The sequence below is a fragment of the Embleya sp. L77 genome, assembly GCF_055557415.1.
The window spans coordinates 1088135-1202007 of the sequence record NZ_CM145709.1 but is presented as its reverse complement, the minus strand read 5'-3'; the positions used below and the strand labels follow the sequence as shown (position 1 = coordinate 1202007).

99 protein-coding genes, 1 pseudogene and 1 riboswitch (2 of these 101 running past the window's edge) are annotated in these 113873 nt (G+C 72.2%); of the genes and pseudogenes, 54 read left to right on the top strand and 46 right to left on the bottom strand.

Translation table 11 applies throughout. From position 1 onward, the window contains the following. Position 1 carries a 1-nt sliver of a hypothetical protein gene (locus tag ACZOOI_RS04815; protein WP_465279570.1) on the top strand. Its footprint begins 146 nt before the window's first position, so a 1-nt sliver of its 147-nt coding sequence is all that appears in the window; its start codon lies beyond the left edge, outside the window; the stop codon is cut by the window's left edge — 1 of its three bases falls inside, at position 1. 112 nt (positions 2-113) lie between these two features. On the opposite strand, the gene ACZOOI_RS04810 is transcribed toward ACZOOI_RS04815, so the two are convergent. Both ACZOOI_RS04810 and ACZOOI_RS04805 read right to left on the bottom strand, forming a co-directional pair. Then, a complete protein-coding gene (locus ACZOOI_RS04810; protein WP_465279569.1) occupies positions 114-1259 on the bottom strand; it encodes an acyl-CoA dehydrogenase family protein in 1146 nt (381 codons plus the stop codon). Beyond that, positions 1256-2443 carry an acyl-CoA dehydrogenase family protein gene (locus tag ACZOOI_RS04805; RefSeq protein WP_465281114.1) on the bottom strand — a complete coding sequence of 396 codons (1188 nt, stop codon included), beginning with the start codon at positions 2441-2443 and terminating at the stop codon, positions 1256-1258. The genes ACZOOI_RS04810 and ACZOOI_RS04805 overlap by 4 nt, the downstream gene beginning before the upstream one ends. 358 nt (positions 2444-2801) lie before the next feature. Between ACZOOI_RS04805 and ACZOOI_RS04800 the strand changes: the two genes are divergently transcribed. Then, complete coding sequence (locus ACZOOI_RS04800) at positions 2802-4619, top strand: AMP-binding protein (RefSeq protein WP_465279568.1); 1818 nt, start codon at positions 2802-2804, stop codon at positions 4617-4619. A 175-nt stretch (positions 4620-4794) separates the two neighbouring features. Then, positions 4795-5541: an HdeD family acid-resistance protein gene (locus ACZOOI_RS04795; protein WP_465279567.1), complete on the top strand. Its 747-nt coding sequence runs from the start codon at positions 4795-4797 to the stop codon at positions 5539-5541. A gap of 162 nt (positions 5542-5703) precedes the next feature. Here ACZOOI_RS04795 and ACZOOI_RS04790 read toward each other — a convergent pair whose 3' ends face one another. From ACZOOI_RS04790 to ACZOOI_RS04775, 4 genes are all read right to left on the bottom strand, one after another. Next, on the bottom strand, positions 5704-7194 hold the full coding sequence (locus ACZOOI_RS04790; protein ID WP_465279566.1) for a DHA2 family efflux MFS transporter permease subunit: 1491 nt from the start codon (positions 7192-7194) through the stop codon (positions 5704-5706). 56 nt (positions 7195-7250) lie between these two features. Further along, positions 7251-7874, bottom strand: coding sequence for an NADPH-dependent FMN reductase (locus ACZOOI_RS04785; RefSeq protein WP_465279565.1), 624 nt, complete (start codon positions 7872-7874; stop codon positions 7251-7253). A 197-nt stretch (positions 7875-8071) separates the two neighbouring features. Next, on the bottom strand, positions 8072-9358 hold the full coding sequence (locus ACZOOI_RS04780; protein WP_465279564.1) for an MFS transporter: 1287 nt from the start codon (positions 9356-9358) through the stop codon (positions 8072-8074). Positions 9359-9624: 266 nt separating this feature from the next. Beyond that, the gene (locus ACZOOI_RS04775; RefSeq protein ID WP_465279563.1) at positions 9625-10176 is read right to left on the bottom strand and encodes a GNAT family N-acetyltransferase; all 552 of its coding nucleotides are present in this window, start codon (positions 10174-10176) and stop codon (positions 9625-9627) included. A gap of 487 nt (positions 10177-10663) precedes the next feature. Between ACZOOI_RS04775 and lon the strand changes: the two genes are divergently transcribed. The 3 genes from lon (at position 10664) to ACZOOI_RS04760 (ending at position 14304) form a co-directional block, all read left to right on the top strand. Then, positions 10664-13081 carry an endopeptidase La gene (gene lon, locus ACZOOI_RS04770; protein ID WP_465279562.1) on the top strand — a complete coding sequence of 806 codons (2418 nt, stop codon included), beginning with the start codon at positions 10664-10666 and terminating at the stop codon, positions 13079-13081. Positions 13082-13343: 262 nt separating this feature from the next. Then, positions 13344-13886 carry a hypothetical protein gene (locus ACZOOI_RS04765; protein WP_465279561.1) on the top strand — a complete coding sequence of 181 codons (543 nt, stop codon included), beginning with the start codon at positions 13344-13346 and terminating at the stop codon, positions 13884-13886. Between the two features lie 127 nt (positions 13887-14013). After that, positions 14014-14304, top strand: a complete 291-nt coding sequence (locus ACZOOI_RS04760; RefSeq protein WP_465279560.1) for a YiaA/YiaB family inner membrane protein — start codon at positions 14014-14016, stop codon at positions 14302-14304. 30 nt (positions 14305-14334) lie between these two features. On the opposite strand, the gene hrpA is transcribed toward ACZOOI_RS04760, so the two are convergent. Next, the gene (gene hrpA / locus ACZOOI_RS04755) at positions 14335-18288 is read right to left on the bottom strand and encodes an ATP-dependent RNA helicase HrpA (RefSeq protein ID WP_465279559.1); all 3954 of its coding nucleotides are present in this window, start codon (positions 18286-18288) and stop codon (positions 14335-14337) included. A gap of 195 nt (positions 18289-18483) precedes the next feature. Here hrpA and ACZOOI_RS04750 point away from each other — a divergent pair, with 195 nt between their 5' ends. Continuing rightward, entirely contained in the window at positions 18484-19275 is a 792-nt protein-coding gene (locus ACZOOI_RS04750) for a dioxygenase family protein (protein ID WP_465279558.1), read from the top strand. Between the two features lie 212 nt (positions 19276-19487). Next, on the top strand, positions 19488-19997 hold the full coding sequence (locus ACZOOI_RS04745) for a hypothetical protein (protein WP_465279557.1): 510 nt from the start codon (positions 19488-19490) through the stop codon (positions 19995-19997). 171 nt (positions 19998-20168) lie between these two features. Here the strand turns inward: ACZOOI_RS04745 and ACZOOI_RS04740 are convergent, their stop codons facing one another. From ACZOOI_RS04740 to ACZOOI_RS04720, 5 genes are all read right to left on the bottom strand, one after another. Continuing rightward, complete coding sequence (locus ACZOOI_RS04740) at positions 20169-20477, bottom strand: antibiotic biosynthesis monooxygenase family protein (RefSeq protein ID WP_465279556.1); 309 nt, start codon at positions 20475-20477, stop codon at positions 20169-20171. Between the two features lie 119 nt (positions 20478-20596). Beyond that, positions 20597-21397, bottom strand: a complete 801-nt coding sequence (locus tag ACZOOI_RS04735; protein ID WP_465279555.1) for a peptidase — start codon at positions 21395-21397, stop codon at positions 20597-20599. Then, positions 21394-22668, bottom strand: a complete 1275-nt coding sequence (locus ACZOOI_RS04730) for a VWA domain-containing protein (protein ID WP_465279554.1) — start codon at positions 22666-22668, stop codon at positions 21394-21396. Before ACZOOI_RS04730 ends, ACZOOI_RS04735 begins: the two co-directional genes overlap by 4 nt. A 67-nt stretch (positions 22669-22735) precedes the next feature. Further along, positions 22736-24937 (bottom strand): ArnT family glycosyltransferase, encoded by a 2202-nt coding sequence (locus ACZOOI_RS04725; protein WP_465279553.1) that lies wholly within the window; start codon positions 24935-24937, stop codon positions 22736-22738. Then, positions 24934-26397 carry a bifunctional glycosyltransferase family 2/GtrA family protein gene (locus ACZOOI_RS04720; protein ID WP_465279552.1) on the bottom strand — a complete coding sequence of 488 codons (1464 nt, stop codon included), beginning with the start codon at positions 26395-26397 and terminating at the stop codon, positions 24934-24936. The genes ACZOOI_RS04725 and ACZOOI_RS04720 overlap by 4 nt, the downstream gene beginning before the upstream one ends. A 214-nt stretch (positions 26398-26611) precedes the next feature. Between ACZOOI_RS04720 and ACZOOI_RS04715 the strand changes: the two genes are divergently transcribed. After that, positions 26612-27508: an alpha/beta fold hydrolase gene (locus tag ACZOOI_RS04715; RefSeq protein ID WP_465279551.1), complete on the top strand. Its 897-nt coding sequence runs from the start codon at positions 26612-26614 to the stop codon at positions 27506-27508. Positions 27509-27583: 75 nt separating this feature from the next. Here ACZOOI_RS04715 and ACZOOI_RS04710 read toward each other — a convergent pair whose 3' ends face one another. Next, positions 27584-29743: an MMPL family transporter gene (locus tag ACZOOI_RS04710; protein ID WP_465279550.1), complete on the bottom strand. Its 2160-nt coding sequence runs from the start codon at positions 29741-29743 to the stop codon at positions 27584-27586. A 196-nt stretch (positions 29744-29939) separates the two neighbouring features. Here ACZOOI_RS04710 and ACZOOI_RS04705 point away from each other — a divergent pair, with 196 nt between their 5' ends. From ACZOOI_RS04705 to ACZOOI_RS04695, 3 genes are read left to right on the top strand one after another with little or no spacing between them, the layout of a single operon-like run. Next, positions 29940-30281, top strand: a complete 342-nt coding sequence (locus ACZOOI_RS04705) for a PadR family transcriptional regulator (protein WP_465279549.1) — start codon at positions 29940-29942, stop codon at positions 30279-30281. After that, on the top strand, positions 30263-31075 hold the full coding sequence (locus ACZOOI_RS04700) for a hypothetical protein (protein WP_465279548.1): 813 nt from the start codon (positions 30263-30265) through the stop codon (positions 31073-31075). The genes ACZOOI_RS04705 and ACZOOI_RS04700 overlap by 19 nt, the downstream gene beginning before the upstream one ends. A gap of 19 nt (positions 31076-31094) precedes the next feature. Continuing rightward, positions 31095-31535, top strand: coding sequence for a PaaI family thioesterase (locus ACZOOI_RS04695; protein WP_465279547.1), 441 nt, complete (start codon positions 31095-31097; stop codon positions 31533-31535). Between the two features lie 290 nt (positions 31536-31825). Here the strand turns inward: ACZOOI_RS04695 and ACZOOI_RS04690 are convergent, their stop codons facing one another. Then, the gene (locus ACZOOI_RS04690; RefSeq protein WP_465279546.1) at positions 31826-33232 is read right to left on the bottom strand and encodes a sensor histidine kinase; all 1407 of its coding nucleotides are present in this window, start codon (positions 33230-33232) and stop codon (positions 31826-31828) included. Further along, complete coding sequence (locus ACZOOI_RS04685; protein WP_391585022.1) at positions 33232-33960, bottom strand: response regulator transcription factor; 729 nt, start codon at positions 33958-33960, stop codon at positions 33232-33234. The genes ACZOOI_RS04690 and ACZOOI_RS04685 overlap by 1 nt, the downstream gene beginning before the upstream one ends. A 357-nt stretch (positions 33961-34317) precedes the next feature. Here ACZOOI_RS04685 and ACZOOI_RS04680 point away from each other — a divergent pair, with 357 nt between their 5' ends. From ACZOOI_RS04680 to ACZOOI_RS04670, 3 genes are all read left to right on the top strand, one after another. Then, a complete protein-coding gene (locus tag ACZOOI_RS04680; RefSeq protein WP_465279545.1) occupies positions 34318-35145 on the top strand; it encodes an enoyl-CoA hydratase family protein in 828 nt (275 codons plus the stop codon). Positions 35146-35250: 105 nt separating this feature from the next. Further along, entirely contained in the window at positions 35251-35904 is a 654-nt protein-coding gene (locus ACZOOI_RS04675) for an alpha-ketoglutarate-dependent dioxygenase AlkB family protein (protein WP_465279544.1), read from the top strand. Between the two features lie 348 nt (positions 35905-36252). Next, the gene (locus ACZOOI_RS04670; RefSeq protein WP_465279543.1) at positions 36253-36723 is read left to right on the top strand and encodes a hypothetical protein; all 471 of its coding nucleotides are present in this window, start codon (positions 36253-36255) and stop codon (positions 36721-36723) included. 43 nt (positions 36724-36766) lie between these two features. On the opposite strand, the gene ACZOOI_RS04665 is transcribed toward ACZOOI_RS04670, so the two are convergent. After that, entirely contained in the window at positions 36767-37330 is a 564-nt protein-coding gene (locus tag ACZOOI_RS04665; RefSeq protein ID WP_465279542.1) for a TetR/AcrR family transcriptional regulator, read from the bottom strand. Positions 37331-37407: 77 nt separating this feature from the next. Between ACZOOI_RS04665 and ACZOOI_RS04660 the strand changes: the two genes are divergently transcribed. From ACZOOI_RS04660 to ACZOOI_RS04645, 4 genes are all read left to right on the top strand, one after another. After that, the gene (locus tag ACZOOI_RS04660) at positions 37408-39012 is read left to right on the top strand and encodes a carboxyl transferase domain-containing protein (RefSeq protein ID WP_465279541.1); all 1605 of its coding nucleotides are present in this window, start codon (positions 37408-37410) and stop codon (positions 39010-39012) included. 11 nt (positions 39013-39023) lie between these two features. Then, positions 39024-41093, top strand: a complete 2070-nt coding sequence (locus ACZOOI_RS04655; RefSeq protein WP_465279540.1) for an acetyl/propionyl/methylcrotonyl-CoA carboxylase subunit alpha — start codon at positions 39024-39026, stop codon at positions 41091-41093. Further along, positions 41090-42082, top strand: a complete 993-nt coding sequence (locus ACZOOI_RS04650; RefSeq protein WP_465279539.1) for a hydroxymethylglutaryl-CoA lyase — start codon at positions 41090-41092, stop codon at positions 42080-42082. The genes ACZOOI_RS04655 and ACZOOI_RS04650 overlap by 4 nt, the downstream gene beginning before the upstream one ends. 106 nt (positions 42083-42188) lie before the next feature. Beyond that, on the top strand, positions 42189-43349 hold the full coding sequence (locus ACZOOI_RS04645; protein ID WP_391585146.1) for an acyl-CoA dehydrogenase family protein: 1161 nt from the start codon (positions 42189-42191) through the stop codon (positions 43347-43349). A 152-nt stretch (positions 43350-43501) separates the two neighbouring features. On the opposite strand, the gene ACZOOI_RS04640 is transcribed toward ACZOOI_RS04645, so the two are convergent. Beyond that, entirely contained in the window at positions 43502-43738 is a 237-nt protein-coding gene (locus ACZOOI_RS04640) for a hypothetical protein (RefSeq protein ID WP_465279538.1), read from the bottom strand. Positions 43739-43741: 3 nt separating this feature from the next. Further along, complete coding sequence (locus ACZOOI_RS04635) at positions 43742-44065, bottom strand: DUF6247 family protein (RefSeq protein ID WP_465279537.1); 324 nt, start codon at positions 44063-44065, stop codon at positions 43742-43744. Between the two features lie 232 nt (positions 44066-44297). Here ACZOOI_RS04635 and ACZOOI_RS04630 point away from each other — a divergent pair, with 232 nt between their 5' ends. Then, positions 44298-45089 carry an SDR family NAD(P)-dependent oxidoreductase gene (locus tag ACZOOI_RS04630; protein WP_465279536.1) on the top strand — a complete coding sequence of 264 codons (792 nt, stop codon included), beginning with the start codon at positions 44298-44300 and terminating at the stop codon, positions 45087-45089. A 256-nt stretch (positions 45090-45345) separates the two neighbouring features. Here the strand turns inward: ACZOOI_RS04630 and ACZOOI_RS04625 are convergent, their stop codons facing one another. Further along, complete coding sequence (locus ACZOOI_RS04625; RefSeq protein ID WP_465279535.1) at positions 45346-46935, bottom strand: PucR family transcriptional regulator; 1590 nt, start codon at positions 46933-46935, stop codon at positions 45346-45348. Positions 46936-47298: 363 nt separating this feature from the next. Here ACZOOI_RS04625 and pruA point away from each other — a divergent pair, with 363 nt between their 5' ends. Together pruA and ACZOOI_RS04615 are read left to right on the top strand one after the other, a co-directional pair. Further along, complete coding sequence (gene pruA, locus ACZOOI_RS04620; protein WP_465279534.1) at positions 47299-48927, top strand: L-glutamate gamma-semialdehyde dehydrogenase; 1629 nt, start codon at positions 47299-47301, stop codon at positions 48925-48927. A gap of 36 nt (positions 48928-48963) precedes the next feature. After that, positions 48964-49893 carry a proline dehydrogenase family protein gene (locus ACZOOI_RS04615; protein ID WP_391585035.1) on the top strand — a complete coding sequence of 310 codons (930 nt, stop codon included), beginning with the start codon at positions 48964-48966 and terminating at the stop codon, positions 49891-49893. Between the two features lie 119 nt (positions 49894-50012). On the opposite strand, the gene ACZOOI_RS04610 is transcribed toward ACZOOI_RS04615, so the two are convergent. Further along, positions 50013-50435: a MerR family transcriptional regulator gene (locus ACZOOI_RS04610; protein ID WP_465279533.1), complete on the bottom strand. Its 423-nt coding sequence runs from the start codon at positions 50433-50435 to the stop codon at positions 50013-50015. A 55-nt stretch (positions 50436-50490) separates the two neighbouring features. Here ACZOOI_RS04610 and ACZOOI_RS04605 point away from each other — a divergent pair, with 55 nt between their 5' ends. The 3 genes from ACZOOI_RS04605 to ACZOOI_RS04595 all read left to right on the top strand — a co-directional run bounded on the left by ACZOOI_RS04605 (position 50491) and on the right by ACZOOI_RS04595 (position 52294). Continuing rightward, positions 50491-51462, top strand: a complete 972-nt coding sequence (locus tag ACZOOI_RS04605; RefSeq protein WP_465279532.1) for an SDR family NAD(P)-dependent oxidoreductase — start codon at positions 50491-50493, stop codon at positions 51460-51462. A gap of 260 nt (positions 51463-51722) precedes the next feature. Next, positions 51723-52049: a DUF6247 family protein gene (locus ACZOOI_RS04600; RefSeq protein WP_465279531.1), complete on the top strand. Its 327-nt coding sequence runs from the start codon at positions 51723-51725 to the stop codon at positions 52047-52049. Further along, positions 52046-52294, top strand: a complete 249-nt coding sequence (locus ACZOOI_RS04595; RefSeq protein ID WP_465279530.1) for a hypothetical protein — start codon at positions 52046-52048, stop codon at positions 52292-52294. Before ACZOOI_RS04600 ends, ACZOOI_RS04595 begins: the two co-directional genes overlap by 4 nt. A 173-nt stretch (positions 52295-52467) precedes the next feature. Here ACZOOI_RS04595 and ACZOOI_RS04590 read toward each other — a convergent pair whose 3' ends face one another. After that, complete coding sequence (locus tag ACZOOI_RS04590) at positions 52468-52674, bottom strand: hypothetical protein (RefSeq protein WP_465279529.1); 207 nt, start codon at positions 52672-52674, stop codon at positions 52468-52470. Between the two features lie 355 nt (positions 52675-53029). Further along, positions 53030-53230 (bottom strand): hypothetical protein, encoded by a 201-nt coding sequence (locus tag ACZOOI_RS04585; protein ID WP_465279528.1) that lies wholly within the window; start codon positions 53228-53230, stop codon positions 53030-53032. A 175-nt stretch (positions 53231-53405) separates the two neighbouring features. On the opposite strand from ACZOOI_RS04585, the gene ACZOOI_RS04580 reads away from it, so the two are divergent. From ACZOOI_RS04580 to ACZOOI_RS04555, 6 genes and pseudogenes are all read left to right on the top strand, one after another. Then, positions 53406-54686: a Twin-arginine translocation pathway signal gene (locus ACZOOI_RS04580; RefSeq protein WP_465279527.1), complete on the top strand. Its 1281-nt coding sequence runs from the start codon at positions 53406-53408 to the stop codon at positions 54684-54686. Positions 54687-54696: 10 nt separating this feature from the next. Then, entirely contained in the window at positions 54697-54990 is a 294-nt protein-coding gene (locus ACZOOI_RS04575; protein ID WP_465279526.1) for a 4a-hydroxytetrahydrobiopterin dehydratase, read from the top strand. 273 nt (positions 54991-55263) lie between these two features. Next, positions 55264-55830, top strand: a complete 567-nt coding sequence (locus ACZOOI_RS04570; RefSeq protein ID WP_465281113.1) for an HD domain-containing protein — start codon at positions 55264-55266, stop codon at positions 55828-55830. A gap of 93 nt (positions 55831-55923) precedes the next feature. Then, positions 55924-56058, top strand: a pseudogene (locus ACZOOI_RS04565) (NUDIX hydrolase); the annotation flags it as partial. A gap of 125 nt (positions 56059-56183) precedes the next feature. Continuing rightward, positions 56184-56447, top strand: coding sequence for a hypothetical protein (locus tag ACZOOI_RS04560; protein ID WP_465279525.1), 264 nt, complete (start codon positions 56184-56186; stop codon positions 56445-56447). Then, positions 56444-56689, top strand: coding sequence for a hypothetical protein (locus tag ACZOOI_RS04555; RefSeq protein WP_465279524.1), 246 nt, complete (start codon positions 56444-56446; stop codon positions 56687-56689). The genes ACZOOI_RS04560 and ACZOOI_RS04555 overlap by 4 nt, the downstream gene beginning before the upstream one ends. 45 nt (positions 56690-56734) lie before the next feature. Here ACZOOI_RS04555 and ACZOOI_RS04550 read toward each other — a convergent pair whose 3' ends face one another. Both ACZOOI_RS04550 and ACZOOI_RS04545 read right to left on the bottom strand, forming a co-directional pair. Further along, positions 56735-57157: a hypothetical protein gene (locus tag ACZOOI_RS04550; protein WP_465279523.1), complete on the bottom strand. Its 423-nt coding sequence runs from the start codon at positions 57155-57157 to the stop codon at positions 56735-56737. A gap of 38 nt (positions 57158-57195) precedes the next feature. Next, a complete protein-coding gene (locus tag ACZOOI_RS04545) occupies positions 57196-62502 on the bottom strand; it encodes a tetratricopeptide repeat protein (RefSeq protein WP_465279522.1) in 5307 nt (1768 codons plus the stop codon). A gap of 211 nt (positions 62503-62713) precedes the next feature. Here ACZOOI_RS04545 and ACZOOI_RS04540 point away from each other — a divergent pair, with 211 nt between their 5' ends. Continuing rightward, positions 62714-63277 (top strand): hypothetical protein, encoded by a 564-nt coding sequence (locus ACZOOI_RS04540; RefSeq protein WP_465279521.1) that lies wholly within the window; start codon positions 62714-62716, stop codon positions 63275-63277. Positions 63278-63286: 9 nt separating this feature from the next. Here ACZOOI_RS04540 and ACZOOI_RS04535 read toward each other — a convergent pair whose 3' ends face one another. The 5 genes from ACZOOI_RS04535 to ACZOOI_RS04515 all read right to left on the bottom strand — a co-directional run bounded on the left by ACZOOI_RS04535 (position 63287) and on the right by ACZOOI_RS04515 (position 69534). Beyond that, the gene (locus ACZOOI_RS04535; RefSeq protein ID WP_465279520.1) at positions 63287-63808 is read right to left on the bottom strand and encodes a type 2 periplasmic-binding domain-containing protein; all 522 of its coding nucleotides are present in this window, start codon (positions 63806-63808) and stop codon (positions 63287-63289) included. A gap of 38 nt (positions 63809-63846) precedes the next feature. Continuing rightward, positions 63847-64494 (bottom strand): response regulator, encoded by a 648-nt coding sequence (locus ACZOOI_RS04530; protein ID WP_465279519.1) that lies wholly within the window; start codon positions 64492-64494, stop codon positions 63847-63849. Then, complete coding sequence (locus ACZOOI_RS04525) at positions 64491-65795, bottom strand: sensor histidine kinase (protein ID WP_465279518.1); 1305 nt, start codon at positions 65793-65795, stop codon at positions 64491-64493. Before ACZOOI_RS04525 ends, ACZOOI_RS04530 begins: the two co-directional genes overlap by 4 nt. Position 65796: 1 nt before the next feature. Continuing rightward, entirely contained in the window at positions 65797-68322 is a 2526-nt protein-coding gene (locus ACZOOI_RS04520) for an FtsX-like permease family protein (RefSeq protein WP_465279517.1), read from the bottom strand. Positions 68323-68607: 285 nt separating this feature from the next. Further along, complete coding sequence (locus ACZOOI_RS04515; RefSeq protein ID WP_465279516.1) at positions 68608-69534, bottom strand: helix-turn-helix domain-containing protein; 927 nt, start codon at positions 69532-69534, stop codon at positions 68608-68610. 191 nt (positions 69535-69725) lie between these two features. Here ACZOOI_RS04515 and ACZOOI_RS04510 point away from each other — a divergent pair, with 191 nt between their 5' ends. Both ACZOOI_RS04510 and ACZOOI_RS04505 read left to right on the top strand, forming a co-directional pair. Then, positions 69726-70025: a putative quinol monooxygenase gene (locus ACZOOI_RS04510; RefSeq protein ID WP_465279515.1), complete on the top strand. Its 300-nt coding sequence runs from the start codon at positions 69726-69728 to the stop codon at positions 70023-70025. Between the two features lie 181 nt (positions 70026-70206). Beyond that, positions 70207-70785: a cupin domain-containing protein gene (locus ACZOOI_RS04505; RefSeq protein ID WP_465279514.1), complete on the top strand. Its 579-nt coding sequence runs from the start codon at positions 70207-70209 to the stop codon at positions 70783-70785. 286 nt (positions 70786-71071) lie between these two features. On the opposite strand, the gene ACZOOI_RS04500 is transcribed toward ACZOOI_RS04505, so the two are convergent. Next, the gene (locus ACZOOI_RS04500; protein WP_465279513.1) at positions 71072-71734 is read right to left on the bottom strand and encodes a response regulator; all 663 of its coding nucleotides are present in this window, start codon (positions 71732-71734) and stop codon (positions 71072-71074) included. Continuing rightward, positions 71709-72881: a sensor histidine kinase gene (locus tag ACZOOI_RS04495; protein WP_465279512.1), complete on the bottom strand. Its 1173-nt coding sequence runs from the start codon at positions 72879-72881 to the stop codon at positions 71709-71711. The genes ACZOOI_RS04500 and ACZOOI_RS04495 overlap by 26 nt, the downstream gene beginning before the upstream one ends. 175 nt (positions 72882-73056) lie before the next feature. Between ACZOOI_RS04495 and ACZOOI_RS04490 the strand changes: the two genes are divergently transcribed. Then, complete coding sequence (locus tag ACZOOI_RS04490) at positions 73057-75342, top strand: MMPL family transporter (protein ID WP_465279511.1); 2286 nt, start codon at positions 73057-73059, stop codon at positions 75340-75342. A 293-nt stretch (positions 75343-75635) separates the two neighbouring features. Here ACZOOI_RS04490 and ACZOOI_RS04485 read toward each other — a convergent pair whose 3' ends face one another. Next, a complete protein-coding gene (locus ACZOOI_RS04485) occupies positions 75636-77600 on the bottom strand; it encodes a protein kinase domain-containing protein (protein WP_465279510.1) in 1965 nt (654 codons plus the stop codon). Between the two features lie 313 nt (positions 77601-77913). On the opposite strand from ACZOOI_RS04485, the gene ACZOOI_RS04480 reads away from it, so the two are divergent. The 6 genes from ACZOOI_RS04480 to ACZOOI_RS04455 all read left to right on the top strand — a co-directional run bounded on the left by ACZOOI_RS04480 (position 77914) and on the right by ACZOOI_RS04455 (position 82930). Then, on the top strand, positions 77914-78336 hold the full coding sequence (locus tag ACZOOI_RS04480; RefSeq protein WP_465281112.1) for a TOBE domain-containing protein: 423 nt from the start codon (positions 77914-77916) through the stop codon (positions 78334-78336). A 24-nt stretch (positions 78337-78360) separates the two neighbouring features. Further along, complete coding sequence (modA, locus tag ACZOOI_RS04475; RefSeq protein WP_465279509.1) at positions 78361-79209, top strand: molybdate ABC transporter substrate-binding protein; 849 nt, start codon at positions 78361-78363, stop codon at positions 79207-79209. A 65-nt stretch (positions 79210-79274) separates the two neighbouring features. Then, the gene (locus ACZOOI_RS04470) at positions 79275-80081 is read left to right on the top strand and encodes an ABC transporter permease (RefSeq protein WP_465279508.1); all 807 of its coding nucleotides are present in this window, start codon (positions 79275-79277) and stop codon (positions 80079-80081) included. Then, positions 80078-81271 (top strand): ABC transporter ATP-binding protein, encoded by a 1194-nt coding sequence (locus tag ACZOOI_RS04465; protein ID WP_465279507.1) that lies wholly within the window; start codon positions 80078-80080, stop codon positions 81269-81271. Before ACZOOI_RS04470 ends, ACZOOI_RS04465 begins: the two co-directional genes overlap by 4 nt. 93 nt (positions 81272-81364) lie before the next feature. Beyond that, positions 81365-81817, top strand: a complete 453-nt coding sequence (locus tag ACZOOI_RS04460) for a very short patch repair endonuclease (protein ID WP_391585057.1) — start codon at positions 81365-81367, stop codon at positions 81815-81817. Positions 81818-81826: 9 nt separating this feature from the next. Further along, a complete protein-coding gene (locus ACZOOI_RS04455; protein ID WP_465279506.1) occupies positions 81827-82930 on the top strand; it encodes a DNA cytosine methyltransferase in 1104 nt (367 codons plus the stop codon). Positions 82931-82996: 66 nt separating this feature from the next. Here ACZOOI_RS04455 and ACZOOI_RS04450 read toward each other — a convergent pair whose 3' ends face one another. From ACZOOI_RS04450 to ACZOOI_RS04440, 3 genes are all read right to left on the bottom strand, one after another. Next, positions 82997-83722, bottom strand: a complete 726-nt coding sequence (locus ACZOOI_RS04450; RefSeq protein ID WP_465279505.1) for a hypothetical protein — start codon at positions 83720-83722, stop codon at positions 82997-82999. Between the two features lie 166 nt (positions 83723-83888). Next, positions 83889-85304, bottom strand: a complete 1416-nt coding sequence (locus tag ACZOOI_RS04445) for a tetratricopeptide repeat protein (protein WP_465279504.1) — start codon at positions 85302-85304, stop codon at positions 83889-83891. Positions 85305-85554: 250 nt separating this feature from the next. Continuing rightward, entirely contained in the window at positions 85555-86478 is a 924-nt protein-coding gene (locus tag ACZOOI_RS04440; protein ID WP_465279503.1) for an NAD-dependent epimerase/dehydratase family protein, read from the bottom strand. A 118-nt stretch (positions 86479-86596) separates the two neighbouring features. Between ACZOOI_RS04440 and ACZOOI_RS04435 the strand changes: the two genes are divergently transcribed. Both ACZOOI_RS04435 and ACZOOI_RS04430 read left to right on the top strand, forming a co-directional pair. Continuing rightward, positions 86597-87613, top strand: coding sequence for a GlxA family transcriptional regulator (locus ACZOOI_RS04435; RefSeq protein ID WP_465279502.1), 1017 nt, complete (start codon positions 86597-86599; stop codon positions 87611-87613). Then, positions 87610-87957: a hypothetical protein gene (locus ACZOOI_RS04430; RefSeq protein ID WP_465279501.1), complete on the top strand. Its 348-nt coding sequence runs from the start codon at positions 87610-87612 to the stop codon at positions 87955-87957. The genes ACZOOI_RS04435 and ACZOOI_RS04430 overlap by 4 nt, the downstream gene beginning before the upstream one ends. 66 nt (positions 87958-88023) lie before the next feature. Here the strand turns inward: ACZOOI_RS04430 and ACZOOI_RS04425 are convergent, their stop codons facing one another. Next, a complete protein-coding gene (locus tag ACZOOI_RS04425; protein WP_465279500.1) occupies positions 88024-88755 on the bottom strand; it encodes an ArsR/SmtB family transcription factor in 732 nt (243 codons plus the stop codon). Positions 88756-88857: 102 nt separating this feature from the next. Between ACZOOI_RS04425 and ACZOOI_RS04420 the strand changes: the two genes are divergently transcribed. From ACZOOI_RS04420 to cobM, 7 genes are all read left to right on the top strand, one after another. Next, on the top strand, positions 88858-90006 hold the full coding sequence (locus tag ACZOOI_RS04420) for a CaiB/BaiF CoA transferase family protein (RefSeq protein WP_465279499.1): 1149 nt from the start codon (positions 88858-88860) through the stop codon (positions 90004-90006). A 301-nt stretch (positions 90007-90307) separates the two neighbouring features. Next, positions 90308-90508, top strand: coding sequence for a cold-shock protein (locus ACZOOI_RS04415; protein ID WP_026218153.1), 201 nt, complete (start codon positions 90308-90310; stop codon positions 90506-90508). Positions 90509-90604: 96 nt separating this feature from the next. Beyond that, the gene (locus tag ACZOOI_RS04410; protein ID WP_465279498.1) at positions 90605-91732 is read left to right on the top strand and encodes a threonine aldolase family protein; all 1128 of its coding nucleotides are present in this window, start codon (positions 90605-90607) and stop codon (positions 91730-91732) included. Positions 91733-91888: 156 nt separating this feature from the next. Further along, a riboswitch (cobalamin riboswitch) is annotated at positions 91889-91987 on the top strand. Further along, positions 91967-92203, top strand: coding sequence for a hypothetical protein (locus ACZOOI_RS04405; RefSeq protein ID WP_465279497.1), 237 nt, complete (start codon positions 91967-91969; stop codon positions 92201-92203). Its footprint overlaps the riboswitch before it by 21 nt. Next, positions 92200-95847 carry a cobaltochelatase subunit CobN gene (cobN, locus tag ACZOOI_RS04400; RefSeq protein WP_465279496.1) on the top strand — a complete coding sequence of 1216 codons (3648 nt, stop codon included), beginning with the start codon at positions 92200-92202 and terminating at the stop codon, positions 95845-95847. Before ACZOOI_RS04405 ends, cobN begins: the two co-directional genes overlap by 4 nt. Before the next feature lie 94 nt (positions 95848-95941). Further along, positions 95942-97168: a precorrin-6y C5,15-methyltransferase (decarboxylating) subunit CbiE gene (gene cbiE / locus ACZOOI_RS04395; RefSeq protein WP_465279495.1), complete on the top strand. Its 1227-nt coding sequence runs from the start codon at positions 95942-95944 to the stop codon at positions 97166-97168. After that, positions 97165-97926, top strand: a complete 762-nt coding sequence (cobM, locus tag ACZOOI_RS04390; protein WP_465279494.1) for a precorrin-4 C(11)-methyltransferase — start codon at positions 97165-97167, stop codon at positions 97924-97926. Before cbiE ends, cobM begins: the two co-directional genes overlap by 4 nt. Positions 97927-98096: 170 nt before the next feature. Here cobM and ACZOOI_RS04385 read toward each other — a convergent pair whose 3' ends face one another. Then, complete coding sequence (locus tag ACZOOI_RS04385; protein ID WP_465279493.1) at positions 98097-99323, bottom strand: cobalt-precorrin-5B (C(1))-methyltransferase; 1227 nt, start codon at positions 99321-99323, stop codon at positions 98097-98099. 200 nt (positions 99324-99523) lie between these two features. Here ACZOOI_RS04385 and ACZOOI_RS04380 point away from each other — a divergent pair, with 200 nt between their 5' ends. Then, positions 99524-100273: a cobalt-precorrin-6A reductase gene (locus tag ACZOOI_RS04380; protein WP_465281111.1), complete on the top strand. Its 750-nt coding sequence runs from the start codon at positions 99524-99526 to the stop codon at positions 100271-100273. Positions 100274-100491: 218 nt separating this feature from the next. Here ACZOOI_RS04380 and ACZOOI_RS04375 read toward each other — a convergent pair whose 3' ends face one another. From ACZOOI_RS04375 to ACZOOI_RS04365, 3 genes are all read right to left on the bottom strand, one after another. Then, positions 100492-102036, bottom strand: coding sequence for a precorrin-2 C(20)-methyltransferase (locus ACZOOI_RS04375; protein WP_465279492.1), 1545 nt, complete (start codon positions 102034-102036; stop codon positions 100492-100494). Between the two features lie 136 nt (positions 102037-102172). Then, on the bottom strand, positions 102173-102799 hold the full coding sequence (locus tag ACZOOI_RS04370) for a precorrin-8X methylmutase (RefSeq protein WP_465279491.1): 627 nt from the start codon (positions 102797-102799) through the stop codon (positions 102173-102175). Between the two features lie 191 nt (positions 102800-102990). Continuing rightward, a complete protein-coding gene (locus tag ACZOOI_RS04365) occupies positions 102991-104328 on the bottom strand; it encodes a cobalamin biosynthesis protein CobG (RefSeq protein WP_465279490.1) in 1338 nt (445 codons plus the stop codon). Between the two features lie 102 nt (positions 104329-104430). Here ACZOOI_RS04365 and ACZOOI_RS04360 point away from each other — a divergent pair, with 102 nt between their 5' ends. After that, positions 104431-104943, top strand: a complete 513-nt coding sequence (locus tag ACZOOI_RS04360) for a Fur family transcriptional regulator (protein WP_465279489.1) — start codon at positions 104431-104433, stop codon at positions 104941-104943. Positions 104944-105864: 921 nt separating this feature from the next. Here ACZOOI_RS04360 and ACZOOI_RS04355 read toward each other — a convergent pair. Beyond that, on the bottom strand, positions 105865-106635 hold the full coding sequence (locus tag ACZOOI_RS04355) for a polysaccharide deacetylase family protein (protein WP_465279488.1): 771 nt from the start codon (positions 106633-106635) through the stop codon (positions 105865-105867). A gap of 333 nt (positions 106636-106968) precedes the next feature. Here ACZOOI_RS04355 and ACZOOI_RS04350 point away from each other — a divergent pair, with 333 nt between their 5' ends. Beyond that, positions 106969-107532: a hypothetical protein gene (locus tag ACZOOI_RS04350; protein ID WP_465279487.1), complete on the top strand. Its 564-nt coding sequence runs from the start codon at positions 106969-106971 to the stop codon at positions 107530-107532. Positions 107533-107672: 140 nt separating this feature from the next. On the opposite strand, the gene ACZOOI_RS04345 is transcribed toward ACZOOI_RS04350, so the two are convergent. After that, positions 107673-109190: an MFS transporter gene (locus ACZOOI_RS04345; protein ID WP_465279486.1), complete on the bottom strand. Its 1518-nt coding sequence runs from the start codon at positions 109188-109190 to the stop codon at positions 107673-107675. A gap of 83 nt (positions 109191-109273) precedes the next feature. Between ACZOOI_RS04345 and ACZOOI_RS04340 the strand changes: the two genes are divergently transcribed. Further along, the gene (locus tag ACZOOI_RS04340; protein WP_465279485.1) at positions 109274-109993 is read left to right on the top strand and encodes a TetR/AcrR family transcriptional regulator; all 720 of its coding nucleotides are present in this window, start codon (positions 109274-109276) and stop codon (positions 109991-109993) included. A 93-nt stretch (positions 109994-110086) separates the two neighbouring features. On the opposite strand, the gene ACZOOI_RS04335 is transcribed toward ACZOOI_RS04340, so the two are convergent. From ACZOOI_RS04335 to ACZOOI_RS04320, 4 genes are all read right to left on the bottom strand, one after another. Next, positions 110087-110371: a hypothetical protein gene (locus ACZOOI_RS04335; protein WP_465279484.1), complete on the bottom strand. Its 285-nt coding sequence runs from the start codon at positions 110369-110371 to the stop codon at positions 110087-110089. A gap of 244 nt (positions 110372-110615) precedes the next feature. Then, on the bottom strand, positions 110616-111767 hold the full coding sequence (locus ACZOOI_RS04330) for a cytochrome P450 family protein (RefSeq protein WP_465279483.1): 1152 nt from the start codon (positions 111765-111767) through the stop codon (positions 110616-110618). A 245-nt stretch (positions 111768-112012) separates the two neighbouring features. Beyond that, positions 112013-112909, bottom strand: coding sequence for an RNA polymerase sigma-70 factor (locus tag ACZOOI_RS04325; RefSeq protein ID WP_465279482.1), 897 nt, complete (start codon positions 112907-112909; stop codon positions 112013-112015). A 92-nt stretch (positions 112910-113001) separates the two neighbouring features. After that, positions 113002-113873, bottom strand: partial view of an NAD(P)/FAD-dependent oxidoreductase gene (locus tag ACZOOI_RS04320; RefSeq protein ID WP_465279481.1) — the 3' portion only. 331 nt of this gene lie beyond the right edge of the window; the window shows 872 of its 1203 coding nt (coding positions 332-1203); its start codon lies beyond the right edge, outside the window; the stop codon is at positions 113002-113004.

Sequence of the window (113873 nt, the reverse complement as noted above, 5' to 3'; positions counted from 1 at the left end):
GGCCGTGCCCCGTGGCAAGGCCCGGCACCGGAGCCCGGTCCGGTTGAGCAGGTGACGGACATGAGTGTGGCCGGCCTCCGTGCGGAGGCCGGCCACACCCGTGTCGGGGGCGCTCAGATCGCCGGCGGCAGGTCCACCAGCGTGCCCAGCGTGGCCCGATGCCGATCCGCGGTGCCCAGGAGCAGCGCCGAGGCCATCGCCCGCTTGAGGTACAGGTGCGCCGGGTGCTCCCAGGTGAAGCCGACCCCGCCGTGCATCTGCACGCACTCCTCCGCCGCGCGCACCGCCACGTCGCCGCAGTACGCCTTCGCCAACGCGGTGGCCACCGGCGCGTCCGCCGCGTCCTCGGCCAGGCACGCCGCCGCGTAGCGCGCCGCAGCCCGCGCCGCGGCGATGTCCGACCACAGGTCGGCCGCGCGATGCCGCAGCGCCTGGAAGGACCCGATCGGCCGGCCGAACTGGTGCCGGACCTTCAGGTACGCCACCGCCTCGGCCAACGCCTGCTCGGCCACGCCCAACTGCTCCGAGGCCAACAGCGCCGCGCCCTGACACAGCGCCTGCACGAGCGCCGCCTCGGCGTGCTCCGGCCCGGCCAGCACCCGCCCACGGACCTGATCCAGCGTCAACTCGCCCACCGGGCGGGTCGCGTCCAGCGAGGTCACCGCGCGCCGGGACAAATTCGCCGCGTCGCCCGCCACCAGAGCCAGCTGCGACTCGCCGGCCACGATCACCGGAACCACCAGCAACTCGGCCCGATCCGCGGCCAGCACCCCGGTCACCGCGCCGGTCAGCACCAACCCGTCCGCATCCTGCGCACCGGTCACCGACAGGGGGAAGCCCGCCCCCGGCCACGTGCTCGCGGTCACCGCGAGGGTCGCGGTCCGGGTGCCGTCCGCGAGCGCGCGCAGGGCCGCGTCGCGTGCCTCGCCGGCCGGGCAGGCCAGCAGCGCCGAGGTGGCCAGCACCGCACTGGCCAGGAACGGTACCGGCGCCACCGCGCGGCCCAACTCCTCCAGCGCCACCGCGGCCTCCCGCGGCCCGGCCCCGGCCCCGCCGAACTCCTCCGGGATCAGCAGCCCGGCCAGGCCCAGCTCGGCCGCGACCGCCTTCCACAGGCCGTCGTCGTACGCCTCGTCGGTGTCGATCCGCGCCAACACCTCGTGCCACGCGCACCGATCCCGCAACAGCTCGCGCAGCGTCGCGCGCAGGTCCTCCTCGACCTCGTCGTACAGCAGCGAGGGAATTCCGGGTTCGCTCACCGGGGCATCTCCTTCCACGGCACCTTGGTGTCGTTACGCGGCTCGCGCGGCAGGTCCAGCACCCGGTCCGCGATCACGTTGCGCAGCACCTCGGACGTGCCGCCCTCGATCGAATTGCCCTTGGCCCGCAGGTAGTAGTAGCCCGGCACCCGCGCCCCGAGCGTGGCCTGGCCCAACTCGCTGCGCCGCATCGCCCAGTCGTCGTAGCCCAACCCCTCCTCGCCGGCCAGCTCCAGCCACAACCGGGTGACGTCCTGGTTCAGCCGGGCGTAGGCGATCTTGGCCGCCGATCCCTCCGGGCCCGGCGTACCGGCGGCGAGTTGCTGGCGGATGCGCTCGTTGCCCAGCCGGGCCACCTCGCACTCCACCCAGGCCCGCAGCAGTCGGTCGTGCAGGCCGGGTGTGCGCAGCTCCGGTCGGTCGCGCCACATCCGTGCCACCGCGCCGATCGCGTCCGCCTCGCGTGCGGACGCCGCGCCGCCGATGGCCACCCGCTCGTTCATCAGCGTCGTGTTCGACACCGCCCAGCCCTGACCCACCTCGCCCGCCCGGTGCGTGTCCGGGATCCGCACGTCGGTCAGGAACACCTCGTTGAACTCGGCCTGTCCGGTGGCCTGCCGCAGCGGCCGCACCTCGACTCCGGGCGAGGTCATGTCCAGGAAGAAGTAGGTCAGCCCCTGGTGCTTGGGCAGGTCCGGATCGGTCCGGGCGAGCAGCATCGCCCAGCGCGCCTTGTGCGCGAGCGAGGTCCACACCTTCTGGCCGTTGACGATCCAGTCCCCGTCGCCCTCGCGGACCGCGCGGGTGGCCAGACCCGCCAGATCCGACCCCGCGCCGGGCTCGCTGAAGAGCTGGCACCAGATCTCCTCACCGGTCCACAGCGGGCGCAACAACTCGGTCCGCAGCCGGGCGCTCGCGTGTGCGACGACGGTGGGCGCACCCATCCCGAGGCCGATCGGATTGCGGTACCCACTGGCCGCCTTCGCACCCGCCGCGATCAACGCGCTCTCGACCACCTGCTGCAACGCGCGCGAGGCGCCCAGGCCGCCGCACCCGACCGGGAAGTGCACCCAGGCCAGACCCGCGTCGAAGCGGTGGCCCAGGAACTCGACCGAGGACATCGTGGTCGGATCGTGCGCCGCGACCAGATCGGCCACCCGGCGCCGGATCTCCGCCGCGTCGATCGCGGGCGCACCCGATCCCCGGGCGGGGGCGCGGTCCGGCTCGCCGGCGGGCTCGTGGGTGGGTTCGCCGGTGGACTCGTGGGTGGGCTCGCTGTCCGTATCGCTCACGTCGCCCCGCTCTCGCACAAGAGGTGCCTCCGTCCTCCGTCATGACGCCCTGTTCATCGACCCCGACACACTGTCGACGGTCGGACCACCTGGATGCTAGGCGCTGAACTCACCGGTAGGAAGCCTGCTCCCGGGCCCCCAACCGGTGCGCTCAGGCGATATGTTCATCTCCCCGTGTGAGCGAGTACACGCACGGACTCCAGCCGGGACCTTCCGGGATTCCGCGCGTCGCAGGGGGTGCTGTACAGCCATGACCGCCGAAGAACTCGAGGCGGGTCTCGCCGCCGAACTCGCCGCGGACGGGGAGTCGGTCACCGAAGCACTGGACAAATGGTCGGTGCGAACCCCGATGCGGGTTTTCATCCACTACGGCGAGCACGGTCTGGACCTGAGCTACGCCGAGGCCAAGCGGGCCACCGACACGATCGCCGGAAACCTGGCCCGGGCGGGCATCCGGCGCGGCGATCGCATCGCGGTGCACTGCCGCAGCGCATACGCCGCCGCGCTGTGGATGTTCGGCATCTGGAAGGCCGGCGCGGTGTACTGCCCGGTGGACCCGGACGCGATCGGCGACCTGCTGGTCGAGCAACTCGACGCCGGCCAGCCGGTGCTCGTGGTCACCGAACGCGCCCTGGTGCACGCGTTGGAGGCGGTCCGGCCGCACCTGAACCGGCTGCCGCGGCTGACCGTGCACGACGCGGTCGGGCCCCGGCCGCCGCACGGCTACCCGGAGATCGCCTACGCCAACTTCCTGGCCCGCGCGGTGCCGCCGGCCGTGGTGATCGATCCGGGCGACGTCGGGATGATCGTGCACACCGCCGGGGTGACCGGCCGGCCCAAGGCGGCGGTGTTGCCGCACCGTTGGCTCGCCTCGTACACGCTGCTGCTGCGCCGACTCACCACGCCCGAGGACGTGGTGCACGTGGACCTGCCGCTGCACTCGATCCAGGGCGCGTTCGCGGGTCTGGCCCGGGCCGCCTGGGCGGGCGCCGGCGTGGCGTTGTGGGACCGCTTCCACCCGGTCGACTTCTGGCGCCGCGTGGTGTCGGCGGGGGCCACCGGCGCGGTGCTCACCGAGACGATGGTGGGCTGGCTGGCCGGCGCGCCCGAACTGCGCGGCGAGCGCAACAACCCGCTGAGCACGGTGCTCATGCAGCCGCTGCCGCCGACCCATCGCGCGTTCGCCCGCCGGTACGGGATCGACACCGTGGTCGCCGGTTACGGGCAGGTCGAGACCGGGCTGCCGATCGCGGCCGTTCTGGTCGGCTTGGACCCGAGCGAGGCCACGCCGCCGGCGCTGCGGCGCGGACTGGCGCCGGCGGCGGTCGCGAAGGCGTGCGCCCGACTGGGCGTGCCGGTGCTCGACGGGGCCCGGATCGTGCGCAAGGGCTGCCTGGGCGCACCTTTGCCGTTCGCCCGGGTGGCGATCCTGGACGAGCACGACCGGCCGGTGCCGCGCGGCGTGGTCGGGCACCTGGCGATCCGGCCGCATCTGCCGGGGCTGTTGGTGCAGGAGTACGTGGACGATCCGCTGAGCATCGCGGAGGCCACCCGCAACCTGTGGTTCCACACCGGCGACGCGGCGGTGTTCGACGAGGAGGACGGGCTGCTGCACTTCGTCGACCGGGTCGTGGACCGGATCCGGATCCGCGGCGAGAACGTGTCGGCGTACCACATCGAGGACCTGGTCAACCAGCATCCCGACATCGCGGTCGGCGCGGTGTTCGGGGTGCCCGCCGACCGGGAGGACGAGGACGAGGTGGTCCTGTACGCCGAGCCCGAGCCGGGCCGGCCGCTGGATCCCGACGAACTACGCGCGTGGTGCGCGCAGTCGTTGCCCGCGTACATGCGGCCGGCGCACGTGCGGATCGTCGCGCGGATGCCTCGGACGCCGAACGGGCGGGTGGAGAAGTATCGGCTGCGCCGGCACTTCCTGGGCCTGACGGATCGTCCGGGCCCGGCGGTGCGGGGTGTGCCGGTGCCGACCCCGATGCCTTCGACCCGGCCGGCACTGTCCCCGGTACGGTCCGCGCTGCCGCCGTCGTTGCCGCCGGGGACGCGGCGCTGATCGGTACGAGTGGCCGGCGCGGCTGTTGCGGGGCCGGCCGTCGAGGGTGGGACGGCCGGTCGTACGCACGACCGATCAGGCGGATAGCTGATCATGCGGATATGTCGCTTTCCAAGGGGAAGGCGTACCACGCACGCGATTCTGCGGGCGTGGGCAGATCCGAGGAGCGGCACCCATGGACAGCACGAAGGGCGTCACGGGACCGACCGCCGAATCCGGCGCGGGGCGGCATCGGCGCAGCGGCAAGGGATTCGGTTTCGGTTTGCTGGTCGTGCTCGGCACCGTGCTGGTGCTCGGCGGGATCGTCGGCCTGGTCTACACGGGCGTCGCCACGCTGACCACGATGGTGCTGTTCGGCTGGCTGCTGCTGATCGGCGGCGTGGTCGGCTTCGTCCAGGCCATCCAGGCGCGCAAGGAGAACGCGTTCTGGCTCGTGGTCGCGGTCTCCGCGCTCAACATCGCGGCGGGTGTGGTGCTGCTGCGCCGGCCCGAGGTGGCGGCCGAGGCACTGACCCTGTTCGTGGCGCTCCTGCTGCTCGGCGCGGGCATGTTCCGCATCGTGGGCGGCGTCGCGAGCCTGTCCGCCAAGATGATCTGGACCATCGTGGTCGGCGTGGTCGACCTGGTCCTGGGCCTGTTGGTACTGGCCGAATGGCCCAGCAGCAGCCGCTATGCGATCGGCACGTTCATCTCGCTGGCCCTGCTCTTCGACGGACTCAGCCTGGTCAGCCTGGGCCTGACGGGCCGTCGGATCGTCGGCATGGTCCGCGAGGCGGAGGTCCCGGAAACCACCTCGGCCGGACCGGACGAGGCGTCACCCGACGCGCCCACCACGGAGTGGAAGGCCCAACAGGGGACGTCCAGGGAAGGCACCTTCAAGGGCCCGGACACCATGACGAAGCGCACGCACGACGAGCGGTAGGGCCGGCGGCTTCGACGGCGCGCGGCTTCGGGGTCTGCAACGGCTTCGACGTCTGCAACGCCGTCAACGCCTGCGACGTCTGTAAGGCTTTCGAGGTCTGCAACGCCCGCAACGCCGAACGCCGGGCGGGCTGTTCACAGCCCGCCCGGCGTTTGCGGAGATTCAGCCCGTCCGGCGCTTCATCAACAGCGCCGGCAGGAACGCCAGTGCCATGAAGCCGACCGCCCACCAGTACGTCCCCTGGAACGCATCCGCCAACCGAGGCCCGATCCCGTGCACCGCGCCCGGCGACAACGCGTGCAGTTCACCGAGCCCACCGGCCCCCCGCCCGGCCGGCAGGCCATCCCGCATCGCACCGGCCAACAGCACCGACATCAGCGCCCCGCCGATCGCGGCGGCGACCTGCTGGATGATGGTCAAGGTGGTACCGGCGACCGCGACCTGCTCGTGCGACATGGTGCGCAGCGCCGAGGCGGTGGTCGGCATCAGCGTCATGCCGACCCCGACACCCGTCACCGACATGCAGGACATCAGCACCCAGTACGGCGTGTCCGCGGCGACCTGCGTGGTGAAGGCGAGGAAGCCGGAGGCGGCGACCACGATCCCGACCGGCACGATCCGGCCCGGCGCGATCCGGTCGCTGAGCCGGCTGGCGATCTGCATGGACACCGCGGTGAACAGGGCCTGCGGCGCGCCCAGCATGCCGGAGGCGGTGGCGCTTTCGCCGCGGACCAGTTGGTAGTACAGCGGGGCCAACATCATCGAACCGAAGTACGCGCAGACGAACAGCACCATGGTGCCCGCGGCGGCCACGAACGGGCGGCTGCGGAACAGCCGCAGGTCGATCAACGCGTGCTCGATCCGCAACGCCCGGACCACGAAGCCGATCACCAGGAGCGCGCCGAGCACGGCCGGGACCACCGCCCCGGTGGAGCCGAAGTCGCCCTTCTCGCCGCCGGTGGCCAAACCGTAGATCAGCAGTGCCAGACCGGGGGAGAGCATCAGCAGTCCGGGTACGTCCAGCGGCTTGGTCGGTTGCGGCGTATCGCGGGGGAAGACCTTGGCGGCCAGGGTCAGGGCGACGGCGCCGATCGGCACGTTGATGAAGAAGATCCAGCGCCACGAGACGTCGTCCACCAGCCACCCGCCCAGGATCGGACCGGCAAGTGGGCCGATCAGGATCGGGATGCCCAGGATGGCCATCGTGCGGCCCATCCGGCTCGGATCCGAGGCGCGGGCCAGGATGGTCATCCCGACCGGCATGATCAGGCCGCCGCCGAGCCCTTGCAGGACCCGGAAGGCGATCAGCGACTCGGCCGACCAGGCCAGCCCGGCCAGCACGGAACCGGCGGCGAAGGTGCCGATCGAGAACATGTACAGGCGCTTGGTGCCGAACCGGCCCATTGCCCACGCGGCCACCGGGATGACGGTGGCCAGGGCCAGCGTGTACCCCGTCGCGACCCACTGGATGGTGGCCAGCGGGGCGTCGAAGTCCTGCGCGAGGTGGTTGAGCGCGACGTTGACGACGGTGACGTCGAGCACGGACATCACCGAACCGAGGACGACCACGAGGGCGATCATCGCGACGCTGCGGGAAGGGGTGGGGACGGCGGTCGCGGGCGTGCTCGCGGCCGGGGCGGTGGTCGATGCCATCACGGGCTCCTGGCGTTCGGCGGAGGAATGGCTGCGGCTGCTTCGGGAACCGGCGCTCAGACGCCGTACGGGCGGCGCACGCGCGTCGACCGGGTGGCCTCGGTCCACCAGGCGAGCTGATCGAGCATCACCTTGGCGGCGGCCTCGGTGCCCGCGACGTCGACCGGCCGACCCTCGGCGTCGAACTTCTCCCAGGCCATCGGGAAGGCGAGCCCGTCCCGGGTGGTGACCATGTGCTGCTCGGCGAAGACCAGACGCAGCTGTTCGACGGCACGCAGGCCGCCGGAGATGCCGCCGTAGGACACGAACCCGACCGGCTTGCCCTGCCATTCGCTGCGGAACAGGTCGATCATGTTCTTCAGCCCGGCCGGGAAGCTGTGGTTGTACTCGGGCGTGACCACCACGAACGCGTCCGCGGCGGCCAGCCGAGCGCCCACCGCGTCGACCACGGCGGCGGGTTCGCTGCCCATCGGCGCCCACACGTCGGGCAGCCGGTCGTGTGCCAGGTCGATGATGTCCACCTCGAAGTCCCCGTGCTGCTCGGCCGTGGCGGCGAACCAGTTGGACACCACGGGGGCGAAACGCCCTTCCCGGGTGCTGCCGACGATGACGGCCAGCCGGAAGGGGTCGGTGTTCGGGTGGGCGCTCGTGCCGGCGGTCGTGTGCGTGGCGATGCTCATGGAAGCCCCCAAGAAGAGAAGTGCGAACTGTCCTGCGCGGCCCCGGAAGTGCTTCCTCCGAGCGCCTGGTGAAGACGCTAGAAGTTGAAGTCGACTTGAAGTCAAGTCCGGTCGCGCGCTTCGCCCCTCGCGGCGGGTGCGCGAGGGCACGTGGCGGCGGGGTGGACGCACTCGGAGAAGGCGGCCGAGGCCGCTGATCAGGGGGTGTGCCGAGCCGTTTCGGCGGGGCCGCCGACCGTGGAGATCGTGGCGACCATCGTGAGGGCGACGGCGCCGGCGCACAGCATGACCGTCGACGGGGAGGTGGCGTCCACGACGGCTCCGCCGAGGAGCGCACCGACGGCGAAGGTGAGTTGGAAGGACGACGTGAATACCACCATGGCGGCTTCCCGAGCCTGCGGGGCGGAGCGGGCGAACCAGGTCTGAGAGCAGGCGGGCACGGCGCCGTAGGCCAGACCCCACACCACGAGCAGGCCGATCGCGCCGGCATCCCACCGACCCAGGAGCGGGAACAGCAGCGTGGCCGCGGCGATCAGGACCGCACACGTGAGGAACGTCGCCCGCAGGCTGCGCGCCATGGTCACGCCCGCGACGAAGTTGCCGACGATGCCGGCCACGCCGAAGGCCAGCAGGTAGGCGCCGATCAGCCCGCGATCCACGTGGGTGACCTGCTCCAGGAACGGCGTCACGTACGTGTAGGCGCCGAAGTGCGCGATCACGATCAGGGCGGTCAGCGCGAGTGCGATCCGGATGTCGGTGCCGCGCAACAGCCCACGCAACACCGCGGCGCGGGTCACCTGAAGTGCGGGCAGCGGCGGCAGCAGTACGAGCAGCGCGATCGACACGCCCAGCGCGATCACGCCCATGACCACGAACGAGGCACGCCAGCCGATGTGTTCGCCCAGTTGTGTACCCGCCGGCAGGCCCAACACCGAACCGGCCGGCACAGCCGCGAAGATCACGGCGGTCGCCGTACCCACCGCCTTCGCGCGCACCAACCGAGGCGCCAACCCCGCCCCGATCGACCAGAACCCGCCGATGGTGACCCCGACCAGCGACCGCGCCACCAGCATCACCCAGAACGCGGGCGCAGCCGCCGCAAGGAAGTTCGCCACCGCCAGGAGCACGATCAGCGCGACCAACATCGTCCGCCGATCCAGCCGCCCGGTGCACACGGTCACCAGCGGCGCGCAGATCGCCGCCAGCAGGCCCGGCACGGTCATCAGCCACCCCGCCGTCCCGTCCGAGACGCCGAAGTCACCCCCGATCGGCGTCAACAACCCGATCGGCAGGATCTCGCTGGTCACGATCGCGAAGATCCCGAGCGACAGACACACGACGGCCGGCCAGTACTGCCGGGATTCCTGTTCCGGTGTCCGCCCTTGTCCCTGTACCTGTTCGTATCCCTGTGCCTGGGTCTGCTCCTGAGACGACGGGTCGGTTCGACCGGTCGTGTGCTCGGCGGATCCGGTGGTGACGGACATGACGTCCCTTTCGGCGCTGCGGGTGGGTGAGACCCCGACGCGGGGTGTGTCCCAGTACAACCACCCGCACCACACCGGGTCTGGCGGTATCCCGCCGTCAACCCTTCCGCCATGCCCCTGGTCCCCGGCCCGCTTCGGGCGTACGACCGCTCTTACGGCAATCCGCCCCCACCACCGTCGAGTTGCGCACCATCGCCACAACCGTCGATCAGCCCCACCGGAGTGGTGGGATCGAAGCCGACCGGCGGCCCGGGGGGCGGCCCTTCCTACAGGTCGGACGGGATCAGCGAATAGACCACGACGTCGACCCGGCCGGTGTGCAGGCGGCCGGCGTTGCGCAGGATGCCCTCTCGATGGAGGCCGGCCTTGATCGCCGTCTTGCGCGAGGGGATGTTCCCCACGGCGGCCTTGAGTTCGAGACGCTCGAAGCCCTGCTCGGTCAGCAGCCAGTGCCCGAGTGCGCGGGTGGCCTGGGCGGCGATCCCGCGTCCGCGCGCCCACGGAGCGACCCAATAGCCCACCTCGCTGACCAGTTCGTGCCAGTCGGTCCGCTTGAGCCCGACGGCGCCGAGGAGCCGCCGGTCGGCAGGATCGGAGATCGCGAAGTGGATGCCGTCGCCCGACTCGCGCAGGGTGTGCGCCGTTTTCGTACACCAGTCGACGGATGCCTCGACGGTGTAGGGCCGCGGCAGCGGTATCCATCGTTGGACCACCTCGTCCGCGCAGGCGGTTCGGTTGTCCTCGACATCATCGGCGCTGAACGGCCGGAGTGTGATCGAGCCTGCACGCAGGACACGTTCGGGAAAGACGTCGCTCACTGACAGGATTCGCCCCCTCGTATCAAGTCGCCCGATTCTTCCGCCTCACCGGCCGTGACGTAAGAGCCACGGGCCGAATTCACCCACTGCGCCCAACGCCCGGCCACGCCGGAGGCAGACAACCGGATCGCACGCAGTCAGGACAGCCACACGAGCACGGCATCGCCGCCCGCCCGCCGGACACCGGAGGCGGGGCGTCGATCCGGCCCGCCACCGCGAAAGGTGACTCCGGGTCGACGCCCCTCGCGAAGCAGCGTCAGGAGCGGATGGCGGCTGCACACGTTCGTGACGCGCTCATGGACACGAGCAAAGTCCCCAACCTGTACGCCACCCGAGGCCTCACCCGACCCATGCAGCCTTCAGGGCTCTCGAACAACTTCGCTCACGGCGAACAGAGGCTCGGGAGGACCGGGGAACAAAGAGGGGCTCTTGTTTCTTGAGTCAGTGCAGCGCAACTTTTCGACTGTGGCTACCTGAGGGGCATGACATGAGCGAGACCATCGGGACCCTGACTCTGCCGGTTCTTCCGCTGGACGACGTGGTCGTCCTCCCCGGCATGGTGGTCCCGCTCGAACTCGATGACGCGGAGACCCGTGCCGCCGTGGATGCCGCGCGGGCCGCCGCGGGGCGGTCCGGTGGACCCGGCATCCGTAGTGAGAGCAAGGCGCGGGTGCTGCTTGTTCCGCGCGACGACGGGCAGTACCCGGCGGTGGGCACGCTCGGCGTGATCGAGCAGGTCGGGCGGCTGCCCGGGGGTGAGTCGGTCGTGGTGGTGCGCGGCGAGGGCCGGGTGCGGATCGGCAGCGGTACCACCGGGCCCGGCGCGGCGCTGTGGGTCGAGGCGACCCGGGTGGCGGACGCCGAGACGGACGAGCACACCGACGAGCTGGCCCGCGAGTACAAGGCCCTGGTCACCACCGTGCTGGGCAAGCGCGGTGCGTGGCAGGTGGTCGACCACGTACAGGCCCTGGAGGACCCCAGCGACCTGGCGGACAACTCCGGCTACGCCCCGTACCTGACGCTCCAGCAGAAGATCGAGGTGCTTCAGACCGTCGACGTCCGGGAGCGGCTGACCAAGGTCGTCGGCTGGACCCGGGACCACCTCGCCGAGCTGGACGTGGCCGAGACGATCCGCAAGGACGTCCAGGAGGGGATGGACAAGCAGCAGCGCGAGTTCCTGCTCAAGCAGCAGCTGGCCGCGGTGCGCAAGGAGCTCAACGAGCTCAACGGCACCCCGGACAGCGAGGAGGAGGACTACCGGGCCCGGGTCGAGGCGGCGAATCTGCCGGAGAAGGTGCTGGCCGCCGCGCTCAAGGAGGTCGACAAGCTGGAGCACGCCTCCGACGCGTCGCCCGAGGGCGGCTGGATTCGCACCTGGCTGGACACCGTCCTGGAGATGCCCTGGAACGACCGCAGCGAGGACGCGTACGACATCGCCGAGGCGCGCGCGATCCTGGATGCGGACCACTCCGGCCTGGTCGACGTCAAGGAGCGCATCGTCGAGTACCTGGCGGTTCGCAAGCGGCGCGAGGAGCGTGGGCTCGGTGTGGTCGGCGGTCGTCGTTCCGGCGCGGTGCTGGCCCTGGTCGGCCCGCCCGGGGTCGGCAAGACCTCGCTCGGCGAGTCGGTGGCCCGCGCGATGGGTCGCTCGTTCGTCCGGGTCGCGCTCGGCGGTGTGCGGGACGAGGCCGAGATCCGCGGCCACCGGCGCACCTACGTCGGCGCGCTGCCCGGCCGGATCGTCCGGGCGATCAAGGAGGCGGGCAGCATGAACCCCGTCGTCCTGCTCGACGAGATCGACAAGGTCGGCTCGGACTACCGGGGCGACCCGACCGCCGCCCTGCTCGAAGTACTCGACCCGGCGCAGAACCACACCTTCCGCGACCACTACCTGGAGGTCGAACTCGACCTGTCCGACGTGGTGTTCCTGGCCACGGCCAACGTCCTGGAGACGATTCCCGAGCCGCTGTTGGACCGGATGGAACTGGTCCGCCTCGACGGCTACACCGAGGACGAGAAGGTCGTCATCGCCCGGGACCACCTGATCAAGCGTCAGTTGGACAAGGCGGGCCTGGACGACACCGAGGTGTCCTTCACCGAGGACGCGCTGCGGCTGCTGGCGGGCGAGTACACCCGCGAGGCGGGCGTGCGCACCCTGGAGCGTTCGATCGCCCGCGTGCTGCGCAAGGTCGCGGCCCGGCAGGCGCTGGACGCCGAGGCGCACCCGCTGCCGATCACGGTGGACGCCGGCGACCTGCGCGACTACCTCGGCCGGCCCCGGCACACCCCGGAGTCGCTGCTGAGCAAGGCCGAACAGCGCACGGCGGTACCGGGGGTGGCCACGGGGCTCGCGGTCACCGGTGCGGGTGGCGACGTGCTCTACATCGAGGCGTCGCTCGCGGACGCGGAGACCGGCGGTACGGGACTGACCCTGACCGGCCAACTCGGTGACGTGATGAAGGAGTCCGCGCAGATCGCGCTGTCCTACCTGCGCTCGCGCGGGGCGGAACTGGAGGTGCCGGTGGGCGACCTCAAGGACCGTGGCGTGCACATCCACGTCCCGGCCGGAGCGGTGCCCAAGGACGGCCCGAGCGCCGGCGTCACGATGACCACGGCGCTGGTGTCGCTGCTGACCGGGCGACCGGTCCGCTCGGACGTGGCGATGACCGGTGAGGTCTCGCTCACCGGCCGGGTACTGCCGATCGGCGGCGTCAAGCAGAAGCTGCTCGCCGCGGAGCGGGCCGGCGTCACCACGGTGCTGATCCCCAAGCGCAACGAGGCCGACCTGGACGACGTGCCCGAGGAGGTCCTGAGCCGACTCACCGTGCACGCGGTGGCCGACGTGCGCGAGGTACTGGAACTGGCCCTGGAGCCGGCCACCGCCGAGCACACCGTGGCCGCCTGACCCTGCGGGGCCTGCGAGAACATGCTGCGCGAGTCGCCTTCCGGGCGGCTCGCGCAGCATTTTTCGGCCAAGCTCGGACAAGCCGGTTGGCCGCGAATCTCGATTCGGTCACGTGCCGGAAAGTTCGGTTGGTTGCTGTCAGTATTCGCGCATGTCATATGGAACGGGTGGGGGCCCGGGCTGGGGAGACGGTTCGTCCGCTCCGCCATCGCCTGGGTTTCCGCCGCAACCTCAGCCGCAACTTCCCTGGTATCAGCGCACGGTGTGGATCGTCGTGCTGCTGATCGTGTTCGCGCCGGTGGGCATCTTCCTGATGTGGAAGTACGTGAACTGGCAACGCCCGTTGAAGATCGGCGTGGCGGTCGTCGCCGGCGTGGTCTTCCTGGCCGCCGCAGCGAGTTCGCTGTCCGACTCGAAGGACGACTCCGAGGCGGACAAGGTCACACCGGCTTCGACGTCGGCCCCCTCGGGGGTGGCGACGACACCGGCGCCCACGCGCACGGCGCCGTCGACGAGTGTGACTCCCGTGAGCGGCACACCGACTCCGCCCGCCGGCACGGCTGTCGCCGAACCACCGCCGGCCGCTCCGCCGCAGGACGTGGTCAGTGCGCCGGAGACGGAGGCCCCGAAGGCGGAGACCCCCAAGGCGGATCCACCGAAGACCGATCCGCCGGCGGTCAAGACGGGCGTCGGGAGAGGTCAGTTCTGTTCACCGATCGGAGCCCCGGGCATCACGAAGCAGGGTGAGTCCGTGACGTGTGCCTTGAACCCCGAGGACCGGAAGGGCCACTGGGCCTACCGTTGACCCATCGGCAACGATCCTGGCGTCGGCGGCCCCGGCGGAACTCGCGGGCCGCCGAATCCGGGATCCCCGGGGCGAGTTGAGTACACATACTCATGTGACAAACGGCGGCGCGGCGAAGACTGTTGCCATGACATCGCCGCTGCGCACCAACAACACCCATGGCTTCTTCGTCCAGGCCGCGCTGTCCTTCGGCGTGTCCGTGAGTGCGGTTCTGATCGGGATCGTCTATCTGCCGGTGGACCGCTGGATTCGGGCCTTTCTCGGCCTCGGCGTGCTTTACGTCGTGACGTCGAGCATCACCATCGCCAAGGTCGTGCGTGACCGGCAGGAGAGTGAGGCCGTGGTCAGCCGGGTCGACCAGGCGCGCCTGGAGAAGCTGCTGACCGACCACGACCTGTTCAAGAACGACCTGGTCTGACACGGTGCCGGCGCCGGAGCGTGAGACCGGCTACGACCCCAATTCCTCGATCGTCTTCAGGATCCGCTTGTCCGACACCGGTTGCGGCGTGCCCAGGGACTGGGCGAAGTAGCTCACCCGCAGCTCCTCGATCTGCCACCGAACCGCCGCGACGTCGGCCGGAATCGGCGCACCCTTGGTCTGGCGGTCCATCAGGTCCCGGTAGGCAGCCTGGATCTGATGGACCTTCAGCATGCGCTCGCGGTCCCGCACCGGATCCGCCTCCAGGCGCTGCAGGCGCCGCTCCATCGCCTGGAGATAACGATGCACGTCCGGCAGCCGCCGCCAACCCGCCGCGGCCACGAAGCCCTTGTGTACCAGCGCCGTGTACTGCGCCTTCAGGTCGGCCAGTGCCGGGGCCAGGGCCGGGCTCCGGGTCGCCTTCAATCGCCCGGCGACGTTGTGCGACGCGCCCAGGATGCGCTCGACCTTGACCACGGTGTCCTCGGTCAGCCGAGGCAGCCCCGCCTTGACCCGGTCGCGCAGCCGGACGAAGCCCGCCTCATCCCACACCGGGCCGCCCGCGTCCTGGATCAGCATGTCCGCCGCGCACGCGAGGATGTCCTCGAAGAGCGCATCGATGCCCCCGTGCGGGTTGTGACTCAGCGTCAGCTTGGCCATGTTGGGCAGCCGACCCTGGATCTGCTTGACCGGCGACTGCACGTTCAGCAGCACCAGGCGCCGCGTCCCGAGCCGCATCGCGCGCAACTGCTCCGGCTCGCTGTCGAACAGCCGGACCGCCACCGAGGTGCCCTCGTCGACCAGCGCCGGATACGCCTTGACCACCAGCGGCCCGCGTCGCTGCTCGACCACGCGCGGCAGCTCGCCGATGGTCCACGAGGTCACGCCCGTGCGCTCGATGTCCAGCGTGCTCGCCGCCTCGGACACCGCGGCCCGCATCCGGTCGCGCAGCTTGAGCTTGAGCGCCTCCAGGTCCTTGCCCTCGGCCAGCGTGCGCCGGTCGTCGTCGAGCACCCGGAACGTCATCCGCAGGTGGTCGGGCACCTTCGCCAGGTCCCACGTCTCGCGCTTGACCGGCATGCCGGCCATCCGGCTCAGCTCGCGCTCCAGCACGTCCACCAACGCCCCCCGGCGGGCCGGGATCCGCGCCAGGATCGCGCGCGCGTAGTCCGGCGCCGGCACGAAGCCGCGGCGGATGCCCTTGGGCAGCGCGCGGATGTACGAGGTCACCAACTCCTCGCGCAGGCCCGGGATCTGCCAGTCGAAGCCGTCACCGGTGAGCTGGTTGAGCACCGCGACCGGGATGTGCGCGGTGACCCCGTCGGCGTTCGAGCCGGGCTCGAACTGGTAGGTCAGCTTGAGCTCCAGACCCTGTTCGACCCACGTGTTCGGGTAGTCCTCCTCGGTGATCCCGCCCGCCTTGGCGTTGATCAGCATGGACTTCTCGAAGCTCAGCAGGTCCGGTTCGGTCCGGTGGGTCTTCTTCCACCACGCGTCGAAGTGCCGTCCGGAGACCACGTCGGCGGGGATGCGCTCGTCGTAGAAGTCGAACAGGGTCTCGTCGTCGACCATGATGTCCCGGCGCCGGGCCCGGTGTTCGAGCTCCTCGACGTCGGCGAGCAGTCGCCGGTTGGCCGCAAAGAACCTGTGGTGCGTACGCCAGTCGCCCTCCACCAGGGCGTGCCGGATGAACAGCTCGCGGGACAGCTCCGGATCGACCTTGCCGTAGCCGACCTTGCGCGCGGCCACGATCGGCACGCCGTACAGCGTGACCTTCTCGTAGGCCATCACCGCGGCCATCTTCTGTTCCCAGTGCGGCTCGCTGTAGGTGCGCTTGATCAGATGCCCGGCCAGCGGCTCGATCCACTCGGGTTCGATCCGGCCGGCGATCCGCGCCCACAGCCTGGACGTCTCGACGAGTTCGGCCGCCATCACCCACCGCGGCGGCTTCTTGAACAGCGCCGAGCCGGGGAAGACCGAGAAGCGGGTGCCGCGCGCGCCGCCGTACTCGCGCTTGGCCGGGTCCATCAGGCCGATGTGCGAGAGCAGACCGGACAGGATCGCGGTGTGGATGTGCTGTGTGTTCGGCTCCTGCGGCTCGCCGGTCGCCTCGATCCCGAGCGACTTGGCGGCCGAACGCAACTGGCTGTGCAGATCCTGCCATTCGCGTATGCGCAGGTAGTGCAGGAACTCGCTCTTGCACAACTTGCGGAACCGGCTGGAGGACAGCTCGTCGCGCTGTTCCTTGATGTAGTTCCACAGGTTGAGGTACGCGAGGAAGTCGGATTCCTTGTCCGCGAACCGTGCATGCAACTGGTCGGCGTGCTGCTGGTGTTCGACGGGTCGCTCGCGCGGGTCCTGGATGGACAGCGCGGACGCGATGATCAGCACCTCGCGGACCACACCGTTGCGGTCCGCCTCCAGGATCATCCGGGCCAGCCGCGGGTCCACCGGAAGCTGGGACAGCTTGCGCCCGACCGGGGTCAGCCGCTTGCGTACGTCCGGCTCGTTCGGGTCCAGCGCGCCCAGTTCCTCCAGGAGCTGTACGCCGTCCTTGATGTTGCGCCGATCCGGCGGCTCCACGAACGGGAACGCGGCGATGTCGCCCAGGCCCAGCGCGGTCATCTGCAGGATGACCGAGGCCAGGTTGGTGCGCAGGATCTCCGGGTCGGTGAACTCGGGCCGCGACTCGAAGTCCTCCTCGGAGTACAGCCGGATGCAGATGCCGTCCGAGGTACGCCCGCTGCGGCCCTTGCGCTGATTGGCCGACGCCTGCGAGATGGCCTCGATCGGCAGCCGCTGCACCTTGGTGCGCAGGCTGTACCGGGAGATGCGCGCGGTGCCCGGGTCGATCACGTACTTGATGCCCGGCACGGTCAGCGAGGTCTCCGCCACGTTGGTCGCGAGCACGATCCGGCGGCCGGTGTGCTGCTGGAAGACCCGGTGTTGCTCGGCGGCGGACAGGCGCGCGTACAGCGGCAGCACCTCGGTGTTGCGCAACTGTCGTTTGTTCAGCGCCTCCGCGGTGTCCCGGATCTCCCGCTCGCCGCTGAGGAAGACCAGGATGTCGCCGGACGCCTCGCCGAGCAGTTCGTCCACGGCGTCGCTGATCGCCTGCACCTGGTCACGATCGTCGGGTCGGCGCTTGGTCCCCGCCTCGTCGTCGTCCTCGTCCTCGTCGAGTTCCGCGACGAGCGGGCGATACCGCACCTCGACCGGATAGGTCCGGCCGGACACCTCGATGATCGGCGCGTCGTCGAAGTGCTGCGAGAAGCGCTCCGGGTCGATCGTGGCCGAGGTGATGATCACCTTGAGATCGGGGCGGCGCGGCAACAGTTGTTTGAGATAGCCGAGCAGGAAGTCGATGTTGAGGCTGCGCTCGTGCGCCTCGTCGATGATCAGCGTGTCGTACTGCCGCAACAGCCGATCGTTTTGCACCTCGGCGAGCAGGATGCCGTCGGTCATCAGCTTGACCAGCGTGTTGTCACTGGACTGGTCGTTGAAGCGGACCTTGTACCCGACCACGTCGCCGAGTTGTCCGCCCAACTCCTCGGCGATCCGGTCACCGACCGTGCGCGCGGCGATCCGGCGCGGCTGGGTGTGTCCGATCAGGCCCTGTACGCCGCGACCGAGTTCGAGGCAGATCTTCGGGATCTGGGTGGTCTTCCCGGAGCCGGTCTCGCCCGCGACGATGACGACCTGGTGGTCGCGGATCGCGGCCAGGATGTCGTCCTTCTTCTGGCTGACCGGCAGCGCCTGGGGGTAGGCGATCGCGGGCACGGCGGCGCGCCGGTTCGCGACCCGCATCTCGGCGGCGTCGAACGCGGTGATCAGGCTCTCGGTCTCGGCGACCTGCTGCGGGCCCTTGCGGTTCTTGCGGGTCCGGTCGAGGCGACGGCGCAGACGGTCCTGATCCCGAAGCATCAGGTGGGGCAGGCGCGCCTGGAGGTCGGCGAGCTGAGATGTGGCTACTGGCGTTCCCATTACGGGGTCAAGGATAAGTGGCACCCCCGGGGCGCAGGCCAGTGGATTACTTCCGACGGCGATCCGCGCCGAATCCGTGCGTGATCCCGGGCCGAATCCGGTCTTGATCCCGCACCGAATCCGCGCGCGGGCGCCTCGCCGAATCCTCCTGCCGTGTCAATTGTTGAACGTAGAACTACTTGGTATCCTGGGCCCATGGACACCACCTCGCCCCGGCCCAGTGCTCAGCGCATGCCCGTCGTCTACCTCGGCCACGGCGCGCCGCCGCTCGCGGACGACGCGTTGTGGACCGGTCAGCTGGCCTCCTGGTCCGCGGACCTGCCCCGGCCCGCGGCGATCCTGATGGTGTCCGCACACTGGGAGGACGCCCCGATCGCACTCGGCGCGACCCGCACGATCCCGCTGGTGTACGACTTCGGCGGCTTTCCCGAGCACTACTACCGGGTCACCTACCCGGCACCCGGCGCTCCCGAGTTGGCGGCGCGGGTGCGGGCGCTGCTCGGGCCGGACGTGCGGGACGCGCCGGAGCGCGGCCTGGACCACGGCGCATACGTACCGCTGGTCGAGATGTATCCGGACGCCGACGTGCCGGTCCTGCAGATGTCGCTGCCCACGCTCGACCCGGTCCGGCTGTATCAGGTCGGCCAACGGCTCGCGCCGCTGCGCGACGAGGGCGTGCTGATCGTGGGCAGCGGGTTCTTCACCCACAACCTGCGCGGCCTCGATCCCCGGGCGGATGCGCCGGCGCCGGGGTGGTCTCGCGAGTTCGATCACTGGGGCGACGAGGCGTTCCGGGGCGGCGACGTGGACGCGCTGCTCGACTTCACCCACAAGGCACCCGCCGCGCGCCTGGCGCACCCCCGGACCGAACACCTCGCGCCGCTGTTCGTCTCGCTGGGCGCGGGTCACGAGGACCTGGACCGGCTGAACCAGGTCATCGACGGCTTCTGGTTCGGACTCTCCAAGCGGTCCATTCAGCTGGGGTGACGTCCGCGATGGCGCGGGTGGTGGCGCGCGCGGTGACGTGTCCGGTGGCGTGCGGGTGCGGGCGGTGCCGTGCCGCCGGCTCCCGAGGCACCGCGCCGAGGTCGCTCGGGGCGGTGCGTGTCGGCTTCGATACGTGATGCTCCGAAGTAGGCCAATGTCGTAAATAAACGGAACTGCGCCACCGTGCGCCACCGGAGCCGTAACGTAGCCGCATGGCTGCCAGAACCCTGCCACAGAGCTGCGTGGGAGTCGGCTGCATGCTCGTGCGCGAGCACCTGAACACCGAACAGCGCTTCTGGGATGCGAGGTTCTTCCCGTCCGGCGGTGTGCGGGAGGACAGCGGGCTGCTCGTCGCGCTGTTGATGGCGTCGGCGCTGCATCGGGTCGCGCGCAGCATGGGCATGGCCGATACCGACCCGGACGCGGTCATGCGGGTGCCCGTGGTGCCGACGCACGCGCTCCTGCGCACCGACCACGACGCGCTCGAAGCGGCCCGGACCTTCACCAATCCGGCCGAACTCGACGAGTTCCACACCCGCCTCATCCGGCTGTGCCCGGGCCGGGACGCCGTCTGGCCCTCGGTCCGCTGGACCGCCGAGGACCTCCTGCTGGTCTACGCCCACGCAGCCGCGACCCACCGCGTCCTCCCGACCCTGGACCCCACCCGAGCCCTCGCCGACATCGACCCGGCCCTGACGGTGGCGGGCCTGTGGGAGAAGTGAGGACGACGCTGCGGCGGCGCGTGTCGGGAGAGGCGGGTGGAGCCGCCGGAGTCTGGTGAAGTCGATCGAGTGGCACATCGGCGCGTGTCTCGTGCCGTTCGGCGGCCGCACCCACGCCGAGACCCCGGCTCCGCGTGGGAACCGGGGTCTCGGGGGCGGCGGCTTCGGGGCTCAGGTCTCGTCGGCCGGGGTGAGGTCGCTTTCGTAGTGGACGATGGTCGGGGGCACCGCGAAGAACTCGCCGACGATGGCTCGCCACTGGGGGAACAGGTCGGATTCGCGGAAGCCGACCGTGTGGGCCTCCAGGGTCTCCCAGCCGATCAGCAGCAGGTACGACGTGGGCGACTCGATCTGGCGGATCAGGCGCGCCCAGCGGAAGCCGGCGGACTTGGCGACGACCTCGCGGCCGCGCAGGAACGCGGCCTCGAATTCGGCCTCGCGGCCTTCCGCGACGGTGATGTCCGCGTGTTCGATGATCATGGCAGGCTCCGTGCTCGGTCGGATCGGTCAAGGCGACACGAGGATCATGGCGAACCGCCCCGGCGCGGATCGCGCCGGGGCGGTTCGCCACGCCGACGCGAAGCGCCGGCCGATCACCGTCAGCTGAACCAGTGCCGCTTCTTGCGGGTGAGCTGGTAGCCCAGGATGCCGAAGACCACCGCGACGAAGGTCGCCATCGCGGTCCAGAACCACCGCGCGTTCGGGCCGTCCATCCAGTCCCACTGGTACCAGTGGTCCTCGTCCTGGTCCCAGGCCACCGACCGGGTGTCCGCGGTCTGCCCGCTCTTGAGCACCGAGCCGGCCTTGGTGATCGGCACCAGCGGGTCGGCCAGCCGGCGGTCCGAGGTCGGCACCTGGTCGTCGCCGTCCTTGGTGTCCACCCGTACGGTCACCTTGGTCGCGGCGCCCGCGTCCAGGTCGGGCACGGCCATCGCGGCGACGCGGACGAAGTACATCCCGGGCAGCGGGTCGGTGGACCACGGCTCGGCCCAGTCGCGGACGGTGCGCGGCGTGCAGGTCAGGGCGATTTTGGTGTCGGTCTTCTGCGCCGTGGCGACCTGCTTGCCCTCGACGCACGGCTGGCGCCGGCGCAGGCCGTCGTAGATCTCGATGCGGTAGGTCACCGGTCCGCTGCGCGCGTTGCCGGGGGCCAGCTCCAGATCGACCTTGGCGTGGATCTCCTTGCCCGCCCTGGCCGGGAACTGCCAGTACAGGTACTCGCCTTGGGACGCCGACCAGCGCGCCTCCTCGCCCGGTTTCAGCGTGCCCGCGCCCAGGAACGAGGTGCCCGGCGGCACGTCCTGATCGGCCATCGCCGGCGCGGCGAACAGCGTCACGCCCACGAACGCCGCGGCGACGGCCGCCAACGCCCGCTTGATTCCACGGATTGCGCTCGTCATGACATCGCCTTCCCGAGAGCCTTGAACGCGCGGCGCAGCCAACCGGCCAACAGCCCGGCGATCAGGCCGAATCCGGCGAGCACGCCCAGGAACACCCAGCCCCGGCCCAGGCCGTGCACGTTCGCGGCCTTGCTGTCGGTGGCCTTGACCAGGTCCACCGTCAACTCCAGCGGCAGACCGGGCTTGGTGGCCACGTTCGGCTGCGCGGCGAACGCGTTGGTGACGACCAGGCAGATCGTCCTGGTCTTCGCGTTGTCGCTGTCCGTCTTGTACGGGTAGCGCAGACCGGCGGACTGCACGTCCGTCCGGCCGTTGCCCGCCCCCGCGTTGCCGACCAGTTCGCGGCCGTCCTCGCTGAACGCGGTGATGGTCACGTCGTAGTCGCGCGCCACCTTGCGGTCCGAGCCGACCGTCGCGGTGGCCCGCAGCTCCTGGTTCGGCTTGAGCGGGACCTTGTACCAGAGGTGCTGGCTGAACTCCTCGCGGTCGCTGTACACGCCGGGCGCCAGCAACGGCGCGTCCTGGCAGCCGTTCGGGCTGCCCTTGACCGATGCGGGCGTCTCGTCCGCCTCGCGGACCGCGCGCTTGACGATCTGCTGGACCTTCTGCGACAGCTCGTCCGCGTTCAGCACCGAGGTGTAGGTGCCGCCGGTGGCCTCCGCGATGCAGGAGAGCTGACGACGGGTGTTCTCGTCCGGGACCAGGCCCAGCGTGTCCACGATCAGATTGAGGCCGGAAGCGGCCAACTCGCGTGCCACGTCGCACGGGTCGGGCGGCGCGCAGGTCTCCTCACCGTCGGTGATCAGCACGATTCGGCGGCTGCCCGCTCCGGTGCCGAGGTCCTTGGCGGCCTCGCGCAGCGACAGTGCGATCGGAGTCCAGCCGGTCGGCGCCAACTTGGCGATCTCGTTCTTGATCACGACCTTGTTCGGCCGTCCGACCGGGGCCAGTTGCTGGGTGTCCACGCAACCCTTGGCCTTGTCGTTGCCCGGGTACGTGGCCCCCAGCACCCGGACGCCGAAATCGGCGGGCTCCGGAACGCTGTCCACGACCTCGTTGAAGGCCTTCTTCGCGGCGTCCATGCGGGTCATCCCGCCGGCGTCGTTGGCCTTCATCGAACCGCTCACGTCGAGGACCAGCTCGACTTTCGGTGGTGGCCCGGTCGGATTCGTCTCGTCGGCCATCGCGGACGGTGCGGAACCGCCCACGACAGCCAAGGTCGTCAGCAGGCCGATCAAGCCGGCCCCGACCTTTCGCATCTTGATCGTCACGGGGGAGGATCCTACGGATCAAATCGGCCCGCCGTTTGCCGCACACCGTAGGTGGATTGACAGCCCGTCAGGCGGTTGGTGACGATTCGTCGGAAACATTCCCCGGTGGTGCGGTCAGGTCGTACAGGGTCACCCCGCCCACGGTCTTCGCGGTGAACGTCTGCTCGACCCAGGTCGCGATGGCCTGCGACGCGTTGCTGCCGCCCATGCTGCGCATGCCGCCGTCGCCCATGCCGCCGCCGGCTCCGCCGCCGATGAAGTAGTGGATCCGACCATCCCCGACCAACTTTTGGAACTCGGCCAGGGTCGGCGACGGGTCGCTGCCGTTGAAGCCGCCGATCGGCATGACCGGCTTCCCGGTGGCGAGTTGGTAGCCCGAAGCGCTGTTGGAGCCGACCGAGGCGGCCACCCACGTATAGGAGTCAGCGTCCTGCTTCAGCGCGGCGACCACCTCCTTGCCGGGCGTACTGCCGTTGAGCAGCCCGCCCATGCCGCCCGCACCGCCGCCCCGGCGTGGCGTCGTGCCCGGCGGAACGGCGCCGTTGCCGGGGGCGGTCCACTGACCGCGGGGGCCGCCGGTGCCGTCGGGCACCTGCCCGTTTCGACCCGGAACGCCCGGGAACGCCGGTGCCCCCTGGCCCGGTTGGCCACCCGGTACCTGTCCGGGCGGAGCGCCCTGGAACCCGCGCTGCGCGCCCCCGAAGCCGCCGGGTCCGCCCGGGCCGCCCGGCCCGCCTCGCCCGAAGCCCATCCCGGCCGGCCCCGCGCTGGGGATCGACCCGCCCTTCGCGGTGGCGACCGTGTCCCACGTGTACGCGGCCGGCCCGGCCAGCAGCGCGGCCACCGAGACCGTGGCGGCCACCGGCGCGAGGCCGCGCAGCGCGACGAACGCGGCGCCGAACACGGCCAGGGCGCCGAGGATTCCGCCGACGAGTACGACGTGGCGCAACCACGGATGCCAGTCCGGTGTCCGGTCCAGCAGGTGGTACGACCACCACGCGCCGACCGCGATGGTCAGCGCCGCGACCGCCGCCGCGCGCGGTACCCGGCGTCGCTCCCACAACAGCGCGGCGCCCATCGCCACCACCGCGGCGATCGCCGGTGCCAACGCGATGTTGTAGTAGGCGTGGAAGATGCCGGCCATGTAACTGAAGACCAGGCCCGTGATCAGCAGCCATCCGCCCCACAACACGATCGCCGCCCGGGCGGGATCGGCCCGCGGAGCGCGTCGCGTCAGCCACAGGCCCACCGCGAGCAGGATCAGCGCGGCGGGCAACAACCAGGAGATCTGGCCGCCCATCTCGGCATTGAACAGCCGATCCCACCCGGTGGACCCCCAGTTGCCCCCGCCTCCGCGCGGACCGCCGCCTCCGCCGGCGACGCTGCCGGTCTCGTTGCCGTTGAGCCGGCCCAGTCCGTTGTAGCCCAAGGTCAGTTCGAGGATCGAGTTGTGCTGCGAGCCGCCGATGTAGGGGCGGGACGATTCCGGCCACAATTCGACGATTGCGATCCACCAGCCGCCGGCGATCGTCAACGCCAGGCCCGACCAGAGCAGTTGCCGCACCCTCCGCCGGAAGCCCACCGGCGCGCACACCAGATACACCAGCGCGAATACCGGCACGATCAGGAACGCCTGGAGCATCTTGGCCAGGAATCCGAAGCCCACGCACGCACCGGCCAGGACCAACCACCGGGTACTCGCGGTCTCCTGGGCGCGCAGCACCGCGTACGCGGCGACGGTGAGCAGCAGAACCAGCAGCGCGTCCGGATTGTTGAACCGGAACATCAGCGCCGCGACCGGCGTCAGGGCCAGCAGCGCACCCGCCAACAGGCCGGCCCAGGCCGGGAATCGGCGCCGGACGGCCAGGTAGAGCACGCCGACCGTGGCGACGCCCTCCAGCGCCTGTGGGATCAGGATGCTCCACGCGTTGACGCCGAAGACGCGGGCCGACAGGCCCATCACCCACAACGACGCCGGGGTCTTGTCGACCGTGATCGAGTTGCCCGCGTCGGAGGATCCGAAGAAGAACGCCTTCCAACTCTCCGTCCCGGCCTGGACGGCGGCCGAATAGAACGAGTTGGCCCAACCGGAGGCACCCAAGCCCCAGATGTACAGCAGACCGGTCCCGACCAGCAGGGCGAGCAACGCGGGCCGCACCCAGGGCGCGTCCGCGGTCCGCCCACGAACCAGCCGGACGAACCAGGGCTTTTCGGTCGCGGTGCCGGTCTCGGGAACCGGCATCGGCAGTGGAGCCACTACGGCGGTCATGCGTCCTCACCTGCCGAACCGGAAGAACCGGCGGAGTCGGTCGTGTCGGTCGAGTCGGTCGAGTCGACCACCTCGGTCGAGTCGGTCCAGCCGATCGCGCCCGTCGTGCCGGTCGGCTTCGCCGAAGCAGCCGATCCGCTCGCCGTGTTGCACGTGATCGAAGTCACCGAGGCGATCGGGCCGCCCGGGCCTGTCGCGGTTGCCGCATCCGCCCGGCCGCCCGGATCCGTGGACTTCGCCGGGTCGGCCGGATCGCCACGATCGACCGGATACCCAGAGCGCCCGACCCCCGCCGCGCGAAACACCCACACCCGCAGCAGCAGGAACCGCACGATCGTGGCGACGGCCCCCGCACCGACCAGCGCACCAAGTTCGACCGCACGCGCCGGATGTGCGACCACGGCGTGCAGACCGGCCAGGGTCGCGCTGCTCAACGCGAGGCCGACGACGAAGGCCAAGCCGCCCTGGGCCTGATGGCGCCACACCCCGGCACGCCCGCGGACCCCGAAGGTGAATCGACGGTTGGCCGCGGTGTTCGCGATCGTGGTCATCGTCAGGGCCAACGCGTTCGCGGCCGGCGCCCCCATGTCGCCGCGCAGCAGGATGTACAGCACCAGGTGCGCCAGCGTGCTGACCAGCCCGATCAGCGCGAAGCGCGGGAGTTGGGCGCGCATCGCCGGTGGCAGCCGCGCCTCGCGCACCCGCGGCGGGACCGCGACCCGGAACGTGCCGGCCGTGATTCGCCGGGCCACCCGCGCCATGCCGCGCAGATCGTCCAGCGCGGTGTGCAGCACGTCGACCCGGCTGTCCGGATCGTCGATCCAGTCCACCGGGACCTCGTGGATGCGCAGCCCGTTGCGCTCGGCGAGCAACAGCAGTTCGGTGTCGAAGAACCACTCCTCGTCGTGTACGTGCGGCAGCAGCGCCTGGGCGACCACCGTGCGGGCGGCCTTGAACCCGCACTGCGCGTCCGAGAAGTGCGCCGCGAACACCCCGCGCAGCAGCAGGTTGTACGACCGCGACACGACCTCGCGGCGCGGCCCGCGGACCACCGCCGCCGAACGGGCCAGCCGGGTGCCGATGGCGAGATCGCTGTGGCCGCTGACCAGCGGCGCGACCAGCGGCAGGAAGGCGTCCAGATCGGTGGACAGGTCGACGTCCATGTAGGCGACCACGTCCGCGTCGGACTCGGCCCACACCTTGCGCAGCGCCCGGCCGCGGCCCTTGCGGTCCAGGTGCACCGCGCGTACGTGCGGCAGTTCGCGGGCGAGTTCGCGGGCCACCTGCCAGGTCGCGTCGGTGCTGGCGTTGTCGGCGACGACGATGCGGAAGGCGTACGGGAATCCGTCGAGCAGATAGGCGTGCAGGCGGCGCACGCTCGCGGCCAGGACGTGCGCCTCGTTGTAGACGGGCACGACCACGTCCACGATCCGGGTGCGAATCGGTGTCGTCAGGCTCATGCCGCGACGGTGTCGAGACGGCATGGGAGCCGTCTGAGGCGTTTCTTAAGGTGGGATGAGAATCGCCGTGGCGGCCGGAAACCGGGGTGCCATCGACATGTGGCCGGACGGGGGCTGGCGCGGGACGGCCATGGGATGCGAATCTCGCGTTCCGAGACGCCTATGCTGCCGGTCGGAAGACCGGCACACCGCGACACAGCGATCCGGAGGTCGGATGAACACCTCGGCGGGTAGGTCAGTGGGCGCGGAATCCGCGCAACCGTTCGTGGAGGCCGTCGAGATCCCGGCCGGGGGATGGGTCTTCAACGCCCGAGTGGCCGGTCCGGCGGACGGCCGACCGGTGTTGTTCCTGCACGGGTTCCCGCAGATGTCCGCCTCCTGGACGGCGCAACTCCTGGGCCTGGCCCGGGCCGGCTACCGGGCGATCGCGTTCGATCAGCGCGGCTACTCGCCGGGTGCTCGGCCGCCCCAGGAATCGGCCTACGGACGCGACGAGTTGGTCGGCGACGTGATCGCCGTGCTGGATGCGCTCGGCGTGCCCCGGGTGGATCTGGTCGGGCACGACTGGGGCGGCGCACTCGCGTGGCAGGTCGCGGGCCTGCGGCCGGAGCGATTGCGCACGCTGACCGTGGTGTCCACGCCGCACCCGGTCGCGCTCACCGCGGCGGTCCGCGACGATGCCACCGGCCAGCGGGAACAGTCCTCGTACATGCGGCTGTTCCGCACCCGCGGGGTGGCCGAGGAGAAGCTGCTGGCGGACGACGCGGCCTACCTGCGCGCGGTGTTCGCCTCGCTGCCGGCCGAGATCACCGAACGCTACCTCGCGGTCCTGCGCGAACCGGGCGCACTGACCGGGGCGTTGAACTGGTACCGGGCGATCGACCCGAAGGTGTTGCGCGACATCGGCGACATCGACGTCCCGACCCTCTACGTCTGGAGCGATCGGGACGTGGCCTTCGGTCGCGCCGCCGCCGAGGCCACCGCTGCCTCGGTGACCGGTCCGTACCGCTTCGAGGTGCTCGCCGGCGTCGACCACTGGGTCCCCGAAAACGGCGCGGAGGCCCTGACCGGGCTGCTGCTGGAGCACCTGGCGGCCTTCGCGCAGGAGTGACGCGGACCGCGAGCGGGCGCGTCGGGCGCCGGGATGCGCTCCGCCCGGGCCCGCCGTGGGCCCGGGCGGGCCGCGTCACGGTCGGGAACCGGCGTCGAGGCGGGCCGTCCCGGTGGTGGTCGCACGGACCGGCCCGACCCGCAGCAGCCGGGCGAAGGCAGGCGGGAACCACCAGTTGGCTCGGCGCAGCAGGGTCACCAGGGCGGGCGCGAGCACGCCGCGCACGATCGTCGCATCCACGAGGATGCCGACCGCGAGCGCGGTGGCCAGGATCCGGACGTCGGTGATCGGCACGGTGGACAGCGCCACGAAGGCCAGGAACAGGATCAGCGCCGCCGAGGTGACCAGGCGCCCGGTGCGGCCGATGCCGATCACGACCGACTCCTCGGTGGTGTCCCGCACGCCTTCGGCGGTCAGGTGCAGATGGGCCTCGCGGATGCGGCTCAGGATGAACACCTCGTAGTCCATGGACAATCCGAACAGGAACGCGAACACGGCCATCGGGACCCACACGGTGATCGCGCCCGTGGCCGGCGTATCGAAGAGCAGTTCGCTGCCGTGACCCTCCTGCCAGACGAGCACGATCGCGCCGTAGGAGGCCGCCACGGATACCGTGTTCAACACGAGCGCCTTGATCGGCAGCCAAACCGAGCGCAACGACCTGGCGAGCACCAGAAACGTCAGCAGCGCGATCACCGCGAGCACGGTCGGCAGCGAACCGTAGACGGCGTCGACGAAGTCGCGGTCCTGGGCGGGGCCGCCGCCGGCCTGGGTCCCGGGAGTCGTGCGCGCCGCCGCCAACACCCGGCCGACCGCATCGCGACCCGCGTCGGTGGCCGGGTCCCGCCTCGTCCACACGTCCACGACCCGCAGGCCGCCGTCCGCCCACGCGGCGGGGGCGAGCGTGCCCGAGACGCCCGGCTCGGCCGCGAGTCGCGCGGCGAGCGCGACCGGATCGCCGGTCGTGGCCACCTCGATCGGCTGCGCGATGCCCGCGCCGAAGCCCGCCGCCTCGATCGTGGCGAACACCCGGGCCGGTTCGCCGCCCCGGCCCAGCGACGCCGCCTGCGGTTGTCCCAGGCGCAGGGTCAGCGCGGGCGCGGCGAGCGCGAGCAGCAACGCGCCGCTGAGCACGGCGGCCAGGACCGGCCGGCGCGTCGTGGCGCGGGCGATCCGCGACCACAGCCGACTGTCCGGGCGCGGGGCACGGCGCGGGACGTCCAGGCGCGCGCCCCACGCGTACAGGACGACCGGCAGCAGGGTCAGCGTCACCGCGACGCTCACCAACGGCATCAGCAGACCGGCGTAGCCGACGCTGCGCAGGAACGGCACGGGCAGGACCACGAGTGCGGCCAGGGACAGTGCCACGGTGGCCCCGCTGAGCAGGACCGCACGGCCGGCGGTGGCCGCGGCCCGCACGATCGCCTCGACGCGGTGGGCCGGATCGTGGTCGTCGCCCCGGGCGCGCTCCTCCCGCCATCGGGTCACCACGAGCAACGCGTAGTCGATCGCGATGCCGAGACCGATCAGCGCGACCAGGAACTGCACGATGAAGGACACGTCGGTGACCCGGGTCAGGCCGCCCACGAGCAGGAACGTGGTGGGGATGGCGACCCCGGCGACCAGCAGCGGGACCAGGGTCAGGCCGCTTGCGAAGGTCAGGCCGAGGACGACGATCGCACCCACCGCGCCCAGCAGCGTTTCCGCGACGGGGCTGCGGGCGGCGCCGTTGTCCCGGCCGGTGAGCAGCGGCCGGCCGGTGAGCCGTACGGGCGCGTCGGCGATCCGGGTGTCGGCCACGGCGGCGCGGATCCGGCCCACGGTCGCGCCGTACGCGTTCGGACCCTCGCCGCCGGGCGGGTAGATCAGGGCCACGGTGGTGCGTTTGTCGGCCGAGATCAGCGCCGGGTCACCGGCGTCGGCGTACGAGGCATGCCGACCGCCGGGGGGCGTGACCCGGCGGACGACCGCGTCGAACTGCGCGATCACGTCCGGCGCGTCGACGTGGCGGTCGTGGGGCACGGTCAGTTCGAGCAGCAGCGGGGCATTGCGGCCGCCGGTGCCGCCGAATCGTTCGACGATCAGGTCGTTGGCCTGCTGCCCGGGCCGGCCGGGCAACTCCGAGCCCTGGCCGAGCCGATCGACGGTGCCCCCGACGGTGGCCACGCCCGCCGCGGCGAGCACCAACCACACCAGGGTCACCAGGCGCCGGTGTCCGAGAACCCAGCGCGTCATCGCTTCCACGACGGTTCGTCCCACCTTCCGAATAGGTAGTCACGCTATGCATGGAGCGGATTCTATGCATAGCGTGACTACCTATGAGTGCATCCGGCGGCCGGGCGGCACTCGGCGGGCCGCCGGCGACGGTCGCGGGCGGCGGACAGCAGGCAGCGGACGGTTTTCCGGAAGCCCCGGTGTAGCCTGGCTACTCATGAAGGCCGACGTGCTCAAGGGGCATCTCGAAGGCATGCTGCTGGCGGTGTTGGAACCCGGCGAACAGCACGGCTACGCGATCGTCGAGGAGCTCAAATCCCGAAGCGGCGGACACATCGCGCTGCCCACCGGCACCGTGTATCCGGCACTGCACCGCCTGGAGACGGCGGGTCTGATCGCCGGCCGCTGGTCCGTTCACGGTGGTCGTCGCCGGCGCAGCTACGAACTCACCCGCGCGGGTCGCCGGTCGTTGAGTGAACAACGAGCGTCCTGGCGGGAGTTCACCTCGGTGGTGTCGGGGGTCCTGGGGGTGGAGCCGGGATGGGCGGGCACGCCGTGAGCGGCCCCGGGACGGCACCCGACGCCGTGATCGTGGAGTACCTCGACGCCCTGGCCGCCGCGTTGATCGGCCCGCGTCGTCGCCGGCGCGCGATCCTCGACGAGGCACTCGACGGGCTCCTGGAATGTTCCGACGCCCACGCGGCCGACGGCGCCGACCCGGCCGAGGCCGCGCGCCGAGCCGTCGCCGAATGGGGTCCCGCGGCCGTCGTGGCCCGGGCCTACAACGAGGCCGTCCATCGACGTGGCGTCCGACGCCTGGGTGCGACGGCCCTCGGCGCACTGCCCGTACTGGCGGCCGTATGGTGCCTCGCCATGCTCGCCGGCCCGGCCGGTCCATGGGAACAACGGCCGCCGGCAGTGAACATCGGACTGATTCTGCTCGGCTTCGGCTGCGTCTTCGCCACGGCCGCCGCCCTGTCCGGTCTGCGTGCGAGCAGCGGCATCCGAGCGGTGGCGCCCGGCGCGGTGCCACCCGCCCGCGAGGCGGCCGCCGCCGTGTCCGGCGTGCTCCTGGTCCTGGCCACCCTGCCCGCCATGGTCGTCAACCGCGGCCTCGTCGCCCCGCACTCGCTCGCCTGGACGCTGATCGCCCCGGCGATCACCGTGAACGTGGGCTTGGCCCTGTACCTGAGCACGGCATGGCGTCGCTTGCGCACGACGACGCCGACCGTGACCGCCGGGTACCGCCATGGTGCCCCGGCCGGGCCGACGAGAGCTGAGGCACGGCAGCAGGGACGGTTCGGGCCGAAAGGGGGCGCGGCGGTACCTGGTTCTCGGCCGACCTGTCGGTGACGTGGCGTTCACTGGAGGCATGGACACCGACGGGCAGCGTAGGCGGGGGCCGTTCTGGGATGTGGTGGAGGGGCGGGTCATGCCGCCGCCTGCCGCGTTGTTGCTCGGGTGGGAACTGGTCGAGGTCGATCCGGAGGCGGGGACCATCGAGGTGGCGTTCGCGGCCGACGAGCGGTTCGTGAACCCCGTCGGGATGATCCAGGGCGGGTTTTTGGCCGCGATGCTCGACGACACCCTGGGGCCGGCGCTGGTCGCCACCTTGCCGGCGGATCGGTTCGCGCCGACGCTGGATCTGCACGTGCAGTTCCTGCGGCCGGCCCGTCCCGGACGGCTGCTGGGGCGCGGGCGGGTCGTGCAGCGGGGCCGGGAGGTGTGCTTCCTGGCCGGTGAACTCGTCGGTGCGGACGGCAAACCCGTGGCGGTGGCGACCGCGACTGCACGCATCCAGGTGATTCGTTAGCGGCGACCCGTGATCGTTCGTGGGCGGCGGCCCGTGATCGGCGGGAGCGTCGGGGCCGGCTCGTGGCGCGGGCAGGGGCCGCGGCGATTCGACCGTCCGGGCCGCCTCGTGGTCCGAGCTGTCCGAGCAGGGACAGCGGCGACCCAGCCTTTCGGGGCCGCAGCGCGACCAACCCGAGCAGGGACCACGGCGACCCAGTCCTTCCGGGCCGCAGCGCGGCCAGGCCCGGGGCCGGAACACCGCGGAGGTCGCGCGCAGGCCGGCCGGGGTCGGCCATGCCCGACGCGCGGCTACCCCGCCGTGCCCGGCAGTCGGATCCTGGCGATCGTGCCGGGCCCGTCGTCCGCCGGTTCCAGGGCCACCGTGCCGCCCGCGTCGGCGACCGTACGGGCCACGATGGCCAGGCCGAGGCCGGAGCCGGGCAGGCCGCGGGCGGCGGGCGCGCGCCAGAAGCGTTCGAAGACGTACGGGACGTCGTCGGCGGCGATGCCGGGTCCGTGGTCGCGCACGGTGAGTTCGCCGTCCACCAGCCGCACCCGCACCGTCGCCTCGCTGCCGGAACCGCCGAACTTGAGCGCGTTGTCGAGCAGGTTGACCACCGCCCGCTCCAGCGCGGCGGGTTCACCGCGTACGTACCAGGGCTCGATCTCCACCTCGATCCGCGCGTCCGGCGCGCGCAATCCGGCCCGCTCCACCGCCCGTTCGATCGCGGTGTGCAGCGCGGCGCTCGTGGTCGGCGGCGTGCCGGCCACGTGTTCCGGGCGGGCCAGCAACAGCAGGTCGCCGACCAGGTCGGAGAGTTCGACCAGTTGCGCCTTGACGTTGCGCAGCAGGCGCTCCTTGTCGGCGGGCGGAATCGGCCGCCCGGTCTGCTCGCTGCGCAGCAGCAGGTCGGTGTTGGTGCGCAACGACGTGAGGGGCGTGCGCAGTTCGTGTCCCGCGTCGGCGATCAACCGCTGCTGGCGCAGCCGGGAGGCCTTGAGCGAGGCGGTCATCGCATTGAACGAGCGGCCCAGGCGCGCGATTTCGTCCCTACCGGCGACCGGGATCACGGTGTCCAGATCCTCGGTGCGGGCCACGTGCTCGGCTGCCTCGGTGAGTCGGTCGACCGGCCTGAGCGCGGCCCGGGCCACCAACAGGCCCAGCGTCGCGGCGCCCAGGATGCCGATCGCGCTCACCATCGCCAACCACACGGCGAGGCTGTCCAGCGAACTCTCGATCTCGCCCAGCGGCCGGGACACCGACACCGCCGTGTCCCGGCTCACGTGTTGCGTCATCACCCGGACGTGCTTGCCGTCCTTGGTCGTCGCGTCGTGGAAGACGACCTTCCGGTCCTCCGCGGCGTTCGCCGCCGCGACCTCCTTGTCCGCCGCGCTCACCGGCACCGGGCCGACCGGGTCGGTCGCGGTGCCCAACTGGGTGCACGACCATCCGTCGGCCCGGATCACCTGGTAGGTCAACAGGCCGCGCTGGAACGGCGGTGCGGGGTGGGCGCAGATGTCGGAGATGGTGGAGCCGGGCCCGCCGCGCGGATTCAGGAACGGCGTCCCGGTGGTGGCCAGGGTGCGGTCCATCTGCTCGCGCAGCCGATTGCGCGTCAGCACCCAGCAGGTCACCGCGGCCGCCGCGACGGCGAGTGCGACGGCGAGCGCGGTGAGCAGCGCCAGGCGGGCGCGCAGCGGCAGGTGACGATGCATCAGGCCGGCGTCTCCGCCGCACGCAGCACGTAGCCGACGCCGCGCACGGTGTGCACCAGGCGGGGGAGCCCGCCCGCCTCGGTCTTGCGGCGCAGGTACATCACGTAGACGTCGAGCGAGTTGGACGCGGGTTCGAAGTCGAATCCCCAGACGTTGCGCAGGATCTGTTCCCGGGTCAGCACCTGGCGCGGGTGGGTGAGCAACAGCTCCAACAGGGAGTACTCCGTTCGGGTCAGGTCGATCGGCCGACCGGCCCGGGTGACCTCGCGCGCGGCGGTGTCCATCCGCAGGTCGGCGAACACCAGCGCGTCGTCCACCGCCTCGCTCGGTCCGGACATCGCGCTGCGCCGCAGCAGCGCCCGTACCCGGGCCAGCAGTTCGTCCAGTTCGAATGGCTTCACCAGGTAGTCGTCCGCACCCGCGTCGAGCCCGGTGACCCGGTCACCGACCGCGTCGCGGGCGGTGAGCATCAGCACCGGGAGCGTGTCGCCGCGGGCGCGTAGTCGCCGGCACGCGGTCAGGCCGTCCATCCGCGGCATCAGCACGTCCAACAGGACCAGGTCCGGCTCGTCGCCGGCGATTGCGGTGAGCGCGGCCACGCCCTCGTCGGCGAGGGTGACCCGGTAGCCCTCGAAGCGCAGGCTGGATTCGAGCGCCTCGCGGACGGCGGGTTCGTCGTCGACGACGAGGATGTGCGGCGGCGTTCCGGTGTCGGCGGCGGGCGTCATGGCGGCGACTCCTTGATTCGGCGGATCCGGGGGAACGATTACTGCGGGTGGCCCCACGGTCGCACGCGGACACCCTCCGTGTGGATTCGGCACAAAGCGTGTCGTCCCAATGTGCGCGCTCGACATGAAAGGAACATGAAAGCGACGCGGTTCGATCGAAGGTGAGCCGCTCGTGTGAGGATCTAGGACGTGTCTTCGATCGCCCGTCGGGCGTCGTAGTGCTCGGCGGGGGCCGAAGACACGCCCCCACGGCACCAGTATCGCGACGGGCAAGCACCGCCGGTCGCGGCGCTGGGCCCGCGCGGCCCGGGCCACCCCCGGCCGTCGCGCCGACCGCCCCGAACCCGGAGGAGAACCGTGGACGCCGAGCCGGTACGCAGCACCCCGAACGCCGAGCCGGGACACCCGAGCCCGACCGACGACCCGGTGCAGATGAGCCTGGACGACGGTATCGCGACCATCACGCTGGATTCGCCCGCCAACCGCAACGCGCTCTCCGCGCGTCTGGTCGCCCGGCTGCGTCACCACCTGGCCGAGGCCGGCGTGGACGAGCGGGTGCGCGCGGTGGTGCTCACCCACACCGGACCGACCTTCTGCTCGGGCATGGACCTGCGCGAGGCGGCCGCGGGCGGCATGGCCCAGGGCGCGGAGCAACTGCTCGCGCTGCTGCGCCTGGTGGTGGAGGTACCGGTGCCGGTGGTCGCGCACCTGCGCGGCAACGCGCGCGCGGGCGGCATCGGTCTGGTCGGTGCCGCCGACCTGGCGATCGCGCCCGCGCAGGCCACCTTCGCCTTCACCGAGGCGCGTCTCGGGCTCAGTCCGGCGGTGATCTCGCTGACCACGGCGCCGCGGATGGACCCGCGCTCGGTGTCGCGGTACTTCCTCACCGGCGATGTGTTCGACGGTGTGGAGGCCGAGCGGATCGGGCTGCTCACCCGCGCGGTCGACGGCGTCGGCGGTGCGGACGACGCGGTCGAGGCGCTGGTCGCCTCGTTCCGACTGTGCTCGCGCCAGGGGCTGATCGAGTCGAAGAAGCTCACCACCGGCGCGGTCCGGGCCGGCTTCGACCGGGACGGCCGAGCCCTCGCGCAGCGCTCCGCCGAGTTGTTCGCCTCCGCGGACGCGACCGAGGGCATGGCCGCTTTCCGGGAGAAGCGCGCGCCGAAGTGGGTGACCGGCGGGTGAGCGGTGTGCGACCGGTCGAGTGCGGCGGACGGCGCATCGGCCGGCCATCGGCGGGCGGCGCGTCGTGACGTGGCGTAACCCGTTGCGGCTGATGGGGTACCCGCGGTGAGCGACGGACTGTTTCCGCTGCCCAGGGAGCGGGTCGAGATCGCCCCCGGGGCGTGGCATGTACCGGATTGGCTCTCGCTCGACGAGCAGCGCGAACTGGTGGTGGCGGCCCGGGAGTGGGCCGCGCCGCCGGCCGGCATGGGCCGCGTGGTGATGCCCTCGGGTGGCGTGATGAGCGTGCGCAGCGTGTGTCTGGGGCTGCACTGGGAGCCGTACCGCTACAGCGAGCAACTGCCCTCCGGGGAGCGGGTGAAGCCCTTTCCGCCGGTGCTCGGCGCGTTGGCCCGGCGGGCGGTGGCCGACGTGTACGGGTCGATCCCGACCGACCCGTACGACATCGGCCTGGTCAACTTCTACGACGCGGACGCGAAGATGGGGCTGCACCGGGATGCCGACGAGGACTCGCCGGCGCCGGTGGTGTCGCTGAGCATCGGCGACGCGTGCGTGTTCCGCTTCGGCAACACCGAGACGCGCACCCGTCCGTGGACGGACGTGGAACTGCGCGGCGGCGACCTGGTGGTGTTCGGCGGCCCGTCCCGGCTCGCCTACCACGGGGTGCCCAAAATCCGCCCGGGCACCGGGGATTCGGCCACCGGCCTGACCTCGGGCCGGCTCAACATCACCATCCGGGCGTCGGGTCGAGGCGCCTGACGACCCGCACGCGACCGGATTCGGCTTCGGATCCGGTCGCGGCCGTCCCGGTCCCGACCGCCTCGGGACGGCCGCCCGGCATCCGTCCCGAGGCCCGGCTCCCGCGCCGACCCGAGGTCGCCGCGCCCGAACCCCGCGATCTCTCCCTGTGGGACGGGGTTGACGGATCACGCCCGGGAAAGGAACTCTCGTACGAGTCACCGAACGGAGTCGGTCGATCACCCATCGGATTCCTCGGGGGTCCCGGGTCCACCACGAGGCATCGTCGCGGCCCGAACGGGACCGGCCGCGCGGGCCGTTGGGAGCGTCATGTCATCGCAACGCCGCCGGGTCGCTCCGCTCATCGCCTTGAGTGTCTCGCTCCTGGTGGCGTGCGGCGGACCGTCCCGGTACCGGGCGGTGGTCTCCGCGTCGCCGGCGAGCGGCGCCGGACCGTGCGCGTCCGCGGTCGCCCGCGGGGAGTTACCCGAGTGGGCGCGCGCGGGCCTCGCCCCGGGCGCGTCCGCCCCGCACGTGTTCGGCGCGCGCGGGGAGATCGTCGCGATACTGCTCGGCTATCCGTACTCGGCCCCGGCCCGGCCCGGTCGACCGAGCAGGATCCTGTGGGCGGCCCGCCCCGGCCCGGGCGACGGCGACCGGCCGGGTCGAGCACTGCGGATCGAGGCGACCCTGGTCGGCGGCAGCGACGTGGTCACCCGCGAGGTGGTCGGCGGCCCGGGCCCGTCGAACATCGACCTGCCCGCGCCCGGCTGCTGGCACCTGGACCTGTCCTGGTCCGGCCGCACCGACGCGGTGGACATCCCGTACGAAGCCGGCTAGGTGTATTCACCCGTGAGGTCGGTGACACGGGCCGGGCCCCCGGCTACGGCGTGGCCGCCGCCGACAGCGCGCCCAGGGCCATGCGGCGCAACATCGGCGCCAGGATGCGCTGCGGGGTGCGCAGGGTGTGCGGGGTCGAGTTGATCAGGCCGAAGGCCGCATGCACCGCCGCACGCGCCTCGCGGTCGTCGAGACCGCCCGGGTGGGCCTTGAGGGCGACCTCGACCCAGATCTCCACGTAGGCGCGCTGCACCCGGCGGATCCGGTGCCGTTCGGCCGTGGGCACCTGGTTGAGCGCGTGGTCGTGCAGCGTGATCAGGTCCGGGTGGCGCAGCGCGAAGTCGACCTGCCCCTCGATCAGCGCCGCCAGCGCGTCCGCCGGGTCCTCGATCGCGGCCCGCTCCAGGCCCCGGGCCAGGAGTTTTTCGCTGATGTCGACCAGCAGCTCGGTCAGCATCGCCTCCTTGCCCCGGAAATGCTTGTACAGCGCGGGGCCGCTGATGCCCACCGCCGCGCCGATGTCGTCCATGCCCACGCCCTGGTAGCCGCGCTCGGCGAACAGGCGGGCTGCCACCTGCAGGATCTGCTCTCGACGGCTCACGGTCATGTGTCCATGCTAGACACTCGGATTAACCATGGTTAACCTCGGGGGCAGGTGAACGAAGGTTAACTTGAGGCGGTGTCATGGAGAGCGTGCTCGGCACAGCCGCCGACCCGGGGGCGAAGACGTACCGGGCCAACGCGGAAGCACACGAACGCGCGGTCGGCGAGCTGCGGGACCGGCTGGCGGCGACCGCCCTGGGCGGCGGCGAACGGGCCCGGGAGCGGCACACCGCGCGCGGCAAACTGCTGCCGCGCGACCGGGTGGAGGCGCTGCTCGACCCGGGCACGCCGTTCCTGGAGGTCGCGCCGCTGGCCGCCGACGGGATGTACGGCGGCGACGCGCCGGCGGCGGGCATCATCGCGGGCGTCGGCCGGGTGGCCGGGCGCGAATGCGTGATCGCGGCCAACGACGCGACCGTCAAGGGCGGCACGTACTACCCGATGACGGTCAAGAAGCACCTGCGGGCGCAGGAGATCGCGCTGGAGAACCGGCTTCCGTGCCTGTACCTGGTCGACTCCGGCGGCGCGTTCCTGCCGATGCAGGACGAGGTCTTCCCGGACCGGGACCACTTCGGCCGGATCTTCTACAACCAGGCGCAGATGAGCGCCAAGGGCATTCCGCAGATCTCCGCCGTGCTCGGCTCGTGCACCGCCGGCGGCGCGTACGTGCCGGCGATGAGCGACGAGACGGTGATCGTGCGCAACCAGGGCACGATCTTCCTAGGCGGCCCGCCGCTGGTGAAGGCCGCGACCGGCGAGGTGGTCAGCGCCGAGGAGTTGGGCGGCGGCGACGTGCACGCCCGGATCTCCGGCGTGGTCGACCATCTCGCGGCCGACGACAAGGACGCGCTGCGGATCGTCCGCGACATCGTCGGCACGCTCGGCGCTCGGCCGCAACTGCCGTGGGAGGTACGCGAGGTCGAACCGCCGGCGGTCGATCCGGCCGGGCTCTACGGCGTGGTGCCGCCGGACGCGCGCACGCCCTACGACGTGCGCGAGGTGATCGCCCGGATCGTGGACGGCTCGCGCTTCCACGAGTTCAAGGGCGAGTACGGCACCACCCTGGTCACCGGGTTCGCCCGGATCCACGGCCACCCGGTGGGCATCGTCGCCAACAACGGCATCCTGTTCGCGGAATCCGCGGTCAAGGGCGCGCACTTCATCGAACTGTGCGACCAGCGCGGGGTCCCGCTGGTGTTCCTGCAGAACATCACCGGCTTCATGGTCGGCAAGGACTACGAGCACGGCGGCATCGCCAAGCACGGCGCCAAGATGGTCACCGCCGTGGCCACCACGCGCGTGCCCAAGCTGACCGTGGTGATCGGCGGCTCGCACGGCGCGGGCAACTACTCGATGTGCGGCCGCGCGTACAGTCCGCGTTTTCTGTGGATGTGGCCCACCGCCAAGATCTCGGTGATGGGCGGCGAGCAGGCCGCGACCGTGCTCGCCACCGTCAAGCGCGACCAGATCGAGGCGAGCGGCGGGAGCTGGACCGGCGAGGAAGAGTTCAAGCAGCCGATCCGCGACCAGTACGAGCGGCAGGGCAACGCCTACTACGCGACCGCGCGGCTGTGGGACGACGGGATCATCGACCCGCTGGACACCCGCACCGTGCTGGGGCTCGCGCTGACGGCGTGCGGAAACGCGCCGCTGGCGCAGCCGCAATTCGGTCTGTTCCGGATGTGAGGGGTCACGACGTGTTCGAGGCTGTACTGGTCGCCAACCGAGGCGAGATCGCGGTCCGGGTGCTGCGCACGCTGCGCCGGCTGGGCGTGCGTGCGATCACCGTGTACGGGCCGGGCGACGCCGACGCGCGGCACGTGCGCGAGGCGGACGTGGCCGTTGCGGTGCCCGGCTATCTGGACGGCGACGCGGTGGTCGCCGCGGCGGTGCGATCCGGTGCCCGGGCGATCCATCCGGGATACGGATTCCTCTCCGAGAACGCCGCGTTCGCCGCCGCCGTGGAGCGGGCCGGGCTGGTCTTCGTCGGACCCCCGGCGGGCGTGATCGAGCTGATGGGCGACAAGATCCGGGCCAAGGAGACGGTCGCGGCGTTCGGCGTGCCGGTGGTTCCGGGCGGCGGATCAGCCGGCATGAGCGACGGCGAACTCGCGGACATCGCCCGCGAGATCGGCTTCCCGGTGCTGATCAAGCCGTCGGCGGGCGGCGGCGGCAAGGGCATGCGCCTGGTGCACGACGGCGCGCGGCTCGCGGACGAGATCGCGGCGGCCCGCCGGCAGGCCAAGGGCGCGTTCGGCGACGACACGTTGCTGATCGAGCGCTGGATCGACCGGCCCCGGCACATCGAGATCCAGGTGCTCGCGGACACCCACGGCACGGTCGTGCACCTGGGCGAACGCGAGTGCAGCCTGCAGCGCAGGCACCAGAAGATCATCGAGGAGGCCCCGTCCGCCCTGCTGGACGCGGACACCCGGGCCGAGATGGGCGCCGCCGCCGTGCGCGCCGCGCGAGCCTGCGGCTATGTCAGCGCGGGCACCATCGAGTTCATCGTGCCGGCCGACGATCCCGGCTCGTTCTACTTCATGGAGATGAACACCCGTCTCCAGGTGGAGCACCCGGTGACCGAACTGGTCACCCGGGTCGACCTGGTGGAGAGCCAGCTGCGGATCGCCGCCGGCGCCGCGATCGGCAAGTCCGACGTGTCCATGCACGGCCACGCGGTCGAGGCGCGGATCTACGCCGAGGACCCCGACCGGGGCTTCCTGCCCACCGGCGGACGGGTGCTGACGGTGTGTGAGCCCGACCTGGAGGGCGTCCGGGTGGACTCCGGGCTGCGCGAGGGCGGCGAGGTCGGCAGCTCCTACGACCCGATGCTGGCCAAGGTGATCGCGTACGGCGAGGACCGTGCGACGGCGATCACCCGGCTGCGTGCGGCCCTCGCGCAGACCCGGGTGCTGGGCGTGACCACCAACCTCGGCTTCCTGTACCGCCTGTTGGGCGACCCGGCGGTGCTCGCGGGCGACCTGGACACCGGGCTGGTCGAGGCTCGGACGGACGACCTGACCGGCCATTCGGCGCCGCCGGAGGTGGCGGTCGCCGCGGCGCTCGCGGCGCGCGCCGAGCGCAACACCGGTACCGGGTGGGTGGATCCGTTCTCGGCGCAGACCGGGTGGCGGGTCGGTGGTCCGGCCTGGGACACGCACGTGTTGCGGATCGGGCCGGGCGAGCCGATCGAGGTGCGGGTGCGCGGCGGGGAGGTCTCCGTGGACGGCGGTCCGCCGGTGCCGGCGTCGGTGCAGGTCGTGCCCGGTGGGCTCGCGGTCGCGCACGACGGCCTGACCAAGCGCTTCGACTACGTCGCCGAGACGTCCGGGGTGCGCTGGCTCGCCTACGGGCCGGACACCTGGCGGGTGAGCGAGGTGGACACCGTACGGGCCGAGGCGGCCGGCGGGGCGGCGGCCAGCGGCGCGCTGACCTCGCCGATGCCGGGCACGGTGACCGTGGTCAAGGCCGCGATCGGCGACCGGGTCACCCGCGGCCAGACGGTGGTCGTGGTGGAGGCGATGAAGATGGAACACGCGCTGACCGCGCCCTTCGACGGCGTGGTCACCGAGATCGGCGCGCCGGCCGGTGCGTCGGTGGCGATGGATCAGACGCTGGCGGTGGTGACGCCGCAGGAACCGTCGGCCGCGGACGGGAACGAGTCGGTGGACGGGCCGATCGACGCGGCGCCGGACGGGCCGGCTGCCGGGTCCCCGGATGCTCCGCTCGGCGGATCGCTCGACCTGGAGGCGAAGGCCCGATGACGCGACAGTTGCCGGACACCCACCGCGAACCCGGGCTGCCGGAGCGGGTGTTCATCCACGAGGTGGGCGCCCGCGACGGATTGCAGAACGAGTCCGGTGTGGTGCCCACCGAGGCCAAGGTCGAGTTCGTCCGCCGGTTGGCCCGCGCGGGGCTGGGCACGATCGAGGTGACCAGCTTCGTACCGCCCAAGTGGGTGCCGCAACTCGCGGACGCCGCCGAGGTGTTCGCGGCGGTACGGGCGGACGCCGAGATCGCGACGGCGGATCGCCGGCTGCCCGTCCTGGTGCCCAACGAGCGCGGCTTCGATCGTGCGCTGGAACTGGGCGCGAGTCGGATCGCGGTGTTCGGCAGCGCCACCGAGACGTTCGCCCGGCGCAACCTCAACCGCACGGTGGCCGAATCGCTGGACATGTTCCGCCCGGTGGTCGAGCGGGCCGGCGCCGCCGGCATCGACACGCGCGGCTACCTGTCCATGTGCTGGGGCGACCCGTGGGAGGGCCCGGTACCGCTCGACCAGGTGGTCCGGGTGGGCAAGGCCCTGGTCGAGATGGGCTGTTCGCAGCTCAGCCTGGGCGACACGATCGGCGTCGCCACGCCCGGACACGTCACCGCGCTGCTGAGCGCATTCGCCGAGGCCGGCGTGCCGGCCGAGAAGATCGCGGTGCACTTCCACGACAGCTACGGCCAGGCCCTGGCCAACACGCTCGCGGCGCTGCGCTTCGGGGTGACCACCGTGGATGCCTCGGCCGGCGGCCTGGGCGGCTGCCCGTACGCGGACAGCGCGACCGGCAACCTGGCCACCGAGGACCTGGTCTGGATGCTGCACGGCTTGGGCATCGAGACCGGCGTCGACCTGGGCGCGCTGGTCGCCACCAGCGTGTGGATGGCCGAACTGCTCGGCCGCCCCAGCCCCTCACGCGCGGTGCAGGCGCTGGCGGGCAAGCGGGTGGACGCACACGGCCTGACCTTGACCGACCCGAACTCCTAGTACCACCCGGCTGCCCACCGGCGGCCGACCGACCCACCCCCACGGACCGGTGTCGCCACGAGCGCGCCGAGCCGCCCCGCCACCGAATCCGGGAGCCTGCCCCATGTTGGACCACCGCCTCGACGACGAGTACGAGCAACTACGGCGCACTGTCGCCGAGTTCGCCAAGGACGTGATCGCGCCCGCGATCGGCGAGCTGTACGAGAAGCACGAATTCCCGTACGCGATCGTGCGCGAGATGGGGCGGATGGGTCTGTTCGGGCTGCCGTTCCCGGAGGAGTACGGCGGCATGGGCGGCGACTACCTCGCACTCGGCCTGGTGCTGGAGGAACTGGCCCGGGTCGACTCCTCGGTCGCCATCACGCTGGAGGCGGCCGTCTCGCTGGGCGCGATGCCGATCCACCGGTTCGGCACCAAGGAGCAGAAGGAGACCTGGCTGCCCAAGCTGACCAGCGGCGAAATGCTCGGCGCCTTCGGCCTGACCGAGCCCGGCGGCGGCTCGGACGCCGGCGCCACGCGCACCACCGCGCGCCTGGACGAAGCGACCGGGGAGTGGGTGATCAACGGCGGCAAGTGCTTCATCACCAACTCCGGCACCGACATCACCGGCTTCGTCACGGTCACCGCGGTCACCGGCACCAAGGGCGACGGCGGCAAGGAGATCAGCACGATCATCGTGCCCGCCGGCACCAAGGGCTTCACCGTCGCCCCGCCGTACTCCAAGGTCGGCTGGAACTGCTCGGACACCCGCGAACTGTCCTTCACCGACGTACGCGTGCCCGCCGAGAACCTGCTCGGCGAACGTGGCCGGGGCTACGCCCAGTTCCTGTCGATCCTGGACGAGGGCCGGGTGGCCATCGCGGCGCTGGCCACCGGGCTGGCCCAGGGCTGCGTGGACGAATCGGTGCGCTACTCCGGCGAACGCGAGGCGTTCGGCCGGCCGATCGGCGCCAATCAGGCGATCGCCTTCAAGCTCGCCGACATGGAGATGCGCGCGCACAACTCCCGGTTGGCCTGGCGGCACGCGGCCTCGCTGCTGGTGCACGGCGAGCGATTCAAGAAGGAAGCCGCATTGGCCAAGCTGTACAGCTCGGAAAGCGCGGTGGACAACGCCCGCGACGCCACCCAGATCCACGGCGGCTACGGCTTCATGAACGAATACCCGGTGGCCCGCTTCTGGCGCGATGCCAAGATCCTGGAAATCGGCGAGGGCACCAGCGAGGTCCAACGCATGCTGATCGCCCGGGAACTGGGCCTGCCGCGCTAGTTCCACCACGCAGGCGCCGGACGAGCCGATCGGGTTCGTCCGGCGCTTGCGGCCGAGCCGCGCCTTGCACCGCTTCGTGACCATCGCGCATCGTCGTGAGGGCCCTCGCCGGCGCCGGCCCCGGGGGGCCGGCGTTCGGGAGGCGGCCTGCCTCAGGCGATCCCGACGATGGTGACCGTCACGCAGGTGTCCTCGATGACGAAGGTTGCGGTTCCCTCGACGCAGAACGCATAGTCCCTGGTGTTCTTCGCGCCGCGCTTCGCGACACCGACCCGCCATGGGTCCGACTGGAGATTCCGCACCATGTCCCAGTACGCCTCCACCGCGTGGCTCGGTGCGCTCCGCAACCATGCCTGAGGCTGGGACAGGGACTCGACCCGGTACGCCATGTCCTACTCCTGTCGCTCCGGGGGAATGACGAGGACGGTCTCGACGGGCAGACCGGCGTTGATGCGCTCGATCGCCTCGGACACCTCGGGCCAGTTCGGTTGGCGTCGGCCCCACAGGGTGGTCTGCCATTCGGGAAGCATCTTGGCGAGAGGCATCAGGTCGCCGCGCAGGGCGGCCTCGGCCAGCGCGGCGGCATACTCCTCCTCGAACTCGGCGCGCAGATGCGCCGGGAGTTCCGCACGGAGTTCGGCCGGAGTGGGGTGGTGTTTTCCGCCGAAACCGATCACGTGCTCGGGTTCGCGCGGGTCTCGGATCTGCTCGTCCATCCCCTCAGCGTGACACCGCACCGACCACGAACGACAGCCCGCGCACACGAACGGAGCACGCGCCGTGGTGTGCGCCCGGTGGCTCCGGGGCGCTTCCGGGGCATGGGGTCGGGTGGTGGTGGGGTGGGTCGGGGATTTCGGGTGGTGGGATTTCCGGTTCTGATGGTTGACCTAGTCCACTGTTGTGAGGATGGTGTCGGCAGGCAGTTGTCCGGAACCAGGGAGGGACGCCGTGGTCAAGCGGTTCGAGGGACGTAGGGCATTGATCACCGGGGCCAGCAGGGGAATCGGGGCGGCGTTGGCGGTGCGGCTCGCGGCCGAGGGGGCCGATGTGGCGGTGACCGCGCGGACGTTGCGGCAGGGGAACCTGGCCGGGTCGTTGGAGCGGACCGAGACGCTGATAGCCCGGCACGGTCGGCGCAGCGCCGTGGTGGTGGCCGACCTGTCCGACGAGGCGCAGCGGGCCAGGATCGTCCCGGCCGCCGAGGAGAGCCTCGGCGGACCGATCGACATCCTGGTCAACAACGCGGCGATGGCCTCCTACGCGTCGTTGCGGGTGTATCCGCAGCGGCGTGCCCGGCTGCACTTCGAGGTGAACGTGCTCGCCCCGATGGAGTTGTGTCAGGCCGTGGTGCCGGCGATGGCCGGCCGCGGCGAGGGCTGGATCGTGAACGTGACCAGCGGCACCGCGCGGCCGTGGGCGGGGCCGCCGTTCGAGTTGGGCGTGTTGGGCACCAAGACCGCGGTGTACGGGGCGTCCAAGGCCGCGTTGAACCGGATCACCAACGCCTTGGCCGCGGAGCTGTACGGGACCGGGATCCGGGTGAACACCATCGAGCCGCGGGCCGCGGTGCTCAGCGAGGGTGCCGAAGAGCTGGTCGGCGGGCAGTTGCGGCCCGATCAGATCGAGACCATGGACCAGATGGTGTCCGCCACGCTCGAACTGTGCGACGGCCCGGCGTCGCGAACCGGGGGCGAGTACGTGAGCCTGGACCTGCTGGCCGAACTGGGCATCCACGTCTGAGCGTTCCGACACGGGTCGGCCGCGGCCGACCACCGGTTCGCCCAACCGACCAGGGCTCACGGCTCGTTGGCCGGGACGATCGCGATCCCCGAGCCACGTGCACCGAGCCACGTGCACTGAGCCACGTGCACTGAACCGACCGCAACCCACGCCTCGTTCGTCGAACGGACCGGCACCCCCCGGCCCGTTCCCCGGAGCGACCGCATGCCACCGCACGTTTCACCGAACGCCCCACCGCCCCGGCCGCACCCCACCCTCAATCCGGCAGCCGCAGCAACAACGCCGCGAGCAGACGGGTCTTGGGGTCGGTCCAGTCCAGGCCGGTGAGTTCGCCGGCCCGGCGGATCCGGTAGCGCAGCGTGTTGGGGTGGATGTGCAGCCCCGCGGCGGCGGCCCGCACGTCGCCCAGCGCATCCAGCCAGGCCAGCACCGAGTTCGCGTACTCCGTGTCGTGCTCGGCGTCGTGCGCCCGCAGCGCGATCAGCCGGGGGTCGCGGATCTGCCGCTGGTCGGTCAGCAGCGCCTGGACCTCGCCGTACAACACCTCCGGGCGCACCTCGGACAGCGCCGCCACCTCGGCCGACACTCCGCCGGCCGCCATCGCGTCCAGGACCCGGTCCGCCGATTCCCGGGCCACCACCGTACGGGCCAGGCTCGGCGCCGGATCGCCCACCGCGCCGCGCACGGTGAGGCCCAGGTGCCCGTGCGCGGCCTCGGCGATCTCGTGTGCCCAACCGAGCGCCACCGATTCGGCCGGCGGCGCGGACAGCAGTACGTACAGCCGCGGGCCCAGCGGCGCGACCTGCGCGTGGCTGTGCCGGGCCGCCGCGTACACCGAGACCAGGTTGGCCAACTCGGTCCGGGCCAGTTCCAGGGACGACTCGTCCGGCGTGCTCGCCCGTACCGCGAAGCCGAGGATAAGCACCGGCCGCACCGGGTCCAGACCCAGCTGCGCGGCGGCGGTCCGGGCTGCGACCGCGCCGGTGAGCAGGCCCGCGACGTTCTCCCGGGTCAGGCCGGCCTCGGCGGGCAGCCGGGTACGCCGCCGGACCAGGTGCAGCGCGGCCACCCGTGCCGCGCCGAGCAGCACCTCCTCGGCCCGCTCGGCGAGCGGCTGCCGGCCCTCCTGGACCCAGATCGTGCCCAGCCAGCGCCCGCCCGCATGCACGCCGACCGCAAGCCGGCGGCGGATGCCCAGGTCCGGGCGCTCCTCGACGGCGACCACCTCGGTCGTGCTGCGCAGCCGGTGGAAGACGCCCCAGTCGCGCAGCCGGGCCATGTACTCCTCCGGCCCCTGCCAGCCCAGGATGGACAACCGGCGCAGTTCGTCCGCCTCGTCCGGCCCGGTCGCGCGCGAGTAGGCGAGCACCCGGTTGGCGCTGTCCTCGATGCTCACTCCGCCGCCGGTGAGCATCGCGGTGGTCTGGGCGAGCGAGAACAGGTCGCCGCCATCCGGGGGTTCGGCGTCCGGCCGCTCGTCCAACGCGGCGTGCGCGAGGGCGGCGACCTGCTCCCAGCGGGCCTCCGGGCGCACCGAGAGCAGCACCACGCCGGCCGCGTCGGCCACTTCGCGCAGCGCCGCGTGTTCGCCCTTGACCGCGACCGCCACCGCGCCGGCCGCGCCCGCCGCCCGGACCGTGCCCGCCGCCGCCCGGCCGCGCAGACCGACCACCAGGAGCAGGTCGCCCGGCATCGCGTGCGGCTCCTCCTCGGGGTCGAGGATCGACACGTGCCGGACCAGGCCCTCCAGGCCGCCGCCGGCCGCGGCCACCCGGACCGGGCCGTCGCCGACCGGGCCGCCGAGAGCGGCCAGCAGTTCGCGGAGCGGGACGCCGCTTTCGGGCACGTGCGGCCCCTTCGTGGATGTTGGCCGATGAGCCAAGCGGAAAGTTTCGAGTTTAACCGATCGGATAAACACCCGGAGTCACGTCCGGCCTACCGTTGAGCGCGGGAACCATGCCCGAATCGCTCGCGGATCAGGCATTCGGCAGCGCGCCGAACACCTGACGGGCGGGCCGCCGGACACCACCCCCGCACCGCCGGACACCCCGACCGCCGGACCAGCGCACCACCGACGACCCGGACCGCCGGACCACCCGGAGCCGGACCGCCGCACCACCCGGACCGCCGCACCGCCGACGACCCGGGCCGCGGCACCGCCGGACACCCGGATCGCCGCACACCCAGATCACCGAACAGGAGCGCCGTTTTGGACGCTGTGACCCAGGTCCCCGCCCCGGTCAACGAGCCGGTACACGACTACGCCCCCGGCACGCCCGCGCGGGCCCGCCTCGAAGCGAAGCTCAAGGAACTGGCCGCGGCCCCGATCGACCTCCCGATGACCATCGGCGGCGAGCGCCGGATGGGTTCCGGCGAGCGCGGCCACGTGGTCCAGCCGCACAACCACGCCGCCCGCCTGGGCACCTTCGCGCACGCCGGCGCCCAGGATGCCCAGGACGCGATCGACGCCGCCCTGGCCGCCGCGCCCGCGTGGGCCGACCTGTCCTTCGACGACCGCGCCGCGATCTTCCTCAAGGCCGCCGACCTGCTCGCCGGCCCGTGGCGCGAGACGCTCGCCGCCGCGACCATGCTGGGCCAGGGCAAGAACGCGCAGCAGGCCGAGATCGACTCGTCCTGCGAGCTGATCGACTTCTGGCGCTTCAACGTGCACTTCGCCCGCCGGGTGTTGGCCGAGCAGCCGATCAGCAGCCCGGGCGTGTGGAACCGGACGGACCACCGGCCGCTGGAGGGCTTCGTCTACGCGATCACCCCGTTCAACTTCACCGCCATCGCGGGCAACCTGCCCACGGCACCGGCGCTGATGGGCAACGTGGTGGTCTGGAAGCCCTCGCCCACCCAGACCTTCTCCGCCGTACTGCTGATGCGCCTGCTCGAAGAGGCCGGGCTCCCGGCCGGCGTGATCAACCTGGTCACCGGCGACGGGATCGCGGTCTCCGAGGTCGCGCTCAAGCACCCCGCGCTCGCGGGCATCCACTTCACCGGCTCCACCGCCACCTTCCAGCACCTGTGGCGCACGGTCGGCGAGAACATCGCCGGCTACCGCACCTACCCGCGGATCGTCGGCGAGACCGGCGGCAAGGACTTCGTGGTCGCGCACCCCAGCGCCGACCACGACGTGCTGCGGACCGCGCTGGTACGTGGCGCGTTCGAGTACCAGGGCCAGAAGTGCTCGGCCGCCTCGCGCGCCTACATCCCGCGCTCGATCTGGGAGAGCGGCTTCAAGGACGACTTCCTGGCCACCGTCGACGGCCTGTCGATGGGCGACCCCACCGACCTGAGCCACTTCCTGGGCGCGGTCATCGACGAACGCGCGTTCGCCAAGAACAAGGCCGCGATCGACCGCGCGCACGCCGACGACACGGTCGAGGTCGTCGCGGGCGGCAGCTACGACGACAGCGTCGGCTGGTTCATCCGGCCCACCGTGCTGGTCTCGGCGAACCCCGACCACGAGATCTTCAAGGACGAGTACTTCGGCCCGATCCTGGCCGTGCACGTCTACGAGGACGACGCGTACGAGGCGATGCTCACCCAGATGGAGTCGGTCTCCGCGTACGGCCTGACCGGCGCGATCATCGCGCAGGACCGCGAGGTCATCGCGCACACGGCGCACGTGCTGCGCTTCGCGGCGGGCAACTTCTACATCAACGACCGGCCCACCGGCGCGGTGGTGGGTCAGCAGCCGTTCGGCGGCGGGCGCGCGTCCGGCACCAACGACAAGGCCGGCGCGATGCAGAACCTGATGCGCTGGACCAGCTCGCGCTCGATCAAGGAGACGTTCGTCCCGGCGACGGACCACCGCTACCCGCACATGGGCTGACCCACCCTCACCCCACCGGTACTTCGGGAGAAGAAGATGCTCCGCAGCCCCATCCTCGCGGCGGCCCGCTCGCCGCGGACCCGCTCGCTGGTCGAGCACCTGCCGCCGACCCGGGCGATCGTGGACCGCTTCGTGGCGGGCGACGTGCTCGCGGACGCGATCCGGGTGACCCGCGAACTGGTCGACTCCGGACGCAAGGTGACGCTCGATCACCTCGGCGAGGACACCACGGACCGGTCCCGGGCCGACGCGACGGTGGACGCGTACGAGGCGCTGCTCGACACCCTCGGCGCGACCGGGCTCGCGCGCAGCGCCGAGGTGTCGGTCAAGCTCTCCGCCGTCGGGCAGTTCCTGCCCGGCGACGGTGAGCGGATCGCGCTGGACAACGCCCGGCGGATCTGCGTGGCCGCCGCGCGGGTGGGCACCACGGTCACCCTGGACATGGAGGACCACACCACGACCGACTCGACACTGGGCATCCTGCGCGAGCTGCGTGCGGACTTCCCGTGGGTGGGCGCGGTGCTCCAGGCCTATTTGCACCGCACCGAGCAGGACTGCCGGGACCTGGCCCACGAGGGCTCGCGGGTACGGCTGTGCAAGGGCGCCTACCAGGAGCCGGAGTCGGTCGCGTTCCAGGACAAGGGCGACGTGGACCGCTCGTACGTGCGGTGCCTGCGGATCCTGATGGGGGGCGCGGGCTACCCCATGGTGGCCTCGCACGACCCGCGCCTGATCGCCATCGCGCGACACCTGGCGGACCTGGCCGGCCGGGCGCCGGGCAGCTTCGAGTTCCAGATGTTGTACGGGATCCGCCCGGAGGAGCAGGCCCGGATCGTCGAGCGCGGCGACCTGATGCGGATCTACCTCCCGTACGGCGCCGAGTGGTACGGCTACTTCATGCGACGTCTCGCCGAACGCCCGGCCAACCTGACCTTCTTCCTGCGCGCGATGGCCACGAAGAGCTAGGTGTTGCAGGTCAGGACGTCGATGACACTTTCGGCGGGGCAGACCCTCGCAGCCGCGAAGCCAGGGCTTGCCACGCCATTGCCGGCGCAGCGCACACGACGCGGCTGTCAACGCTTGCCTCAGGTTGTCGGGTCCCAGAGCCCGTCGGCTTCGCCGCGGGCGAGGTGCTCGGCGTAGACGCCGACCTTCCAGGCGATGACGGATCGGCACTCCTCCAGCGCCTGGATCTGTGCGTCTACCCGCTGTCGATGGGCGTCGAGTAGTTGCAGGCGTTCCGCTTCGTTGCCCGGTCCGCGGCGTACCAGTTCGGCGAAGTGCTTGAGGTCGGCCAGCGGCATGCCGGATTCGCGGAGCTTGACGCAGGTCAGCAGCCATTCGACATCGAAGGAGGTGTAGCGCCGTCGGCCGCCCGACGTGCGTTGGACCGGTCCGACGAGCAGGCCCTCGCGCTCGTAGAAGCGCAGGGCGTGCACGCTCAGTCCGGTCCGCTCGGCTACCTCGCCGATGCTCAGGGACGGCACGGCAGCTTCGGTGGTCGTCATGCCGCTCACTCCCGGACTTGATCTAGACCTCGCTCTAGATCGTAGCGTCGGCGGCATGACCATTCCTGATCAGCAGCCGCTCGGCTCGCCCTTTTCCGCCTCCACCACCACCGAGGACATGGTGGCCGGCCTCGATCTCTCCGGAAAGACGGCTGTGGTGACCGGGGGCTACTCCGGGCTCGGCCTGGAGACCACCCGGGCTCTGGCGGCTGCCGGAACCCGGGTCATCGTTCCCGCCCGCCGTCCCGACGTTGCCCGTGCCGCTCTGAAAGAGGTGAAGAACTGCGAGGTCATCCCCATGGACCTGGCCGACATCGACACCGTCCGCTCAGCCTCCGCGCACATCAGCGACCGTCTCGACCGTCTCGACCTTTTGATGGCTCTCGGCGGAGTCATGGCCACCCCGGAGCGGCGCGTCGGGCCCGGCTGGGAAGGCCAGCTCACCGCCAACCACTTCGGGCACTTCACCCTCGCCTCCGAGCTCTACCCGCTCCTGGCCGCCGCAGACGGCGCGCGCGTCGTCGTCAACAGCTCGGCCGGACACACCCTGACCGGCATCCGCTGGCACGATCCGCACTTCCGTACCGGCTACGACAAGTGGCTGGCCTACGGCCAGGCCAAGACCGCCAACGCCCTGTTCGCCGTGCACCTCGACGTCCTCGGGCAGGGCGACGGCGTCCGGGCATTCGCCCTCCACCCCGGCAAGATCATCACCGGGCTCCAGCGGGAGATGACGCTCCGGGAGCAGATCGACCGCGGTTGGGTGGACGAGCACGGCAACGTCATCGCCGCCGACTTCAAGACCCCCTCACAGGGGGCCGCCACCGGCCTGTGGGCCGCCACGTCCCCGCTCCTCGACGGCCGTGGCGGCCTCTACCTGGAGGACTGCGACATCGCCCGCGTCTGCGCCCCCGACACTCCCATGGACGACGGCGGCGTCCGCGCATACGCCATCGACCCCGACGAGGCGGCCCGGCTCTGGGACCTGTCTCTGGCCGTGACCGGCGCCACGCCGATCACCGGATGAACCTGCGCTCTGCGTATGCCGCGCTGCCCGCCGCTGCGGCGGGCAGCGCGGTACCGGCCGACCTCGGGCCGATAACGGCCGCCCCGCGCCGACCGTCCCGGCGATCCGCCGCCCCAGGCAGAAAGATCCAGGTATGCCGCACCCGTCGGGATATGGCGGTGCAGGTCGGCTCTCCGGGGCCGTCGGCGCACGGCGGGTCGCGCACTCCGATCGTGTGCGCCGGCTGTCGATCAGGACCGGAGTGATGCCACGCTGGGGGCATGGACGAGCAGATCCGAGACCCGCGCGAACCCGACGTCACCATTTATACCGGCGGCGCCATGTGGCCCACGCCCGGCGAGATCCGCGCCGAACTCCCCGACGACGCCCGTGCGGAGTTCGAACGGGACTACGCCCACGCCCTCCGGGTCGCGGCCGATCTCGGCGACCTCGCCCAACTCGCCGACGTCCTCGGCCCCTGGCAACGACGCCTCCAGTATCACCGCGCCGGCACCTACGACGAAGTCCTCGCCCGGGCCTGCGCCATCCGCGCCGGTGAGGACGTCGGCGCCATTCCCCTCGCAAGGCTGCGGAAAGCGGACCGGTGAGCTACTCCATCGAGTACCACCCGAAGGCCGAACTCGTCAGGCGCACGCTGCCGTGCGACGCCCTCGACGCGCTCGATGACCTCGAACGCCGGCTCCAACACGACCCTTGGGGGGCCGGCAGCCGCATGGCCGGTGGCCTGAAGGACACCCTGGAAGCACCGTTCGGCCGTTACGGCTTCGCCGCCTACGTGGTCCAGGACCGGCGCGTCATGGTCAGCGTCATCAGCCTCACCTGGACCGGCTGACCACACTCACTCGGCTCGTGAACGGCCTGAAGCAATCCGCCCGGGCGACGCCGACGGGCTCGAAGTCCATCGAGTCCGCCGAGCGCATCGCGGCGAAGTCGCCGAAGCCCGGCACCATGGTCCGGCCACGCGACGCCGTGGGAGGGGTGAACCGGTCTGGCCGGCGCCGCCATTCAGACCGGCCGGGTGATGGGCCCGCCCTTGTACATCTCGGCGGCGGGTGCGGTGACCGTCTCCCGCGCTCGGACGCCGTGTTCGTATTCGACCATCCACCGGGTGCCGTCGTGCCAGATCCTGGTGACGGTGCCGAGGTGGTGGTTGCGGGGGCCGAGCTTGCGCCACAGGTGGTCACCGACGGACCACGGGGGCGAGGCGGACATGAGCTCTCCTCGGATGCGGAAGGTGATGGCGGGGCGTGTTGAGCGCTGGGCGACGTGACCCTGGGGCCGTGATGCGTCGTCCCCGTGGCGCGGCTGCGGCACGACCGGCACGACCGAGCGCGGCGCCGCCGCGTGTTCGGCGGCGGTTGTGGCGAGGCGGGCGAAGACGCCCCAGCGGCCGTGGGGTGGTCGATGCACGACCCTCGGGTCGATGGCCCTGCGCGGCCGAGCGTGCGGGGGTCTTCAGGCGCCCGGCCGGGCAAGGGGTGGGGGCCCGGTCCCGCGGCCTCGCCGAAGGCCGGGGACCGGGTGCCGCCCGCCGGAAACGGTCGGGACGGGCGGCATCGGGCGAGGCTCAGCCGCCCGAGTCCAGGACGCCGCCGGCGATCGGCGGGGTCGGGAACGTACGCATCAGATGCATCCGCGACTCGTGCACCAACGTGGTCAGTTCGGCGCGCGTCACGTCGAGGGGATCGCGGCCTGGTGCGGTGATCCGGATCGGGTGGTCCGGATCGCCGGAGGAGTTGACGGCGATTTTCGGTGTCTCGATGCTCATCACGCGTGCTCCCACCTGGCAGGTCGATCCGGACGTGACGATCATCGCGAGAAGCGCTATGCAGATCGATGTCGCTGTCGATGGCAATCCGATGGCATTTCCACACCGATCCCGCGACCTGGCCCGCCGGGGTGGATAGCGTGGTGCCATCGTCACCGCACATCTGGGGACCGCCATGGCGATCAATCGCTCACCGAACGTTCGCCTGCGCGCGGTCCGTGAGGACCAATGGAAGCAGTCCCGAGCCGAGTTCGCCCGGGAACTCCAGGCCAAGGCAGACGAGATGGGCGAACGACAGCTCTCCGTCGATGCCCGACTGATCGCCCGCTGGGAAGACGGCGACACCACTCGGCCCCGACCGATCTACCGGCGCGTCCTCGTAGCTTTGACAGGACTGACCGAAGCCGAACTCGGCATCGGCCCCAAACGCCCCGAAGCGCCATCGCAATGCCTGTCGCCGCTGCTTAGCCTGGAGCCCGTGGACCGAAGGCAATTCCTCGCCGTCACAACTCTTCCCCTCGCCGGCTTCGGCGCCGGGCCATCCGGTCGATGCGTGGATCCCGCGATAGTCGACTACTTCCACGAGCAGTTGGACGGGCACTATCGCGCCGACGTCATGCTGGGTCCGCATCACTTGGTTCCCACGGTGATCGTCCAATACCAGCTCATCGTCAAGCTTCTGGACCAGGCGAGCGGGGAGGTCAGACGACGCCTCCTCCAGGTCGCCGCAGCCTACTGTGGCCTGGTGACCTGGTTGTATCAGGACATCGGTGACCTCGGGCAGGCGACCGTGTGGGCGAACCAGACCCTGGAACTCGCGCATCGCGCCGGAGACACGCAACTCGTGAGCCACGCCCTGACCAACAAGGCGATGGTTGCGATGGACGCGGGTGACGGGCGTGCCACGGTGGAGTTGTCGTCGTCGGCTCTCCGTGATGGGCGACTGCTGTGTCCGAAAGTGCGCGTGCAAGCCATGCAGCAGGCTGCCCACGGCCACGCAATGCTCGGCAACCGAGCAGAGGCCGACGCTTTCCTCGATGGCGCAGCCAAGCTCCTCGAGTGTGTGGACGACGATTTCCCCTGGGGGAACGCGTGCCGCCGCACGGAAGATTACGTCGAAATCCAGCGCGCGACCTGCTACAGCCGGCTCCACATGGGTGCGGAGGCGACCGCTCTGTGGGAACAGGTGTTGGGTGTCCTGCCGCCGACATCACGCCGTGATGGCGGGGTCTTCCTCGCTCGCCAGGCATCCGCGCTCGCGGATCAGCGGCGCCTGCCAGAGAGTGTCGATGCTCTCGTCGGCGCGGTCCGGGTCGCCCACGAGACCGGGTCTGCCCGCCTGCACGGCGAGGTCGAGGCCGCGTGGCGGCAACTGGCCCCCTGGCATCACGAGCCCGAAGTAAGGCAGGCTGAGCAGCTCGTGGCCGACTTGGGTGACGGGCCGGCAAACGGCTGAGGAGAACCTCATGGGCGAACGCACACCCCTCGACGCAACCGAGGTGGCGGCGAAACTCGCGGCTCGGGAGGGCTGGTCCGGGGACACGACGCGCATCGCCAAGGCCTTTGCCATCGACTATCACGACGGTGTGCGGCTGATCGTCGAGGTCGCCGAGATCGCCAAGGAATTGGAGCACCACCCCGACGTCGAACTGCACTGGCAGGAGCTGCGCTTCAGCATGACCACCTACTCCGCCGGTGGCGTGGTGACCGAACTCGACTTCAAGCTCGCCGACGCCATCGACGCGATCGTGAAGGGGTAGCCGGCGGGGACCACGCATCACTGCGGCACGCCTCGACCACATGTTTGCCGACCTGAAGTGACTGCTCCAGGCCAGTGCATCGCCGACCGCCCTCGACCGGCTCCGGATACGACATCGTGGACACATGGCCGACTGCGCGAACGGGTGGATGTCCTGTTGGATGGTGAGACGTTGTCTGCGCAAGCCCGGCGCGAGTCGGACGCCGTTCGCTATGCGATTTGCCTGTCGCAGACATAGAACACAGGTGAGGGGCACCGGGTGGGCGACGACGGCATGAACAGCGTGGCGAACTTCCTCTTCGAGGCGGGCACGCTCAAGAACCACAAGCGCACCGGATGGTGGATCGCCGGCGTCAAGGACCCGGAGTCGGTCGCCGAACACTCATGGCGGGCCGCGCTCCTTGCCTCGATCATTGCCGAACTGGAAGGCGCCGACCCGGCGAAGGCCGCGCTCCTGAGCGTGTGGCACGACACCGGCGAGACCCGCACCGGGGATCTCGCGCACATCAGCCAGAAGTACGTCGGCAAGGGTGACGCCGAGCGGATCGCCGCCGACCAATCGCTGGGAATGCCTGCGGGGTTGGGCGCGCTGATGCGGTCGATTATCGGCGAGTACGAGGCCCGTGAAACTACCGAGGCGATCTGTGCCGGTGACGCCGACAAGTTGGAATGCCTCGTGCAGGCCTTGGAGTACCGCGACCAGGGTCATGTGAACGTCGATCGGTGGATCACCAACAGTCGGCAACGAATCCGAACCGAGTCCGCGAAGCGCCTCGCCGAGGAACTCCTGCGTACCGGCAGCCTCACTTGGCTGCGAAACGCCATGGGCGAAACCAAGTAGCGCATCCACAGGTGCACACCCGTTCGCGCATCGCACCCGTGTGCGATGGCCATCGACCACGACCGGCGGCTGGGCCGAGGAGACGCTCATGCGGAGGACGCGTTCGAATCCGATCGGGTCGAATGGGTGCCGCTGAAGGACGTCCCGGACCTGGGTGCGTGTGGTGAGGTCCGGTCGGCGAATGCGGTGGCTGCGTTGCTGATGCTCCACCGGTTGCGGGGGCTGTGACCGGCGGGAATCCGGGAGTCGCCGGGGTGCACTCCGGGTCGTGTGTGCTCCACTCGTGTACGCCGGGTGTCGATTGGGGATGGAGCGGTGCCATCCTGGATGTCACCGTGAATGGGAGGACGCCCATGCCCAGGACCACCGTCGTTCGTGGCGAGCGCATCGAGTTGCCGAACACGCTTGCGGAGATCCGCGCCGCTCTTCCCGAGGAGCGCCGCGAGGAGTTCGACAAGGTCATGTACGAGACCCCGCTTGAACGGCTCGAACGGGACGCCATCCTGCACTGGGCACTCCCTCCGGAGGCTCAGGAGGACGACGAGGCCGCGCACGAGCGTCTCAAGGCCGGTGACTTCGGCGACTGCGTGGACCGGGACGGGAACGCGATCACGTGAGCTACCGGGTGCAATACACGAATGAGGCCGAAGACGGCCTCAAGCCCCTGTCCTCCGGACAGGTCCGGTCCTTCAAGAACGCCGTGAACTCGTCCATCGGCCGTGACCCGTACGGGTCCGGCTCCGTGCAGGTCGGTGGCGATCGAGACCGTCGGGAGGCCACGATCTCAGGGGTGTTTGTCCGCTACACGGTCAGCACCGGAGTCCTCGTCGTCACCGTCACTCGCACCGTCGCACCGTGAAACCGGGTCGGGGATGACCCCGTTTTGGGCGGGCTGGGGGAGTTGTCAGTGGGGGATGTCGATCGGGGGGAGGACTTCGGGGGTGGGGGTGAAGCGGGTGGGGGTGGCGAAGGTGCCGTTGGTGGGTGGGGGATCTTGGTGGTCGGCGGTGGAGTCGGTGCGGCGGAGGACGACCAGGCCGGCGATCGGTGGGGGAGGGGCGTCGGGGGACAGGAAGGGCTCGTCGGCGACGCCGGCGAAGGCTTCGCGGGCGGTGGTTGCCGGGTCGGGCGCGGCGTACTCCAGGATGTCGGCGCCCAATCGGCGGCCGGTGTTGCGCAGGTGCAGGTAGGCCGTCGTGCAGTCCTCGCGCTCGGCGGTGCCGACGGCCTCGGCCAGTGCTCGTTCGTAGGCGGCGTGCACCTCGGGTGGGGTGGCCGCCGGGGTGATTCCGAGGACGTCGTAGGGCGATCGCTCCGATGCGGGCATGTTCCGTGCTCCGAGGTGCGGGTGGTCGGGATGATCGGTCAGTAGTAGCCGTGGATTCGGGCTCGGATCTCGTCCAGGATCTCCCGGGTGCCGTCGGTCGGGTGATACTCGTTCGCGCGTTCCAGGTGCACGAGTGCCGTGTGGTTGTGGCCCATGTTCGCCTGCCGGACCCCCTCGTTGTGCAGCGCCAGGGCCAGCAGCACGGTGTTCTCGGGGGTCAACGGGATCGCCTCCAGGGTCCGGATCGCGTCCTGATAGCGCTCCTCGCGCAGGTACACCGCCACCAGAGCGTCCCGCAGCCGCGGCTCCTCGTGCTCGCCGAGCGCCCGGGTGAGCACCTCGATCGCCTCGTAGGCGCCGTCCTTGGCGAGCAGGTCGTAGGCCCGATCCACGACCACCACGATCCACGCCTCGCGCAGCGACTCGATCTCCAGGCCGCCGGCGATCTCGTGGCGCAACATCTCCTCGGCGACCTCGTAGTGCCGCGCGTAGTAGTGATTGAACGCCAACGCGCGGCGCGTGGACGGATCGTCGCCGTAGTGCCGGGCCTCTTCGAGGAGGTCGATGGCCCGGTCGAAATCCTCGTCCCGCTCGCGGGCCTGCGCCGCCGCCACCAACAAGGCGGCCACCCGGCGACGCGCCTCGGCCGCGAGGGAGGAGCCGGCAATGGGCGAGCCGGCGGTGGATGGGCCGGTGTCCGACGAGTCGGTGACTGGGGAACCAGGCACCGCCGATCCCGGAGTCTGCGGACCCGGGACCGGCGATTCCGACACCAAAGAGCCGGTGGCGGCCGAGGAATCCGCCCCGCCGCCCGTCCCCGTCGCCGCGCCCGCGCCCGCGCCTGTGGACGTCCCCGCGCCCGCGTCCGCGAGTTCGAGTGCCTCGCGCATCGACGCCACCGCCTGTTCGCGCGCGCCGCCGCGCAAGGCGAGCCGTTCGGCGCTCAGGAACAGCGCGTTGGTCAGGCCGATCCGTCCCGCATCGCCGGGGTCCAGCGCGTACGCCTCGCGCATTGCCACGACCGCCTCCGCGACGGCCGCGTCGGTGTTCCTCGCCAACAACTCCATCACCAGCCCACGGAGCGCGCCGGCGGCCAACGCCCGTACCGACTCGTCGTCCGGAGTCAGCTCCAGTGCCCGGCGGACCAGTGCGATCGCGTCGCGGTACAGCTTGCGTTCGTGCGCCTGCCGGGCGAGCTGCGCGTACGCCCCGGCCAACGCCTCGCGCAGGCCCGGTCCGTCCGGCGCCAGCGCCCACGCGCGTTCCAACAGCCGTGCGGCCTCGGTGTGTTCGCCCGGGTCGGCGGCCAACACGTCCTGGGCTGCCCGGATTCCGACCTCGGCCGCCAAATTCGTCGCATCGGCCGGGAGCGGCGCGGCCTGCTCCAGACACGCCAGCGCCTGCGCCCATTCCCCGCGCCCGCCCAGGTCCCGGGCCCGGGCCAGATGGGCCCGAGCGAGCAACGCGGCCACCCCGGGCGTCGCGGCCGGGCCGGCCAAACCGGCCAGTGCGGTCAGGCCGGTGATCGCCTCGTCGAATCGACCCGCATCGATCAGGTGGTGGTACAGGCCCAACGGGCCGAGCAGGTCGGCGGTGTGCGGATCCACCGCGGCCAGGACGGCGTCGGCGAGTTCACGGCCGGCCGGGGAACCGTGCTCGGGATCGGCGACCCGCGCCAGGAACAGCGGACCGCACGCGATCGAGGCCGGCGCCGGCTCGATGTGCGCGACGCGTTCGGTCGCGGCCACCTCCAGGGCCCAGTGCTGCGCCAGTTCGCGATACAGCGCGGCCACCGCACCCTCGCTGCGTTCGGCGCGCTCATGCAACTCGCGGTGCACCCGCTCGATCTGCTCGGTGCGAGCGTTCCCGATCTGCTCGGCGGAGATCTCCCGCCCGGTGCGCGCCTCCAGGTCGATCCAGAACCTCGGGCTGTACAGCACCGCGGCCCAAGTACCGCATACCAGTTGCCACATCGCAGTGGTGTGCCCCGCGTCGCCGGCCGAGCCCGCGCGCAATGCGGACAGGGCCAGACACTGGAGGTTGCGCACATCGGTGGGCACCGCGCGTTCGAGGTCGAGCCGGATCGCGATCGAGGCGTCGTGTCGATCCGCGCGAGCGTGCGCGAGCGCCTGCCACGAGCGCAGCAGCGGCCGCGCCCGACGTACCTGCGGCAACTCCGGTACCAGCCGGGCGGCCCGTTCCACGTCGGCCGCCGCGGCGACCAAGTCATCGCTGTGCACGGCGGCCCGGCGCACGTACACCCGAGCCGCGATCAGCCTGCCCTCGTCGGTCGCCCCGGGGCCCGCCAACAACTGTTCCAGGCCCGCCAACGCCGCGTCGTGGTCGCCGCGTTGGGCGCGCAGCAGCGCCAGCAGGTGGTGCGCCGAGGTGCGGTCGCTGCCGCGGGCCCAGCGGATCAGCTCGGCCTCCGCGGCATCGCCCGCCCCGGCCCGATGGGCGCACGCGGTCAACGCGGCCAACATCGCATCCACGCAACCACCACAACGCGCCGGTAGTCCGGCCCCGGCGGCCCTCAGCCCGACGACGTCACCAACTCCACCAACTCCGGCAACCCCGGCAGTCTCGCCAAGCCCACCGACCCAATCGACCCCGCCAACCCCACTGACCCCGCCAACCCCACAGATCTCGCCGCCCTCAGCGACCCCACCGACCCCACCGCCCCCAACCAACACCCCATGATCCCCGCAATAACCCCGCCCACACTGACCGCAAGCCGCCCGCGCCGATGCCGCACACCCGGCCGTCTCGCACATCGCCGCGTGCGGTTCCGGCTCCGCCGGACCGGGCACCACCAGCGCCTGTCGATACGCCTCCGCCGCGTCGGCCCACCGGCGCCCCCGCGCCGCATGCATCCCGCGCACCGCCCACGCGGCCGGTTCGGCCTCCACCAGCGCACCCAGCGGTACCGTGCCCGCGCCGAGCGCGAGCCGGGCCAGCGGTGCCAGGTGGCCCACCCGCGGATCGGCCACCGGATCGAGCGCGGCCGACAACCGCACGGCGACCGCCGGTTCGCCCGCGTACAGCGCCGCGATCGCCAGATGCACCCGGATCCGCCGATCGCCCGGCACCAGCGCGGCCGCCGCGCCGAGCCGATCCCGCGCGGCCGTCAGCGGCGCGCCGCGATCGCGGCCGAACCGCAACAGCTCGGCGCCCTCGCGAAACAGCGTCTCGGCCAGCGCGACCCGATATCCCTCGTGGTCGGGAAACGCATCCCGACACGCCTGCCAGTGCTCGCGCGCGAGCGCGTGGTCGCCGGCGGTGAGCGCGGCGCGGGCCAGCATGTCCCGAGCGGTGGCCACATTGTGCGCGCGGATCGCGTCGTTGACCCCGCCCGGCGCCGCCCACAGCTCGTCCGCCCGCTCCACCCGGCCCAGCCGGGCATAACCCAGGCCCAGGTGGAAGCGCGCCGCGCCGGTCGGCTCGGTACGCACCGGCCCCAGCACCTCGATCCCGTCCGCGACCCGGCCCGCCGCGATCCGGGCCGCGCCCAGGCGCACCACGCCCGGCGTCCAGTCCGGCCGGGCCGCCAGTCCGCTCTCGTACGCCTCGGCGGCACGCGTGTGCTCACCGGCGTGCTCGCGCACCAGGCCCAGCCCGAAGCGGGCCGGCGCGTACCCCGGGTCCACCCGGGCCGCGGCCTCGAACTCGCGCTGCGCCAGCGTCCATTCGTCCTCCAGGACGGCCAGCTGCCCGCGCGCGTAGTGGGCCCGCGCATCCCCCGGCGCGGCGGCCACCGCGGCGTCGGCGTCGGCCCGCGCCGCGCCCAGGTCGCCCTCGTCCCGATAGGCGATGCCGCGGAACAACAACGCCTCTGCGGCCAACGGCGAATCGTCCCCCACCCGGTCCAACACCCGCCAGAACGAGGCGATCGCATCCTGCCGCCGCTCGCGCCGCAACCGAACGCACGCCTGCCGGTGGTGCGCGAGCGCGCTGTCGTCACCCGCCTCGATCGCCGCCGAGAACGCGGCGTCGGCCGACTCCAGTGCGCCGGTCGCGCTGTACGCGCGGGCCAACAGGTGGTGCTGTGCCGCGTTGCGCCCGCGCACCTCGGCCAGGTGCAGCACCGCGCCCGCCGCGTCGCCCTGCTCGAACAGCGCGCGGCCCAGGCCGAACCGGGCCCGCGCATGGCCGGGTTCGGCGGCCACCACCCGCTCGAAGCAGGGCGCCGCCGCCGCGAAGTCGCCGTCCTGGTCGTGCAGCGTGCCCAGGGTCAGGTTGGCCGCGAGGTGCCGGGGCTGCTTCGCCAACACCCGGCGCAACACCGGGAAGGCCGCCGACCGTTCGCCGCGGGCCAGGGTGAGCGTGACGAACTCCATCTGCACGTCCGCGTGTTCGGGCAACAGCTCGGCCGCCCGGCGCAGCGGTTCCAGGGCCGCCGCGTCCCGGCCGAGCGCGTGCTGGGCGCGGCCCAGCCCGAGCCAGGCCTGTGCGTGGGTGGGGGCCAGCGTGCAGGTGCGGGTGAGCAGGGCCACGGCGGCTTCCAGGGCCGCATCCCGGGACACCTTGTCGGCGGGCTTGCGGCGCAGGTGGGTCAGCGCCATCGCGTACAGCACCTCGGGCCGCTCCGGCTCGATGGTCAGCGAGCGCTCGAACGCGGCGAGCGCCTCGTCCGGACGACCGGCGTCGCGATACAACCTGCCCAGTTCGTACCCGGTGGCCGCGCGCGGCACGAGCCGGTCGGCGCGCTCGAACGCGGCGATCGACTCGGCCGCCCGACCGAGGTCGCGCAGTGCGCAGGCGCGGGCGTACACGGCCCATTCCAGCCGCGGCGCACCCGCCTCGATCCGGCCCGCGAGTTCCTCGATCGCCACCAGCTCGCTCTTCGGCAGGCCGGCGGCGACCGCGCACCTGGCCTCCAGGAGGTCGTACGCGGCGTGGTCGGGGTCGGTGTCGGTGCGGACGACCAGGTCCACGCAGATCGCGACGTCCAACGGCCCCGGCTCGGCCCGCCGGGTCGCTTCCGCGGCGGTCAGCTCCAGCGCGGCGGCGGGCAGCGCGGTCAACGCGAACGCGGTGCGGAAGGCGGTGATCGCGTCGGCCGAGCGGCCCTGCCTGCCGGCGACCTCGCCGAGACCGATCAACGCCCGTCCGCGCGTGTCGGTGAGCGTGTCCGGGGTGTCCGGCCTGCCCAGGGCGTCGGCGACGCGTCGATAGCCGCGTTCGGCGGCGGCGAACCGGCCCGCCCGGTGCGCGGCCTCGGCCTGGGCCAACAGCGTCTCGGCGCGGGCCGCGACCGAGGCGGGTCTGCGGCGGAAACCGAACCACATCAGAGCGGCCACCAAGGCGATGAGGGCCGCGACGGCGGCGAGAAGCGGGACCGTCATCGGGCGGCCCGCGGGGTATGCCGAACTTCGTCGATCAACGGGTCCCCCGACCGTTTATCCCAACACCGTTCATGCAGATATCGAGCGCTCATGCTAGAACACCGACCATCCGACTTTCAGGTGCTCGGCGAGCCCGGGTTGGGCAAAATCGCGCCGCGTGCAGACAAGCCGACTCCGGGGCGGCGGGCGGCTCCGACTACGCTCGGTGGCCATGACCTCCACACCGCCCCCGGATCGACCGACCGAGCAGGATTTCCGCCGGTTGTTGGAGCGTACCGGCGCCGAGATCACTCCCGGACTGACGGTGGACGAGTTCGATTCGGTGGAAAAGCACTTCGGTTTCCGGTTCGCCGCCGATCACCGTCTGTTGTTGTCGGTCGGCCTGCCGATCGGAAAGGGTTGGCCGAATTGGCGCGATGGCAACGCGCGCGGCCTCAAGGCCCAACTGGGCTGGCCGGGCGAGGGAGTGCTGTACGACGTGGAGCACGGCGCGTTCTGGCCGGCGGTGTGGGGCGCGCGTCCGGCGCAGCTGCGGCACGCGCTCAAGTCGGCGCGCTACCACCTGGCGCGGGTGCCGACGATGGTGCCGGTGTTCGGCCACCGCTACCTGCCCGGTGCCGAGGGCCAGTGGGGCCACCCGGTGTTGTCCATGATGCGGACCGACATCGTGGTGTACGGCGCGAACCTGACCAACTACCTCACGGTGGAGTTCGCCCACGGCGGGATCGAATACGCACCGGCGACCGTCCCGTTCTGGTCCGACCTGGTCTCCTGAGCTCCGGAGTCAGTCGGCGAGCCGCGCGTGGTCCGTGTCCGGCAGCCAGTCCCGGGTCGGGTCGTGGTCGAGCCAGCGTTCGCGGGCGCCGATCCGGCCGAACGCGCGGAGCAGGTCGGGCAGCCGCGGATGCGGCCGATCCGCGTTCCACAGCAGCGACCACGCGTACAGCGGGGTGGGCCCGACCAGCGGGATGGCGCGCACCCCGTGGGCACCCGCCGGCAGCGGGCGGTCGGCGGGCAGCAGCGTGAAGCAGGTGGGATCGGTACGCAGGTGGTCGACGAAGTGCTCCAGGCCCAGATTGGGTCCGGTGGCCCACTCGGTGATCCCGAACGCGTCGGCGAATCGTTCGAGGAAGTCGAGCCGATCCACCGCCGCCGGGCACCACAGCACACTGCCGCGCAGCTCGCTCGGGCACAGTTCGTCGGCGCCGGCCAGCGGGTGGTCGATCCCGAGCACGGCGTCCACCGGTTCGAGCCGGACCGGCGGATGGGTCAGCCCGTGCGGCGCGCCGGCGGGCAGCGCGTGCACCCGGCCGGCTCACGGACCGGCTCGGGTAGCCGGCGGCCTCAGCGGGTCAGCCCCGCGTCGTGGGCGATCAGGCCGGCCTGGGTGCGGTTGGTGCAGTCGAGCTTGGTCAGGGTGCGGGACACGTACGCCTTGACGGTCGCCTCGGTGAGGTGGAGGCGGCCGGCGATCTGGGAGTTGGACAGCCCCTCGCCGAGGCAGCCCAGGATCTCGGTCTCCCGCTCGCTGAGGTCGCGGATGGCATGCCGGGCGGCTCGGCGTGCGCTGTCCCGGGCCGCACTCGCGCCGATCAGATTGCGGGCGGCGGCGGGCGACAACACCGTGTTGCCGTCCGCGGCCACCCGCAGCAGCGCGACCAGGTCCTCGGGCGGGGTGTCCTTGAGCAGGAAGCCGACCGCGCCGGTGTGCAGTGCGCGCAGCACGTGGTCGTCGGTGTCGATCGTGGTCAGCACGACGACCTTGGGCGGCGCGTCGAGCCGAACGATCCGGCGCAGCGCGGAAAGGCCGTCCACGCCGGGCATGTGCAGGTCGAGCAGGACCACGTCGGGGCGGTGTCGGACCACCTGCTCCAGCGCCTCGGCGCCGTCGTACGCCTCGCCGACGATCTCGATGTCCGGGGCGCCGCCGAGGATGGTGCGCAGGTGTGCGCAGACCATGCGTTCGTCGTCCACGAGCAGGAGTCGGATCATGCGGCACCTTCGTGGAGGTCTCGGTGGGTCGGGTGGGCTCGGTCGGTGGTGACGGGTGCGGCGATCGGGACGAGCGCGTCCACGACGAAGCCGCCGGTGTCGTCGGGTTCGGCGCGCAGCCGGCCGCCCAGGAGTTCGACGCGTTCGCGCAGGCCGAGCAGGCCGGTACCGCCGGTGCCGAGATCGACGTCCGGGGGTCGTGCCCCGGCGGTGTTCGCGACGGTGACGCCGATGCCGGCGGGTTCGTACCGGATCGACACCTCCACGTGTGCGCCGGGTGCGTGCTTGTGCACGTTGGTCAGCGCCTCCTGCACCACGCGGCGTCCGGTACGCACGGCGGCCGGCGCGTCCACGTCGCTCGGGGTGCCGGTCACGGTCAGCTCGATGGGCACGCCGGCCGCCCGCGAGTCGGCGACCAGATCGGATACCTCCAGCCCGGTCGCCCCGCCGCCGCGCGCATTCGCGTCGGCCGGTGACGGGTCGTTCGGGTCTCGCAGCACCGCGACCAACTCGCGTAGCTCGGACAGCGCCTGACAGCCGGTCAACCGCAACTCCTCGGCGGCCGAGCGCACGTTGTCGCGCTCGGCGATCGTGCGCAGGGCGCCCGCCTGGAGCACCATCAGCGAGACCCGGTGGGTGATCATGTCGTGCATCTCGCCCGCCAAGCGCCGTCGTTCCTCGGCGCGTGCCCGCCGGTCGCGTTCCACCTGTTCGCGCTCGACCCGCTCGGCGCGCTCGGCCAACGCGAGCAACAGGCCCCGGCGGGAGGCCAGGTACATCCCGAGCAACAGCGGGGTGGCGATGGCGAGGAACTCGACGAACACGTCCGAGCCCGGCTGGGCACGCCACGGTTCGCACATGGTCAGCGCGAGCCCGGCGGCGAGCGCCCAGCGCACGCGCCGGGTCGGGGCGTACGCGCCGAGTGCGTAGGCCGAGAAGGGCCCGGCCAGGACCGGCCCGCCGAGCGAGAGCGCGAGGACGACCCCGGCCGAGGCGAGCGGCCGGCGGCGGCGCAGCACGAGGGCGAGGCCGGCGGCGACCTGGACGAGAATCCCCCACCACGGCACGTTTCGCGGCGTCTGCCACCCGTCGCCGTCGAAGGAGTCGAGCGCACGCAGCAGTCCGGCCAGGGCGGCGACCGACGCCGCGAGCAGGACGTCGAACACGACGGCGCGGGGGATCGACGCGGTGGGCGGGCGATGCACGTTCGGCACGTTCGCCAAGGTACCGGCACCCGTCCACCCGTCCGGCCAGTCGCCGGGCATGCCGACCGCGAGCCGGCCGGGGACGATCCGCCGCACCTCACTCGGTCCCGAGTGCGCCGAGCACCGACATGCGCGCCGCCCGCCGGGCCGGCCAGGCCGCCGCGAGCACGCCGACGCCGATCGCGCCGAGCACGAACAGGGCGATCCGCGACCACGGGACCGTCGCGCCGAGCGGTACGTTGCCCAGGTCGATGCCGCGGACCGCCAGGACGCCCACCGCGACGCCCAGGCCGACCCCGAGCAGGGCCCCGAACAGCGAGATCAGCGCCGCCTCCAGCCGGATCAGGTCGCGCACCCGGCGGGTGTCCAGGCCGATCGCGCGCAACAGACCGATCTCGCGGGTGCGTTCGAGCACGGACATCGCGAGCGTGTTGACGATGCCGATGACCGCGATCAGGACGGCCATGCCGAGCAGACCGTAGACGATGTTCAGGAGCAGGTCGATGCCGGCCGCGAGACCCCGACGCAACTCGCCCTTGGACTGCACACGCAGCGCCGGATCGGCGCCGAACGCCTCGTCCAGGGTGTCTCGCAGCGCCTTGGCCTCGCCGGGCAGGCTGCGGACGAACACCTGGCGGCCGACCGGGCGTTCCAGGTGCGGGTCGAGTGTGCGGGTGGAGACCAGGTAGGGCGTCACGATCGGGTTGCCCCGGTAGATGCCGCCGACGCGCAGGGTGCCCGAGACCCCGTCGGGAAACGTCACGGGTACGGTCGAGCCGACCTGCAGCCCGCGTGCCCGCGCCTCGATCCGCTCCACCAGCAGGTCGGTGGCCAGCGCCTCGGGGCCGCCCTCGACGAAGTCGAACCGCATCACCTGCGGGCCCGCGATCGGATCCAGGGCGGCCAGTTCGCGTTCGCCGCCGGCGATCTCCGCGGTGGCCGCGCGGTACACGCTCGCGGCGGCGACGTGCGGGAGGCGACCGATGTGCTCGACGGTCGCGGGCGCGATCGGGTCGCGCAGCGTGGTGGACACCGCGTAGTCGGCGGTCAGCCCGCGGGCCGCCGCGTGGTCGAGGCTGTCCCGCAGCGAGGCGCCGATCACGGTCAGTCCGGTGACCAGGAACAGGCCGATCATCAGGGCCGACGCGGTTGCCGCGGTACGGCGCGGATCGCGCAGCGCGTTGCGGCTCGCAAGCCGGCCGGTCACGCCGAACACCCGGGTGAGCGGGCGGGCGAGCATGCCGATCACGGCCACGGACAGCAGCGGGATCAGCATCAGCACGCCGGTGACCGCCACCACCCCGCACACCACGATCAGCACGGACTTGGCGTCGCCGTCGGGCGCGGTTCGCACGGTCGCGTATCCGCCGCCGATGCCCAACACGATCAGGAGCAGGCCGAGCAGATTGCGGCGCAGCAGTCCGGCCGGGCCGGGCAGGTGCGCCCGGAGCGCGGCCATCGGGGGGATCCGGGCCACCTTGCGGGTGGGCAGCCAGGCGGCGGCGACGGTGACGCCCACACCCACGAGGAGGGACCACAGGATGGTGGCGGGCCGCACCACCAGTGGGCCGCGCGGCGGTTCGGCGTCGGTGCCGCGGAGCAGGGCGAGCAGTCCGGCGGCCAGCGCGATGCCCAGGAGGAGGCCGAGCAGCGCGCCGATCAGGCCGGTGGCCAGTGCCTCCAGGCGCACCGAGTTGGTGACCTGGCGCCGGGTCGCGCCGACCGCGCGCAGCAGCGCGAGTTCGCGGGTGCGCCGGCCGATCAGCATCGTGAAGGTGTTGGTGATGATGAACGTGCCGACGAACAGCGCGATGCCGGCGAACACGAGCAGTCCGGTGGCCAGTCCGGCGGTGCCGGCGGCGGCCAGGTCGCGGCGCTCGGTGGTGAGTTCGGCGCCGGTGACCGCCTCGGCACCGGCGGGCACCAGGGCGCGCACGGCCTGGGTCAGTGCGGCGACGGGCGTGTTCGGCGGGGTGGAGACGGTGATCAGGTCGTAGGCGCCGGGGGCGGCGAACAGGCGCTGCGCGGTGGCGGTGTCGAACAGGGTGAGGGTGGCGCCGAGCCGGATCCGGGCGTCGTCGGCGTGCACGGTGCCGACGAGGGTGGCGTCCAGGGTGCCGCCGCCGGCGACCACGCGCAGCCGGTCGCCGACCCGGTAGCCGGCCTCGCGGGCGCCCGCGTCGTCGAGGGCGACCTCGCCGGCGGTGGTCGGCGCGCGGCCCGAGGTCACCCGGTACAGCGGATCGGAGCCGTCCGGGCCGGGCGCGTGGTTGGTGCCGACCGCCTCCTCGACCCGGCCGACCAGGTGCCCGGCCCGGTCGACGACGACGGCGGGTCCGGAGACCGAGCCGCGTACGTCCCCGGCGCCGGGCAGCGCACGCAGCCGATCCATCAGCCGAGCGTCCAGCGCGGGCCGGTCGGGCGTGTCCCGGTCGGGGTCGGCCCGAATGCCGACGGCGACACCGGCGAAGTCGTCGGCCGCGGCCGACGCGGAAGCCTCGGTGATGCTGTCCTTGAGGGTGAGCACACCGGCCACGAACGCGACACCGAAGACGATCGCGAGCACGGTCAGGGCCAGCCGCGTGCGCTGCGCGGCGAGGGTGCGAAGGGCGTTCTTGAGCATGGGCGACGTCCTGAGGGCGGCAGATGTTCCGCGACCGACACCGGTCCGGCCGCACCACCCTCGCGTGGGCCCGCCTTCGACCGATACGGCCGGGCGAAGGTCGCCGGCTTCGTCGATCGGGCGAAGCCCGGTCCGATCGGACCGGGGCAATCAACGAAGGGAGCACCTGGGGTCGGGTGGGTGCGTTCCTGGGCTGACCGGACCCCGTGCCGGCCTGCCGACCTGCCGATCTGCCGGATTCACGCCCGCGCACGTGCTACCGGCCGCCGCCGGCGAATGCGAATGTCACCGGTCTCCGGGTTCGAGCTCACGGTCTGCCTGGTCTGCCTGGTCTGCCCCGTCTGCCCGGTCTGCCCGGGTGTCGGCCGCGGGCCGGATCGGGGCGGCGGTGAGGGCGGTCAGCAGGCGGAGGGTGGTGGCGGACTCGGAGCCGGGAGGCGCGGTGTAGATCATCATGGTCATGTCCGGGTCGTCCGGAGCCCGCATCGCGACGTAGTCGAGCGCGAGTTCGCCGAGTTGAGGGTGGACGAACCGCTTGCGGCCACGGGTCTTGCCGCGGACGCTGTGGTCGGCCCACAGACGGCGGAAGTCGGCGCTGCCCAGAGAGAGTTCGCCGACCAGGGCGGCCAGTAGCGGATCGTCGGGGTGGCGGCCGGCGTCGAGGCGGAGGTTGGCGACCGTGTCGCGGGCCTTGGTCTCCCAGTCCGGGTAGAGGTCCTTGGCCGCGTCGTCGAGGAAGACCAGGCGAGCCATGTTCCGCTCGGCCGGCGGGATCGCGGCGAAGTCGGCGATCAGGGTTCGGGCCGGTTCGTTCCAGCCCAGGATGTCCAGGCGTCGCCCGATGATGTAGGCGGGGGTGTCGGCCAGAGCGGCCAGGGCCTGGCGCAGTTCGGGGGCGACCTGCTGCGGGCGGGCGGGCCGCCTGCGGGATCCGGCGGGCTTGGCGAGGTTGTGCAGGTGGGCGCGCTCGTCGGCGTCGAGGCGCAGCGCGCCGGCCACGGCGTTGAGGACCTCCGGGGACACGTTGCGGGCTCGGCCCTGTTCGAGACGGGTGTAGTAGTCGACGCTCACGCCGGCCAGCAGGGCCAACTCCTCGCGGCGCAGGCCCGGGACGCGGCGCTGACCGCCGAAGTTGCCCGCGCCGACGTCCTCCGGACGCAACCGGGCCCGCCGGGCCTTGAGGAATTCGCTGAGCTGCTGTGCACGATCCATGCCCCAAGTGTCCGACACGGCCCGGCGGCCCTGTCTTGTTCTGCCTTGTTCTGCCTGGTTCTGCCGGACCCAGGCACGGGGAACCGGGGTGGAACAGCCCTCTGGGTGGTGCCGGTTCGGGCGCGCAGGATGTACCGCGTCAGCCGGTCCACACCGGCACCGAGCAACACCGGAAACCAGGAGTCGGAAGCATGTCGAACACCCTCACCCTCATTGCCGGCTTCACCGCCAAGCCGGGCCGGGAAGAACGGTTGCGCACCGAACTCGACGCGATGATCGCGCCGTCCCTGGCCGAGGAGGGCTGCATCGCCTACCAGCCGTACGTCGACCCCGAGCGCGCCGACCGCATGATCATCGTCGAGGAGTGGACGGACAGCGCGGCCCTGGAGCACCACTTCACCCTGCCCCACTTCAAGCACATCGCCCGAGTCCTCGACGAAATCCTCGCCGAGCCCTTCACCCTGCGCCGCCTCACCGACGCCCCGGCCTGAACGACACCCCGGCCGGGCGCCATTCGCCCCCGGCCACCGGAGTTCGCGGGGTGCGCGCGGCAGGCTTTGCCGAACGGTCGACCACTTCCCCGTCCCGGCCGGATAGTTTCCAAGCCATCCATCGATCTCGTGTGCGGGCCCGTTCGGCATGACCGACCGGGTCCGGGAGGAGGGGTGTGCCATGAATGCGGTCAACCTTGCGGAGATTGCGGCCGGCCTGCCGCAGGCGTGGAGTTCTCGCACGCTGGGCACGGTGGGGGCGGCCTGCGTGAAGGTACTGCGCATGGACGAGATGCCGGTGCGGGAGGAGAGTCACACGGCCACCGAGGCTTTGCTGGTGCTCGACGGCCGGCTGGAGATGAAGGTGGCCGGCAAGCCGGTGTCGGTACGGGCGGGCGAGCTGTTCATGATGCCGGCGCGAACTCCCCACACCGTCCTCCCGGGAAGCCGCGGCACGCTGGTGATCGTGGACGATCTGACCTCGGCCAACATGATCATCCGTCCCGACGGGCGGCTGTCCGTCGTGGACTGGGGACAGGTGGCCCTCGGTCCGAGGTGGGCGGAGGTCGGCTTTCTCGGCGCAGCCCTCCTGCGCGAAGGCCACAACCTCGGCGAGGTGCGTCGTTGGATGTGGCGATTCCCGGAATGGCGTCGCACGTCGCCGACTGCCCGCCGTGCGCTCGCCGAAGCGATGGTCGGCCATGCCTCCGGCCGGGACACGTGGTGGACCAGCCTGGTCGAGCCGCCCATCGCGGGCTGACCGCGAGCGGGAGGTCGCCACGCACGCCGTTGGGGCGCGTATCGAGTCGTGATCATCGGGTGGTCCTGGTGGGGTCCTTGATCCGGATCATCGAGTCGTGCAGGTGGAGACTGGCGAGGTGGCTGTCGGGAGTCTCGTCGTATCGGGTGTCTCACCGTCCCAGTTCCGGCCTCCGGCCTCCTGGTACGTCACGCTCTGGGGCGGGTGAGGCGCGTGGAGCCGACGTGAGCCGACCGGTGCACTGATGTCCGGGCGGGGACTCATGGGACATGGCCCGGCACCCGGCTCAGGGTCCGGGGAGGATACGGCGCGTTTCGTAGGCCCACATCGCGATCTCGACCCGGTTGCGGGCGCCGAGTTTGGCCATCAGGCTGGCCAGGTGCGTCTTCACCGTGCTGAGGCTGATGTGCAGTGCATCGGCGATCTCGGTGTTGGTCAGCCCGCGAGCGACGGCGAGGAGCACCTGCTCCTCGCGGGCGGTGACGGGGGAGACCGGCTGGGCCGCGGGCCGGCCGGCGGGCAGGTCCGCGAATGCCTGGAGCAGACGGACGGTGACGCTGGGCGCAATGAGCGCCTCACCGCCGGACGCCGACCGTACGGCCTGGGCCAGAAGGTCCGGTCCCGTGTCCTTGAGGAGGAATCCGCGGGCGCCGGCACGCAGCGCGCCGTAGACGTACTCGTCGAGGTCGAAAGTGGTGATGACGACCACGGCCGGCGGGTCGGCGACGCCCGGGCCGGCGACCAAGCGGGTGGCCTCGAGCCCGTCGATCACGGGCATGCGGATGTCGAACAGGCAGACGTCGGGGCGCAGTTCGCGGGCCAGACGTACCGCTTCCCGTCCGTCGGCGGCCTCGCCGACCACCTCGATGCCGGGCTGGGCGTTCAGCATGATCCGCAGCCCGGTGCGGATGATGGCCTGGTCGTCAGCGACGAGGACGCGGATAAGCACCGCTCTTGGTCCTCCCTTTCGGCAGCTCGGCTTCGACATGCCAGCCCTGGTCGGCGCCGGGGCCGGCTTGTAGTTTGCCGCCGAGCAGGGCAGCGCGCTCACGCAGTCCGGCAAGTCCGTATCCGGCACGGCCTCGGCCGATGCGGTGGCCGTTGTCGCGCACGCTCACCCGTACCGTGTGCCGTTCCGCGGTGACCCGGACGACGACCTCGGTCGCGTCGACCGCATGGCGCATGGCGTTGGTCACCGACTCCTGCACAATGCGGTAGACGGCCGCGTCCACGGCCGGGGGCAGCGTTTCCAGTTCGCCGTCGAGCCCCAGGTCGACCCTGAGGCGACCACCCGGGGTGCGCACCAGGCGCTCCAGATCCGCGACACCGGCAGGCGGCGCCAGCTCGGCGCCGGCCCCGCGGTTGCGCAGCGTGGCGACCATGGCTCGCATTTCCTCCAGCGTGCGCGCCCCTTCCTCCTCGACCCCCTCCAGCGCCTCGACGGCGGCGGACGGGTCGGTGCCCGCGAGCACCTGGCCCGCCTGGGCGCGGATCACGATGGCCGAAACGTGGTGGGCCACCGTGTCGTGCAGTTCCCGGGCGAGCTGCTCACGCTCGCGGGAGCGCACCTGCTCCAACTGCCGCTCGCGACCGGTCACCCGGAACCGCACGGCCGCCCCGATCAAGCCGGGCAGTGACAGGAAGACAAAGCCCCCGACCTGTTCGGCGGCCGGGGTTTCGTACGTGACGGTACACAGCGCGAAGGCCGTGAGGATCACCGCGCTGCCCAGCACGATCTCCCGTCCCGATCCCCACCGGAGCAGCGCATACACCAGCACGAGCACGACCGCGCCGGTGTCCAGGCCGACGGGCTCGCGCGTTGCGGCGACCAGCGAGGCCAGCTGGAGCAGGATCACCGAGCCGAACGCCAGCGTGATCATCGCCAGTGGGCGAGTCCGGCGCCACAGGGGCAGCAGGCACAGCCATACGGCGAACACCACCGCCACCGGCCGCCACACGACGTTCTCGCGCAGGGTGGCCTCCAGCGCCACAGCGCCCAGGCCCGCGGCGAGCAGCATCCAGTCCCGCCACATCCGGGCGGGCGCGTCGGGCGGTCGGGGTTCGGTCCACAGGGTTCGCAGGTCGTCTGGCAGCACGGTTCTCAGCCTAGGGGCCGCGCCGTGCCGCGCATCGGCCGAAAGGACGGGGCGTCACCCCGCCCTGGGGCCGACGGATCCGCGGCCCGCGAGCCGATGCCGCAAAGCGCCGTGGCGACGAACCTCGGCATCGGCGGCCGTACAAGGACGGCCGCCGAGGTGGTTGGAGGAACCGATGCTCTCGAAAGCCCTGTTGCGCCTGGGCGCAAGCGCCGCCCACCATCCCTGGCGGGTGATCGCGGCATGGCTGATTGCCGCCACGCTTGCCGTCCTCGCCGCGATCGCCATCGGCGGGCGGACCGCGGACTCGATGACCGCTCCGGGACTGGACTCCCAACGGGCCGCGCAACTGATCGAGCGGGCCGGCACCGGCCAGGAGGGGATGACCGCCCAAGTGGTCGTCACCCCCCTCGACGGCGGTGTGACGTTCTTCGACCACGGCAGCGCGCGCACCGCTCTCACGCGGCTGCAGACCGAGGTGCGGCGGCTGCCGCACGTGCTCGGCACGAGCGACCCGGCGGGGGCACTCGACGCAGGCGGGGACACCACCGTGCGCGGCAGCCTTGTCTCGGCCGACGGGCGGATCGCGGTCGTCCGGGTGCAGTACCCCGACCAGAGCCGGCTGTCGGCCGAAGACCTCGACGCCCTCGTCGATCTCGGCGACCGGTTGCGCGCCGAACTGCCGCTGCGCATCGAGATGGGCGGGAACCTCTTCTACGCCTTCTCCGACCCCGACGGCGGCGCAAGCGAGCTGATCGGCATCCTCGCCGCGGCCGCGATCCTGTTCCTGGCGTTCGGTTCGCTCGTCGCCGCCGCGCTGCCGATCGGCATGGCGGTCTTCGGGCTGACCGTCGGGGTTGCCGCGATGACGGTACTGGCGGGGGTGACGGACGTCCCGACCTTCGCCCCTGTCCTGGGCAGCATGGTCGGGCTCGGAGTGGGCATCGACTACGCGCTGTTCGTGCTCGCCAGGCACCGGGAGTACCTCGCGCGCGGGCTCGATCCCCGCGAGGCGGCGGGGCGAGCGGTGGCCACGGCGGGGAGGCCCGTGGTCTTCGCCGGCGGCACCGTCGTCGTATCGATCCTCGGCATGGCGGTCGCGAACGTACCGTTCATGACGGTGGGCGGGCTCGCCGTCTCGATCGTCGTCCTGACCATGGTGCTCGCGTCGGTGACGCTGCTGCCGGCCTTCCTCGGCGCCGCCGGCCCACGCCTGGCCCGGGCCGGCCGGATCGGCCGGGCTCTGCAGACCATGAAGCCGGGCCGACTCGCACGGCGGCGGGACGCGGCGGCAGGCGCCGCCCACGCCGCCGGGTGGCGTCGCTGGATCGGGCACGTCAGCCGGCACCCGGTGCCTTACGCGGTCGGCGCGACGGGGCTGCTGCTGACCGCGACGCTGCCCGTGCTCGGCCTGCGCGTCGGCCTGCCCGACGACGGCTCACTGCCCCACAGCCGTACCGAGCGCCGGGCCTACGACCTCGTCGCCGAGGGGTTCGGCCCCGGCACCAACGGTCCCCTCGTCATCGCCGCGGACCCCACCGGTGATCCGGGAGTGCTGGACCGACTCGTCGCAACGGTCGCGGCGGATCCGGGCATCGCATCCGTCGCGCCGACGCACATCGATCGGGCCACCGGCATCGCGACCCTCGTGGTGTTCCCGACCACCAGCCCTCAGGACAAGGCCACGGCCGACACCATCGCCCGGCTGCGCACCGACGTGCTGCCCACGGCGATCGGGCACGGCCCGGCCAGGGCCCACATCGGCGGCGCCACCGCGAGCCTGTCCGATGTGGGCCAACGCACCAGCGAACGCCTGCCGCTGTTCGTCGCCGCCGTGCTGGCGATGTCGTTCCTGCTGCTGATGCTGGTCTTCCGCTCGATACTCGTACCGCTCAAGGCGGTACTGCTGAATCTGCTGAGCATCGGCGCGGCCTACGGCATCATGGTCGCGGTCTTCCAGTGGGGCTGGGGAGGCGCGCTCATCGGGCTGGAAGCGACGGTTCCGATCGTGTCGTTCATCCCGATGTTCCTCTTCGCCATCCTGTTCGGCCTGTCGATGGACTACGAGGTGTTCCTCCTCTCCCGCGTACGCGAGGAGTACCTGCGCACCGGCGACAACCGCACGGCGATCGTCGAGGGCGTCTCGGGCACCGCCCGGATCATCACCTCGGCCGCCCTCATCATGGTGGCGGTCTTCCTGTCCTTCGCCGTCGCCGAGGACCCCTCCATCAAAATGTTCGGGCTCGGCCTGGCCACCGCGATCTTCATCGACGCCACGGTCGTACGCATGGTGCTGGTACCGGCGACCATGACACTCCTCGGCCGGACCAACTGGTGGCTGCCGAAGTGGCTGGACCGGATGCTTCCCCGCGGCCCGGTCGGCACCGACGACATCGACGCGGAATCCACGGGTGAGGCCCCGCGTCCACGGCTGGTTGACCGTTCTTCAGGACGGGGATGAACTGCGGGCTGTCCGCTGCCGGGCCTGTGGTCAGGATGAACGCCGGCGGGCGGCACGTGCGGTCGGCGGCGAGGTGAACCTTGCTGGTCTGCCCGCCTCTGGAACGTCCGAGGAGGGCGGCCTGGCCCGGTGTGCGCAGAGGTGGGCCGCGTCCGTGGGTGGCCTCGGACGAACTCTGGTCCCTGTTTGCGCCGTTACTGCCCGGAAGGACGCGACGACCGACACGAAGCCCTTCTCGGCATCGCCATCCGCCTCATCACCCGCCGCCACGTGACGGCATTTGTCGGGGACCTTCAAGACGGACCGGTGCCGGGAACCGCATCGAGCGCGTACACGTTCTTGTCACCGCTGCCGATATACACCACCCCGCCCGCTACCACCGGGTCCGAGCTGGTGAAGGCCCCGATGGAGTATTCCCACTTCTTTGCACCGGTGGCAGCATCGAGCGCGTATACCTTCTTGTCATTGCTGGGGACATAGACGACTCCGTTCACAACCGCCGGCGACCGCCAGACCATCCCTCCGGTGGTGTAGGCCCACTTCTTTGCACCGGTGGCAGCGTCGAGCGCGTACACGTTCATGTCGGCGCTGCCGACGTACACCACCCCGCCCACGACGACCGGCGAAGAGGCGACCTTATTGCCGGTGGCATAGGCCCACTTCTTGGTTCCTGTGGCGGCGTCGAGCGCGTACACGTTCGTGTCGGCGCTGCCGACATACACCACCCCGCCCACCACCACAGGCGACGAGAAGACCTCGGCGCCTGTCGCGTAGGCCCACTTCCTGGCGCCGGTGGCCGCATCGACCGCATACACGTTCTTGTCGACGCTGCCGACGTACACCACCCCGTCCACCACCGCCGGAACCGAGCTGATCTCGGCCCCGGTGGCGTAGGCCCACTTCTTGGCTCCCGTGGCCGCGTCCAGCGCGTACACGTTCTTGTTCCGGCAGCCGATGTACACCACCCCGCCGACCACCACAGGCGACGAATCGACCTCGGCCCCGGTGGCATAGCCCCACTTCTTGGTTCCTGTGGCGGCGTCGAGCGCGTACACGTTCTTGTCGCGGCTGCCGACGTACACCACTCCGTTCACCACCGCCGGCGAGGAGTCGACCTCGGCCGCGGTGGAGTAGGACCAGCGCACCGTGGTGTCGGTGCGGGCCACCGCGGGCGGGGACGACGGGACCCGGTCGCCGGCGGTGCGCTGCGGCTCTCGCCGGTCGTCGGGCGAGTCGATCAGTTCGAGAACGCCGCTGATGCCCAGAGCGGTGACCGCGCCGCCGCCGACAAGCCACAGAAGGCGGCGGCGCGTGGGGGCCGGGGCTTTGGATGGGGTGCCGCCGTCACCACTGCGCGGTGTGCCGCTTGCGGCGGGCTTCCGGTCGAGGCCGATGGTCGGCGCGTCGCCGATCGGATTCGCTCCTCGGACCAAGCGCCGGGTCTCGGCAGCCGGGGCGAGGTCGACGGCGGCGCGCAGAAGTCGGTGTACCTCGTCGGCGGTGTCGGGTCGGTCCCGGGGGTCCTTGGCGAGCAACGCGAGGACGAGGTCGTCGAGTTCGGTGGGTACGCCGTGGCGGAGTTCGCCGGGTCTCGTGGGCGTCCTCCGCAGGTGGGCGTTCATCATCGAGACCGGGCCGGAGGCGTGGAACGGCACGCTGCCGGTGAGGAGTTCGTGCAGCACGCAGCCGAGCGAGTACAGGTCCGAGCGGGCATCCCCGGGCTGCTCGTCGAAGCGCTCGGGCGGCATGTAGGCGAGGGTGCCCATCACCTTGCTGGACCGGTTCGTGGACTCCACGAACCGGGCTATCCCGAAGTCCAGGATCTTGACCTGGTCCTCGACAGTGAGCATCAGATTCGCCGGCTTCAGGTCCCGGTGGACGATCCCCGCGGTGTGCGCCCGGGCCAGCGCCGCGGCGGCCTGCGCCGCCCACCCCGCAGCGGTGCCCACCGAAGGAGGCCCCTCCTTGTCGAGCACCGCGGCCAGGTCGCGGCCCTCGACGAACTCCATCACCAGGAACAGCGAACCGTCGCCCTCGTCCTGGCCGAGGTCGTACACGGTGACCACACCCGGGTGGTGCAGCGCCCCCGCCGTACGCGCCTCGCGGAAGAACAACGCGGCACCGGAGGCGTCGGCCTTCGCGTGCGGGAGCAACTTGACCGCGACCCGCCGCTCGATCAGCCGGTCCCGCCCCTCCCAGACCTCCCCCATGCCGCCTCGCCCGACGAACCGGACCAGCTCGTACCGACCGGCCAACACCCGCACACGCAACCCCCCGTTGCCACGCCCGAAGCCGACCCGGACTCTCCGCTCGGGAATGGTACGACCCCGGTGAACACCAAGGTCGCCTGATGGGCCGGAGTGTGGCACTCAGGCCGGACACGACCGCCGACACGTCCGACGCTGCGACCTCGCAGGATGTGCGTGTGTATCGAATTTGCGAGGGCTGTGGCCAGCGAGTGCTCGCATCTGCAAGGATGGTTATCCGCATGTGGCGGCTTCTGCCGGCGTGTGTGGGTGTCGGCTCCGCTCTGTGGGGGAGGCGCTCGTGGCTAGGATCCCGGCCGTGAACATGTTCGGGATCGGTGATGCGGCGGCTCTGCTCGGGGTGAGTGCGGACACGGTGCGGCGGTGGGTGGACTCGGGTCGGCTCGACGCGCGGCGGGACGAGAACGGTCGGCGGGTGGTGGAGGGTGCGGCGCTCGCCGCGTTCGCCCGGTCGGCGGCGGCCGGCGACGCCCGCGCGGACAGCGAGCGGCTCGGCTGGTCGTCGGCGCGCAACCGCTTCCGCGGCATCGTCACCGACGTCCGCAAGGACACGGTGATGGCCCAGGTCGAGATCCAGGCCGGGCCCTACCGGGTGGTCTCGCTGATGAGCGCCGAGGCCGCGGACGAACTCGGCCTCGCGGTCGGGGTGCTCGCCACGGCAGTGGTGAAGTCGACGAATGTCATGGTGGAGCGGACCGAGGGCGCGCGCGAGCACTCCCTCGATTAGCGGGGAGTGCACACGATGGGCGCAATGGGCACGGTGCGGGCCGGACGTGCGATCTCGGCCGCGCTGCTCGCGGGGGCGTTGATCGCCCTCGCCGGATGCGGCAGCGACGACAAGGACAGGGACGACACGAAGGTCTCCAGGGGCACGCCGGCGGCCGGCGCCGAGGCGTCCGCATCCGCCGGCGACGGCAAGCAGCTCAAGGGCACCGTCAACGTGTTCGCCGCGGCCTCGCTGACCGAGACGTTCAGCGCGCTGGGCAAGCAGTTCGAGGCCGCGCACCCGAGCGTCACGGTCAAGTTCAACTACCTCGGCAGCTCGGCGCTGGCCGCGAGCATCAACCAGGGTGCGCCCGCCGACGTATTCGCCTCGGCCGACGAGAAGAACATGAAGCTCGTCACCGACGCCAAGAACGCCCACGGCACGCCCACCGCGTTCGCCAAGAACACGTTGCAGATCGCGGTCGCGCCGGGCAACCCGAAGAACATCAAGTCGCTCGCCGATCTCAAGCAGGGCGGCCTCAAGGTCGCCCAGTGCGCCCCGCAGGTCCCGTGCGGCGCCGCCGCCAGGACCGCCCTCGACGCGGCCGGCGTCAAGTTCGCCCCCGCGACGCTCGAACAGGACGTCAAGGCGGCCCTGACCAAGCTCACCCTCGGCGAGGTGGACGCCGCACTCGTCTACCGCACCGACGTCAAGGCGGCCGGCGCCAAGGCGGTCGGCCTGGACTTCCCCGAATCCGCGCAGGCGGTCAACACGTACCCGATCGTCCCGCTCGCCAAGGCGCCCAACGCCGACGCGGCCAAGGCGTTCGTGGCCTTCATCCTGTCCGAGCCCGGCCGTACGGCCCTGACGGCGGCGGGCTTCCAGGCACCGTGATCGAACCTCCCCGAGCCTCCCGCCGCCCACGAGACGTACGCACGCCGGGCGTACGCACGCGGGCCATGCGCACGCGAGCCGAACGCCCCCGGCGCGCCGGCGCCCCGTTGGCCCTGCTCGTGCCCGGCCTGATCGGCCTGGTGTTCCTGGTGCTGCCGCTGGTCGGGCTGCTGGTCCGGGCGCCGTGGAGCGACCTGGGGAGTCAGCTCGGCAGTACCGAGGTCCGCGAGGCGCTCAAGCTCTCGGTGTTCACCGCGACCGTGGCCACCGGCATCGTGCTGGTCCTGGGCGTACCGCTGGCCTGGCTGCTGGCCCGGACCGACTTTCCCGGCCGCCGGCTGGTCCGGGCGCTGGTCACACTTCCGCTGGTGTTGCCGCCCGTGGTCGGCGGCGTCGCGCTGCTTCTGGTGCTCGGCCGCAAGGGCATCGTGGGCGAGTGGCTGGACGACACGTTCGGCTACACGCTGCCGTTCACCACGACCGGCGTGATCGTGGCCGAGGCGTTCGTGGCGATGCCGTTCCTGGTGATCAGCGTCGAGGGCGCGCTGCGGGCGGCCGACCCGCGCTACGAGGAGGCCGCCGCGACGCTGGGCGCCTCCCGCTGGACCGCCTTCCGCCGGGTCACCCTGCCGCTGATCGCGCCCGGCGTGGCGGCCGGCGCGGTACTCGCGTGGGCTCGCGCGCTCGGCGAGTTCGGCGCGACCATCACCTTCGCCGGCAACTTCCCGGGCAAGACCCAGACCATGCCGCTCGCCGTATACCTGGCCCTGGAAACCGACCCGGAGGCGGCGATCGTGCTCTCCCTCGTGTTGTTGGCGGTGTCCGTGCTGATCCTGGCCGGCCTGCGCGAGCGCTGGATGACCACCTCGTGACCGGCGCACACGAGCCGAACGCCGCGCACCGGGCGACGGGCCGCGCCGAGGCGGGCCCGGACCAGGCGACCGGTCCGGACCACGCGACCACCCGCCACGAGCCGACCGCCCCCGAGCAGCCCACCACCCGCGCCGCCGGCCTCGACGCCCACCTCGTCGTCGCCCGCGACGCGTTCCGCCTGGACGTGCACCTGACCGCCGAGCCCGGCGAGGTGCTCGCCCTGCTCGGCCCCAACGGCGCCGGCAAGAGCACCGCCCTGCGCGCCCTGGCCGGCCTCACCCCCCTCGGCGCCGGCCACACCCGGCTGGCCGGCGTCGACCTGGAGGACCCCGAACGGCGGCTGTACACACCACCCGAGCGGCGCCCGGTGGGCGTGGTCTTCCAGGACTACCTGCTCTTCCCACACCTGTCCGCGCTGGAGAACGTCGCCTTCGGCCCGCGCTGCCAGGGCGTGGGCCGACGCGAGGCGCGGAGCCTGGCGGCGGACTGGCTGGACCGGGTCGGCCTGGCCGAACACGCGGGCGCCAAACCCGGTCGGCTCTCCGGCGGACAGGCCCAGCGGGTCGCGCTCGCCCGCGCGCTGGCCACCCATCCGCGGCTGCTGCTCCTGGACGAGCCGTTGGCCGCGCTGGACGCGCGCACCCGGGTGGCCGTGCGGGCGACGCTGCGTCGGCACCTGGCCGACTTCGACGGGGTCGCGGTGGTGATCACCCACGACCCGCTGGACGCGATGGTGCTGGCCGACCGGCTCACCGTGATCGAGGCGGGCCGCGCGGTCCAGACCGGTACGCCGGCCGAGGTGGCCCGCCATCCGCGCACCGACTACGTGGCGCGCCTGGTGGGCCTGAACCTGTACCGCGGCACCACCTCGGCCGGCGGCGTAGACCTGGCCGCCGGGCAGCGCCTGGTGGTGGCCGAACTTCCGGACGCCGCCGAGGTGTTCGTGGCCTTCCCGCCGGCCGCGGTGACGCTGTACCGGACCCGCCCGGACGGCAGCCCGCGCAACCTTTGGCAGGTCGAGGTGGAGGGCATGGAACCGCACGGCGACACCGTCCGGGTCGAACTGACCGGCCCGGTGCCGCTGCTCGCCGACGTCACACCGCTTGCCGTCGCCGAACTCGAACTCGCGCCGGGCAAGCCGATCTGGGCCGCGGTCAAGGCGACGGAGGCGCGAGCGTACCCGGCCTGAGCCCCGCACTCGGCACGGCGAGCCGCCCCGCGCGCTGTCCCCGGCGCGGCGCGCCGGCCGTCCCCGGGCGCGATGACAGTGCGACCGTGCACCATGGTGTCCGTGACGAGCCTGACCACCACGGAAGCGACCCGCGCGCGGATGAGTCGCCAGCGCAGCAAGGACACCGGCGTCGAGGTCGCGTTGCGGCGTCTGCTGCACGCCATGGGCCTGCGCTACCGCGTGCATCGCCGCCCGCTCAAGGGCATCCGCCGCGAGGCGGATGTCGTGTTCGGACCGACCAAGGTCGCCGTCTACGTCGACGGCTGCTTCTGGCACGGCTGCCCGCAACACGCGACCTGGCCCAAGCGCAACGCCGAGTTCTGGAAGGCCAAGATCGAGGGAAACCGCACTCGCGACGCGGACACCGACCGACGGATGGCCGAGGCCGGCTGGCTCGTCGTCCGGGTCTGGGAGCACGAGGACGCGGTCACCGCGGCGGCCAGGGTTCGGGATGCCGTGATCGCGAGGCGCACGGCCGGCCAAGTGCTGCGGCCGCAGCACTAACCTGTCCGCATGGCACGACCCATCACCATGATCGACCTGTTCGCGGGCTGCGGTGGAATGACGTCCGGATTCGCCGCCGCGAAGGGCTTTCGGCCGGTCATGGCGGTCGAGTGGAATCTGCACGCGGCCGCGACCTACGCCGCCAACTTCGGTGAGGCGCACATGCGCTGGGGCGACATCGCGGAGATCCCGGACAGGGACATCCCGCCCGCCGACCTGATCATCGGCGGCCCGCCCTGCCAGGGCTTCTCCAATCTGGGCAGCCGCAACGTCGAGGACCCGCGCAACAAGCTCTGGAAGGAATACCTGCGCTTCGTGCGCCGGGCCAGGCCCAAGGTGTTCGTGATCGAGAACGTGGACCGCTTCCAGAAGTCCGCCGAGTTCGCGCTGTTGCTCGCCGAGGCGCAGCCCGGCGGCCTCCTGGAGGGGTACGTGCTCACCGACGCGCTGCTCCCGGCGGTGGACTACGGCGTTCCGCAGCGCCGCAAGCGGGCGATCGTGATCGGCTCCCGGATCGGTGGGATCGCCGTCCCGGAGCCGACCCACGGTCCGGGCCTGTCGCGGCGTTGGAACACCGTCCGGGACGCGATCGAGCACCTGCCGCGCGTGCCCGGGACGACCAGCCTGCCCGCCTCCAGGACCGAGTTCTTCGGGCGTACGGTGCCCGGCGTGTTCAAGGAGGCCGACCTGCACCTGGCCCGCACGCCGATCGAGCGCTCGCTGCTGCGCTACGACTGTGTCCCGCCCGGTGGCGGCCGGTTCGACCTGCCGGACCACCTGCTGCCGGACTGCTGGCGGAACAAGAAGTCCGGCACGACGGACGTGATGGGCCGGATGCGCTGGGACCATCCGTCGCTGACCATCCGGACCGAGTTCTACAAGCCGGAGAAGGGCCAGTACCTGCACCCGCAGTGGAACCCGGACGACCCGACCGACCGGGTCAACCGCCCGATCACGCATCGCGAGGCGGCCCGGCTCCAGTCGTTCCCGGAGACCTTCGTGTGGTGCGGCTCCAAGACCGAGATCGCCCGGCAGATCGGCAACGCGGTGCCACCGCGGCTCGCGGAGGCGATCGCCCGCCACCTGAAGCCGCGGTTGCAGGCGGCGGGGTAGGGCGGGAACACACGGTAGGGCGAGAGCCCGGAGCAGCGTGCGCGGGCCGCCCCCGCCGGCCGAGGCTCAGGTGCTCGGGGCACCTTCGGCGCCGGCCTCGCCTTGGCCCGAGGCGTCGCCCGCGCCCGGATCGGCGTCGGCCGCCTCCGCGTCCAGGCCGTACATCCGAGGCGGCAGCTGCTGCTCCGCCCAATCCAGGTCGGCGTCCAGGTCGAGCCAGATCCGGTCCCGGCGGTCGGCGGGCGCGTCGAGGTGGATCGCCACCCACGTGAAGATGCCGCACACGGTGGCCCGGTCCCGGTCCGGCGCGGCGATCTGGGCGGCGAACCAGACGGACACGCCGGCGCGGGTGGGGATCAGGTACTGCTCGTCGTCCGGGGCCGGTCGGCCGGTGGTGGCGCAGCGCGGCGGTTCGAGGATCTTCATCCAGGTCAGCACCGCGCCGGGGGCCTGGTCCTCGAAGCACTCGGTGACCGACTCGCGGATCGCGCCGGCCGGGTCGTCGCCAAGCCAGCCGAACCACGCGTCGTCCTCGACCAGCTTGGCGAAGTCGTCCTGCGGCGGCCCGTGCCGCGGGTTCTCCCGGTACTCGCCGGTCAGCAGTCCGTCCGGGCCGACCACCCACGCGCCGCGGATCGCCTCACCGGGGACGTAGCCGTTGGGATCGTCGGCGAACGCCGGGTCGATCTCGGCGACCGACCCGCCCGGGCTCTGGGCGGCCGCGGCCGGCAGTCCCGGATCGTCCGGAATCCGGCGTCGCGCTCCGGAGCCGGTCGCCCGGGACTCACCCATGTGTGTCACTCTCCCGTGTCGCCGATGCGGTCGATGTCGTCGCGGGTCCATCGGCCCGGGCCCGTGACGAGTGCGCAATTCTCGCGCATGCGACGCGGGCGCTCTCGGCCGACCCGCGGCGGGGCCGCGTACTGGGCCGCGGGTCGATCCACCGGCGCCGGTCGGGTCAGCGGCCCCAGGCGACGGTGATCGCGGCGGTGTGTTCGGCGGCGCGCTCGCGGGCGTCGGCGGCCTCCGCCGGCCGGCCCAGGGCGTCGGCCAGGCGAGCGCGGCCGAGCCAGTTGTACGGGCTGGTCGGGCGCACGTTGATCCGTTCGCTGAGCAGTGTCCGGGCCAGGTCGTGCCGGTCGGCCCGCAGCGCCGCCTCGACCAGGGTCTGCTGGATCGCGTCACGCTGGGCGTGGCTGCCGCCGAACGTGTTCAGGCGGTGCCGGATCGGGAGGAGGATGTCGACGGTGTCGGCGTACCGTCCCTGCTCGAAGGCCACCAGCGCCCGACAGACCGGCAGGCCGACCTCCGCGGTCATCGTGTGGTTGGCCACGCGCGGATGCGGCTCGGCGAGCCAGGTCTCGCGGTCGCGGACCACCGCCTGCGCGGCGGCGATCCGGCCGGCGCCGAGGTAGGCCATCACGGCGTGGGTGTCGTTGAACGCGTAGTACGGGCCGTCCGCCCGGGCCGCCCACGCGTCGGCGACCCGATTCCAGCGCTCGACCTGCGGGTCGCCCGCGAGGTGGATGCGCCACAACAGGGCCGAGGCGTCCAGGAGTTCCATGGCCAGGCCGGCGGACTTGTCGTGGTGCAGCACCGCGTCGTGGACGGCCAGCGCGCGGTCGATCGCGCCGGCCTCGATCGAGAACAGGCCGTAGTGCCACCAGTTGTGCACGTTCAGGTAGTTGCCGCTCGTCCAGTCGGCGGTGCGGGCGTCGAGGAAGCGGATGCCCTCGGCGAACCGGCCCTGCATCTCGTACGTGTGCACCACCGCGTGGATCGCCCACACATCGCGCGGATTCGCCGCCACGGCGGCCAGCCCGGCCTGTTCGGAGCGCGCGTAGTGGCCGGCCTCCTCCAGGCCGAACGCGGCCATGCCCAGCACCGGCCCGTAGTGCGGATCGTCCCGATCCCACGCGCTCAGCACGCCGCCGACCCGGTCGCGCAGCCGGAGGGCGTCGCCGGTGAGGAAGTCGATCTGATGGCCGACCGACAGCGCGAGCGCGTCCCGGGGATACGCCACGACCACCTCGTGCAGGATGTCGCCGGCCCGGTGGATGTCGCCCGCCAACCACGCGTCCGCGGCCCGCATGTGCGCCACCTCGCGGGCGCCGACCCTGGTCGGGGTGGGCACGAAGGCGGCGTGGCGTGCACGCGCGGCGGCGGCGTCGACCGACTCGGTGCCCAGCAGGCCGAGATAGGCCGCGAACACGTTGGCCATCGGTGCCCCCGGGTCGGCCGACAGCATCGCCTCGACCTCGGTACTCACCTCCGGCCGGAAGAACAGCAGCGCGTCGAGCGCACGTTCGTAGTGCCGGATCGCCTCCGGGCCCATCCCGGACACTTCGAGCCCGTGCCGATCCACCGTGCTCATCGCGGGGTCCTTCCGTCGCGCCGTTCGCCGTGGATCAAAGATGGCACGACGGGGCCCGCGGCCGGGCCTCGACGGGCCACCGTGGCCGCCGCGACCGGCGCCGGGAAGCCGGACCGGGCTGATTGGGACGACCGGCCCACCGGGCCGACCGGGCCGACCGCGATACGGCGCGGGCCCCTCCGGCGCCGCCCCACCCGCGTGCGGCACGGCGATACGGCGCGTCGCGGATCGCCGTGCGTGCGCCGACGTCCTACCCGCGTGCCGCCGCGAACTCCGCCAATGCGGTGTCCAAGGGCGTGGCCGTCACGTCCAGGGTCTTCGTGGTGAACGTCGCGTCGAGGGTGGAGCCGCCTTCGGCGAGGTAGAGCATCTCCTCGACCTCGGCCATGATCGAATTCTCCCGGCCGATCGTGCGCACCTCCTCGGCCGTCATCCGGGTCAGCCGCGGAACGGGCGAGCCGGTGAGTTCGGCGAGGCGGGTGGTGACGGCGCGGGTGGAACCGATCGACGAGGGTACGTGCCACGCCCGGCCCCACGTCTCGGTGGAGCGTGCCGCCGCGACCAGCGTGCGGGCCACGTCGCCGATGTAGGACCAGCTCCGCGGTGCGTCCGGGTCGCCGGGGAGCGCGGCGGGGGTGCCGGCGAGCACGTGCGGTACGACCAGGAAGTTGTACAGCGAGGCCGCGTCCGCACCCAGGAAGTCGCTCGCGCGGACCTCGGTGACCCGGGCCCGCCCCGCGTCGTGCGCGGCGAGCGCCTCCGTCCACATCGCCGCCCGCACGCGGCCCTTGACGGTGGTCGGCGCCATCGGCAGGTCCTCGGTCATCGGTCCGTCCACCGGGCCGTAGCCGTACACGTTGCCGAGCATCACATAGCTCGTCCCCGTCCGCTCCGCCGCCGTGAGCAGCGCCGCGGCCAGCGGCGGCCAATCGGTGGGCCAGCGGTCGTAGGCCGGCATCGCGCAGTTGAACAACGTCCGTGCGCCCTGCGTGAGTTCGACCAGGCGGGCGGCGTCGGTCGCGTCGGCGGCGATGCGTTCGATCAGCGGATGCTCGGGGCCGGTGCCGCGGCGGGTGACGATCCGGACCCGCTCGCCGGACTCGGCGAGCAGCAGCGCGGTGGCCGAGCCGGTGGCGCCGGCACCGACCACGACGTGGAAGACGGAGGAGGACATGTTCGCTCCAGGAGGGGGAGATGGGGAGGAAGGGCGTCCGAAGGGGACTGATCACCCTCCCGCCCGCGCCCGGTCGTACGGTAGCGGCCGGAATGCCAAACATCCGGAGGTTCGGGCCATGCATCGAATAGCCGTGGTGGCCGTGCCGCCGGTGACCACGTTCGACCTGTCCATCCCGGAACTGGTGCTCGGCGCGGTCGATGTGGTCGACGGGGTGGCCGGCTACCGGGTCCGGGTGTGTACCGCCGAGCCCGGCGCCGTGGTCGGCACCGGCAGCCTGGACATCGTGGTGCCGCACGGCCTGGACGCGATGGACGACGCCGACACGGTGATCGTCACCGGTACCGGCGCCCGGGCGGACGCGGACCCGCGCATCCTTGCCGCGCTGCGTGCCGCCGCGGCGGCGGGAAAGCGGGTGGCCTCGATTTGCACCGGCGCGTTCGTGTTGGCGCAGGCGGGCCTGCTGGACGGGCGCGCGGCCACCACGTACTGGACGATGACCGAGGAGTTCCGCCGCCGCTTCCCGGCCGTGCACCTGCGGCCGGACGTGCTGTACGTCGAGGACGGGCCGATCCTGACCTCCGCCGGCCTGTCCGCCGGGATCGACCTGTGCCTGCACCTGATCCGGACCGACTACGGCGCGGCCACCGCCAACATCGTCGCGCGCCTGGTCGTCGCGGCACCGGTACGCCCTGGCGGCCAGGCCCAGTTCATCGAATCGCCGCTGCCCCCGGAAAGCGGCGTATCGCTCGCCGACACCCGCGCCTGGGCGCTGGCCCGACTCGACGAACCGCTGACCCTGGCCGACCTCGCCGCGCACGCGAACACCAGCGTGCGCACCCTGACCCGACGCTTCCACGCCGAGACGAGCCTCAGCCCGCTGCAATGGCTGCTCCACCAACGGGTGGACCGCGCCCGGGAGTTGCTGGAGACGACCGACCTGTCGATGGAACTGGTCGCCCACCACAGCGGCATCGGCACCACCGACTCGCTGCGCAAACACCTCGTGCGCCGCACCGGCCTGACCCCCAGCGGCTACCGCGCGGCATTCACCCGGATCCCGGCCGACACCGGCGTGCCCCGCCGCTTCCGCGCCCTTCCCGCCGACAGCGGATCGCCGACACGGAGTTCGTGATCGACGGTGGCGTGCGGACGACCACACCCCGCGACACGCCCTCGGGCACCGGTCTCGGCGTGGCCGACTACGACGCCGCCGACCTGGCCTGGTTCCGCGCGCTCCCGACGCCGGTGTTCCTCGGCCGCGACCAGCCCGGCGCCGGTGCGGATGCGACGCCCGGGGCGGGGCAGTGGCTACGGCCGGTGTGGTCACCCGGGCCCGAAGCCGACGCGGCGCCCGACGCGGGGTCCGATGCCGGCCCGTACCACTCGCCGAACGCGCCCGCTTCGCCTCGACCGAGGCGCTCTCGGGCCCGCCGCCTGCTGCACCGGTTGCGACTGCGATCCCCGTCCGGCGACTGACCGACGAACCGCAGCGAGCCGCCCGACGGCGTTCCCGCCGACCAGGGTCGTCGGGTGCCGGCTCGGTCATGCCACCTCGAACTCCGCCTCCCGCATCCCCAGCAACCGCCCCAATTCGGCGCGCCCCACGTCGGTGATGCGGACCGCGCGGCCCGTGCCGACCCGCTCCGTCCAGCCGCGGTCGCGGAACAGCCGGCACAGTTCGGCGCCGGCCGTGCCCGCGAGGTGGTGGCGGCGTTCGGTCCAGTCCAGGCACGGGCGGGCCAACGGGCGTTTGCGCGACGTGGTCAGGTCGGCGCCCAGGTCGGTGAGCCAGGCGATGCCGGTGTCGGTGAGCGCGAAGCCGGCGTCCTGGCGGAGCAGGTCGCGGGCCGTGAGCGCGTCGGTGACGGCCACGCCGAGCCGGCCCGCCAGGTGGTCGTAGCAGGTGCGGCCCCTGGCCAGGGCCGCGCCGGCCGAGTGCGCGCGCAGCGACTTCGCCGGCCGGGGGCTGGCGGGCGTCGCGTAGGCGGCCAGGTCCTCGACCATCCGGGCCACCCCCGCGTCGGCCAGCCGGACGTAGCGGTGTCGGCCCTGCCGCTCCTGGACCAGCAGACCGCCCTCGACCAGCCTGGTCAGGTGCTCGCTGATCGTGGACGGCGCGACCCCGCAGTGCCGGGCCAGCTCGCCGCCGGTCCAGGCGCGTCGATCCAGCAGGGCCAGGCAGACCGCCGCGCGCGTCTCGTCGGCGAGGAGCGCGGCCAGGGCCGCGAGTCGCGGGACCGAATCCGGGTCGGTGGCGCGTGCGATCGAGTCCATGCCGCCATCATCGGCCGGCCACGCTTCGGCACGCGCCGAAGGGTCGGCCGGACCTCCCCCCGACGCCTCGTCCCCCTGCCGGCGCTCTGCCAGGATGGACGCGTGCTCCTACCTCTCGCGGGCGTCACCGTCGTCTCCCTGGAACAGGCCATCGCGGCGCCGTACGCGACCCGGCAACTGGCCGATCTCGGCGCACGCGTGATCAAGATCGAGCGACCCGGCGCGGGTGATTTCGCCCGGGCGTACGACGAAACCGTCGAGGGATTGTCGAGCCATTTCGTCTGGGCCAACCGGGGCAAGGAGAGCCTCGCGCTCGACCTCAAGGACGAGCGGGCGGCGGAAATCCTGGACCGGCTGCTCGCCCGCGCGGACGTGTTCGTGCAGAATCTGGCGCCCGGCGCGGCGGATCGGCTGGGCCTGGGCGCGGCGGATTTGCGGGCCAGATTTCCGCAGCTGATCGTCTGTGGAATATCTGGTTATGGGACTTCCGGTCCCTACCGCGACAAGAAGGCGTACGACCTGCTCGTGCAGTGCGAGGCCGGGTTGTTGTCGGTCACCGGCACGCCCGACGCGCCCGCCAAGGCGGGTATTCCGATCGCCGACATCGCCGCCGCGATGTACGCCTTCACCGGCATGCTGACCGCCCTGTACGAGCGCCGAGTCACCGGCGAGGGCAGCGCGTTCGAGGTGTCCATGCTGGATGCGCTCGGCGAGTGGATGGGCTTCCCGTACTACTTCGCGACCTACGGCGGCACGCCGCCGCCGCGCACCGGCGCCCGGCACGCGGCGATCGCGCCGTACGGCCCGTATCGCGCCGGCGACGGCGGCCAGGTGTTCGTCGGCGTGCAGAACGACCGCGAGTGGGCCGCGCTGTGCGAGCGGGTGTTGGGCCGGCCGGACCTGGTCGAGGACCCGAGATTTCGGACCAATTCGCTGCGGGTGGCCGGCAACGAGCGGCTCACCGAGCTGATCGAGGCGGTCTTCGCGGACCGCACCGCCGCCGAGATCGTGGCGAGCCTGGACGAGGTCGGCATCGCCAACGCCCGGATGCGCACCATCGCCGAGTTCGCCGAGCACCCGCAACACGCCGCCCGGGACCGATTGCGGACGATCGACTCGCCCGCCGGTCCGCTGCGCGCGCTGCTGCCGCCGGTCACGGTGACCGGTCGCGAGGCGGCGATGGGCGCGATCCCGGCGGCAGGCGAGCACACGGCGGCGATCCTGGCCGAACTGGGCATCGAGCCGACGTGAACGGCATGCCCGGCCGCCCCGGCCGGGGGCGGCGGGGCGCGGGGTCGACGGGGCGATCGGCGGGGCCGTCGGGTGCCGCAGGAAGAAATATTCTCCCGGGTCCCCGGGTCGGCGACTTTTCCGTGCTAGCCTCAAGGCAGTTGCAGTAGTGGTTCCCATGAATTTCGTGAGCGCCTTACGGTCGTGACCGTCGGGCGCTTTTTGTTTATGTCGAACCGGGTTCATGTGAAAAATGGATTGCTGTTGCGACTTGGACTTGTGCATGTGCACATTTTCATTTGGCACCACGAAGGAGATTTGTATGGCTACTGGAACCGTGAAGTGGTTCAACGCGGAAAAGGGCTTCGGCTTCATCCAGGCGGACGACGGCGGCCCGGATGTTTTCGCGCACTACTCGGCGATCCAGTCGCAGGGCTACCGTGAGCTTGTCGAGGGCCAGAAGGTCTCCTACGACGCTGTTCAGGGCCAGAAGGGCCCGCAGGCGGAGAACATCACCGTCTGACGGCACACATCATCGACAGGCACGGCCCGCACCGATTCGGTGCGGGCCGTGCCTGCGTTCGCTCCCGCCCGCCGGCCCGCGGTGGATGATGCCTGCATGGCATACCTCGCAAACGACGACCGCACCGGCCGGCTGCGCGCAATCCGCGCATGCGACCGGATCCTGTCGGGAGTACGACCTGCCACGGTCACCGAACAACTGGCCCGGCTGTCCGCATACGCGCAGGAGCGGGTCGACCCGGACGAATGGCCCGACATGTACGGCGACGGCGGCGCGGTCGCCCGCCTGGAGGCACGCACGGCCGAGCTGCTCGGCACCGAGGCGGCGCTGCTGTTCCCCACCGGCACGATGGCCCAGCAGGTCGCGCTGCGGTGCCACGCCGGGGCGACCGGTTCGAACGTGGTCGGCATCCACCCCAGGGCACATCCGCTGACCTACGAGCGCGACGCGGTGTCGGTCCTGTCCCGACTGCGGCCACTGCCGCTCACCCAGGGCCCCGGTCAGATCACCGCCGAGGACATCCGCACCGCGGGTGAGCCATTCGGCACGCTCTTCTACGAACTCCCGCTGCGCGACCACGGGTTCGTGCTGCCCTCGTGGGACGAACTGCTCGCGACGGTGCAGGCCGCCCGGGACCGCGACGCCGCGCTGCACCTGGACGGTGCGCGGTTGTGGGAGAGCACCACCCACTTCGGGCGCGGGCTCACCGAGATCGTCGACCTGTTCGACTCGGTCTACGTCTCCTACTACAAGGGCCTGGGGGCGAGCGCCGGTGCGGCCCTGGCGGGCGGCGCCGAACTGATCGAGGAGGCGCACGCGTGGCGGCACCGCTACGGCGGGCGGCCGTTCCAGAACTGGCCGATGGCACTGGAGGCGCTCGCCGCGCTGGACGAGACGTTGCCGCGGCTGGACACCTACGTCGCGCACGCCCCGACCGTGGCGGCCGGCCTGACCCGGGTGCCCGGGGCGATCGTGCACCCGGCCGTCCCGCACACCCACCAGTTCCAGATGTGGCTGCCGCACCCGGCCGAACTGCTCACCCGGGTCGGATTCGAGTACGCCGCCGAGCGCGGCGTGTGGCTGGCCGGCGGGTGGACCGAGCCGGGCCCGCCCGGCCTGTCGTACACCGAGATCACCGTCGCCGATCCCGCGCTGGAATGGACCGCCGACGAGGTCGCCGCCGAGTTCGGCGCGTTCGTGGACCGGGTGCGCGCGAGCCGCTGACCGACGGCGCCCCGGGCGCGGGCCGGGCCACGCGCCGCATTCCACGGTGACATGTGTCACCACCGGTGCCGACGCCGATCCGGGCATGTTGCGTCAAGGCGGGCCACTGAGCGATGCTGGCCCCGCGCCGGCCCTACCGGCGCGGGGAGGGCGTGGCAGGAACCCGGTGCGATCCCGGGACGGTCCCGCCACTGTGACCGGCTCCGCCGTACGTCGTCATTCGACGGCCACGACGTGACCGGGAGTCAGGAACTGCGCGTCTCACCCCGAGTCCGATGGGGCGAGGACCCCGGAGAGGCGCTCCAGGTGACGATTTCGTCCTGCCGGCGTTCTTGCGTACGCAGCTTCGACTGCGACACCCACTTCAGCGACACCCGTTTCGGCGACACCCCCGCGCGCCGCCGCGGCGCGTTCGACCGCGACATCCACCTCGTGGCTCGCCACGCCGGCATCGGCGGAGGCGCCCGGTGATTCTGCTCCTGTCGACATCCGACACCGACCTGCTCAGCGCCAAGGCGAGCGAGGGCGAATGGCGCCTGGCCAACCCGGCCCGCGTCGACGTCGCCGACCTGCCCGCGCTCCTGGACGGCACCGACCTGGTCGTGGTGCGCCTGCTCGGCGGGCGCCGCGCGTGGGAGGCGGGCCTGGACGCGCTGCTGGCCGGCCCGCGCCCGGTCGTCGTGCTCAGCGGCGAACTCACCGCCGACGCCGCGCTGATGGAACTGGCGACCGTACCCGCCGGGGTGAGCGCCCAGGCACACGCCTACCTCGCCCAGGGCGGCCCGGCCAACCTGACCCAGCTGTACCGCTTCCTCTCCGACACGCTGCTGCTCACCGGACACGGCTTCGAACCGCCCGTCGAGGTGCCCTCCTGGGGCCGCCTGGACCGCTCGGCGCGCGAGATCGACGGCCCGGCCGTGGGCGTGCTCTACTACCGCGCCCACCACCTCGCCGGGAACACCGCGTTCGTGGACGACCTGTGCGCGGCGATCGAGGACGCGGGCGGCCGGCCCGTACCGATCTGGTGCGCGTCGCTGCGCGGTGCGGACGAGACGTTGTTCGCGGCGCTCGGCGAACTCGACGCGCTGCTGGTGACCGTGCTCGCGGCGGGCGGGGCGGGCGGGGCCAAGCCCGCCGAGGTCTCCGCCGGCGGCGATGACGAGCAGTGGGACGTGGGCGCGCTGGCCGGCCTGGACATCACCATCCTCCAGGCGCTGAACCTGACCACCAGCCGGGCCGAATGGGAGGCCGGCGACGCGGGCCTGTCGCCGCTGGACGCGGCCACCCAGGTCGCGGTGCCCGAGTTCGACGGCCGGCTGATCACGGTGCCGTTCTCGTTCAAGGAGACCGGCGCCGACGGGCTCACCCACTACGCCGCCGACCCCGAGCGGGCCGCGCGGGTGGCCGGGATCGCGGTACGACACGCCCGACTTCGGCACATTCCGGTCGGCGAGCGCAAGATCGGCGTGGTGTTGTCCGCATACCCGACCAAGCACTCCCGGATCGGCAACGCGGTCGGCCTGGACACCCCGGCGTCGGCGGTCGCGCTGCTGCGCGCGATGCGCGCGGCCGGCTACGACGTCGGCGCCCTCGACGGCGCCGACGCGCTGCCCGGGCTTGAACCGCCGGACGGCGACAAGCTGATCCACGCGCTGATCGCGGCGGGCGGCCAGGACCCGGAGTGGTTGACGGAGGGTCAGCTCGAAGGCAACCCGGTCCGCATCTCGGCGGCCGACTACCGCGAGCGCTACGCCAGGCTGCCGCTCGGGCTGCGCGCGAACATCGAGGAACACTGGGGCCCGCCGCCCGGCGAGCTGTACGTGGACCACTCGCGCGACCCCGAGGGCGAGATCGTGCTCGCGGCGCTGCGCGCGGGCAACGTGATCCTGATCATCCAGCCGCCGCGCGGCTTCGGCGAGAACCCGGTGGCCATCTACCACGACCCGGACCTGCCGCCGAGTCACCACTACCTGGCCGCATACTGGTGGCTGGACGCGCCCGCCGGACCGGGCGGATTCGGCGCACACGCGCTCGTCCACCTGGGCAAGCACGGCACGTTGGAGTGGCTGCCGGGCAAGAACCTGGGCCTGTCCGCGGAATGCGGCCCGGACGCGGTGCTCGGCGACCTGCCGCTGATCTACCCGTTCCTGGTGAACGACCCCGGCGAGGGCGCACAGGCCAAGCGGCGCGCACACGCGATCATCGTGGACCACCTGGTGCCGCCGATGGCGCGGGCCGAGACGTACGGCGACCTGACCCGGCTGGAGCAACTGCTCGACGAGTACGCCAACGTGCAGGCGCTCGACCCGGCCAAGGGCCCGGCGCTGCAGGCGCAGATCTGGACGCTGATCCAGGCCACCAGGCTCGACCACGACCTGGGCATCACCGACCGGCCGCACGAGGCCGAGTTCGACGACCTGATCCTGCACCTGGACGGGTGGTTGTGCGAGGTCAAGGACGCGCAGATCCGCGAGGGCCTGCACATCCTGGGCAGCGCGCCCACCGGCGAGGGCCGGATCAACCTGGTCACCGCGATGTTGCGGGCGCGCCAGGTGTGGGGCGGCAAGGCCGCCGCGCTGCCGGGGCTGCGCGAATCGCTCGGCCTGGTCGAGGGCGGCAGCGCCTCGCGCACCGAGACCGACGACGCCGAGGACCGCGCGCATCGCCTGGTGGCGGCGATGGAGGCCGCCGGGTGGGACCCGACCCGCGCCCCGGCCGTCACGCACGAGGTGCTGGGCGCCGAATCGACGGCGGTCGCCGACGTGTTGGCGTTCGCCGCGACCGAGATCGTGCCGCGGCTGGACCGCACCGGGGACGAGATCGGCGCGGTGCTGCACGCGCTGGAGGGCGGCTACGTCGCGGCCGGGCCCAGCGGTTCGCCGCTGCGCGGGCTGGTCAACGTGCTGCCGACCGGCCGCAACTTCTACACCGTGGACCCGAAGGCGATCCCGAGCCGGTTGGCCTGGGAGACCGGACAGGCGCTCGCCGACTCGCTGTTGGCCCGCTACCGCGCGGACAACGACGGCGACTGGCCGCGCTCGGTGGGCCTTTCGGTGTGGGGCACCAGCGCGATGCGCACCAGCGGCGACGACATCGCCGAGGTGCTGGCGCTGCTGGGCGTGCGCCCGCTGTGGGACGACGCCTCGCGCCGGGTGACCGGGATCGAGGCGATCTCGCTCGCCGAGCTGGGCCGGCCGCGGGTGGACGTCACGGTGCGCATCTCCGGCTTCTTCCGGGACGCCTTCCCGCACGTGGTGCTGCTGCTCGACGACGCGGTGCGGCTGGTCGCGGAGTTGGCCGAGCCGGACGAGGACAACTACGTCCGGGCGCACGTGCGCGCGGACACCGCCCGACACGGCGACGCCCGCCGGGCGACCACGCGCGTGTTCGGCTCCCGGCCCGGCGCGTACGGCGCGGGACTGCTGCCGCTGATCGACGCGCGCACGTGGCGCGACGACGCGGACCTGGCCGAGGTGTACGCGACCTGGGGCGGCTACGCCTACGGCCGGGGCCTGGACGGGGTGTTCGCGCGCGAGGACATGGAGGACGCGTACCGCAGGATCGCGGTCGCGGCCAAGAACACCGACACGCGCGAGCACGACATCGCCGACTCGGACGACTACTTCCAGTACCACGGCGGCATGGTCGCCGCCGTGCGCTCGCTCACCGGCACCGCGCCGGCGGCCTACATCGGCGACTCGACCATGCCGGACGCGGTCCGCACCAGGACGCTCCAGCAGGAGACCGCCCGGGTCTTCCGCGCCCGGGTGGTCAACCCGCGCTGGATCGAGGCGATGCGCAGGCACGGCTACAAGGGCGCGTTCGAACTGGCCGCCACGGTGGACTACCTGTTCGGCTACGACGCCACCACCGGCGTAGTGGCGGACTGGATGTACGAGAAGCTCGCGGGCGAATACGTCCTGGACGAGACCAACCGGGAGTTCATGCGCACGTCCAACCCGTGGGCGCTGCGCGGAATCGCCGAGCGACTGCTCGAAGCCGCCGATCGGGGCATGTGGGAGAAGCCGGAGCCGGCCACGCTGGACGGGCTGCGCGAGGTGTACCTGGACGTCGAGGGCGATCTCGAAGGCGGCGAGGACGCCGGGGATGGCTGAGCGGGCTTCCGGGGCCGGGGTCGGGGTCGGGATCTACGAGCCCGGTCCCGGCCCCGGGCCGGCGTCGGGGTCGGGGTCTTCGGGTGCCGGCCCGGTGGCCGTGGTCGGGATCGGGGACGACGGCTGGGCCGGACTCTCCGAGGCGGCGCGGGCATCGGTGCGCGCTGCCGACGTATTGGTCGGCGGCGAACGGCACTTGGCCATGGTGCCGGACGCGTCGGCCGAGCGGGTCCGGTGGCCGTCGCCGTTCTCGGCGGCCTTCGTCGCCGACCTGGCCGCGTCCCGGAAGGTGTGCGTGCTGGCCAGCGGGGACCCGATGTTCTACGGCGTCGGGGCGACACTGGTGCGCGGGTTGGGCGCCGAGCGGGTCACCGTGCTGCCGGTTTCCTCTTCGGTCTCGTTGGCCTGCGCCCGGCTGGGCTGGGCGGTGCAGACCGTCACGGTGGTCAGTGCGGTGGGCCGACCGCTCGACGCCCTGGCGGCCGAACTTGCGACCGATGCACGGGTATTGGTGCTGAGCGCGGACGGGCTGACGCCGGGGCGTGCGGCCGTGCTGCTGCGCGAACGCGGCTTCGGGACGAGCACGGTCACCGTGCTGGAGCACCTGGGCGGTCCGGCCGAGTCGGTGTGGCGGGGCAGCGCCGACGCACTCGCCGCGGCCCCCGAGCGGCGATTCGCGGATCTGAATGTGGTGGCCGTGCGGTGCGCGGCGGGTCCGGGGCTGAGCCGGCTGGCGGGCCTGCCGGACGATGTCTACGCGCACGACGGCCAGTTGACCAAGCGCGAGGTCCGCGCGGTGACGTTGGCCGCGCTCGGACCGCGACCGGGCGAGCTGTTGTGGGACGTGGGCGCGGGCAGCGGCAGCATCGGGATCGAGTGGATGCGGACGCACCCGACCTGCCGGGCCGTCGGCTTCGAGACCCGCGCGGATCGGGCCGAACGGGCTGCGGCGAACGCCATCGGGCTCGGCGTGCCGGACCTGCGGATCGTGGTCGGCCGGGCGCCGGACGTGCTCTTCGGCCCGGCCCCGGACGCGATCTTCATCGGCGGCGGGCTGACCGTGCCCGGTGTGGTGGAGCGCTGCTGGGCCGCACTGCGTCCGGGCGGCCGGTTGGTGGCCAACGCCGTCGTCGCCGAGACCGAGGCCGAGTTGGTGCGACATCGCGCCGTGTACGGCGGGGAGTTGACCCGCATCCAGGTCACCCGGTCCGCCCCGGTGGGCCGGTTCACCGGCTGGCGGCCGGCGATGCCGGTCACCCAGTGGCGGGCCGTGAAGCCCGTGTCCATGTCCACCTCCGACGAGGAGCAGTCCAGCCCATGACCGTCCACTTCATCGGCGCCGGCCCCGGCGCGGCCGATTTGATCACGGTGCGCGGGCTGCGGATCATCGCCGCCTCGCCGGTTTGCCTGTACGCGGGCGCGCTCGTGCCGCGCGAACTGGTCGACGCGGCACCGCCCGGAGCCCGTCTCGTGGACACCGCCGAGCTGAGCCTGGACCAGATCGTCGAGGAGCTGCGCGCCGCCCACGCGGCGGGGCACGACGTGGCCCGGCTCCAGTCGGGGGACACCTCGTTCTTCAGCGCGGTGGCCGAGCAGCAGCGCCGGCTCGACGCGCTCGGCATCCCGTGGGACATCACCCCGGGCGTACCGGCGTTCGCCGCCGCCGCGGCGGCGATGGGCCGTGAGCTGACGCTGCCCACCGTGGGCCAGACGGTGATCCTGACCCGAGTGGCCGGCAACGCGACGGCGATGCCGCCGGGCGAGGACCTGGCCACGCTGGGGCGGTCCGGCGCATTGCTGGTGCTGCACCTGGCGGTGGGGCAAGTCGAGCGGGTGGTGGCCGAATTGACCCCGCTGTACGGCGCGGACTGCCCGGTCGCGGTGGTCGCGCGCGCATCCCGCCCGGACGAATTGATCGTGCGCGGCGAACTGGCCGACCTGGTGTCCCTGGTGCGCGACAACGGGATCAAGGCGGTGGCGATCATCATGGTCGGCCGCGTGCTGGGCGAACCGGGCTTCTGCGACAGCCACCTGTACAGCGAGATCCGCGATCGCACCGAACCGAGGCCGGTGGGGTGAGCGAGGCGGGGCCCGGTCGGGTGGCGGTGGGGTCGGGGGGCGGGTCGGGACTCGGGTCGGGGCTTGGGCCGGGGCTCGGGCCGGGGCTCGGGCGGAGACTCCGGTCGTGGCTTGCGTCGGGACCTGGGTCGGGGCTCGTTTCGGGGGCGAGCAGGGGGGCCGGGTTCGGCCTAGGCACCGGCCGGCGCGGCGCGACCGACGATGGTACCCGTGCGGTTGATCGCGATCACGTCGACGGTGATCGGGAGTTCGCTGCCGCGCAGCAGGGCTCGGGCGGCGTCGCGGGCGGCTTCCGCGACGGCGTCGCCGAGCGGGACGTCGGCTGCGCGAGCCAGTTCGAGCGCGTGCAGGGCGGTGTTCGCGGCGCGGATCCGCGCCGCCAACTCGGCATCGCCGCCGACCGCCGTGGCCCGGTCGGCGAGCGCGTCCAGGTTCACCTGCGAGCGGCCCGAGTGCAGGTCGAGATGGCCGTCGGCGAGCTTGGAGAGCTTGGCGAAGCCGCCGGCGATGGTCAGCCGCGGGATCGGGTGCCGGCGCAGGTACTTGAGCAGCGCGCCGGCGAAGTCGCCCATGTCCAACAGCGCGGTGCCGGACAGCCCGTACACCTCGGCGCCCACCCGCTCCGAGGTGGTGCCGGTCGCGCCGAGCACGTGCGTCTCGCCGGTGGCCAGCGCGACGTCGATGCCGCGGCGGATCGAGTCGATCCAGGCCGAGCACGAGTACGGGATGACGATGCCGGTGGTGCCCAGGATGGACAGGCCGCCCAGGATGCCCAGGCGCGGATTCCAGGTCTGTTCGGCGATCCGGGCGCCGTCGTCCACGGACAACTCGACGGTGACGTCGCCGGTGCCCCCGTGCGCGGCGGCCACCCGGGCCACCGCTTCCCGGATCAGCTTGCGCGGGACCGGGTTGACAGCGGGTTCACCGACCGCGAGCGGCAGGCCGGGCAGGGTCACCGTGCCGACCCCGGGACCGGCCCGGAAGGTCACGCCGGTGCCGGGCGCCGCATGCCGCACGGTGGCCCGGATCAGCGCACCGTGCGTGACATCCGGGTCGTCGCCGGCGTCCTTGACCACACCGGCCATGGCCGCTTGGGGTGCGCGGTCGTGGGCGGCGGGGTGTTCGGTGGACGGTGCTTCGGCCGCGGGATCGTCGGTCGTGGGCTCGTCGATCGCCGGCTCACCGGTCCCGGGTGCCTCGGGCCGGTCGGCCGTGGGCTTCGTCGTCGTGAGTTCCTCGACGGCGAGAGCGAACGCGGGTGTCTGGCCGCCGGGCAGCCATACCGTCACCGGGTCCGGGAACTCGCCGGTCAACAGGGCCTGGTAGGCGGCGGTCGTCGCGGCGGTCGCACATGCTCCGGTGGTCCAGCCTCGGCGCAGGCGATCGGGGCGGTTCATCGGTCGAGGAGCCAATCGTGAGCGGATCGAAGGAAACACGCACCGACGCGCCCGGCGGCCCGCCGACGAGCGCCGGGCCGGCCGACACGGCCTCGGGAGGCGCAGTCGGTGCGGTGGACGCGGCCGGTACGCCCGGGCCGGTCCGCGCGAGCGGCCCGCTCGACCCGCCCGGCCCGGATGCCTCCGGTGACACCGGCCGTGTGGTGCTGCTGCTCGGAGGTACCGCCGAGGCTCGCGTGCTCGCCGCGCGGTTGGTCGACGTACCGGGGCTGCGGGTCGTGTCGTCGCTGGCCGGGCGTACCGGCGCGCCCGTGTTGCCGGTCGGCGAGACCCGCGTGGGCGGCTTCGGCGGCGTGTCCGGCCTGGTCGCGTGGTTGCGGGCCCGGGCCGCGGTGGCGGTGGTCGACGCCACCCATCCGTTCGCGGCCCGGATCTCGGCGAACGCGGTCGCGGCGTGTGCCGAGGCGGACGTCCCGCTGCTGCGCCTGCAACGGCCGGGGTGGACCGCCGTACCGGGTGACCGCTGGTATCCGGTCGACTCCGCGGACGAGGCCGCGCGGGTCCTGCCCGGTCTGGCCCGCCGGGTGTTCCTGACCACGGGTCGGCTGGAGACCGCGCCGTACGCACACCTGGACGACCTGTGGTTCCTGCTGCGCAGCGTCGAGCCGCCCACCGGCGCTCTGCCGCGGGCCTGCGAAGTCCTGTTGTCCCGAGGCCCGTTCACGGTCGAGAACGAGATCGCGCTGCTGCGCGACCGGCGCATCGACGCGATCGTGACCAAGGACAGCGGCGGCGCCCTCACCGCGGCCAAGCTCACCGCCGCCCGCGAGCTGGGCCTGCCAGTGGTGCTGATCCGCCGTCCCGAGGTGCGTGCGCCGGAGCAGGTCACCGACACGGCAGCCGCCGCGCGGTGGGTCCTGACCGGGTCGGCCGCGGCGGCCGGAACGTGAGTCGCGCACGCTCCTCACTGTGACACACGGCCGCCGCGGGTCGATCTTGGCGCCTCCACCGGGTCGCGGGGCGGTCGTGCCGGGCGCCGGCTCCGGACTTGCTCGTGGGCCGGTCGCGTCGAGCGCCGACGCCCGAGGCGGTTTCGGGTCGGCCTCGCCGCGCGCCGGACGGGTCGGCCCGACCCGACGGAGGATCGTGGACACGGATTCCCCGGGCGTCAGGCCGGGTAGCGCCGCGGCGTGTACACGCCGGTGCTGCCGTCCGGCCGGCGGTAGGTGCGGGTCTGCGACGAGCCGATGATCAGCAGCGTACGCATGTCGACCACCTCCGGGTCCAGGTCGGCCAACCGGACCACGTGCACCGCCTCGGTCGGGCCGCCGACGTCACGGCCCACCACGACCGGGGTGTCCGGGGCGCGGTGCTTGAGGAACAGGTCGCGGGCCTCGGCGACCTGGGTGCGCCGGGTCTTGGAGGCCGGGTTGTAGATCGCGACCGCGAGGTCCGCCTCGGCGGCGGCGGTCAGCCGACGCTCGATCACGTCCCACGGCTTGAGGATCGCGGACAGGCTGATCACGCAGAAGTCGTGGCCCAGCGGCGCCCCTGCACGAGACGCCACGGCCTGCATCGCGGACAGCCCGGCGACCACCCGGACCGGGACCTCGGTCGCCGTCTCGTGCGCGGCCTCCAGGACGGCGGACGCCATCGCGAACACCCCCGCGTCACCGGAGGAAACCACCGCGACCCGGCCACCCGCCTCGGCCAACCCGATGGCGTGGCGGGCACGTTCGGCCTCGACCCGGTTGTCGGTGCGATGCCGCTTCTGGCCGGGCCGGGGCTGGACGCGGTCCACGTACGGGCCGTAGCCGACCACGTGGTCCGCGGCGGCGAGCGCGGCGTGCGCGTCGGGGGTCAACCATTCCGGACCGGCCGGCCCGAGCCCGACCACGTCGATCGAGCCGAGTTCGCCGGTGGGTTCGGGCACCGCGTACGCCGGCTCGGGCCCACGTGGGGTGCGGTTGGTCGCGAACTCGCCGCCGGGGGAGGCCGATGGGGTGATCACGAGGGAGAAGTACGGGACGTCGTCAGGGACTACGTCGGCGAGTGGGCGCACCTGCTGCCGATCGGTGGTCGCGCGCTCCACGTACCACGTGCGATCGGCCAGCCCGGCCTGCTCGAACGCACCGCGTACGGCCGGGAAATGCCGCTTGCCGAGCTTGATCACCGCAGCCGAGTCGGTGGTCCGCAGCCGGGCCGCGAGCACGTCGGGCGGGAGCGTACCGGGCAGGATCGTGAGCACCTCGTCGTGCTGCACGAGCGGTCGGCCCAGCACGGCGGCGGCACCGCTGACCGAGGTCACCCCGGGGACGACCTCGACCGGGTAGCGGTCGGCGAGGCGTTCGTGCCAGTACATGTACGAGCCGTAGAAGAACGGGTCGCCCTCGCACAACACCGCGACGTCGCGACCGGCGTCCAGATGCGCGGCGATCTCGGCGGCGGTCGAGTCGTAGTAGTCGGCGAGCGCGCCGTCGTACCCGCCCGGGTGATCGGTGCTCTCGGTGGTCACCGGGTATTCGAGCGGGAGGCGGACCTGAGTGTCGCTCAGATACGGCTCGGCGATGGTGATCGCGACGCCGCGCGCACCCTTCTTGACCGGATAGGCGACCACGTCGGCCGAGGTGATCAGGCGATGCGCCTTGAGGGTGATCAGCTCGGGGTCGCCCGGGCCGAGGCCGATGCCGTACAGGCGGCCGGTGGTGGTCACGCTGTGCTCCTGGGGGTGGGGGTGGTGCGGCGGCGTACGGGGGGTGGGTTCGTCGAGGCTTGGGCTGGGGCGCGGGACTCGGGGCTTGCGGAACCCGGGTGTTCGGGTCCGGCTCCGGGCCCTTGGTCCTCGGTGCCTATTCTTGTTCGCTCGCCAGTGCGTTCAGTGCGGCGGCGGTCATCGCGCTGCCACCGCGGCGGCCGTGTACGACGAGGTAGGGGATGCCGGCGGGGTGGTCGGCCAGGGCCTGCTTGGACTCGGCCGCGCCGATGAAGCCGACCGGGATCCCGATGATCGCGGCGGGGTGCGGAGCGCCCTGATCGATCAGTTCGAGCAGTCGAAACAGCGCGGTGGGCGCGTTCCCGATCGCGACCACGGCACCGGCCAGGTCGTCGACCCACAGGTCCACGGCGGCGGCGCTGCGGGTGGTGCCCTGCTCGGCGGCCAGGCCCGGCGTACGCGGGTCGGTGAGCAGGCAACGCACGTCGTTGTCCTTGGGCAGCCGCTTGCGCGTCACCCCGGACGCGACCATGTTGGCGTCGCACAGGATCGGCGCACCGGCCCGCAACGCCTCGGCGCCGGCCCGGGCCACCTCGGGGTGGAAGCCGACATCGCGGGGGAGATCGGTCATGCCACACGCATGGATCATCCGAACGACGACGCGCGAGACGTCCTCGGGGAAGCGGGCCAGATCGGCCTCGGCTCGGATGGTCGCGAACGAACGCCGATAGATCTCGGCGCCGTCCTTGATCCAGTCGTCCACGTCGGCTGCTCCTTTGCCCGATTTGCCCGAAGGGGTGGCGATGGTTGTCGTTGTCGGCCCGTGGGCCGCGGTCGCGGTGCCGGCCGCGGGGGTGTGGTCACGGCCGCGCGATGCCGGGTCGGCCGGGCGGCCGGCGGGAGGGCACGGGGCTTCGTGACCCATGGACCTGCGGGGCGGGGGCCGGTCGACCGTCATGCCGGGGTGGAGGGTCGGGATGGGCCCGGCGCGGGCGGGCGGACCGAGGGCGCGGGTGACGATGTGGGCGCGCGGTCGGGCGGGACGGTTTCGTACGTGCCGTCCTCGCGGGCGACCAGCAGCGTCGCGCCGGCGGGCTTGCCGCATGCGCGGGCGCAGCCGACCCAGTGCGTATCGGGTGCGTCGTCGAGGGCCGGCGGGCCGTCGGCGGCCGGCTGGTTGGGGGTCGGATGATGGGTCCGTCGGGTGGCGCGGCCCAGTGCGTGGCGGGTGGCCTCGGTGCGGACGTCTGCCAGTGCTCGGCGGCACGCGCCCAGGCCGCTGCACGCGGTCACGCCGCGCCACGGTGAAGCGGGGTCGCACGGCAGGCCGGCGGCTTCGAGGGCGGCCATGGTCGCGGCGGGATCGGTGACGTCACGGACCACGACGCCTCGGCTGCCGGTGATCCGCAGCTCGGCCCGCAATCCGACCAGGGCGGCCAGATGATGCTGCGTCAGGCGTCCGAGTGGTACCAGGGCCCCGATGGCGAAGCGGCCGTCGGATTGCGCGAGTACCCCGATCGGCGGCCGGCCGGCGGCGCGTCGACGCGGTCGGGTGGCGCTCGGGGCGGCCGCTGCGTGGTCGTGGGCGGCCCCGGTGACCGGGTCGGAGCTTGCGAGCGGGGCCGGGGCGGCTGCGAGGTCGGCGGCGAACCGGGCCACCCCGTCGGGGAGTTCGCGGATGTGCCAGGCGCCGGAATCGGCGCGGGCGGTCAGGAACGCGCGGGCCGCGTGGACGATGGCCGCCGGGGCGTCGGCGGGGTCGAAGCGCCAGGTGGTGTCGTGGCCGGCGACGTGCAGCGCGAAGGTGTGCTCGGTGAGTGCGACGAGGTCCAGGTCGTGGCGGGCAGAGGCGATGGGGAGTCCGCCGTCGTCGATGCCGATCAGGAAGCGGCCGGAGAGGGCGGTCAGGTCCGGGGCCGCGCACAACGCGTGGTCGACGGCGGTGAGTACGGCGTCGGCGTCCAGCAGGGCGTTCGGATCGCGGCCGGCCAGTGGGCTCGCCAGGATGTTGCGTACGCGGTCGTGGCTGCGGGAGGGCATCAGGCCGGCCGCGGCGACGGCGTCGGCGAGGGCGGGCAGGTCGGCTTCGGTCAGGCCCCGCAGCTGGATGTTGGCGCGTGCCGTCAGGTCCACCGAACCGGTACCGAATCGCCTTGTCAGGCGGGCCAGTTCGCGTACTCGATCGGGGGTGAGTCGGCCGCCCGGGAGGCGTACGCGCGCGATCAGGCCGTCGTCGGCCGGTGACGCGTCCACGACTCCGGGGCAGGCGTCGTCGCGCTCCCGGACCACCACCGCACCCACCGTCCTTCGCCGTGCCTCGTCGCCTCGTATCGGTATGCCCGGCCTGTCACCCCATGTCGGGTTGCCGACCGGCCAGATGCGACACTGTTGCATATGGACGACGGTGTGCAGCACCCCACCCCCGACCCGGTCGCCGAGGCGGTGCGGCAGATCCGCGCGCACGGCGAGCGGGTCACGGTGGCGCGCACCGCGGTGCTTCGGGTCCTCGCGGACGCCGACGAGCACCTGAGCGCCGACGCGATCTTCGCCGCGGTCTCCCGCGCGGCGCCGGGCGTGCATCGCACCACGATCTACCGCGCGTTGGACGCCCTCGAACGCCTCGACCTGGTCGCCTTCACCCGCCTGCGCCACGACGCGGCCACCTATCACCTGGCGGGCCACCTGGTGGGCGGCACACACGTACTCGTGCGCTGCCGCCATTGCGGCACGGTCGGTCACGCGCCAGGTGACCTGCTGGACGAGGTCGCCTCCCGACTGGCCACCGAACAGGGCTTCACCCTCGACCCGACGGCCGTGGCCCTGACGGGCCGCTGCGCCACGTGCACGAAGCACCCGGGCACCCCCACCCACGCCCACCCGAACAGGCCCGGCACAGGTCGCCCCTGAACGCGCCCCGGCCGCCCGCCCGTCACGGTCCCGGGGGCGGCCATCGGCCGACGACGGCCGCTGCCCGTCACGGCCCGCGCCTCGCCGCCGCTGCTCCACCCGCGCCCACCCGAACAGGCCGGGCACAGGTTGCTCCTGAACGCGCCCGCGCCGCCGCCCGCCCGTCACGGCCCGCGCCTTGCCCGCGCTGCTCCACCCACGCCCACCCGAACGGGCCCGGCACAGGTTGCTCCCGAACGCGCCCCGGCCGCCCGCCCGTCACGGTCCCGGGGGCGGCCATCGGCCGACGACGGCCGCTGCCCGTCACGGCCCGCGCCTTGCCCGCGCTGTTTCACGCACGTCCACCCGAACGGGCCCGGCACAGGTTGCTCCCGAACGCGCCCCGGCCGCCCGCCCGTCACGGTCCCGGGGGCGGCCTATCAGCCCGGCCAACGGCCCCTGCCCATCACCGCTCCGTGCCCTGCCCCCGCTGCCCCACCCACGCCCGCCGGGGCCGCCGTCTGCTCTGCCCCCACCGCGCGGGCCCTGGCCTACCGAGACTGTCTCCGGGGCGCTCGGGTTCGTCGCCTCGCTGCTGCGCTTGGCTCGTCCCCGCCCCGGGCACGCGCCCGTTCCTGGCCCGACCCTGTCCCTGGCCGGCGCTCGCGCCCGACCCCGACCCCGACCCCGACCCTGGCCCGTGCCCGTGCCCGTGCCCGTGCCCGTGCCCGCGCCCGTGCCCGCGCCCGCGCCCGCGTCCCACCCCGCCCCTGCCCTCGGCCCACCCTCGTCCCTGGCCGGCGCACTCGCCCTGCCCCTGCGCTTGGCCCCCGCCCGCGCCCGCGCCCGCGCCCGCGCCCGCGCCCCCGCCCCGCCCCCGCGCTCGGCCCGCCCCCGCCGTCGGCCCGCCACCATCGCGGTGGGCCGACGGCGTGGGGTGGGTCAGGTGGGTTGGACGAAGCGGTAGCCGGTGGCCAGGAGGCGGGGCAGCCATTGTTCGAGGGCGGCGACGGTTTGGGAGCGGTCGCCGCCCGCGTCGTGGTTGAGGATGATCGAGCCGGTCGTGGTCGCGGCCAGGACGCGCTCGACGATCACGTTCGTGCCGGGTCGCGCCCAGTCGGCGGGATCGACCGACCAGCCCAGTGGGCGCAGGCCGTTCGCGCTCAGTGCACCCATCACCTCGGGCGACCAGCGCCCGTACGGGGCGCGGAACCAGCCGACCCGAAGGTCCGGCAGGACGCGGTGGATCGCGGTCAGGTTGCGTTCCACCTCCTCCGCGACGCCGGTCGGCGAAAGTTGTTGCAGGTTGGCGTGCGACCACGAGTGGCCGGCGATCGCGTGGCCCTCGTCGTGGATTGCGCGGAGCAATCGGGGGTGGCGCTCGACTGCCGTGCCCACGACGCAGAACGTCGCGCGCACCCGGAATCTCCGCAACATGCGCAGCACCTGCGGGGTGTACTGGGGATCGGGTCCGTCGTCGAAGGTCACCGCGATGCGCTGCGGTCCGGCCTTGACCTCGCATACCGGTTCCTGGACGAAGGCGGGGCGGGGGGTGGGCTGTCCGTCGGCGGCGCGGGCGGACGGGGTGGCGGTGGCGAGAAGACCGAGGGTGGCGGCGGCGCCCATCAGCAACGTACGGCGTGACGTGGCGGAGGTGGTGTCCATGCCGAGTGTCTTGCACATGTCCGGGACCGCGATTGCCAGGACACGCACGACTCCGCCGGAGTTCACCGGTTCGGCCGACCGGTGTACCCGACCGGGGCACACCCGACGCCGGACCCCGCCGGCAGCGCCGCTTCGCTCGGCGCCGAAGCCGCGACGAACCCGGCCGGCGATCACCCGACCGAACCCCGACCGAATCCCGACCAGACCCCGACCAGACCCCGATCAGGTCGAGAGCGGGCCGAGAGCGGGCCCGGACCGCACCCGGCCGGGCCCGATCCGACCTCGGCGGTACGCCCGCGCTCGCGCTCATCCCCGCGACCGACCCGGACCCCCGCCCGCCCGCCGACGTACCGCGCCGACGCCGGCTGCCAGAATCCGTACATGATCACGCCACGGGGGACCACCGCTTCGTCCTCGTCCCCGCCCGCACCCGTCGTTCCACCCGCTTCGCGCCGGGTGATCCTGGCCGCGCACGCGGCGGCGCTGACGCCGTTGCCGTCGGCGATCTGGCGGTTCGCGCTCGTGTTCGGCCATCACGGCGGATACACCGACGAGGGCTATGCGAACATGAACATGGACGGATGGGGCGCGCCTTGGGTGATCTTTCTCAGCCTGAGCACCGAACTGGCCGCCCTGCTCACGCTCGGGTTGGTCCGCCCGTGGGGCGAACGTCCGCCGCGTTGGGTCCCGTTCGTGGGCGGGCGAAGGATGAATCCGATCCTCGTCACTCGGGTCGCCTACACCGGAGTCGCGGTTCTGGTCCTGGTGTGGGCCCAGTTCGCGTTCTGGTGGCTCGTCCCGCACGACGACATGACCGAATCCGGCGCCGACCTGGTCGGCGTGCTGTACCTGCCGCTGCTGCTGTGGGCGCCGCTTCTGGCGATCGTGACCCGGTCGTACCGGCGCCGCCACCTCGGCGAACCCGCCCGAGGCGGCGACGCGTAAGGGCCGCGTAGTGCCCGAGTCGGCGCCGAGCCGGGACTCCGCAGCGAGCCCGACGCGGCGCCGACCGACGTACCCCGACCGCCCTACGACCGGATCCGGGTGCGACCGGCGCCGGGACGAGGATTCGTCTCCGACCGGATCTACTTGCGCCCGGCGTGGTGTCGTTCGGTGGCCACGCCGACCACGATGCCGAGCAGGGCGGCCACGCCCATCAGACCCGCCTGGATCTCGAAGGCTCGGCTGAATCCGTCCACCGTGGCCTGTCGCTCGAGGATGCCGGAGGTCATCCGGTCCTTGGTGTGGTTCGTCGCGATCGTGACCAGGACCGCGATGCCGATCGCCGCGCCGATCTGCTGACAGGTCGTCACCATGGCCGAGGCGACGCCGCCTTCGCCCTCGCCCGCGCCGCCGGTCGCCGTGTGGATGATCGCGACGAACGCCACCCCCAGGCCCAGACCCGTGACCACCAGGGCGGGCAGCAGGTGCCCGGTGTACGAACTGTGCTCGTCCAGACGACTCATCAGCCACATGCCGCCCGCGGCGATCGCCGGGCCCACGCTCACCGGTAGCAACGGCCCACGGTTCGCGATCAGTTTGGTGGACACCGCCGCGCCCAGGCCCATGCCGACGCTGAACGGCAGGAACGCCAGGCCGGTGTCCATCGGCGACCACCCCTGGATCCGCTGCATGTACAGGGTCAGGAAGAAGAACATCGCGAACAGGCCGCCGGCCGCGACCAGGACCAGGACGTCCGCGAGTACCAGGTGCCGCATCCGCAACAGCGCGCGAGGCAGCAGCGGTTCGGCCGCCGAGCGCTGGCGCAGCGTGAAGCCGAGGGCGAGCACCGCCGCGATGGCCAGTCCGAGCAGGGTCCGGGTCGAGCCCCACGGATGATCGGGGGTCTCCACGACGGAGTACACCAGCGTCAGAACGGCTGCCGTCCCGATCGCCGCACCGGCGAAGTCCGGCACCCGACGCACCGCTTCACGATCGTCCGGGCCGATCACCCGGGGCAGCGCGAGCAGGGTGAGCGCGCCGATGGGCAGGTTGATCAGGAAGATCCAGCGCCAGTGCGTCCACTCGACGAGCGCACCGCCGAGCAACAGCCCGGTGGCCGCGCCGAGTCCGGTGAGCGCGGCCCATGTGCCGAGCGCGCGGGCCCGCTCGGCCGGTTCGCGGAAGGTCGCCAGCAGGATGGCCAGCGCGGCGGGGGAGAGCAGCGCGCCGGCGATGCCCTGCGCGGCCCGCGCGCCGACCAGCACACCGGAGTTGGGGGCGATCCCGCACACGGCGGAGGCCAGCACGAACAGCACCAGGCTGATACCGAACAGGCGGCGCCGGCCCAGCAGATCGGCCAACCCGCCACCGATCAGCAGGAAGCCGCCGAAGGTCAGGAAGTACGCGTTGGTGACCCAGGACAGCGAACTCTCGCTGAAGTCGAGGTCGTCGCCGATGGTCGGCAGCGCGACGTTGACGATCGTGTCGTCGACGAGCAGTACGAACTGGGCGACACACACGAGAAGCAGGACGAGTTTCGGGTTCACCGGGCGGCCGGCAGAGCCGGCGGCGGCGACTGCGTCGGGTGTGCCGGGTGCGTCGGAGGGGTTGGAACGGGCCCCGATCGTGGACTCGGTGGCGGGTATCCCTGAGGAAGCCATCGGATGTTCCTACGTTCGTAGAAGTAAGTTCTATAGTTGTAGAGAATATTTCTACGAGCGTCAAGCTCGGGGATAATGGACACATGCCGCACGTCAACGATCCCGACAGCACGCCCGAAACCCCCGCAGCGACCCCCGCCACGGCCTCGGCCGCACCCGCAACAGCCATAACGCCCGCCACACCCGCCGCACCTGCCACGTCCGAGGCGGCCGGCTCGGGCGCCGGCTCCGGGAAGGTGGATCGGCGCACGCTGATGCTGGACGCGTCGATCCGGGTGCTCGCCACCCATGGCCTGCGCGGGTTGACCCACCGGGCGGTACAGGAGGAGGCGGGCCTGCCCAACGGCTCGGTCACGTACTACTTCAAGACCCGGGATCAGCTGATCCTGGCGGTGATCGAGCGCATGGCCACGCTGGACAGGGCGTACGCCGGCGAGGTCACGCACGAGCTGCTGCGGATGACGGCGGTCCGGCCGATCGCGGTCGACTATGCGCAGCTCGCCCGGTACACCCGCTCCTGGTGGGACGCGACCCGCGAGGTGCAGTTGGCGCGCCTGGAGTTGGAACTCGCCGGTGCACGCGAGCCGTTGGTGCGCGAGGCGCTGATCCGCTGCCAGGCCGAGTTCCGCGGCTTCGCCGAACTGGTCGCGCTGGCGCTGGGGTCCACGAACGCCCGCCTGGACGGGCACATCATGCTCGCGATGCTGCAGGGTGTGCTGTTCGACCACGTCACGCGCGACTGGGACGACCCGCAGATCCTGGAGATCGGCCTGCGTCGGGCGATCGAGTCGGTGACGCTCTGACCGGGGCTCGGGAACCCCGGCGAACGGCGGCCGGACTCACCGTCGGATACGACACGACGGAGTCCGGCCGCCGGGCGCGGACGCGCCGCGCGGTCAGCGCTTGTGGACCGGCGTGTCCGAGTCGTGGACCACGTTGGTGATCCGGCTGACTCCGTCGACCCGCGCGGACAGCGACGGCAGGATGCCGAGCGAAGGTCCGACGACCAACGCCACGATCATCAGCCCGGCCATCGCGGCGGCCTGCGTGGTGCGCCGGGTCCACCAGCGCACGCCCGACGGCCGGTCGTTCCCGGTACGCACGAGCGCCCGGTCGTGGGTCCCTCGGTCGGGTACGCGGTGCTCGTGCACGTGCGTGGAAACCGCTTGACGAACAGACATCTGCTCCGACTCCCCATCCATCGCACGCCACCCTTCGACGGTCGGGAGGTCGCGCCGCCGATCCCCTGTCGTGCTGCCTCCACTGTCGTGCTTTTCGGTCGGGACGTCACCGGAAAACCGGCCGCCTCACAGGGTTCTCACAGAGTTGTGACAGTTCCCGGGTCCCAGGGGCCGGGAGGACCGAAGCGATTCGGGGAATTCGGGCCATACCGATCCGGAGAACACCGCTCCCGGGGCGCCTCGATCAGTCGCCGAGTTCGACCGGCAGCGTGCTCAGGCCGCGGACGCGCACCGACGGCTGCCAGGAGATCGGTGCGTGGCGGCGGGCCTTCGGGAAGCGGGTCAGGATGGTGCGGACCGCCAGTTCGGCCTCCAGACGGGCCAGCGGTGCGCCGATGCAGTAGTGGATGCCCTGGCCGAAGCTCAGGTGGCGGGCCGCATCGGGGCGGTCGGGCTGGATCCGGTCCGGGCGGGCGTAGCGGCGCGGATCGCGGTTGGCCGAGGCGATGGACAGGAAGACCGTGTCGCCGGCCGGGATGGTGACACCGCCGAGTTCGATGTCCTGGAGCGGGAAGCGGCGGATCGCGAGCAGGGCCGGCGACATGTGCCGGGCCACCTCCTCGACCAACGCCGGAACCCCCGCCGGATCGTCGCGCAGCGCGTCGCGCAACGCCTGGTCCTCGATCGTCGCGTACAGGGCCCCGGCCATCAGGTTGGCCGAGTTCTCGTAGCCCGCGAAAAGCAACAGGAAGGCGAGCGAAGTCAGTTCGTCCTCGCTCAGCCGGTCGTCGGCGTCCCGGGCGGCGATCAGCGCGGACAGCACGTCGGGCCCGGGGGAGGCGCGCTTTGCGGCGAGCAGCGCGACGAAGAACGCGTACATCTCGCGCACCGTCGAGCGGATGCCCTCGCGGGTGGCGTCCGCGCCCAGCACGGCGTTGGTCCAGGTGCGGAAGTCGGACCGGGACTCGGCCGGGACGCCGAGCAGTTCGCAGATCACGCCGACCGCGAAGGGCGACGCGAAGTCCTTGACCAGGTCGACCCGTTCGCGGCCGGCGAGGTCGTCGGCCAGGGACTCGACGGTGCGTTCGAGGCGTGGGCGCAGGTCGGCGGTGTGCCTTGGGGTGAAGGCCTGGCCGGCGAGGCGGCGCAGGCGGGTGTGGTCGGGTGGATCCATGTTGAGCAGGTTGGCGTCCAGGGCGGGCGGGAGTTCGAATCCCTTGTAACCGCCGGGCTTGGCATGCCTCTTGTCCAGCGAGAACCGGGGATCGCCCAGCGCCGCGTGCACATCCGCGTACCTGGTGACCAACCACGCGGGGCTGCCGTCGGGCGCGACGATCGCGTGCACGGGGCCGGCCTCGCGCATTCGGGCGAAGACGCCGTGCGGGTCATGGGCCATGGCGCGGGCGACATCCACCGGAAACCGCTTTCGTTCGGCAGCAACGGTTTTCCAACCTAGCCCTCACCGCACTCGCGAGGCGAGCGACCTCCACCCGCATGGCCGTCCGGCACTCTCGGCCCCGCGGCGCCTTGGAGGCGAAGGCGATCGACGAGCGCCGTGACCCGTTTCAGGTGTGGCGCGCTCCCCGGTGACGGCCGCGGCCCCCGTCCCTTGCTCGGGCGGGGGTCGCGGCCGGTGTCGTGTCAGTTCAGGGTGAGTGGTGTGGCGGCGGCGATGTGGGTGAGCTTGGCGGGGTTGCGGACGAAGTAGAGGTCGGTGACCAGGCCGTTCTCGAGACGGATCGCCATCACGCTGTCGATCTCGCCGTCGAGGCGCAGGAGGAGCGCCGGATCGCCGTTGACGGTGGTGGGTTCGCTGGTGAGCTTGCCTTCCTTGTCGCCGAGGGCGGCGAGGAGGAGGCGCACCACCTTCGTGAGGCCCCTGACCGGCCGTAGCGCGGCGCTCCTGACGCCGCCGCCGTCGCTGGTCAGGACGACGTCGGGGGCGAGCACGTCGAGCACACCCTGCAGGTCGCCGGTCTCCACGGCGTGCCGGAACGACGCGAGGGCGGCCTGCGCCTGGCGTGCGGAGACCACTTCGCGAGGGCGGCGGGCGTCGACGTGCTTGCGGGAGCGGTGGGCGATCTGGCGGACCGTGGCGGGGGACTTGCCGACCGCCTCGGCGATCTCGTCGTAGCCGACGTCGAAGACCTCGCGCAGGACGAACACCGCTCGCTCGGTGGGCGAAAGGGTCTCCAGGACGAGCATCACGGCCATGGACAGGCTCTCCGCGAGCTCGACGTTCTCGGCGACGTCCGGCGAGGTGAGCAGCGGTTCGGGCAACCAGGGGCCGACGTAGGTCTCCTTGCGGCGCCGCAGGGCACGCAGCCGGTCGAGCGCCCGGCGGGTCGTGATGCGGACGAGGTATGCGCGCCGGTCGCGGACCTGCGCCAGATCGACCTCGGCCCAGCGCAGCCAGGTCTCCTGCAGGACATCCTCGGCGTCGGCCGCCGAGCCGAGGATCTCGTAGGCCACGGTGAAGAGCAGATTGCGGTGGGCGACGAAGGCGTCGGTCGCCGGATCCGCGGTGTGGTCTCGCATCCTCGAATCCTTCCATTTCGTTCTTGGCGGCCCGTCCCAGGGGCCCGGCCATGGGGGAGCGGGCGGCGCCCGGACCGCCCGCCCCGGGGGGACTACGACACGTGCACCGGCCGGCTCTCGCGCGCGTCCCGCACGCGCTGCTGCCGGGAGTCGTCCTTGGCCTTCAGGACGCGTGCGCCGGGCTTGCGCGCCTCGTCGAAGAGCTGCTTGACGGTGTGGGAGACGACGAACTCCTTCAGGCGCGCACCCGGGCGACCGCCGACGTGGAACCGGATGGCGGTGTCGTCCTTGCGCGCGAACTGGAAGATGCCGGCGCCGCGGCCGAGGCTGACGCACAGCCCGGCGAAGGCGACGCCGACGGCTTCGGGTTGCCCGCCCTCGATCCGGCGGAGCACGGCGTCGGCGGCGTGCGGGCCGAGCTGGACGGCGGATTGGCATCCCATCCGGTAGGCGAGGCCCGAGGGCGCGGCCGCGTCCCCGGCGGCGACGATGCGGTCGTCGTCGATGCTGGTCAGGGTCTCGTCGGTGAGGAGGCGGCCCGTCTCGTCGGTGCTCAGGCCGCTGCGGGCGGCCAGGTCGGGAACGCCGAAGCCGGCGGCCCAGATGGTCAGCCCGCCGCGCACCTCGCGGCCGTCGGCGAGGTGCACGGCGTCGGCCGTCACCGACGCCGCCTTGGTGCCGGGGCCTTCGAGGACGGTCACGCCGAGGGACGCCAGCCGCTTGGCGACGTAGCGGCGGCCGTTCGGGTGGAGGTAGGGGCCGAGTTGTCCGCCGCAGACGAGGGTGACGGTACGGCCCGCCTCGGCGAGTTCGGCCGCGGTCTCGATGCCGGTGGCACCGCCTCCGACGACCGTCAGCGCCGCGGTGGCGGGCGCGGCGGCCACGGCCTCGCGCAACCGCTCGGCCTCCTCCAGGGTCGCGATCGGGTAGGCGAACCTGTCCGCGCCGGGCACCTGCGGCGCGC

What these genes read in the sequence shown, in the direction of transcription:
- ACZOOI_RS04800 (WP_465279568.1), top strand. Translation starts at nt 2,802, where the DNA reads ATGACCGCCGAAGAACTCGAGGCGGGTCTCGCCGCCGAACTCGCCGCG.
- ACZOOI_RS04795 (WP_465279567.1), top strand. Translation starts at nt 4,795, where the DNA reads ATGGACAGCACGAAGGGCGTCACGGGACCGACCGCCGAATCCGGCGCG.
- ACZOOI_RS04790 (WP_465279566.1), bottom strand. Translation starts at nt 7,194, where the DNA reads ATGGCATCGACCACCGCCCCGGCCGCGAGCACGCCCGCGACCGCCGTC.
- ACZOOI_RS04785 (WP_465279565.1), bottom strand. Translation starts at nt 7,874, where the DNA reads ATGAGCATCGCCACGCACACGACCGCCGGCACGAGCGCCCACCCGAAC.
- ACZOOI_RS04780 (WP_465279564.1), bottom strand. Translation starts at nt 9,358, where the DNA reads ATGTCCGTCACCACCGGATCCGCCGAGCACACGACCGGTCGAACCGAC.
- lon (WP_465279562.1), top strand. Translation starts at nt 10,664, where the DNA reads ATGAGCGAGACCATCGGGACCCTGACTCTGCCGGTTCTTCCGCTGGAC.
- ACZOOI_RS04760 (WP_465279560.1), top strand. Translation starts at nt 14,014, where the DNA reads ATGACATCGCCGCTGCGCACCAACAACACCCATGGCTTCTTCGTCCAG.
- hrpA (WP_465279559.1), bottom strand. Translation starts at nt 18,288, where the DNA reads ATGGGAACGCCAGTAGCCACATCTCAGCTCGCCGACCTCCAGGCGCGC.
- ACZOOI_RS04750 (WP_465279558.1), top strand. Translation starts at nt 18,484, where the DNA reads ATGGACACCACCTCGCCCCGGCCCAGTGCTCAGCGCATGCCCGTCGTC.
- ACZOOI_RS04745 (WP_465279557.1), top strand. Translation starts at nt 19,488, where the DNA reads ATGGCTGCCAGAACCCTGCCACAGAGCTGCGTGGGAGTCGGCTGCATG.
- ACZOOI_RS04740 (WP_465279556.1), bottom strand. Translation starts at nt 20,477, where the DNA reads ATGATCATCGAACACGCGGACATCACCGTCGCGGAAGGCCGCGAGGCC.
- ACZOOI_RS04735 (WP_465279555.1), bottom strand. Translation starts at nt 21,397, where the DNA reads ATGACGAGCGCAATCCGTGGAATCAAGCGGGCGTTGGCGGCCGTCGCC.
- ACZOOI_RS04725 (WP_465279553.1), bottom strand. Translation starts at nt 24,937, where the DNA reads ATGACCGCCGTAGTGGCTCCACTGCCGATGCCGGTTCCCGAGACCGGC.
- ACZOOI_RS04720 (WP_465279552.1), bottom strand. Translation starts at nt 26,397, where the DNA reads ATGAGCCTGACGACACCGATTCGCACCCGGATCGTGGACGTGGTCGTG.
- ACZOOI_RS04715 (WP_465279551.1), top strand. Translation starts at nt 26,612, where the DNA reads ATGAACACCTCGGCGGGTAGGTCAGTGGGCGCGGAATCCGCGCAACCG.
- ACZOOI_RS04710 (WP_465279550.1), bottom strand. Translation starts at nt 29,743, where the DNA reads ATGACGCGCTGGGTTCTCGGACACCGGCGCCTGGTGACCCTGGTGTGG.
- ACZOOI_RS04705 (WP_465279549.1), top strand. Translation starts at nt 29,940, where the DNA reads ATGAAGGCCGACGTGCTCAAGGGGCATCTCGAAGGCATGCTGCTGGCG.
- ACZOOI_RS04700 (WP_465279548.1), top strand. Translation starts at nt 30,263, where the DNA reads ATGGGCGGGCACGCCGTGAGCGGCCCCGGGACGGCACCCGACGCCGTG.
- ACZOOI_RS04695 (WP_465279547.1), top strand. Translation starts at nt 31,095, where the DNA reads ATGGACACCGACGGGCAGCGTAGGCGGGGGCCGTTCTGGGATGTGGTG.
- ACZOOI_RS04690 (WP_465279546.1), bottom strand. Translation starts at nt 33,232, where the DNA reads ATGCATCGTCACCTGCCGCTGCGCGCCCGCCTGGCGCTGCTCACCGCG.
- ACZOOI_RS04685 (WP_391585022.1), bottom strand. Translation starts at nt 33,960, where the DNA reads ATGACGCCCGCCGCCGACACCGGAACGCCGCCGCACATCCTCGTCGTC.
- ACZOOI_RS04665 (WP_465279542.1), bottom strand. Translation starts at nt 37,330, where the DNA reads ATGACCGTGAGCCGTCGAGAGCAGATCCTGCAGGTGGCAGCCCGCCTG.
- ACZOOI_RS04660 (WP_465279541.1), top strand. Translation starts at nt 37,408, where the DNA reads ATGGAGAGCGTGCTCGGCACAGCCGCCGACCCGGGGGCGAAGACGTAC.
- ACZOOI_RS04650 (WP_465279539.1), top strand. Translation starts at nt 41,090, where the DNA reads ATGACGCGACAGTTGCCGGACACCCACCGCGAACCCGGGCTGCCGGAG.
- ACZOOI_RS04640 (WP_465279538.1), bottom strand. Translation starts at nt 43,738, where the DNA reads ATGGCGTACCGGGTCGAGTCCCTGTCCCAGCCTCAGGCATGGTTGCGG.
- ACZOOI_RS04635 (WP_465279537.1), bottom strand. Translation starts at nt 44,065, where the DNA reads ATGGACGAGCAGATCCGAGACCCGCGCGAACCCGAGCACGTGATCGGT.
- ACZOOI_RS04615 (WP_391585035.1), top strand. Translation starts at nt 48,964, where the DNA reads ATGCTCCGCAGCCCCATCCTCGCGGCGGCCCGCTCGCCGCGGACCCGC.
- ACZOOI_RS04610 (WP_465279533.1), bottom strand. Translation starts at nt 50,435, where the DNA reads ATGACGACCACCGAAGCTGCCGTGCCGTCCCTGAGCATCGGCGAGGTA.
- ACZOOI_RS04605 (WP_465279532.1), top strand. Translation starts at nt 50,491, where the DNA reads ATGACCATTCCTGATCAGCAGCCGCTCGGCTCGCCCTTTTCCGCCTCC.
- ACZOOI_RS04600 (WP_465279531.1), top strand. Translation starts at nt 51,723, where the DNA reads ATGGACGAGCAGATCCGAGACCCGCGCGAACCCGACGTCACCATTTAT.
- ACZOOI_RS04590 (WP_465279529.1), bottom strand. Translation starts at nt 52,674, where the DNA reads ATGTCCGCCTCGCCCCCGTGGTCCGTCGGTGACCACCTGTGGCGCAAG.
- ACZOOI_RS04585 (WP_465279528.1), bottom strand. Translation starts at nt 53,230, where the DNA reads ATGAGCATCGAGACACCGAAAATCGCCGTCAACTCCTCCGGCGATCCG.
- ACZOOI_RS04580 (WP_465279527.1), top strand. Translation starts at nt 53,406, where the DNA reads ATGGCGATCAATCGCTCACCGAACGTTCGCCTGCGCGCGGTCCGTGAG.
- ACZOOI_RS04575 (WP_465279526.1), top strand. Translation starts at nt 54,697, where the DNA reads ATGGGCGAACGCACACCCCTCGACGCAACCGAGGTGGCGGCGAAACTC.
- ACZOOI_RS04570 (WP_465281113.1), top strand. Translation starts at nt 55,264, where the DNA reads ATGAACAGCGTGGCGAACTTCCTCTTCGAGGCGGGCACGCTCAAGAAC.
- ACZOOI_RS04560 (WP_465279525.1), top strand. Translation starts at nt 56,184, where the DNA reads ATGCCCAGGACCACCGTCGTTCGTGGCGAGCGCATCGAGTTGCCGAAC.
- ACZOOI_RS04550 (WP_465279523.1), bottom strand. Translation starts at nt 57,157, where the DNA reads ATGCCCGCATCGGAGCGATCGCCCTACGACGTCCTCGGAATCACCCCG.
- ACZOOI_RS04545 (WP_465279522.1), bottom strand. Translation starts at nt 62,502, where the DNA reads ATGACGGTCCCGCTTCTCGCCGCCGTCGCGGCCCTCATCGCCTTGGTG.
- ACZOOI_RS04540 (WP_465279521.1), top strand. Translation starts at nt 62,714, where the DNA reads ATGACCTCCACACCGCCCCCGGATCGACCGACCGAGCAGGATTTCCGC.
- ACZOOI_RS04530 (WP_465279519.1), bottom strand. Translation starts at nt 64,494, where the DNA reads ATGATCCGACTCCTGCTCGTGGACGACGAACGCATGGTCTGCGCACAC.
- ACZOOI_RS04520 (WP_465279517.1), bottom strand. Translation starts at nt 68,322, where the DNA reads ATGCTCAAGAACGCCCTTCGCACCCTCGCCGCGCAGCGCACGCGGCTG.
- ACZOOI_RS04515 (WP_465279516.1), bottom strand. Translation starts at nt 69,534, where the DNA reads ATGGATCGTGCACAGCAGCTCAGCGAATTCCTCAAGGCCCGGCGGGCC.
- ACZOOI_RS04510 (WP_465279515.1), top strand. Translation starts at nt 69,726, where the DNA reads ATGTCGAACACCCTCACCCTCATTGCCGGCTTCACCGCCAAGCCGGGC.
- ACZOOI_RS04505 (WP_465279514.1), top strand. Translation starts at nt 70,207, where the DNA reads ATGAATGCGGTCAACCTTGCGGAGATTGCGGCCGGCCTGCCGCAGGCG.
- ACZOOI_RS04490 (WP_465279511.1), top strand. Translation starts at nt 73,057, where the DNA reads ATGCTCTCGAAAGCCCTGTTGCGCCTGGGCGCAAGCGCCGCCCACCAT.
- ACZOOI_RS04480 (WP_465281112.1), top strand. Translation starts at nt 77,914, where the DNA reads ATGTTCGGGATCGGTGATGCGGCGGCTCTGCTCGGGGTGAGTGCGGAC.
- modA (WP_465279509.1), top strand. Translation starts at nt 78,361, where the DNA reads ATGGGCACGGTGCGGGCCGGACGTGCGATCTCGGCCGCGCTGCTCGCG.
- ACZOOI_RS04470 (WP_465279508.1), top strand. Translation starts at nt 79,275, where the DNA reads ATGCGCACGCGAGCCGAACGCCCCCGGCGCGCCGGCGCCCCGTTGGCC.
- ACZOOI_RS04460 (WP_391585057.1), top strand. Translation starts at nt 81,365, where the DNA reads ATGGTGTCCGTGACGAGCCTGACCACCACGGAAGCGACCCGCGCGCGG.
- ACZOOI_RS04455 (WP_465279506.1), top strand. Translation starts at nt 81,827, where the DNA reads ATGGCACGACCCATCACCATGATCGACCTGTTCGCGGGCTGCGGTGGA.
- ACZOOI_RS04450 (WP_465279505.1), bottom strand. Translation starts at nt 83,722, where the DNA reads ATGGGTGAGTCCCGGGCGACCGGCTCCGGAGCGCGACGCCGGATTCCG.
- ACZOOI_RS04445 (WP_465279504.1), bottom strand. Translation starts at nt 85,304, where the DNA reads ATGAGCACGGTGGATCGGCACGGGCTCGAAGTGTCCGGGATGGGCCCG.
- ACZOOI_RS04440 (WP_465279503.1), bottom strand. Translation starts at nt 86,478, where the DNA reads ATGTCCTCCTCCGTCTTCCACGTCGTGGTCGGTGCCGGCGCCACCGGC.
- ACZOOI_RS04435 (WP_465279502.1), top strand. Translation starts at nt 86,597, where the DNA reads ATGCATCGAATAGCCGTGGTGGCCGTGCCGCCGGTGACCACGTTCGAC.
- ACZOOI_RS04425 (WP_465279500.1), bottom strand. Translation starts at nt 88,755, where the DNA reads ATGGACTCGATCGCACGCGCCACCGACCCGGATTCGGTCCCGCGACTC.
- ACZOOI_RS04415 (WP_026218153.1), top strand. Translation starts at nt 90,308, where the DNA reads ATGGCTACTGGAACCGTGAAGTGGTTCAACGCGGAAAAGGGCTTCGGC.
- ACZOOI_RS04410 (WP_465279498.1), top strand. Translation starts at nt 90,605, where the DNA reads ATGGCATACCTCGCAAACGACGACCGCACCGGCCGGCTGCGCGCAATC.
- cobM (WP_465279494.1), top strand. Translation starts at nt 97,165, where the DNA reads ATGACCGTCCACTTCATCGGCGCCGGCCCCGGCGCGGCCGATTTGATC.
- ACZOOI_RS04385 (WP_465279493.1), bottom strand. Translation starts at nt 99,323, where the DNA reads ATGAACCGCCCCGATCGCCTGCGCCGAGGCTGGACCACCGGAGCATGT.
- ACZOOI_RS04360 (WP_465279489.1), top strand. Translation starts at nt 104,431, where the DNA reads ATGGACGACGGTGTGCAGCACCCCACCCCCGACCCGGTCGCCGAGGCG.
- ACZOOI_RS04350 (WP_465279487.1), top strand. Translation starts at nt 106,969, where the DNA reads ATGATCACGCCACGGGGGACCACCGCTTCGTCCTCGTCCCCGCCCGCA.
- ACZOOI_RS04345 (WP_465279486.1), bottom strand. Translation starts at nt 109,190, where the DNA reads ATGGCTTCCTCAGGGATACCCGCCACCGAGTCCACGATCGGGGCCCGT.
- ACZOOI_RS04340 (WP_465279485.1), top strand. Translation starts at nt 109,274, where the DNA reads ATGCCGCACGTCAACGATCCCGACAGCACGCCCGAAACCCCCGCAGCG.
- ACZOOI_RS04335 (WP_465279484.1), bottom strand. Translation starts at nt 110,371, where the DNA reads ATGTCTGTTCGTCAAGCGGTTTCCACGCACGTGCACGAGCACCGCGTA.
- ACZOOI_RS04330 (WP_465279483.1), bottom strand. Translation starts at nt 111,767, where the DNA reads ATGGCCCATGACCCGCACGGCGTCTTCGCCCGAATGCGCGAGGCCGGC.
- ACZOOI_RS04325 (WP_465279482.1), bottom strand. Translation starts at nt 112,909, where the DNA reads ATGCGAGACCACACCGCGGATCCGGCGACCGACGCCTTCGTCGCCCAC.